Origin of the sequence: Streptomyces sp. NPDC007863, from assembly GCF_040633895.1 — a bacterium.
In the GTDB taxonomy this organism is placed as follows: Bacteria; Actinomycetota; Actinomycetes; order Streptomycetales; family Streptomycetaceae; genus Streptomyces.
Genome location: NZ_JBEYEI010000006.1, coordinates 1 through 115,343, shown reverse-complemented (window position 1 = coordinate 115,343; position 115,343 = coordinate 1). Strand labels below are relative to the sequence as shown.

At 73.3% G+C, this 115,343-nt stretch carries 89 protein-coding genes and 2 tRNA genes (1 of these 91 running past the window's edge); 52 read left to right on the top strand and 39 right to left on the bottom strand.

Annotated features, from left to right (window positions below; all coding sequences use genetic code 11):
* The 5 genes from ABZ621_RS11605 to ABZ621_RS11585 all read left to right on the top strand — a co-directional run.
* A protein-coding gene (locus ABZ621_RS11605) for a single-stranded DNA-binding protein (protein ID WP_360603178.1) crosses the window boundary here: on the top strand, positions 1-60 show its final stretch. It extends 432 nt beyond the left edge of the window; the window shows 60 of its 492 coding nt (coding positions 433-492); the start codon falls outside the window, past its left edge; its stop codon occupies positions 58-60.
* Between the two features lie 224 nt (positions 61-284).
* Entirely contained in the window at positions 285-1,727 is a 1,443-nt protein-coding gene (locus ABZ621_RS11600; RefSeq protein ID WP_360603176.1) for a Cys-Gln thioester bond-forming surface protein, read from the top strand.
* Between the two features lie 164 nt (positions 1,728-1,891).
* Complete coding sequence (gene ettA / locus ABZ621_RS11595; protein WP_150228240.1) at positions 1,892-3,556, top strand: energy-dependent translational throttle protein EttA; 1,665 nt, start codon at positions 1,892-1,894, stop codon at positions 3,554-3,556.
* A gap of 7 nt (positions 3,557-3,563) precedes the next feature.
* Positions 3,564-3,989, top strand: a complete 426-nt coding sequence (locus ABZ621_RS11590; RefSeq protein WP_360603174.1) for a thioesterase family protein — start codon at positions 3,564-3,566, stop codon at positions 3,987-3,989.
* Positions 3,986-4,648 (top strand): hypothetical protein, encoded by a 663-nt coding sequence (locus ABZ621_RS11585; RefSeq protein ID WP_360603172.1) that lies wholly within the window; start codon positions 3,986-3,988, stop codon positions 4,646-4,648. The genes ABZ621_RS11590 and ABZ621_RS11585 overlap by 4 nt, the downstream gene beginning before the upstream one ends.
* Positions 4,649-4,721: 73 nt before the next feature.
* Here the strand turns inward: ABZ621_RS11585 and ABZ621_RS11580 are convergent, their stop codons facing one another.
* The 19 genes from ABZ621_RS11580 to ABZ621_RS11490 form a co-directional block, all read right to left on the bottom strand.
* Entirely contained in the window at positions 4,722-5,318 is a 597-nt protein-coding gene (locus tag ABZ621_RS11580) for a hypothetical protein (RefSeq protein WP_360603170.1), read from the bottom strand.
* Positions 5,319-5,365: 47 nt separating this feature from the next.
* A complete protein-coding gene (locus tag ABZ621_RS11575) occupies positions 5,366-6,313 on the bottom strand; it encodes an ABC transporter ATP-binding protein (RefSeq protein WP_360603168.1) in 948 nt (315 codons plus the stop codon).
* A complete protein-coding gene (locus ABZ621_RS11570) occupies positions 6,310-9,162 on the bottom strand; it encodes an FtsX-like permease family protein (RefSeq protein ID WP_360603166.1) in 2,853 nt (950 codons plus the stop codon). The genes ABZ621_RS11575 and ABZ621_RS11570 overlap by 4 nt, the downstream gene beginning before the upstream one ends.
* Complete coding sequence (locus tag ABZ621_RS11565; protein WP_360603164.1) at positions 9,162-12,494, bottom strand: ABC transporter permease; 3,333 nt, start codon at positions 12,492-12,494, stop codon at positions 9,162-9,164. The genes ABZ621_RS11570 and ABZ621_RS11565 overlap by 1 nt, the downstream gene beginning before the upstream one ends.
* Before the next feature lie 200 nt (positions 12,495-12,694).
* A complete protein-coding gene (locus ABZ621_RS11560) occupies positions 12,695-13,075 on the bottom strand; it encodes a globin (protein WP_360603162.1) in 381 nt (126 codons plus the stop codon).
* 64 nt (positions 13,076-13,139) lie between these two features.
* Complete coding sequence (locus ABZ621_RS11555; RefSeq protein WP_360603160.1) at positions 13,140-15,011, bottom strand: FHA domain-containing protein; 1,872 nt, start codon at positions 15,009-15,011, stop codon at positions 13,140-13,142.
* A gap of 42 nt (positions 15,012-15,053) precedes the next feature.
* A complete protein-coding gene (locus ABZ621_RS11550) occupies positions 15,054-16,379 on the bottom strand; it encodes a VWA domain-containing protein (protein ID WP_360603158.1) in 1,326 nt (441 codons plus the stop codon).
* 45 nt (positions 16,380-16,424) lie between these two features.
* Positions 16,425-17,765: a PP2C family serine/threonine-protein phosphatase gene (locus ABZ621_RS11545; RefSeq protein WP_360603156.1), complete on the bottom strand. Its 1,341-nt coding sequence runs from the start codon at positions 17,763-17,765 to the stop codon at positions 16,425-16,427.
* 2 nt (positions 17,766-17,767) lie between these two features.
* Positions 17,768-20,329 (bottom strand): tetratricopeptide repeat protein, encoded by a 2,562-nt coding sequence (locus ABZ621_RS11540; RefSeq protein ID WP_360603154.1) that lies wholly within the window; start codon positions 20,327-20,329, stop codon positions 17,768-17,770.
* Positions 20,326-21,615 (bottom strand): hypothetical protein, encoded by a 1,290-nt coding sequence (locus tag ABZ621_RS11535; RefSeq protein WP_360603152.1) that lies wholly within the window; start codon positions 21,613-21,615, stop codon positions 20,326-20,328. Before ABZ621_RS11535 ends, ABZ621_RS11540 begins: the two co-directional genes overlap by 4 nt.
* Positions 21,616-21,659: 44 nt before the next feature.
* The gene (locus ABZ621_RS11530; RefSeq protein ID WP_360603150.1) at positions 21,660-22,691 is read right to left on the bottom strand and encodes a glutamate ABC transporter substrate-binding protein; all 1,032 of its coding nucleotides are present in this window, start codon (positions 22,689-22,691) and stop codon (positions 21,660-21,662) included.
* A gap of 11 nt (positions 22,692-22,702) precedes the next feature.
* Positions 22,703-23,998, bottom strand: a complete 1,296-nt coding sequence (locus ABZ621_RS11525) for a hypothetical protein (protein WP_360603539.1) — start codon at positions 23,996-23,998, stop codon at positions 22,703-22,705.
* 478 nt (positions 23,999-24,476) lie between these two features.
* Positions 24,477-25,460 (bottom strand): BadF/BadG/BcrA/BcrD ATPase family protein, encoded by a 984-nt coding sequence (locus tag ABZ621_RS11520; protein ID WP_360603148.1) that lies wholly within the window; start codon positions 25,458-25,460, stop codon positions 24,477-24,479.
* On the bottom strand, positions 25,451-26,716 hold the full coding sequence (locus ABZ621_RS11515) for a 6-phospho-beta-glucosidase (protein ID WP_360603146.1): 1,266 nt from the start codon (positions 26,714-26,716) through the stop codon (positions 25,451-25,453). Before ABZ621_RS11515 ends, ABZ621_RS11520 begins: the two co-directional genes overlap by 10 nt.
* Positions 26,717-26,721: 5 nt before the next feature.
* Complete coding sequence (locus tag ABZ621_RS11510) at positions 26,722-27,588, bottom strand: carbohydrate ABC transporter permease (protein ID WP_360603144.1); 867 nt, start codon at positions 27,586-27,588, stop codon at positions 26,722-26,724.
* Positions 27,589-27,591: 3 nt separating this feature from the next.
* Positions 27,592-28,590 (bottom strand): sugar ABC transporter permease, encoded by a 999-nt coding sequence (locus ABZ621_RS11505; RefSeq protein WP_360603142.1) that lies wholly within the window; start codon positions 28,588-28,590, stop codon positions 27,592-27,594.
* A 16-nt stretch (positions 28,591-28,606) separates the two neighbouring features.
* Entirely contained in the window at positions 28,607-29,953 is a 1,347-nt protein-coding gene (locus ABZ621_RS11500; RefSeq protein ID WP_360603140.1) for an ABC transporter substrate-binding protein, read from the bottom strand.
* A 60-nt stretch (positions 29,954-30,013) separates the two neighbouring features.
* Entirely contained in the window at positions 30,014-31,222 is a 1,209-nt protein-coding gene (locus ABZ621_RS11495; protein WP_360603138.1) for an ROK family transcriptional regulator, read from the bottom strand.
* Positions 31,223-31,430: 208 nt separating this feature from the next.
* A complete protein-coding gene (locus ABZ621_RS11490) occupies positions 31,431-32,498 on the bottom strand; it encodes a mechanosensitive ion channel family protein (protein WP_360603135.1) in 1,068 nt (355 codons plus the stop codon).
* A 258-nt stretch (positions 32,499-32,756) separates the two neighbouring features.
* Here ABZ621_RS11490 and ABZ621_RS11485 point away from each other — a divergent pair, with 258 nt between their 5' ends.
* A complete protein-coding gene (locus ABZ621_RS11485) occupies positions 32,757-33,320 on the top strand; it encodes an HNH endonuclease (RefSeq protein ID WP_043230089.1) in 564 nt (187 codons plus the stop codon).
* Positions 33,321-33,371: 51 nt separating this feature from the next.
* On the opposite strand, the gene ABZ621_RS11480 is transcribed toward ABZ621_RS11485, so the two are convergent.
* The gene (locus ABZ621_RS11480; RefSeq protein ID WP_360603537.1) at positions 33,372-36,578 is read right to left on the bottom strand and encodes a beta-N-acetylglucosaminidase domain-containing protein; all 3,207 of its coding nucleotides are present in this window, start codon (positions 36,576-36,578) and stop codon (positions 33,372-33,374) included.
* Positions 36,579-36,919: 341 nt separating this feature from the next.
* Between ABZ621_RS11480 and ABZ621_RS11475 the strand changes: the two genes are divergently transcribed.
* The 3 genes from ABZ621_RS11475 to ABZ621_RS11465 are packed head-to-tail and all read left to right on the top strand — an operon-like array spanning position 36,920 to position 39,478.
* Positions 36,920-37,141 (top strand): hypothetical protein, encoded by a 222-nt coding sequence (locus ABZ621_RS11475; RefSeq protein ID WP_360603535.1) that lies wholly within the window; start codon positions 36,920-36,922, stop codon positions 37,139-37,141.
* Between the two features lies 1 nt (position 37,142).
* Complete coding sequence (gene malQ, locus ABZ621_RS11470; RefSeq protein WP_360603133.1) at positions 37,143-39,227, top strand: 4-alpha-glucanotransferase; 2,085 nt, start codon at positions 37,143-37,145, stop codon at positions 39,225-39,227.
* 20 nt (positions 39,228-39,247) lie between these two features.
* Positions 39,248-39,478: a hypothetical protein gene (locus ABZ621_RS11465; protein WP_360603131.1), complete on the top strand. Its 231-nt coding sequence runs from the start codon at positions 39,248-39,250 to the stop codon at positions 39,476-39,478.
* Between the two features lie 90 nt (positions 39,479-39,568).
* Here ABZ621_RS11465 and ABZ621_RS11460 read toward each other — a convergent pair whose 3' ends face one another.
* Complete coding sequence (locus ABZ621_RS11460; RefSeq protein ID WP_360603129.1) at positions 39,569-40,072, bottom strand: MarR family transcriptional regulator; 504 nt, start codon at positions 40,070-40,072, stop codon at positions 39,569-39,571.
* A 138-nt stretch (positions 40,073-40,210) separates the two neighbouring features.
* Here ABZ621_RS11460 and ABZ621_RS11455 point away from each other — a divergent pair, with 138 nt between their 5' ends.
* Genes ABZ621_RS11455 through alc form a run of 4 tightly spaced genes read left to right on the top strand, consistent with a single transcriptional unit; the run spans position 40,211 to position 44,232 of the window.
* Positions 40,211-41,164 (top strand): EamA family transporter, encoded by a 954-nt coding sequence (locus ABZ621_RS11455; protein WP_360603127.1) that lies wholly within the window; start codon positions 40,211-40,213, stop codon positions 41,162-41,164.
* A gap of 5 nt (positions 41,165-41,169) precedes the next feature.
* Entirely contained in the window at positions 41,170-42,099 is a 930-nt protein-coding gene (locus ABZ621_RS11450; protein WP_360603125.1) for an EamA family transporter, read from the top strand.
* A 23-nt stretch (positions 42,100-42,122) separates the two neighbouring features.
* Positions 42,123-43,049, top strand: a complete 927-nt coding sequence (locus ABZ621_RS11445; protein ID WP_360603123.1) for a LysR family transcriptional regulator — start codon at positions 42,123-42,125, stop codon at positions 43,047-43,049.
* Between the two features lie 58 nt (positions 43,050-43,107).
* The gene (alc, locus tag ABZ621_RS11440) at positions 43,108-44,232 is read left to right on the top strand and encodes an allantoicase (protein WP_360603121.1); all 1,125 of its coding nucleotides are present in this window, start codon (positions 43,108-43,110) and stop codon (positions 44,230-44,232) included.
* A 69-nt stretch (positions 44,233-44,301) separates the two neighbouring features.
* Here alc and pepN (ABZ621_RS11435) read toward each other — a convergent pair whose 3' ends face one another.
* Both pepN (ABZ621_RS11435) and ABZ621_RS11430 read right to left on the bottom strand, forming a co-directional pair.
* A complete protein-coding gene (pepN, locus tag ABZ621_RS11435) occupies positions 44,302-46,881 on the bottom strand; it encodes an aminopeptidase N (RefSeq protein ID WP_360603119.1) in 2,580 nt (859 codons plus the stop codon).
* 142 nt (positions 46,882-47,023) lie between these two features.
* Entirely contained in the window at positions 47,024-48,040 is a 1,017-nt protein-coding gene (locus ABZ621_RS11430; RefSeq protein ID WP_360603117.1) for an aspartate-semialdehyde dehydrogenase, read from the bottom strand.
* A gap of 167 nt (positions 48,041-48,207) precedes the next feature.
* Here ABZ621_RS11430 and ABZ621_RS11425 point away from each other — a divergent pair, with 167 nt between their 5' ends.
* Positions 48,208-48,678, top strand: coding sequence for a sigma-70 family RNA polymerase sigma factor (locus ABZ621_RS11425; RefSeq protein ID WP_360603533.1), 471 nt, complete (start codon positions 48,208-48,210; stop codon positions 48,676-48,678).
* Positions 48,679-48,680: 2 nt separating this feature from the next.
* A complete protein-coding gene (locus ABZ621_RS11420) occupies positions 48,681-49,379 on the top strand; it encodes a hypothetical protein (RefSeq protein ID WP_360603115.1) in 699 nt (232 codons plus the stop codon).
* Positions 49,380-49,433: 54 nt separating this feature from the next.
* Here ABZ621_RS11420 and ABZ621_RS11415 read toward each other — a convergent pair whose 3' ends face one another.
* Entirely contained in the window at positions 49,434-52,751 is a 3,318-nt protein-coding gene (locus tag ABZ621_RS11415) for a S8 family serine peptidase (protein WP_360603113.1), read from the bottom strand.
* A 197-nt stretch (positions 52,752-52,948) separates the two neighbouring features.
* A complete protein-coding gene (locus tag ABZ621_RS11410; protein WP_360603111.1) occupies positions 52,949-53,491 on the bottom strand; it encodes a CGNR zinc finger domain-containing protein in 543 nt (180 codons plus the stop codon).
* A gap of 137 nt (positions 53,492-53,628) precedes the next feature.
* Here ABZ621_RS11410 and ABZ621_RS11405 point away from each other — a divergent pair, with 137 nt between their 5' ends.
* The 5 genes from ABZ621_RS11405 (at position 53,629) to ABZ621_RS11385 (ending at position 57,459) form a co-directional block, all read left to right on the top strand.
* On the top strand, positions 53,629-54,084 hold the full coding sequence (locus ABZ621_RS11405) for a VOC family protein (RefSeq protein ID WP_360603109.1): 456 nt from the start codon (positions 53,629-53,631) through the stop codon (positions 54,082-54,084).
* Between the two features lie 71 nt (positions 54,085-54,155).
* Positions 54,156-55,040, top strand: coding sequence for a pyridoxamine 5'-phosphate oxidase family protein (locus ABZ621_RS11400; RefSeq protein ID WP_360603107.1), 885 nt, complete (start codon positions 54,156-54,158; stop codon positions 55,038-55,040).
* Positions 55,041-55,094: 54 nt separating this feature from the next.
* Positions 55,095-55,673, top strand: a complete 579-nt coding sequence (locus tag ABZ621_RS11395) for an HPP family protein (protein ID WP_360603105.1) — start codon at positions 55,095-55,097, stop codon at positions 55,671-55,673.
* 22 nt (positions 55,674-55,695) lie between these two features.
* Complete coding sequence (locus ABZ621_RS11390) at positions 55,696-56,163, top strand: NUDIX hydrolase (RefSeq protein WP_360603103.1); 468 nt, start codon at positions 55,696-55,698, stop codon at positions 56,161-56,163.
* Between the two features lie 132 nt (positions 56,164-56,295).
* Positions 56,296-57,459 (top strand): serine hydrolase domain-containing protein, encoded by a 1,164-nt coding sequence (locus ABZ621_RS11385; protein WP_360603101.1) that lies wholly within the window; start codon positions 56,296-56,298, stop codon positions 57,457-57,459.
* A 3-nt stretch (positions 57,460-57,462) separates the two neighbouring features.
* Here the strand turns inward: ABZ621_RS11385 and ABZ621_RS11380 are convergent, their stop codons facing one another.
* Together ABZ621_RS11380 and pepN (ABZ621_RS11375) are read right to left on the bottom strand one after the other, a co-directional pair.
* Positions 57,463-58,464 (bottom strand): hypothetical protein, encoded by a 1,002-nt coding sequence (locus tag ABZ621_RS11380; protein WP_360603099.1) that lies wholly within the window; start codon positions 58,462-58,464, stop codon positions 57,463-57,465.
* A gap of 157 nt (positions 58,465-58,621) precedes the next feature.
* Positions 58,622-61,168: an aminopeptidase N gene (gene pepN, locus ABZ621_RS11375; protein ID WP_360603097.1), complete on the bottom strand. Its 2,547-nt coding sequence runs from the start codon at positions 61,166-61,168 to the stop codon at positions 58,622-58,624.
* 143 nt (positions 61,169-61,311) lie between these two features.
* Here pepN (ABZ621_RS11375) and ABZ621_RS11370 point away from each other — a divergent pair, with 143 nt between their 5' ends.
* Positions 61,312-61,947, top strand: a complete 636-nt coding sequence (locus ABZ621_RS11370) for a DsbA family protein (RefSeq protein WP_360603095.1) — start codon at positions 61,312-61,314, stop codon at positions 61,945-61,947.
* Between the two features lie 115 nt (positions 61,948-62,062).
* Here the strand turns inward: ABZ621_RS11370 and ABZ621_RS11365 are convergent, their stop codons facing one another.
* Positions 62,063-62,710: a superoxide dismutase gene (locus ABZ621_RS11365; protein WP_360603093.1), complete on the bottom strand. Its 648-nt coding sequence runs from the start codon at positions 62,708-62,710 to the stop codon at positions 62,063-62,065.
* 213 nt (positions 62,711-62,923) lie between these two features.
* Between ABZ621_RS11365 and ABZ621_RS11360 the strand changes: the two genes are divergently transcribed.
* Entirely contained in the window at positions 62,924-63,823 is a 900-nt protein-coding gene (locus ABZ621_RS11360; protein ID WP_360603091.1) for a hypothetical protein, read from the top strand.
* A 74-nt stretch (positions 63,824-63,897) separates the two neighbouring features.
* Here ABZ621_RS11360 and ABZ621_RS11355 read toward each other — a convergent pair whose 3' ends face one another.
* Positions 63,898-65,328, bottom strand: coding sequence for an amino acid permease (locus ABZ621_RS11355; protein ID WP_360603089.1), 1,431 nt, complete (start codon positions 65,326-65,328; stop codon positions 63,898-63,900).
* 116 nt (positions 65,329-65,444) lie between these two features.
* Positions 65,445-66,857: an amino acid permease gene (locus ABZ621_RS11350; protein ID WP_360603087.1), complete on the bottom strand. Its 1,413-nt coding sequence runs from the start codon at positions 66,855-66,857 to the stop codon at positions 65,445-65,447.
* Between the two features lie 285 nt (positions 66,858-67,142).
* On the opposite strand from ABZ621_RS11350, the gene ABZ621_RS11345 reads away from it, so the two are divergent.
* Entirely contained in the window at positions 67,143-67,736 is a 594-nt protein-coding gene (locus ABZ621_RS11345; protein ID WP_360603085.1) for a biotin transporter BioY, read from the top strand.
* A 77-nt stretch (positions 67,737-67,813) separates the two neighbouring features.
* Here ABZ621_RS11345 and ABZ621_RS11340 read toward each other — a convergent pair whose 3' ends face one another.
* Positions 67,814-69,253, bottom strand: coding sequence for an amino acid permease (locus tag ABZ621_RS11340; RefSeq protein ID WP_360603083.1), 1,440 nt, complete (start codon positions 69,251-69,253; stop codon positions 67,814-67,816).
* A 219-nt stretch (positions 69,254-69,472) separates the two neighbouring features.
* On the opposite strand from ABZ621_RS11340, the gene ABZ621_RS11335 reads away from it, so the two are divergent.
* Positions 69,473-69,961 (top strand): ribose-5-phosphate isomerase, encoded by a 489-nt coding sequence (locus ABZ621_RS11335; RefSeq protein ID WP_360603081.1) that lies wholly within the window; start codon positions 69,473-69,475, stop codon positions 69,959-69,961.
* 71 nt (positions 69,962-70,032) lie between these two features.
* Positions 70,033-70,857 (top strand): DNA-formamidopyrimidine glycosylase family protein, encoded by an 825-nt coding sequence (locus ABZ621_RS11330; RefSeq protein WP_360603079.1) that lies wholly within the window; start codon positions 70,033-70,035, stop codon positions 70,855-70,857.
* Here ABZ621_RS11330 and ABZ621_RS11325 read toward each other — a convergent pair.
* On the bottom strand, positions 70,854-72,083 hold the full coding sequence (locus ABZ621_RS11325) for a GNAT family N-acetyltransferase (RefSeq protein ID WP_360603078.1): 1,230 nt from the start codon (positions 72,081-72,083) through the stop codon (positions 70,854-70,856). The two genes, ABZ621_RS11330 and ABZ621_RS11325, sit on opposite strands and share 4 nt — an antisense overlap.
* 106 nt (positions 72,084-72,189) lie before the next feature.
* Between ABZ621_RS11325 and ABZ621_RS11320 the strand changes: the two genes are divergently transcribed.
* Entirely contained in the window at positions 72,190-73,335 is a 1,146-nt protein-coding gene (locus tag ABZ621_RS11320; RefSeq protein ID WP_360603076.1) for a PP2C family protein-serine/threonine phosphatase, read from the top strand.
* A 138-nt stretch (positions 73,336-73,473) separates the two neighbouring features.
* Positions 73,474-73,668 (top strand): hypothetical protein, encoded by a 195-nt coding sequence (locus ABZ621_RS11315; RefSeq protein WP_360603074.1) that lies wholly within the window; start codon positions 73,474-73,476, stop codon positions 73,666-73,668.
* Positions 73,669-73,726: 58 nt separating this feature from the next.
* On the opposite strand, the gene ABZ621_RS11310 is transcribed toward ABZ621_RS11315, so the two are convergent.
* Positions 73,727-73,797: transfer RNA gene (locus tag ABZ621_RS11310), tRNA-Gly, on the bottom strand.
* A gap of 132 nt (positions 73,798-73,929) precedes the next feature.
* Between ABZ621_RS11310 and ABZ621_RS11305 the strand changes: the two genes are divergently transcribed.
* The 5 genes from ABZ621_RS11305 (at position 73,930) to clpX (ending at position 78,638) form a co-directional block, all read left to right on the top strand.
* A tRNA-Pro gene (locus tag ABZ621_RS11305) sits at positions 73,930-74,006 on the top strand.
* Between the two features lie 189 nt (positions 74,007-74,195).
* Positions 74,196-75,581 carry a trigger factor gene (tig, locus tag ABZ621_RS11300; RefSeq protein WP_360603072.1) on the top strand — a complete coding sequence of 462 codons (1,386 nt, stop codon included), beginning with the start codon at positions 74,196-74,198 and terminating at the stop codon, positions 75,579-75,581.
* Positions 75,582-75,842: 261 nt separating this feature from the next.
* Positions 75,843-76,460, top strand: coding sequence for an ATP-dependent Clp protease proteolytic subunit (locus tag ABZ621_RS11295; protein ID WP_360603070.1), 618 nt, complete (start codon positions 75,843-75,845; stop codon positions 76,458-76,460).
* A gap of 66 nt (positions 76,461-76,526) precedes the next feature.
* Positions 76,527-77,189, top strand: a complete 663-nt coding sequence (locus tag ABZ621_RS11290; protein ID WP_031011927.1) for an ATP-dependent Clp protease proteolytic subunit — start codon at positions 76,527-76,529, stop codon at positions 77,187-77,189.
* 165 nt (positions 77,190-77,354) lie between these two features.
* Positions 77,355-78,638: an ATP-dependent Clp protease ATP-binding subunit ClpX gene (gene clpX / locus ABZ621_RS11285; protein ID WP_128980430.1), complete on the top strand. Its 1,284-nt coding sequence runs from the start codon at positions 77,355-77,357 to the stop codon at positions 78,636-78,638.
* Between the two features lie 72 nt (positions 78,639-78,710).
* Here clpX and ABZ621_RS11280 read toward each other — a convergent pair whose 3' ends face one another.
* Positions 78,711-79,628: a hypothetical protein gene (locus tag ABZ621_RS11280; protein ID WP_360603067.1), complete on the bottom strand. Its 918-nt coding sequence runs from the start codon at positions 79,626-79,628 to the stop codon at positions 78,711-78,713.
* A 138-nt stretch (positions 79,629-79,766) separates the two neighbouring features.
* Between ABZ621_RS11280 and ABZ621_RS11275 the strand changes: the two genes are divergently transcribed.
* Positions 79,767-82,388, top strand: a complete 2,622-nt coding sequence (locus ABZ621_RS11275) for a valine--tRNA ligase (RefSeq protein ID WP_360603065.1) — start codon at positions 79,767-79,769, stop codon at positions 82,386-82,388.
* A gap of 63 nt (positions 82,389-82,451) precedes the next feature.
* Here the strand turns inward: ABZ621_RS11275 and ABZ621_RS11270 are convergent, their stop codons facing one another.
* From ABZ621_RS11270 to ABZ621_RS11255, 4 genes are all read right to left on the bottom strand, one after another.
* Positions 82,452-83,798: a glycosyltransferase gene (locus tag ABZ621_RS11270; RefSeq protein WP_360603063.1), complete on the bottom strand. Its 1,347-nt coding sequence runs from the start codon at positions 83,796-83,798 to the stop codon at positions 82,452-82,454.
* Positions 83,799-83,838: 40 nt separating this feature from the next.
* Positions 83,839-84,984 (bottom strand): UDP-N-acetylglucosamine 2-epimerase (non-hydrolyzing), encoded by a 1,146-nt coding sequence (wecB, locus tag ABZ621_RS11265; protein ID WP_360603062.1) that lies wholly within the window; start codon positions 84,982-84,984, stop codon positions 83,839-83,841.
* Between the two features lie 130 nt (positions 84,985-85,114).
* On the bottom strand, positions 85,115-85,798 hold the full coding sequence (locus ABZ621_RS11260) for a response regulator transcription factor (protein WP_360603060.1): 684 nt from the start codon (positions 85,796-85,798) through the stop codon (positions 85,115-85,117).
* Positions 85,795-86,973: an ATP-binding protein gene (locus ABZ621_RS11255; RefSeq protein WP_360603058.1), complete on the bottom strand. Its 1,179-nt coding sequence runs from the start codon at positions 86,971-86,973 to the stop codon at positions 85,795-85,797. Before ABZ621_RS11255 ends, ABZ621_RS11260 begins: the two co-directional genes overlap by 4 nt.
* Before the next feature lie 100 nt (positions 86,974-87,073).
* On the opposite strand from ABZ621_RS11255, the gene ABZ621_RS11250 reads away from it, so the two are divergent.
* The 17 genes from ABZ621_RS11250 to obgE all read left to right on the top strand — a co-directional run bounded on the left by ABZ621_RS11250 (position 87,074) and on the right by obgE (position 108,952).
* On the top strand, positions 87,074-88,219 hold the full coding sequence (locus tag ABZ621_RS11250) for an ATP-binding protein (RefSeq protein ID WP_360603056.1): 1,146 nt from the start codon (positions 87,074-87,076) through the stop codon (positions 88,217-88,219).
* A gap of 111 nt (positions 88,220-88,330) precedes the next feature.
* Positions 88,331-89,863, top strand: a complete 1,533-nt coding sequence (locus tag ABZ621_RS11245) for a folylpolyglutamate synthase/dihydrofolate synthase family protein (RefSeq protein WP_360603053.1) — start codon at positions 88,331-88,333, stop codon at positions 89,861-89,863.
* A gap of 6 nt (positions 89,864-89,869) precedes the next feature.
* Complete coding sequence (locus ABZ621_RS11240) at positions 89,870-90,238, top strand: DUF4233 domain-containing protein (RefSeq protein WP_360603051.1); 369 nt, start codon at positions 89,870-89,872, stop codon at positions 90,236-90,238.
* 64 nt (positions 90,239-90,302) lie between these two features.
* Positions 90,303-90,716: a nucleoside-diphosphate kinase gene (gene ndk, locus ABZ621_RS11235; RefSeq protein ID WP_360603049.1), complete on the top strand. Its 414-nt coding sequence runs from the start codon at positions 90,303-90,305 to the stop codon at positions 90,714-90,716.
* A gap of 233 nt (positions 90,717-90,949) precedes the next feature.
* On the top strand, positions 90,950-91,969 hold the full coding sequence (locus ABZ621_RS11230; RefSeq protein WP_019886273.1) for a rod shape-determining protein: 1,020 nt from the start codon (positions 90,950-90,952) through the stop codon (positions 91,967-91,969).
* 76 nt (positions 91,970-92,045) lie between these two features.
* Positions 92,046-93,134 (top strand): rod shape-determining protein MreC, encoded by a 1,089-nt coding sequence (mreC, locus tag ABZ621_RS11225; protein ID WP_360603047.1) that lies wholly within the window; start codon positions 92,046-92,048, stop codon positions 93,132-93,134.
* Positions 93,131-93,799: a rod shape-determining protein MreD gene (gene mreD / locus ABZ621_RS11220; protein WP_360603045.1), complete on the top strand. Its 669-nt coding sequence runs from the start codon at positions 93,131-93,133 to the stop codon at positions 93,797-93,799. The genes mreC and mreD overlap by 4 nt, the downstream gene beginning before the upstream one ends.
* A 19-nt stretch (positions 93,800-93,818) precedes the next feature.
* Positions 93,819-96,011 carry a penicillin-binding protein 2 gene (gene mrdA, locus ABZ621_RS11215; protein WP_360603043.1) on the top strand — a complete coding sequence of 731 codons (2,193 nt, stop codon included), beginning with the start codon at positions 93,819-93,821 and terminating at the stop codon, positions 96,009-96,011.
* A 4-nt stretch (positions 96,012-96,015) separates the two neighbouring features.
* Positions 96,016-97,215 (top strand): rod shape-determining protein RodA, encoded by a 1,200-nt coding sequence (rodA, locus tag ABZ621_RS11210; RefSeq protein WP_360603041.1) that lies wholly within the window; start codon positions 96,016-96,018, stop codon positions 97,213-97,215.
* Between the two features lie 32 nt (positions 97,216-97,247).
* Complete coding sequence (locus ABZ621_RS11205; protein WP_360603039.1) at positions 97,248-98,765, top strand: CYTH and CHAD domain-containing protein; 1,518 nt, start codon at positions 97,248-97,250, stop codon at positions 98,763-98,765.
* Positions 98,766-98,817: 52 nt separating this feature from the next.
* The gene (locus tag ABZ621_RS11200) at positions 98,818-100,746 is read left to right on the top strand and encodes a TIGR03960 family B12-binding radical SAM protein (RefSeq protein WP_360603037.1); all 1,929 of its coding nucleotides are present in this window, start codon (positions 98,818-98,820) and stop codon (positions 100,744-100,746) included.
* A gap of 82 nt (positions 100,747-100,828) precedes the next feature.
* Positions 100,829-101,464 (top strand): hypothetical protein, encoded by a 636-nt coding sequence (locus ABZ621_RS11195; RefSeq protein ID WP_360603035.1) that lies wholly within the window; start codon positions 100,829-100,831, stop codon positions 101,462-101,464.
* 242 nt (positions 101,465-101,706) lie between these two features.
* Entirely contained in the window at positions 101,707-102,498 is a 792-nt protein-coding gene (locus ABZ621_RS11190) for a TIGR03936 family radical SAM-associated protein (protein WP_360603033.1), read from the top strand.
* Between the two features lie 233 nt (positions 102,499-102,731).
* A complete protein-coding gene (locus ABZ621_RS11185; protein WP_360603031.1) occupies positions 102,732-106,556 on the top strand; it encodes an Rne/Rng family ribonuclease in 3,825 nt (1,274 codons plus the stop codon).
* 257 nt (positions 106,557-106,813) lie between these two features.
* Entirely contained in the window at positions 106,814-107,134 is a 321-nt protein-coding gene (gene rplU, locus ABZ621_RS11180) for a 50S ribosomal protein L21 (protein ID WP_030494089.1), read from the top strand.
* A 14-nt stretch (positions 107,135-107,148) separates the two neighbouring features.
* On the top strand, positions 107,149-107,403 hold the full coding sequence (gene rpmA / locus ABZ621_RS11175) for a 50S ribosomal protein L27 (RefSeq protein WP_030494090.1): 255 nt from the start codon (positions 107,149-107,151) through the stop codon (positions 107,401-107,403).
* A gap of 109 nt (positions 107,404-107,512) precedes the next feature.
* Complete coding sequence (gene obgE / locus ABZ621_RS11170) at positions 107,513-108,952, top strand: GTPase ObgE (RefSeq protein WP_360603029.1); 1,440 nt, start codon at positions 107,513-107,515, stop codon at positions 108,950-108,952.
* 111 nt (positions 108,953-109,063) lie between these two features.
* Here the strand turns inward: obgE and ABZ621_RS11165 are convergent, their stop codons facing one another.
* Positions 109,064-111,235: a PIG-L family deacetylase gene (locus ABZ621_RS11165; RefSeq protein WP_360603027.1), complete on the bottom strand. Its 2,172-nt coding sequence runs from the start codon at positions 111,233-111,235 to the stop codon at positions 109,064-109,066.
* Between the two features lie 195 nt (positions 111,236-111,430).
* Here ABZ621_RS11165 and ABZ621_RS11160 point away from each other — a divergent pair, with 195 nt between their 5' ends.
* Together ABZ621_RS11160 and ABZ621_RS11155 are read left to right on the top strand one after the other, a co-directional pair.
* Positions 111,431-112,459, top strand: a complete 1,029-nt coding sequence (locus ABZ621_RS11160) for a hypothetical protein (protein ID WP_360603025.1) — start codon at positions 111,431-111,433, stop codon at positions 112,457-112,459.
* Positions 112,456-115,275, top strand: coding sequence for a stealth conserved region 3 domain-containing protein (locus tag ABZ621_RS11155; protein ID WP_360603023.1), 2,820 nt, complete (start codon positions 112,456-112,458; stop codon positions 115,273-115,275). Before ABZ621_RS11160 ends, ABZ621_RS11155 begins: the two co-directional genes overlap by 4 nt.
* Positions 115,276-115,343: the final 68 nt, after the last annotated feature.

The window sequence follows — 115,343 nt, the reverse complement described above, 5'->3', positions numbered from 1 at the left end:
CCGGCGGGCGGAAAGGACCCCTGGACGGCCGCCGCGCACCAGCTGGTAACCGCTCCCTGACCTTGAGTTGTGGGGATTTGTCGACCAACTCGCCGAGGACATAACGATTCCGAGACGGAATGGTTGTCTCACCGTATGACCGGGGACCGGGGGCTTCCGCCTCCCTAGGATTCCCGAGTACTCATGCGGCACGTGAGCCCATGGAGTCACTGAGTCTGCTGGCGGGCGCTCCCCCCACGCGAATCGACCAAGTTCGCGGAGCGACTCGCCCGGAGGGGAATGCGATGTTTTCAGTTCGTGGGCGCGCTGCTGCCCGCTTGGCCGCGGCGACCCTGGTCTCGGGCCTGGTCGCCTCCAGCGCGATAGCCCTCGCGGGACCGGCGATGGCCGATGGCGGCGCCGACGCGACGCTGGGCGGACTCAAGGAGTCCGGCAAGATCTGGATCGGTGACGAGGAGGGCGACCCGATCCGGGGCGGTCTCTTCGAGCTGACCGTGGACGGCGGCGGCTCGCTGCAGGCGTACTGCATCGACCTGCTGACGCCGACCGACCCGGGGACGAAGTACAAGGAGACCGACTGGGACAAGTCGACGCTCCACGACAACCCGAACGCCGGCAAGATCCGCTGGATCCTGCAGAACTCCTACCCCGAGGTGAACGACCTCGGGGCGCTGGCCGGCAAGGCCGGCGTCGCCGCCCTCACGGGTGACGAGGCCGCCACCGCGACCCAGGCCGCGATCTGGAAGTACTCGGACAACGTCACGGCCACCCCGGTCGACCCGGAGGCCAAGGCGCTCGCCACCTACCTGGTCGCCGAGGCCGCCAAGGCGCCCGACCAGGAGGAGCCGAAGGTCTCCCTGGCCGCCGCCCCGGCGTCCATCGCGGGCAAGGCCGGCGACAAGCTCGGCCCGTTCAAGGTCACCACCACGGCCGCCGACGGCGCCGTCAAGGTCTCCCTGCCCGCCGACGCCCCGGCGAACGTCAAGGTCGTGGACAAGGACGGCAAGGCCGTCACCTCCGCGGGCAACAACACCGAGCTCTTCCTGGACGTCCCGGCCGGCACCCCCGACGGCACGACCAAGATCGGTCTGCAGACCGAGACCGAGGTCGCCATCGGCCGTGTCTTCGGCAGCGTCGAGGGCCACGAGCAGACCCTGATCCTGGCCGGCAGCAGCAAGTCCACGGTCAACGCCGAGGTCACCGCCGCCTGGGCGAAGAAGGGTGCGGTCCCGGCCGTCACCGTCGCCGAGAACTGCGCCAAGGGCGGCCTCGACATCACCGCCTCCAACGAGGGTGACGAGGACTGGACCTTCGACGTGAAGGGCGTCTCCTACACGATCAAGGCCGGCGAGTCCAAGACCGTCACGGTCCCGGTCGCCGAGGACACCGCGTACGACTTCACCATCACGGGCCCGAACGGCTTCTCGAAGTCCTTCCAGGGCGTCCTCGACTGCAAGACCGCCCCGAGCCCGGAGCCGTCCACCGGCACCCCGTCGGCGACCCCGTCGACCGGCACCCCGTCCGAGACCCCCTCGGCGAGCCCGTCCACCCCGGCGCCCGGCGCCACGGACGCCTCCACCGGCACCACCGGCACCACCGGCGGTGACCTGGCCGAGACCGGCAGCTCCAACGCCACCCCGATGATCGCCGGCATCGCCGTCGCGCTCGTCCTCGCCGGCGGCGGCGCGGTGTTCTTCCTCCGCAAGAAGAAGGCCGCCGGTCAGTAGTCACGGCAGAGCATGACGTCACGCGGTGACCGCACCCCGTGACCCCGGACGGCCCCGGACGCACCCGCGTCCGGGGCCGTCGCGCGTACGGGTTTCCGCCTGAGGGCGGCAGTGCGGCAAGATGGGTGTATCTGCCCACTCACTCTCTTGCCGGACGGTTTCTCTTGGCTGAGTACATCTACACGATGCGCAAGACGCGCAAGGCGCACGGCGACAAGGTCATCCTCGATGACGTGACGCTGAGCTTCCTGCCGGGTGCGAAGATCGGTGTGGTCGGCCCGAACGGTGCCGGTAAGTCCACCGTTCTGAAGATCATGGCCGGGCTGGAGCAGCCGTCCAACGGTGACGCCTTCCTCTCCCCGGGCTACTCGGTCGGCATCCTCATGCAGGAGCCGAAGCTCGACGAGTCCAAGACCGTCCTGGAGAACGTCGAGGACGGCGTCGCGGAGATCAAGGGCAAGCTCGACCGGTTCAACGCCATCGCCGAGGAGATGGCCACGAACTACACGGACGAGCTCATGGACGAGATGGGCAAGCTCCAGGAGGACCTGGACCACGCCGAGGCGTGGGACCTGGACACCCAGCTGGAGCAGGCCATGGACGCCCTGGGCTGCCCGCCCGGCGACTGGCCGGTCAACAACCTCTCCGGTGGCGAGAAGCGCCGCGTGGCGCTCTGCAAGCTCCTCCTGGAGGCCCCCGACCTGCTGCTCCTCGACGAGCCCACCAACCACCTCGACGCCGAGTCGGTGAACTGGCTGGAGCAGCACCTCGCCAAGTACAAGGGCACCGTCGTGGCCATCACCCACGACCGGTACTTCCTCGACAACGTGGCCGAGTGGATCCTGGAGCTCGACCGCGGCCGTGCCATCCCGTACGAGGGTAACTACTCGACCTACCTCCAGAAGAAGGCCGAGCGCCTCAAGGTCGAGGGCAAGAAGGACGAGAAGCGCGCCAAGCGCCTCAAGGAAGAGCTCGAGTGGGTGCGGTCCAACGCCAAGGGGCGTCAGGCCAAGTCCAAGGCTCGCCTCGCCCGCTACGAGGAGATGGCCGCCGAGGCCGACAAGATGCGGAAGCTGGACTTCGAGGAGATCCAGATCCCGCCGGGCCCGCGCCTGGGCTCCGTCGTCGTCGAGGTCAACAACCTCTCGAAGGCGTTCGGCGAGAAGGTCCTCATCGACGACCTCTCCTTCACCCTGCCCCGTAACGGCATCGTCGGCATCATCGGCCCGAACGGCGCCGGCAAGACCACGCTGTTCAAGATGATCCAGGGCCTGGAGACCCCCGACGCCGGCGAGATCAAGATCGGTGAGACGGTCAAGATCTCCTACGTCGACCAGGGCCGCGCCAACATCGACCCGAAGAAGACGCTGTGGGCCGTCGTCTCCGACGAGCTGGACTACATCAACGTCGGCCAGGTCGAGATGCCGTCCCGCGCCTACGTCTCCGCGTTCGGCTTCAAGGGCCCGGACCAGCAGAAGCCGGCCGGCGTGCTCTCCGGCGGTGAGCGCAACCGCCTCAACCTCGCGCTCACCCTCAAGCAGGGCGGCAACCTGCTGCTCCTCGACGAGCCCACCAACGACCTCGACGTCGAGACCCTCTCCTCGCTGGAGAACGCGCTCCTCGACTTCCCCGGCTGCGCCGTGGTCGTCTCCCACGACCGCTGGTTCCTCGACCGAGTGGCCACGCACATCCTGGCCTACGAGGGCGACTCCAAGTGGTTCTGGTTCGAGGGCAACTTCGAGTCGTACGAGAAGAACAAGGTCGAGCGGCTCGGCCCGGACGCCACCCGTCCGCACCGCGCCACGCACAAGAAGCTCACCCGGGGCTGAGGTCGTCGTGGCGAGACACATCTACAGCTGCCCCCTCCGCTGGTCGGACATGGACGCCTTCGGGCACGTCAACAACGTGGTCTTCCTCCGCTACCTGGAGGAGGCCCGGATCGACTTCATGTTCCGGCTGGCGCCGGGGGACGGCAGCCCGTCCTTCTCCGGCGGGTCCGTCGTGGCCCGCCACGAGATCGACTACCTCCGCCCGCTGGTCCACCGGCACGAGCCGGTGACCATCGAGTCGTGGGTCACGAAGATCGGCGCGGCGTCGCTGACGATCGCGTACGAGATCAAGGACCCCGAGGTCACCTACGTACGGGCCTCGACGGTCGTCGTGCCCTTCGACCTGGAGACGCAGCGGCCGCGCCGCATCTCCGAGGAGGAGCGCAGCTTCCTCCAGGAGTACGTCGACGACGGGATGACGTCCGCCGCATGACCGTGCTCGCCCCGCTGCACTTCGCCGACCCCAGGGAGGCGGCGGCCCTCGCCGCCTTCCTGACCCGGCTGGTGCACTACGACCGCGCCGCCGCCGTCCGCCTCCAGGCCGCCGGCGGCGCGCTCGCCGTCTTCGGACGCCCCCCGTCCTTCGAGGTCCTGGCGATCCGCACGGCCCGCCTGGAGGACGCGGTCGACCTCGACGTCACCGTCTCCGCCGGCGAGCTGCTCGACGGCGTCGAGGAGACGTCCGGCAAGGCCGTCGTCCCCGCCGCCGTCACCGGCCCGCCGTGGGCCGGCGTCCTCCCGCCGCGCACCGGCTGGCGGCCCGTCGAGGGCCTGCCGGGCGCTGCTGAGCTGCGCGGGGCGGTCGCGGCGGCCGTCGCCGAGTTCCGCCGCCGGGACGCGGAGCTGCCCGAGGAGCGGCGCACCCGCGCCGAGCGCGACCGCGTCGGCCGGGAGATCTGGTCCCGCGTCCTCGGCGCCACCGGCCTGCCGCTGCGGGCGGTGCACGCCGCCCAGTCGCTCGGCTTCCTGCCGCCCGGGGACGTGCCGGTCGCCCTGATGGCCGCCGGGCCGTGGCTGCGGCTGCGCACCCCGTACGGCTCCGTCGCCCTGCGTACGGCCCCGGCCTCGCTGACGGTCACGCCCGCGTCGTAAGCCGTGGGCGCGAGCCGTGGGCGGGAGCCGCGGGAGGCTCGTGTCCGTCGTGCCTCCACGGCCCCCGCGGGCGTCACCAGACGCGGTCGTCCGTGCCCTCCAGGGCGACCGCCGTCACCGACAGGGCCGCCGCGAGGACCAGCAGCACCGCCGGGATCACCAGCGACCCCCGGGCGACGTTCTCGTCGGCCGGGACCGGGTCCATCCGGCGCGCCGGGTCGTAGGCGATCGTGAGCCGCTTGCCCGCCTCGCCGAGCTTCTCCTCCCAGGCGAACCGCTCCGGGTAGCCGCCCGGGCAGTCCAGCGTGTGGTGGTACAGCCGCTTCGGCTCGGGGCCGCCCTCGCCGAAGGTGGGATGGTCGGTGACCCGCGCCTTCCCCACCACCACGCACTCCACCGTCGCCCCGCGCACCCGCGAGTCCCGGGCCTCGATCCACACCGCGCCCAGGCCCGCGAGCAGCAGGACCAGCGCCAGGACGCTGCCGCCCTCGCGGAAGAGCGCGTTGTGCGCCGCCACCGCGAGCCCGGCGAGGACCAGGCCGACGAGGACCGCGAGCGCGGTCGGCGTGCCCAGCGGCGAGCGCATCGACCAGCTTCCCCACAGGTGCAGCAGCACCCCGGCGCCGAGCGGCACGGCCACCGCCCCGGCGTACGCGAGCACGCGTCCCATCCGGACCACCCCCGGGCTTGGACGCGGGGGGCGGGGGGGCCGGTTCCTCAGCGCTCCGCGTCGTCCGGCCACACCCCGATGTGGTCCTGCTCCAGCTCCAGCGCCACCCGGTGCTCCATGCCCAGCGCCGCCGTGTAGTCCGCGGGGAGCTGGAGCCGGCCCGCGCGGTCGAGCATCGCGTACTCCCGCGCGACCAGCGACTCCTGGCCCTCCGCGTCGACCTCGGTGCGGCGCAGCACCTCGGAGGAGGTGCGGCCGTCGCGGATGGCGACCGTGCGGCGCACCTCGGTGGCGACCGCCTGGTCGTGGGTGACGATGACGATCGTGGTGCCCAGTTCCTCGTTGGCCCGGCGGAAGGAGGCGAAGACCTGCTCGCCGGTGGCCGAGTCCAGCTCGCCGGTCGGCTCGTCGGCGAGGAGGACCTTCGGGTCGTTGGCGAGGGCGACGGCGATCGCGACCCGCTGCTGCTGGCCGCCGGAGAGCTGGTGGGGCCGCCGGTCCCGGCAGTGCGCGATGTCCATCATCGCGAGCAGCTCCTCGGCCCGCTCGGCCTTCTTCTTCCTGCTGCCCGCCAACTGCATGGGCAGCGCCACGTTCTGGGCGGCCGTCAGATAGGGGAGGAGGTTGCGGGCGGTCTGCTGCCAGACGAAGCCGACGACCTCGCGGCGGTAGCGCAGCCGGTCCTTGCCCGTCATCGCCAGCAGGTCGCAGCCCCCGACCCGGGCGGCGCCCGCGGTGGGCACGTCCAGGCCCGCGAGGATGTTCATCAGGGTCGACTTGCCGGAGCCGGACGCCCCGACCAGGGCCATCAACTCGCCCTCCTGGACGAGGAGATCGAGCCCCTGGAGCGCCTGCACCTCCACCCCGTCGGTGGTGAAGATCCGCACCAGGCGGTCGCAGGCGATCAGCGCGTCGTGGCCGTACGAAGGCCGGTCGCGGTGCGCGGTGGCCCGCCGCTCCAGCTCCTCCAGGGTCGTGTTCGCGGTCGTCGTCATCGTGCGTCTCCTGCCCTGAGTTCCTTCACCGAGCTCCTCCGCCCCGTCCACCACGCCTGTACGCCCGCCGCCGCCGCGGTCAGGAGGACCACGGCCACGGCCGGCAGGACCAGCGACCACGGGTCGGCCCGCAGCCCCGTGCCGCCCAGCGCCACGCCGCCGTCCGCCATGGCGAGCGCCAGCCGGTGCAGGTCGACGCCCGGCGCGAGCAGCGGCACCGTCGCCCACCCGGCGAGCGCCCCGCCGAGCGCGGCGAAGACGGCGGGCGGCAGCGCCTCCAGGCCGAGCAGCCGCCGGCCCTGCGCGCGGGTCAGGCCCATGGTCCGCAGCCGGGCGAGGAGCGTCGCCCGCTCGGGCCCGCTCCGCGTCAGCGACAGCAGCACGGCGACCACGGCGTAGGCCGCGCCCGCCCCGATGGCCGCCGCGTACAGCCCCTCGGCGCCGGACTGGAGCGGCGAGTCCACGTAGGAGTCGCGGGTCTCGCCCCGCAGTGCCACCGCCAGGTCCTTCGACTTCCCGGCGACGGCCGCCCGCAGCGCCGGACCGTCGGGGGTGCCGGTGGCGAGCACGACGGTCGTCCGCCGGTTGGTGACGTCGGCGGCGTTGACCACCAGGAAGTTCTCGCCGCGTACCGCCGGGGTGGAGTCCCGTACCGCCACCACCTTCACGTGGAAGGAGCCGGCCGCCGCGATCAGCAGCATGGGCCGCTCGCCGAGGCGCGCGGCGACGTCGGGGGAGGCGAGTGCGGGCAGCACCCGGTCGGTGTCGCCGACCGCCTCCGGGCCGCCCTTCCCGGTGGAGGCGAGCAGCCCGGCGGGGAAGGCGCCGTTGTCGGTGCGCCCGGCGAGGCGGGCGTACGCGGCCGGGTCGACGGCGACGAGCGCGGAGCTCATCCCCCGGTCGGTGGCGACCGGCGAGGGCAGTTCGAGGCCGTACTCGACCTGTACGGGCTGCGCCTCCCGCACGCCCTTCGCGCCGCGCACCGCCTCCATGACCTCGGGCGTCACCGGCACGTTCTCCGTGGTCCCCTCGATCCGGGCGTCGGCGCCGATGGCGAGCACCGCCGCCCGGTCGCGGGCCTCGGAGACCCCGGCGAGGACCGAGCCGCCGAAGGCGGCCGTCGTCAGCGCGAGGACGAGCGCGAGCAGCGGCAGCACGCCGGTGGACGAGGCCCGTCCGGCGCGGGCGATGGCCAGCGGCCCGACGGCGCCGCGCATCCGGCGGGCCGGCCGGGCCAGCCAGCGCAGCGGCAGCGGCTGGAGCCGTACGAGCACGAAGGCGGCGATCACGCCGACGAGCACCGGGGCCGCGCTGACCAGGTGGTCGCCGGAGTCGGAGGTGCCGCGCAGCCGCAGCGAGGCGATCGCGCCCGCGGCCAGGACGAGCACGGTCAGCTCGACGACGAGGCGGCGCCGGGACGGTTTGGCGTCCACCATGTCCTCGCGGGCCCCGTGCAGCCGGAGCCCGCGGTGCCGCAGCACGGCCCGGGCGGGCAGCACGAGCGCCGCGACCAGGGCCACCAGGGCGGTGGCGAGGACGGACGGCAGGAGCGGCGCGGAGCCGGTCAGGGCCGGGGAGCCGGGCGTGTCCGGGCCGCGGACCAGGGCGATCGCGGCCACCAGGCCGAGCAGCGCCGCCGGGGCGGTGACCGCGGCGGTCTCGCCGAGCAGCCGGAGCCCGATGCCGGGCAGCGAGGCGCCGCGGGCGCGCAGCAGGGTGAGTTCGCCGTCCCGGCGGGAGAGGAAGAGCCCGCCGGTCATGGCCACGACCACCACGGCGACCGCGCCGATGCCGAAGACGGCGACGGCGACGACGGGGGAGATGGCGGACCTGGCCGCCGCGTAGGCCTCCGAGATCTCGTCGAGACCGGTGGTGACCAGGCCGTTGTCGCCGGTGATCTCGCGGATCCCGACCATGGTGGGGCCGCTGCGCGTCGAGTCCACGGCGGCGGCGAGCGGCCCGGCGTCCCGCGCGGTCAGGTGGTCGGCGACGACGGGGAAGCGCCAGAAGACCTCGGTGCTGACGGTGGTGGAGACGAGGGCGGCCCCCGACTCCGGTGCGATGAGGAGCCCGGCCCGCCAGTAGCGCCGGGGCTCCGTCGGGTGGTCCGTCAGCGCCAGTACCGGCGCGGACAGCAGCGGTTCGATGGCCCAGTACGGCCGCGTGGCGTCACGGGGCTCCACGATGCCGGTCACGGTGACGGCGACCGGCTCGGCGGAGGTGCCCGGCACGTGTACGACGGAACCGGCCTTGATCCCGAGGGCCTTCGCCATCGCGGTCGTCGCGACGGCCTCCGGGCGCGCCGGGTCGCCCTTGGCCATCCGTCCCTCGCGCAGGACCGCGTGCGCGGCGGGGTCCGACGGCGAGGCGAGGAGGAACTGGACCGGCACGTGGTCCGGCTGGGGCAGCCACGCGTCGAGGCCCGGGACCGTCTCCGTCGTCCGGACGCCGTGGACGGTCTGCTCCGGGTCGGTGCGCAGCGGCGCGGGCAGCATGCCCCGCAGCTCCTCCCGCTCCCTGCGCAGGGTGGCGGGCTCCACCACGGCGTCCTGCGTCAGCGGGTAGGTGATCTCCAACTGGGAGCGGTGGGCGGGGGCGGTGCGGATGCCGTGCCGCAGCCCCTCCGTCTCGTACGCGTCGATCACCCGCGGCAGCGCGGCGGCGAGCAGCGCGGTGACGAAGACGAGCAGGGCGAGTCCGGCGGCGGCGCCGGGCGCGGCCCGCAGCCGGGTCCGGACCCAGGGGGCGACGGCCCGGGACGGGCCCTTCTCGGCCGGGGCCGGCCGGTGGCCGGGGGACTCGCCTGCGGGCTGCATCGGGCGGGACTCCTCGCGCGGGACGTCGGACATCAGTTGTCTCCCTGGTGGCGCAGGGTCACCGCCGGCTCGTTGCGGCGCAGGGCGATGGCCGCGACGACCGCGAGGGGCAGGGCGGCGACCCCGGCGAGGAGCAGGGCCACCTCGCCGAGCGGCAGTTCGACCAGGACCGGCGGCACGGGCCGGGTGGCCCGGCCGGTGAGGACCACGAGCGGGACGACCACCCGGGCGAGGAGGGCGCCGAGGGCGACGCCCACCAGGAGGCCCACCCCGATCAGGACGCCCTGCTCGGCCGCGAGGAGCCGGGCGAGCCGGCGGCGCGGCGCGCCGAGCGCCCGCAGGACGGCGAACTCGGCGGCCCGTTCCCGTACGGAACCGGCCGAGCCGACCGCGAAACCGACCGCGGCCAGGGCCGCGGCGGCCGCCGCCACCGCCATCAGGGCGGTGTGGGGGCCCGCGCCGAGCGGGTCGCCGAGCAGGTCCTCGGCGATGGCGTCGCGGACGACGAGCTCGCCGGGCTCCTCGTCGGCGCGCTCGCGCAGCGCCGCCACGACGGCGTCCGTGCGGCCGGGTGCGGGCGTCAGCCACCACTCGGTGGGCGCCACCGGGTCCGCCACGTCGGCGGTGGACAGGGAGCGGTTGACGGTGGTCAGGTCGACGAGGACGGCGCCGCCGTCCTGGGGCACGTGCCCGGCGGCCTCCGCGTCGGTGATCCGGCCCGAGGCCCCGGTCGTCGGCAGGTCCTCGACGACCCGGGTGAGGGTCACCTCGACCTGCCGGCCGCCGAGCGAGAGCCGGACGGTGTCGCCCGGCTTCGCCCTGGACGCCTCCATGAACGCGGCGGACGCGATGGCCGGCACCCGCTCGGGCCGCGTCGGCACGGGCGCGGTCAGCTCCACCGCGTAGTCCTCCGCCAGGCCGGTGAAGGTCCCGGAGAAGTCGCCCCGCAGGGTGTACGGGACGGAGTACGGGCGCTGCCCGCCGCCCGCCGCGGGGGAGCCGGCCGCGCCGGTCAGCCGCGTCGGGTCCCCCCGCTGACCGCGGAGGGTCTGCTCGGCGGCGGCGGACCAGCGGGACAGGGTGCCCGCCGGGTCGGCGGTGCGCAGGACCTCGTCCTTCCCGGTGGTGCCGAGCAGGTCGACGTGGAGGGCCTGGGCGCGTTCGACGCCCTCGGAGAAGCGGGCGGTGAGCTCGATGCCGGTGAGGACGAGCCCGGCGCCGGCGCGGACGCCGTCCGGGGGCGTCAGCGGGGTGAGGTCGAGCGTGAACCGGTGGGCGCGGCCGTCGGCGGGCAGCTGTCCCACCGGCTGCCGGGACGGGACCCCGTGGAGGTCCTCCAGGGTGAGCGTGACGTGGGCGCCGGTGCTGCCGCGCGGGGCGGTGCTCCGCAGCTCGACGACGAGCGAACGGCTGTCCGCCGGCAGCGCGAACCCGGGCCGGGCGCCGTCCCGCGGCGCGAGCGGCGCGAGCAGCTCGGCCGGTGTGCCGCCCGCCAGGTCCTCGCGCATCAGCAGGCCGCCGGGGAGCCGGCCGGTGGCGGCGGCGAGCACGGTCGCGTTGTGCCCGGCGACGTCCATGGCGGTCCGGTAGACGGGGGCGACCTCGCGCACCCCGGGGACGCGGGCGAGCCGCGCGGCCCGTGCCGGGTCGCCGGGGCCGACGCCGAGGACCCGCACCGCCGTGCCGGCCCGGAAGTCGGCCTGGTCGTGCTGCGACCGCTCCCACGAACGGCTCTGACCGATCGCCAGCATGCCCATCGCCACCGCGAGGACGAGCAGCAGCACCGGGCCCGCGCCGCGCAGCGGGCGGCGGCTGAACTGCCAGCCGGCCAGCGCGGCCGACAGGCCCCGGCCGCCGGCCGCGCGCCGCTCGGCCAGCTTCGCGGCGGGCGGCAGCAGACGCAGCGTCAGGACGGTGCCGGCGAGCAGCGCGAGGGCGGGAGCGGCGATGAGCACCGGGTCGATGCCGGAGCCGTCGGCGGCGGCCTCCGGGGTCCGCCGGAGCTGCCAGAGCGCGATGCCGGCGATGAGGAGGAGGCCGAGGTCCGCGCCCGCCCGCACCGGCCACGGCAGCGTCCCGGCGCGCGCCGCGCGCAGCGAGACGGCGTCTCCGTCGCGGGTGGCGAGCGCGGGGGCGACGACCGCCGCCGCGCAGGCGAGCGCCACCCCGGCGGAGACCAGCCAGACCGTGACGCCGGGCGAGGAGTCGAGCCGCACCCCGAGCGAGGACAGCGCGGAGCGTTCGGCGAAGAGCCGGGTCAGCGGGCCGGTGAGCAGCGGCGCGAGGAGCGCGGCGGGCAGGGCCAGGAGCAGGGCCTCGACGGCGGCGAGTCCGGCGATCCTGCGCCGGGAGCCGCCGCGGGCGCGCAGCAGCGCGGTCTCGCCGGAGCGTTCGGTGCTCAGCAGCCGGGCGACGAGCAGCAGCGCGTAGGCGGCGAGCAGCACCAGCTGCACGGCGACGATGAGGAGGGTGGAGCGGGAGACGGCGAGGGCGCGTTCGGTCTGCGCGAGCACGGTCGGCAGACCGGTGGAGACGCTGATCGTCGTCCCGAAGGCCGTGGTGTCGGCGAGCAGCCGGGCCGGCTCCCCGGTCGCCGCCTCGCGCAGGGACGCGATGCCGCCGGTGTCGAGGCGGGAGAAGTCGGCCTCGGCGAGCCAGGCGGTGTCGCCGAGGGCGAGGGCGCCGGAGGAGAGGACGGCGGGGTCGGCGAGCAGCGGCCCGTAGGTGGTGAAGGAGACGGTCCGCACACCGCGGCCGCCGACCTCCTGGTCGAGCAGCCAGTACGGGTCGTCCGGGTCGGTCGCCTTGTAGACGCCGGTGATCCGGGCCTTCACCGTCTTCTCGGTGAGCCGGTCGGTGAGTTCGAGGACGGTGCCGGGGCCGGTGTCCAGCCGCTTCGCCGCCTCCTCGGGCAGCGCCGTCTCGATCACGCCGCCGGGGCGGGCGGCCGAGGGCCAGGCGCCGCGGACGAGGGTGAGCCGCGCGCGGTCGAGCGTCGCGAAGTGGGTCAGGTCCGGGTCGCCCGCGCGGGCCGCGGGCGCCTGGAGCGAGCGGGGCAGCGCGTACGGTCCCGAGGTCTCCAGGCGCCGTACGGTGACGGGCAGTCCGTCGAAGGCGCGCCGGGCGCTGTCGGTGACGGCCGCGTCGGCCGCGGTCCGCCGCTCGGCCGGGATCTCCCCGGAGACGAGCAGGGTCGCGGCGGCGGCCGAGCGGTCACGCAGGCCGGCGTGGAGCGCGGCGTTCCCGATGGAGGAGGAGAAGCCGGCGAGGGTGGCGAGCACGGTCGTCGTCAGGACGACGGCGAGCAAGGCCGCGCCGAGCAGCAGCCGGTGAGCCCTGACGCGCAGAAGTACGAACCCCGTCACCCATCCCCCTGGCCGCCCTCGAACCCCCGAAGCCCTGAGCTTCGAAACGTTCCGGGAATGCTTTCATCGGCCACGGGTCGGTGGAAACCGCTTGTGCACCGACCTTGATGGGATCGTGACCGTTAATCGGTCATTCATCCCCGGAATGTGTTCATCCGGTGGCATGGAGTGGTCTGTACCGCCGGAGGAGCGGCGTGGGCTCAGCCGTCGGTGTTCACCATCGAGGCCGCCGCGTACGTCATGTACCGCCACAACTGCGCCTCGTGCTCCGGCGCCAGCTCCAGGCTGTCGATCGCGTCGCGCATGTGCCGCAGCCAGGCGTCGTGCGCGGCCCGGTCGACGGCGAAGGGGGCGTGCCGCATCCTCAGGCGCGGGTGGCCGCGGCGCTCGCTGTAGGTGCCGGGACCGCCCCAGTACTGCATCAGGAAGAGGGCGAAACGCTCCTCGGCGGGGCCGAGGTCCTCCTCGGGGTACATCGGGCGGAGCAGCGGGTCCCCGGCGACGCCCTCGTAGAAGCGCCGGACGAGGCGGCGGAACGTATCCTCGCCGCCGACCTGCTCGTAGAAGCTCTGCTCGTTCACCGTTCCATCGTCTCAGACGGACCGGCGGAGGACCGGAGGTCTAGGACCCCCGGCCCTCCTGGGCTCAGCCGCGCCGGACGGTGATCGTCGTCCAGGCGCCGACGTGCACCCGGTCGCCGTCCTGGAGCTGGACCGGGACGTACGGCTGGATCGGCTCCTCGCCGCCGTTGACCGTGGTGCCGTTGGTGGAGTTCTGGTCCACCACCGCCCACGAGCCGTCCGGCTGCTGCACCAGCACGGCGTGCTGGTGCGAGACGCCCGGATCCTCCGGCGGCACGGCCAGGTCGATGTCCGGTGCCTCGCCGGTGGAGTGCCGGCGGCGGCCGATGGACACCTGGTTGCCCTGCAGCGGCAGCTGCTTCGGCGGCGCGTACGCGGGCAGGTTGAGCCCCGAGGCCTCCGGGCCGCTGCGGCGCATCATCGCCATGAAGTAGTCACGGTCCGGCCCGACGTACGCCGTCCACCCCTGCGGGGCCTGCGGCTGCGGGGGCTGCGCCTGCGACGGCGGGGACAGCACCCAGTCGTCGGCGGCGGCGGCGCGCGGCGGTGCCTGGTGGTGCGTCGGCTCGGCACCGAGCGGCTCGGCCGGCCGGTTCACCTGCGAGGGCCGCGAGTCGTGGTACCCGAACGGATCCTGCGGTGCGGACGGCCCGGGCGCCGGCGGCGCGGCCGGGAAGCCCGGCGGCGGCGCCGAAGGACGCTGGGCCTGCGGCGGGGGCGCGATCGGCGTGTACGAGGTCGCGGTACCGGTCAGGAAGTTCCACCGGCACTCCTCGCAGAACGGCGCCATGTGCTCGCGCGGCGTCCGGCACTGCGGACACAGCTCCGCCTGCGCGGTCGCGTTCGGATCCCCACCGAACCCGTGGGGGCCGTTGGGCCCACCCGGACCACCGGGGAACGAGGTCCCGCCACCCGGACCGGCCGGGCCGCCGGGACCACCGTCAGGCGCACCGGGACCGCCGGGGAACCGGGGGCCGTCCGGGGAGCCGGGGCCGCCGGAGAAGTGGGGGGCACCGGGAGCACCGGGGAAGCCGGGACCGCCCGCGCCCGCGGGGGCGCCGGGGCCACCCGGGAAGCCGGGACCGCCCGGAGCGCCGGGGAACGCAGGGGCGCCGGGAGCGCCCGGACCGCCCTGCGGACCAGGGGCGCCGGGGAAGCCGGGACCGCCAGGTGCGCCGGGAGCGCCGGGAGCGCCAGGTCCGCCGGGGCGACCGGCACCGCCGGGGCCGTCAGGGAAGCCGGGACCGCCAGGCGCGTCCGGAGCACCGGGGAAGCCGGGACCGCCCGGCGCACCGGGTCCACCCGGCCTGCCGGGTCCGTCGGAGAAACCGGGCGCGCCGGGACCGCCAGGTCCGCCCGGGGCACCGGGGAAGCCGGGACCGCCAGGTCCGGCGGGCGCACCGGGCCCGCCCGGGGCACCGGGGAAGCCGGGACCGCCGGGCCGACCGGCCCCGCCGGGGCCGTCAGGGAAGCCGGGACCGCCAGGTCCGCCGGGCGCACCGGGACCACCAGGTCGACCGGCTCCGCCCGGGCCGTCGGAGAAGCCGGGACCGCCGGGCCCGCCCGGGGCGCCGGGGAAGCCGGGACCGCCGGGCCGACCGGCACCGCCGGGGCCGTCAGGGAAGCCGGGACCGCCAGGTCCGCCGGGCGCACCCGGACCGCCGGGCCGACCCGCCCCGCCGGGGTTGTCGGAGAAGCCGGGCGCACCGGGGCCGCCGGGCGCGCCCGGGCCGGCCGGGGCGCCGGGCATGCCGGGGCCGCCCTGCTGAGGGTTCGGGTGGGGGTAGCCGTACGCCGGTGGGGGCGGGCCGGGCGGGCCGGGCGGGGGCGGTGGGGGTGCGGGGGCCGGCTGCGCACCCGCCCCGGCCATGCGGTGGCCGCAGACCTCGCACCAGTCGTCGGAGACCGACTGGTGTCCGTTCGGGCAGGTCGGCATGTCGGTGCTTCCCCCTCTCGTCGTCCGGCCCGGCGGGCCGGGCTACCTCTTGACGCGAACGGTCTTGGTGGAGCGCGTCTCGAGTGTCATCTCGTCCGCCTCCGCGACCTTCGCCTTCAACCGCACAGTACCCGCCGCCGCGTCGACCACGTCCACCACCTTCGAAAGGAGTTTCGCGGTATCCGCGTTCCCGGAGGCCGCCGCGAGCTGCACCGCGCGGCCCAGTTTCGCGGTCGCTCCGTCCTGATCGCCCGATTTGCGGGCGTCCAGGCCGGCCTGGATGGCGTCCGCGAGCTCCGCCTGGCCGCTGTAGTGCGCGACCTGGGGATTGATGGCCGTGGTCATCGCCACGTCGTGCGTCCACACCGCCCGTATCAGTCCTTGGGACATCACCCGGGCGTCGCCGCCCAGCGGGTCGGGGACGATCAGGGAGGCGCGGGCGGCGAGCATCTCCTGCCCGACCGCGTTCGCCGGGACCCGGACGCGCACGTGGTAGTCGCGGGACTCGTCGCCCCAGGAGCCGGTGGGGTAGTCGCCGGAGCGAGGCCCGGAGTCCGTGCGCCGGGCGGTGAGGTCCGCGACCGTCGGGGCGACCTGCTTGACGAAGACGAGCTCCGCGCCGACCGGCGTCCACAGCCGCAGCGCCACGTCGGCGACGCCCTTGCCCATGACGTTCTCCATCATGGCCGTGAAGTCGGCGGCGAGCCCGGCCGGATCGGCGACGATGTCGGCGGAGCCGAGCAGCGCCGAGGCGATCCCGGTGACCTCCTTGACCTCCCAGTCCGTGCCGACGCCCCGCGCGTCGCAGGTGAAGCGGCCCGCGCAGGCGTCGAGCGCGGCCCGCAGCGCCTCGGGCGTCTCGTGCTCGTTGCGCCCGTCGGTGAGCAGCACCGCGTGCCGGATGGCGAGGTCCTCCCCGTCGAGGAGCGTGTCGGCGAGCCGCAGCCAGGTGCCGATCGCGGTGCCGCCGTCGGCGGCGAGCCGCCCCAGCGCCTCCTTGGCCTCGGCCCGGGTCCGGGCCCCGGCGACGGCCAGCCGGCCGTGGTCGGGGTAGACGGGGACGGCGACGTGGTTGCCGGCGACGACGGCGAAGGACGTGCCGTCGCGGAGGGTGTCGATCGCCGCGGCGGTGGCCGCCCGGGCGCCCTCCATCTTCGTCGGCGGGTAGTCCATCGAGCCCGAGCAGTCGACCATGATCACCACTCCGGCGGGTCCGCCGGCCGTGACGCCCCGCGCGCCGCTGGTGCCGCCGCCGGTCGCCGTCACGGTGACGACGGCGTCGACGTCCCGCCCGCCGACCGGCAGGTACTCGTTCTGGTAGACGTCCACCGAGAACTGCGGCACGGACGGCTTGGCGAAGTTCGCCATCTGGTTTCGGCTCCTCGGGGGGCGGCGACGGAAGGTGACGGGGGGTCAGGAAGAGGGTGCCCCCGACGGCGTCGGGGCGAACGGCGTCACCGCGACCGTGATGTTGTCGTGTCCGCCGCCGTCGAGGGCGTGGCCGACGAGGACCCGGGCCGCGTGCAGCGGACGGAGCGCCGCGTCGGCGGGGACGGCGCCGGCCATCGCCTCGGCGGCCTCGGCGTAGTTCCACAGCCCGTCGGTGCAGACGACGACGACCCCGGCCCGGTCGGGCTTGAACGCGGCGGTGTGCGGCTCCAGTTCGTACGCGTCGGCGCCGAGCCAGCCGGTGATGGCGTGGGCGCGCTCGTCCGCGTACGCCTGCGCCTCGTTCATCAGGCCCGCCTTGACCATCTGCGCGGCCCACGAGTCGTCCTCGGTGAGCCGGGCGGCGGGCGCGGTGCGGTCGTCGGGCACCCAGTAGGCGCGGCTGTCGCCGACCCAGCCGACGACGAGCAGCCCGTCGGTGACGACGGAACCGACGATGGTGCAGGCGGGGGAGTTGCCGCCGTGCGACGAGTCGGCTCCGGCGTCGGGCCCTTCGGTGCGGGCCAGCGCGGTGACGGCCTCGGCGGCGGCGACGATCGCCTCGTGCATGGCCTGCTGCGGGTGGGTGCCGCGGGGCAGGGCCTCGCCGAGCACGGCCCCGGCCGCGCGGGCCGCGGCGGCGGACGCCTCGTCGGGCCGGTGGGCGGAGGAGACGCCGTCGCAGACGATCGCGACGGTGGCCGGCCGGCCGTCGGGCAGGCTGGTCTCGGTGATCGCGAACGCGTCCTCGTTGCGGTGGTGGCGCAGCCCCCGGTCGCTGACGGCGGCCACCGTGCCGAGCTCGCGCTCCATGTGGTCGCGCTCGCGGGGCTGGGCGTGCCCGCAGTTCTCGCAGTAGCCGTCGCCGTCGACCCGCCCGGCCCGGCAGGCCACGCAGAGCCCGTCGGAGCCCTCCGGGACCACAGGTACGTCCGCGTCCACCCGCACCGCCGCCCGCGGATCCGGCGCGGCGAGCTCGAAGTCGCCCCCGCCGCGCACGGTCTCCCCGCGCGGCGCCGCCGGCGGACCGTCCGTGCGCACCGGCACCGTCGGCAGGTCGTGCCCGCCCGAGTCGGTGCCCGGCAGCTCGCCCGGGTGCTGGGTCAGTGTCGACAGCGAGCCGGGGTCGCGCGGCGGCGCCTCGGGCCAGACGGGCGCGGCGATCGGCATGGTCGGCCGGTCCTGCCCGGCCGGCAGCTCCGCCGCGGCCGTCAGTTCGTGGCCGCAGGCCCCGCAGAAGCGGTCTCTCGGGTCCACGGGCTCCCCGCACTCCGGGTCCGGGCAGACGGCGAGGCCGTGCGACGGCTGCTGGGGCTTCTGGGACATCCTCACACCCACGTCCTGGGGCGGTAGCGGTTGGCCCGCTCCACCAGTTCGATCCTCTCCTCGCCCCGCTGGGCGAGCCGGGCCAGCACCCGGTAGGCGCGCTCCAGGCCGAAGCGGAGCCCGTTCTCGTCCAGTGCGCTCCCGAGCAGCGGCTCGCCGCCGCCCGGCGCGGCACCGGGACTTCCGGAGAGTACCCAGTCGAGGGCGGTACCGAGCACCTCCGTCGACAACCGCTCCCGGCGGACCGGGTCGAGGCCGAAGCCGCCGAGCGCGGAGACCTGCGCGGCGGCCGCGGTCAGGTCGGCGCCGAGCGGTTCGCGCGGCGGGCGCCGCCGCAGCCGGGCCCGGACGGCCGCGACCCGGGCCGCCGTGTAGTGGATGGAGGACTCCGGTACGGATTCGAGGGCGGCGACCGCCCCCGTACGGTCCCCGGCGGCGAGCCGCACCCGGGCGAGGCCGAAGGCGGCGCTGACGAAGCCGGGGTCGGTCGCCCACACCAGGTGGTAGTACTCGGCGGCGTTGTCGAGCTGGCCGAGGACCTCCGCGCAGACGCCGAGCGCCAGCTTGGGCGCCGGCTCGCCGGGGAAGGCGTCGTAGACCGCGTCGAAGGCGAGCGCCGCGTGTGTCAGGTCGCCGCCCACGAGCGAGGCCACGCCCCGGTGCCACACGACCCGCCAGTCGTCGGCGTCCCACTGCTCCAGGGCGCCGAGCGTCTGCCCGGCGGAGACCAGGTCCCGCAGGTCGAGCTGGGCCCGCAGGGCGCGCAGCCGCAGCTCGGGGGTGTCGGCGGGCGCGGCCCGCAGCGCGCCGAGGAGTTCGGCGGGCGCGGCGGCGAGGAGGCCGGCGAGGAAACCGGCGTTGGCGTCCGCCGGGTCGACCCGCGGCACCGGCAGCGCGAGCGCGGTGGCGGCCACGTCGAGCGGGGCGAGCAGCGTGCCGAGGCCCTGTCCGGCGGGGGCGCCGGCCGCCTCGGGAGCGGTGCGCCGGGCCTTGCCGGTGCGGCGGGCGCCGAGCACGGACACGTCCTCGGTCTGTTCGGCGAAGAGGACCGTGTCGGTGACCCGGACCTCCGCGCCGAAGAGCGTGGAGAGCGCCGGCCGGGGCCGCCCCGACTGGAGCGCGACGACCTCCCGCAGCACGCCGGTGAGCTGCTCGGCCATCTCCTCGGCGGAGGCGAAGCGGCGGGCCGGGTCCGGGTCGGTGGCCCGCACCAGGAACCGGTAGAAGGACTCGTACCGCTGGAAGACCTCGATGTGCTCCGGCTCCGGCAGGGAGTCCGCGAAGACGTTGGTGTAGCCCTGGAAGTCGAAGGTGAGCACGGCGAGCGTGCGGGCGACCGTGTACAGGTCGCTGGCGACGGAGGGCCCGACCTCGGCGACCTCGGGCGCCTGGTAGCCGACCGTGCCGTAGATCGCGGACTCGTCGTCGTCCATCCGCCGGACCGCGCCCATGTCGATGAGCTTCAGCTGGTCCTCGGTCTGCAGGGCGTTGTCGACCTTGAAGTCGCAGTACAGCAGGTTGCGGCTGTGCAGGTGACCGAGGGCCTCCAGGGCCTCGATGCCGTACGCGCAGGCCTGCTCGACGGGGAGCGGGTCGCGCCGGCCCTCGGGGGTCCGCCGGTCGTTGGCGATCTCCTTGAGCGACTTGCCGCCGACGTACTCCATGACGATGTAGCCGTCGAGGGAGCCGGTGCGCGGGTCGAGGTGCTCGACGAAGTTGTAGATCCGGACGATGTTGGCGTGCTCGATCTCGGCGAGGAAGCGGCGCTCCGAGATCGCCGCCGCCATGGCGTCCTGGTCGCCGGTGTCGAGCAGGCCCTTGAGGACCACCCAGCGGTCGGAGACCGCCCGGTCGACGGCGAGGTAGATCCAGCCGAGGCCGCCGTGCGCGAGACAGCCCGCCACCTCGTACTGCCCGTGCACCACGTCACCGGCGCGCAGCTTCGGCACGAAGGAGTACGGGTGCCCGCACGAGGTGCAGAAGCCCTCGGTGCGGCCCGGCCGGTCACCGCGTGGACGGCCCACCGGCGCCCCGCAGTCGGAACGCGAGCAGAATCGCTTCCGCTCGGGCACCTCGGGGTCCGCCATCACCGCCGCGCGCGGATCCGGACGCGGCACCTCCGGGATCGCGACGAGCCCGGCGCCCAGCCGCTTGCGCGCCGACTGCCCGGTCGACGAACCCGAGCTGCGCACCGACACCGAACGGCCGGTGCTCCGCCCCGACAGCGCCCGCGACAGTCGTCCGGACACCGAGCGGCGCGAGGACGACGAGCGGGACGAGGCCCGCGAGGAGGCCCGCGAACCGCCGCGCGAGGACGCCGAGTCGGGGCCCCAGGCCGCCGCCTCGGACGGCGCGCCGAACCCCGCGCCCGTACCGGTGCGCGTACCCGTCCCGGGCTTGCCGGGCACGGCGACCCCGGTCGGATTGGCCTGGAGCCGGCCGCTCGGCGCCACCACCGGCGCCAGCCCGCACGTGTCGCAGTACAGCTCGCCGCCGCCCACGTCCTCGTACGCGCCCTCGCAGCTGGGCCGCTGGCAGCCCCCCGGCGCTCTGAGACCGCTCACCACTGTCGTCCTCCCGTGTCCGACGGACCGTCCGACGGACCGGACACCAGGTCCGCCACCGCCCGCTGGTAGCGCAGCACGGCCTGCTCCGCCGCCCGCAGATCGCAGGGCGCGCTCCACAGCATGCGGCGCGCCGTGTCGTACCGCTCGGTCAGGAACGGGTCGTCCGCTCCGCCGAGCCGGGCCGCCTTCGCCCGGTACGCGTCGAGCCGGCCGCGCAGCTCCGCCCGCACCGCGAGCGGCGCCGTCACCGCCGTCAGCTGGTCGCGGGCGCGCAGCAGCTCCTCCTCCGCCTCCCGCTCCAGCGCGTCGAGCAGCGGCGACAGCCGGTGCCACCGGGCGTGCCGGCGGTACTCGGCGGCGGCCTGGAGCCGCTCCTGGAGCGCCGTCGGCGGCCCGCTCACGGCCGGCACCTCCGAGGCGGCGATCTTCGCGAGGACCTCGCCGCGCGCCACCCGCGCCTCGGCGAGCGTCCGGTCCGCCCGGGACAGCACGTCCCGCAGCCGGAGCAGCCGCTCCTCGGAGTCCTGCCGCACCGCGAGGACCGCCTCGATCTCCCGCCGCACGTCCTCCAGGGCGAGCGCCGCCCGGTCGTACCGCACGGTGTCCGGCCGGCCGCCGCCCGGCGCCGAACTCCCCGCCGCGGGGCGCCAGAACGCCAGCGGATCGGTCACCACCTGGGAGCGCAGCTCGGTCAGCTCGGCGGTGATCGACTCCAGTTCGTCCCCGGCCGGATGCTCCCCGGGACGCACCCCCACCGAGTGGGCGAGGGACCGCGTCCGGCCCAGCTCGGCGGCGAGCAGGTCTATCCGCGCGGGCAGCGCCGACCACACCGCGTCCGCCGTGACCACCACGTCGAGGGAGGCCGCGTACAGCTCGTTCATCCGCCGCACCAGCGCGTCGAGGGTGAACCGCTCGGCGAGCAGCGCCTCTTCGCCGGCGCCGCCCGGCACGTGCACCGAGTCGCCGCGCAGCCGCTCGGTCAGCTCGGCCAGCTCCTCCCGGCTCGGCCACTTGTGCCGCGAGCGGACCTCGCGGGCCCCGCGCAGCGCCGCCGTGTACGCGTCGAAGCAGCTCCAGAGCACGGTGATGGTCCGCTCGGTCGACGCCCAGCGCTCCCGGGTGGTGCCGGTCAGCCCGGCACCTTCGAGGAGCCGCCGGCCGGCGTGGTCCTGGAGCGCGAGGAGCGAGTCCTCGACCGCCTTGTGCTCCGCGCCGAGGCGCGCCAGCGCACGGTCCACCTCGTCCCGGTCCATCACCGGCCCAGGGGGTCCCGTGACGCCCATCGCTCTCCTCATCTCCTTCGCTTCGTGCGGAGCCTCGCGGCGGCCTACCTGTACAGCGGCTCGGGCGGCTCGGCCTTCCCGAGCCCGGCCTCCAGCCAGACGGCGTACGCCTGCTGCCAGCGGCCCTTGCGGTAGTCCTCCAGGACCTTGTTGACCCGGCGCACCAGGTCGTCGTTGCCGAGCTTGGCCGCCACCCCGTAGTACTCCTCGGTGAACGGCTTCCCCTTCAGCTCCACCGCCGGGTCCTGCGCGGCCTGCCCGGCCGCCAGGGCGTTGTCGGTGACGATCGCGTCGACCTCGCCCATCTGGAGCCGGGCCAGGCAGTCCAGCTGGTTGGGCACGGTCAGCAGGTTCCGGTCGGCGGGGGTCCCGTCGCCCTCGTCCCGGATGATCGCGCCGAAGGACCGCTCCTCCAGCGCCTCGTGGGCGGTGGAGCCCTCGGCGGTGCAGACCCGGCGGCCCTTCAGCGAGGCGTCGTGGCCGGTGATCGGGGAGGTCTTCGGGGCGAGGACCTGCTGGCCGGCCCGGAAGTAGGCGGTGGAGAAGGCCACCTGCTTGATCCGCTTGCAGTTGATCGTCATCGTGCGGACCACCAGGTCCACCGTCCCCGCGTCGAGGGCCGCGATCCGCTGGTTCGTGGGCACCGCGCGGAAGACGACCGCGTCCTCGCTGCCCAGCAGGTCCTTGGCTATCGCCCGGGCCAGGGCGATGTCGAAGCCCTCCAGGGTGCCGGTCGCCGGGTCGCGGAAGCCCCAGCGGTAGCTGGACTGGTCGACGCCCACGATCAGCTTGCCCCGCTGCTTGATCACGGCGACCGAGGGTCCGTCCTCGGCCGAGGGCCGCAGCGAGGCCTCCGGGTGCTCGCAGGTGTCGGTCTCGACCTGGAGGGCGGTGCCCACGCCGGGGCCCGGCCCGAAGGGGCCGGCGGCCGCGGCCGCGTCGTCCCCGCCCCGCGACAGCGGCAGCAGGGTCAGGGAGGCGGTCAGCGCGCAGGCCACGCCCATCGCCGCCACCCCGCCCCAGCCGCGCAGCCGCCGGGCCGCCCGCCGGGCCATCGGCTCGTCGTCGGGTGTCATTCCGCCTCCTCTCACCGGTACTCCGACAGTCTTCGGTTGATGCCGAGCACCGCGCCGAGGGCGCCGAGGGCGCCGAGCGCGGCCGCGCCGAGCGGCAGTCCGGTCAGCGCGTCCACCGCGCCGCCCGCGGAGCGGGTGAACTGCTCCTGCTCGTGGGTGAGGGCCCGCTCCAGGGCCGCGTCGACCTGGTCGAAGGACCAGCCGGCCGACTCCTTCGCCCCGCCGGTCCCCTTCGGGCCGATGATCCGGTCCAGGGCGGCCTGGTAGTCGCCGGCCTCGCCGAGCTCCCGCGCGGCGGCGTGCCGCTTCCGCCACTCGCCGGCCCGGGCCGTGGCCTCGGTCAGCGGTGCCCGGCCGGCCTCGTCCTCGGCGAGCCGCGTCGCCCGGGCCAGCGCGTCGGTGAGCGCCGCCATGCCCTTCGCGTACTCCGCCTCGTACTTGTCGTCCTTGCCGTCCTCGGTGAGCACCGCGCCCCGCGCGACCTGCGTCAGGTTCTCGTTGGCGCGGGCCTTGAGGGAGCTGATCCGCGCCTCGTTGAGCAGCTGGAGCGACTGCTGGCCCTCGGCCCGCGCCGCGCCCAGGCCGGCCCGGGCCACGGCGTGCGCCCCGGCGAGCCAGAGCAGCACCACCACGGAGGCGGCGGTGGCGGCGAGCAGGCCCCGGCTGAACACGCGGTGGGTCCGGCGGTACTCCCGCCGCTGCGCCCACACCAGGGCGCCGAGGGCGAGCACTCCGGCGCCGAGCGCCAGGTAGGGCCAGGTGCGGGCCTCGTCGTCGTCCCGGTCCAGCCGGGCGGTCTCGGCCGCGTAGAGCCGCTCGGCGGCGGGCAGCAGCCGGGTGGTCATCTCCTGGTTGGCGTACCGCAGATAGGCGCCGCCGAGCGGGAGGCCCTGCCGGTTGGCGGCCCGGGCCCGCTCCATCAGTCCGGCGTAGCGCGGCAGGAGTTCGTTGAGCGCGGTGATCTCGCGGGCCGACTCGTCCGAGCCGTCGGTGTTCGCCGCGGCCTTCACCAGGAGCCGGGAGGCGGTGGCGAGGTCGCGGTCGTAGCGGGCGCGGGACTCGGCCGGTTCGAGGGTGCCGGCGAGGAAGCCGGCCGCGGCCGTCGAGTCGGCGTCGGCCAGCGAGCGGTAGATCGCGGCGGCGTCGGCGCTCAGCGGCTGGCTGCGTCCGACGACGGCCTCGGCGGAGCCGGCCCGGTCGGCCGCCTCCAGTCCGGCGACCGTGCCGAGGGCGAGGACGAGCAGCGCCAGGACGGCGCCGAGGATCCGCAGCCGTCCCGGCTCGGTGGTCGCGGCCTCGCGCAGCACCTCGCGCCCGGTGGCCCACGCGCCTCGCGCGGGCGGCGGCGGTGCGGCCCCGACGGCGGCGGCGCGCGAGACCTGCCCCGGCACGACCGGCCGCGCGGGCGCGGCCGCCGGACCGTGCGGCGCCGCGGCGGGCGCGCTCGGTGGCTGTGTCACGTGACCTCCCCCTCGGTCTCGACGTCGATCGACCCCGGCGAGCAGTATGGCCGCAGGCGGCCCGCCCGCACACCGGGAATGACACGATCTTGTGCCTATCGTGCCCCACGCGCACGGGACTTCCGCGGGCGAGCCCCTCCTAGCCGTCGGCCGGGACCCCGCCCGGACTCCCCTCGGGTTCTCCTCGAACCCTTCTCGAACCCCTCTCGAACCACCCTCGAATCAGGCTCGAACCCGACTCGAACACCCTTCACTCCGAAAACGCCCGATCCCCCGGATCGGTTCCGCCCGGGGGATCGCTCGAACAGGTGAACGTGACGAGGGGTCAGTGGGGGTACTGCCCCCGCAGCCGCTCCGCCGATCCCGGCTCCGCACCCCACTCGTCCAGTGCCAGCAGCCCCGCGCCGAGCACCGGCGGCGCGGTCACGAACCGCACCACCGCCTTCGGGGCCCGCGCGGCCAGGAGTTCGCGGATCCGCTCCTCCAACTGCGGGTGCCGGGCGGCGAGCACGCTGCCGCCGAGGACCACCGGCGCCTCCTCGTCGAGGAGCCCGAGCCGCCGCAGCGCCACCGCCGACAGGGCCACGACCTCCTCGGCCATCCGGTGCACCAGGCCGAGCGCCACCGGGTCGCCCGCCGCCGCCACCCGGAACAGCACCGGCGCCAGCTCGTGCCGCCGCGCCTGCGGGATCCGCTCCAGGTGCAGCGCCTCGATCAGCCCGTACATCGACTCCAGGCCGAAGTGCGCGGGCAGCGCCCGGGCCAGCTCGGTCGGCTCGCCCCGCCCGTCCTCGGCGCGGGCCGCGAACCACAGGGCCTCCTCGGAGAGGCCGCCGCCCCCGCCCCAGTCGCCGGAGATCTTCCCGATCGCCGGGAAGCGGGCGGTCCGCCCGTCCGGGGTCATGCCCACGCAGTTCACGCCCGCGCCGCAGACCACCGCCACACCGCGCGGCTCGTCGATCCCGGCCCGCAGGATCGCGAAGGTGTCGTTGTGGACCCGTAGCGAACGGCTCCACCCCCGCCCCAGCAACTCCTGCTCCAGTTCCAGCTCCTCGACCGGCAGATCGGCATTGGCCAGACAGGCGGTGACATGGGCGAAGGCCGGCGGGAGTCCGGCGCCGCCGGCCGCCTCCCACGCCCGTCCCACGATCTCCGCGAGCCGGTCGACGGCCTCCGCCACCCCCACCACCGGCGGCTGGAACCCCCCGCCGCGCGCGGAGCCCAGCACCGTGCCGTCCGGCGCGAGCACCGCCGCGTCGGTCTTGCTGTTGCCCGCGTCGACCGCGAGCAGCGTCCCGTTCACGCCCACGCCAGGTGCTCCCGGTTGTGCGCGATCAGCCGGTCGGTGAGCTGCTCGGCGTACGCGTACTGCCCGACCAGCGGGTGCGCGAGCAGCGCCTTGAAGACCCGCTCCCGGCCGCCCCGCAGGGCCGCGTCGAGCGCCAGGTCCTCGTAGGCGGTCACGTTCGCGATCAGTCCGGCGTACAGCGGGTCCACCGGCGCGACCGGCAGCGGCACCGCCCCGCCCGTGCCGACCGCCGCCTGCGTCTCGATGACGGCGTCGTCCGGCAGGAACGGCAGCGTGCCGTTGTTGTACGTGTTCACCACCTGGTACGGCGAGCCCCCGCCGGCGAGCAGCGAGGCCGCCAGGTCCACGGCCGCCTCCGAGTAGAAGGCGCCGCCGCGCTTGGCGAGCAGCGCGGGCTTCTCGTCGAGCGCCGGGTCGCCGTACATCCCCAGGAGTTCCTTCTCCATCGCGGCGACCTCGGCGGCCCGCGAGGGCTTGGTGCGCAGCTCCCCGACGACCTCGTCGTGCGCGTAGTAGTAGCGCAGGTAGTACGAGGGGACGACGCCGAGCCGGTCGACGACCGGGCGCGGCAGGTGCAGGTCGGCGGCGATGGCGTCGCCGTGCTCGGCGAGCAGCCGCGGCAGCACGTCCTCGCCGTCGGGGCCGCCGAGCCGGACGCCGGTCTCCCAGGTGAGGTGGTTGAGGCCGACGTGGTCGAGGTGGACCTCGGACGGGGACACGTCGAGGAGCGTGGCGAACTTCCGCTGGAAGCCGATGGCCACGTTGCACAGGCCGACGGCCTTGTGCCCGGCCCGCAGCAGGGCGCGGGTGACGATCCCGACGGGGTTGGTGAAGTCGATGATCCAGGCGTCCGGGTTGGCGCGCCGGACCCGCTCCGCGATGTCGAGGACGACGGGCACGGTGCGCAGCGCCTTGGCGAGGCCGCCGGCGCCGGTGGTCTCCTGGCCGACGCAGCCGCACTCCAGGGGCCAGGTCTCGTCCTGGTTCCTGGCCGCCTGGCCGCCGACGCGGAGCTGGAGGAGGACGGCGTCGGCGCCCTCGACGGCGGCGTCGAGGTCGGTGGTGGTGGTGATCCTGCCCTCGTGCGCCTGCTTGGCGAAGATCCGGCGGGCGAGCCCGCCGACGAGGTCGAGCCGGTCGGCGGCCGGGTCGACGAGGACGAGTTCGGTGAGGGGCAGGGTGTCGCGCAACCGCGCGAATCCGTCGATCAGTTCGGGGGTGTAGGTGGACCCGCCCCCCACGACAGCGAGCTTCATCGGTATCAGCCCTTCACTCCGGTCAGGGTGACTCCCTCGACGAACGCCTTCTGGGCGAAGAAGAACACGAGGATCACGGGGGCCATGACCAGGACGGTCGCGGCCATGGTCAGGTTCCAGTCGGTGTGGTGCGCGCCCTTGAAGGACTCCAGGCCGTAACTGAGCGTCCAGGCGGCCGGGTTCTCGGAGGCGTAGATCTGCGGCCCGAAGTAGTCGTTCCAGCAGTAGAAGAACTGGAAGAGGGCGACGGCGGCGATGGCCGGCTTCGCCATCGGCAGCACGACCCGCAGCAGGATGCGCACTTCGCCGCAGCCGTCGATCCGGGCCGCCTCGACGTACTCGTCGGGGATGGTGAGGAGGAACTGGCGCAGCAGGAAGATCGCGAAGGCGTCGCCGAAGGCCATCGGGATGATCAGCGGCCACAGCGTCCCGGACAGGTCCATCTGCTGGGACCAGAACAGGTACATGGGGATGATCACGACCTGCGGCGGCAGCATCATCATCGAGATCACGAGCAGCAGCGACAGGTGCCGGCCGCGGAAGCGGAACTTGGCGAGCGCGTACGCGACGGGCACGGACGACACCACGACGAGGACGGTGCCGAGGCCCGCGTATAGCAGCGAGTTCCGCCACCAGGTGAGGAAGCCGTCGGTCTCGAAGACCTTGAGGTAGTTCTCGAAGTGCCAGGAGTCCGGGGTGAGATCGCGGGTGAGCGCCTGCTGGTCGCTCATCAGCGAGGTGAGGAGGACGAAGACGAACGGCAGGACGAAGAAGAGGGCCGCGGCGATCCCGAGGGAGTGCACGGCGATCCAGTGCAGCAGGGCCTTGCGCCGGGCCGTCCGGTCGGCGGGCGCGGTCAGGGACACGGTCATGGTTCAGTCACCCGAGCCGATCAGGCCGCCGCGCCGGCGCATGAGCAGCGCGGTGAAGGCCATGGAGAAGGCGAAGAGCACGAGCGCCACCACGCAGGCCGCGCCGTAGTTGAACTGGCTGAAGCCGAGGCTGTAGACGAGCTGCGGCAGGGTCAGCGTCGAGTCGTCCGGGTAGCCGGGGACGAAGGTGACGCCGGAGCCGCCCATCACGCCCGAGGCGACCTTCGAGGCCACGATCGGCTGCGTGTAGTACTGCATCGCGCCGATGATCCCGGTGACGACCGCGAAGAGGATGATCGGCGAGATGTTCGGCAGCGTGATGTGCCGGAACCGCTGCCGACCGTTGGCGCCGTCCAGCTCGGCGGCCTCGTACTGCTCCTTGGGCACGTCGAGCAGGGCGGCCATGAAGATGACCATGAGGTCGCCGATGCCCCAGACGGCGAGCAGGGTCAGGGCCGGCTTGGCCCAGGCCGGGTCGGTGAACCAGGCGGGGGCGGGCAGCCCGATGCCCTCCAGGAGGGCGTTGACGGGCCCGGTGCCGGGATTGAGCAGGAAGACGAAGGCGAGCGTCGCCGCCACCGGCGGGGCCAGGAACGGCAGGTAGAAGAGGGTGCGGAAGATCCCCGCGCCCGTCTTGATCTTCGTGATGAGCATCCCGATGCCGAGTCCGAAGACGACCCGGCAGCCCACCATGACGACGCCGAGCCAGAGGGTGTTCTTCAGGGCGGGCCAGAACTGCGGGAAGGACGTGAGGATGTACTCCCAGTTGGCGAGGCCCCGCCACTCGGGCGGGTTGAGCCCGTCGTACTTCATCAGCGAGAAGTAGACGGTGGAGACGAGCGGATAGGCGAAGAAGAAGCCGAAGCCGATCAGCCAGGGCGCCATGAAGGCCAGGGTGCGCAGCGCGCCCCGCCGGCGCCGGGCCCGCAGGGTGTTCTTTCCCCCGCGGACGGGGGCGGCCGTCGCGGCCGCCTCCGTCGCGGGCAGGGTGTCCGTGCTCATGGGCGGGGTCCGGCCGTCACTTCGCCGCGGCGATGTCGCGGTCGATCTGGGCGGCGGTGTCGGCGAGCCCCTTCTTCAGGTCGGTGACCTGGCCCTTCTCGTACTGCTGGGCGAACTTCTGGAGGGTGTCCTGGTAGGCGGAGCCGTTCACCGCGCCGTCCGAGGTGGTGGACTTCGGGTGCCGGGCGATGTCCAGGAAGGTCTTGAAGCGGGCGTCGAACTTCAGGTCCGGGGACTTCAGGGCGTCCAGGGTGGAGGGGACGTTGCCGATGGCGTTGGCGAAGCCCACCACCGCCTCGGTGTCCGTGGTCATGTACTTGACCAGCTCCCAGGCCGCGTTCTGCTTCTTCGACTGCGGCGCGATGCCCATGATCGTGCCGGAGAGGTAGCCCTTGCCGTACTCGGCGGCCTCGTCGTCGGCGACCGGCAGCGGCGCGACGCCGACCTCGAAGGGGACCTTCGCCTCCTTGATGAAGTTCAGCCGCCACTCGCCGTCCAGCTGCATGGCGACCTGGCCGGTCTGGAAGGGGTGCTTGGCGCCCCACTCGTCACCGAAGGTGGTGCGGTACTTGTCCAGCTTCGGGAAGCCGCCGAGGGCGTCCACCAGCGACTTCTGGTACGTCATCATCTCGGCGAACGCCGGGTCGGACGCGGCCGTCGACTTGCCGTCCGCGCCGAAGTAGCCGCCGTGGCCCCACTGCGACATGTAGTGCGAGACGACCGTCTCGTAGCCGAGGTAGTTCGGCATGAAGCCGAGCTGCTCGTACGAGTCGCCCTTGGTCTTCGTCAGCTTCTTGGCGACCTCGGTGAACTCGGACCAGGTCTTCGGCGGGGCCTCGGGGTCGAGCCCGGCCTTCCTGAAGGCGTCCTTGTTGTAGTAGAGCCCGTACGCGTCCGAGAGCAGCGGCAGCGTGCAGCGCTTGCCCTCGAACTGCGTGTAGTCCTGGAGGACCTTCGGGAAGATCGCGTCGAGGTCCAGCTTGTCCTTCTCGACGAAGGGCTTCAGGTCGGCGAGCGCGCCCGTGTGGCAGAACTTGCCGACGTTCGCCGTGGTGAAGGAGGCGACCACGTCGGGGCCGTTGGAGCCGCCCGCGCGCAGCGCCTGGCCGAGCTTGTCGTCGTTGATGTTGCCGACGACCTTCACCTTGATGTTCGGGTGGGCCTTGGTGAAGCGGGCGACGTTCTCCTCGATCGCCTTGACCTCGGAGGGCGCCGACCAGCCGTGCCAGAAGGTGATGGTGGTCTCGGCCTTGGGGTCGTCGCTCGCCGCGGTGCCGGCGGAGCCGGTACAGGCGGAGGCGAAGAGGGCGATGGAGGCGGTGGCGGCGAGCGCGGCTGCGGCTCTGCGCGGGCGTACGGGCATGGCGAGGTCTCCCTGGGCGGGCTGAGGGGAAAAAGGGGGGAAGGGGCGGGCGGGGGCCGGTCAGCGCGAGGTGTCGAAGACCTCGTCGCGGGTGGTGGCGAGCGCGCTCTCCAGCGCGCCGCGCAGCACGGGTTCGCGGGGGACGGCGGTGAGGACAAGGCGAGGCCGGGAGGCCGCGAGGTCGGCGAGCTCGGCCTGGACGCGGGCCCGCAGCGGCTCGCCGCCGGCGACGAGGACGTCCCCGGAGAGCACGATCAGTTCGGGGTCGAGGACGGCGGTGAGCGAGGCGAGACCGGTGGCGAGCCGCTCGGCGTAGCGGTCGAGCAGCTCCGCGTACGGCCCCTCGTCGGGGCTCCCGGCGGCCCGGGCGAGCAGTTCGCACGCCACCGGCACATAGGGGCGGTCGGGGGTGTCGAGGCCGGCCGCGCGGGCGATCCGGGGCACCGACTGGACGCCGGCGAGCTCCTGGAAGCCGCCGGAGTTGGCCTTGGCGACCTGGCGGACCAGCGGGGTGCCGGGGACCGGCAGGAAGCCGACCTCGCCGGCGCCGCCGGTGAAGCCCCGGTGCAGCCGGCCGCCGAGGACGAGGGCGGCGCCGAGGCCCTCCTCGTTCCACAGCAGGACGAAGTCCTCGTGGCCGCGGGCGGCGCCGACGGCCCGCTCGGCGATGGCCACCAGATTGACGTCGTTCTCGTACTCGAAGGGCATGGGCAGGACCGCGGCCAGCTCCTCCAGGAGCGTGGGGGAGTGCCAGCCGGGCAGGTGGGAGGCGTACCGGAGCCGTCCGGTGGCCGGGTCGAAGGCGCCGGGGGTGCCGATGACCAGGCGCCGGACGTCGGCCCGGGTGAGCCCGGCGGCCTTGACGGCCCCGTCGAGGGCCTCGGTGACCTGCCGGACCACGCCGTCGCCGGTACGCCCTCCGGTGCGGAGCTCGTACTCGCCGGCGACGGCGCCGGTGATGTCGGCGACGGCGGCGCGGATGCGGTGCTGGTTGACGTCGAGCCCGGCGGCGTACCCGGCGCTCGGGTCGAGGGCGTACAGCTGGGCGCTGGGGCCGGGGCGGCCCTCGGTGGTGCCGGTGACCCGGACCAGGCCTGCCGCTTCGAGGCGGGCGAGGAGCTGGGAGGCGGTCGGCTTGGAGAGGCCGGTCAGCTTGCCGATGCGGGTCCGCGAGAGGGTGCCGTGCTCCAGGAGGAGGTCGAGCGCGGCGCGGTCGTTCATGGCGCGCAGGACGCGCGGGGTGCCAGGGGTTCCCTGGGTGCCTGCCATACCGCTCTCCTCGTCACGCCGTTCGTCACACCGTATGCCGGAACACTGTTAGGAAAGTTTCCTATCCGGTGGGAGGAAGGTAGGACGGGCGTCGCCGGGCGTCAATACCCGCACACGCACGACACCCCCGACGGCAACCGAAGCGTTACCGGCGGGGGTGTCTTGGGACGTCCGGGCCGGGCCCGTCCGTAGGGGACCCGTGTCCCGGTCAGGACTTGTTGAGGTCCGTCCTCGGCAGCGGCGTGGCCGCCGCCGACTGCGGCGAGGTCGCGCTGGAGAAGGCCGAGGGCGCCGCCATGCCCGCCGTCGGATCGGCCGGCGTCTCCTCCGACGCCTGCGCGGGCAGCCCGCCGACGATCCGGATCCCGGCCTCGTCCAGGCCCCGCTTGATCCGCCAGCGGAGCTCGCGCTCCACGCCCAGCTTCTTCCCCGGCATGGTCTTCGCCGAGACCCGGACGGTCATCTGGTCGAGGAGCACCTCGGTCAGGCCGAGCACCTCCACCGGGCCCCACAGCCGCTCGTTCCACGGCTCGTCCTTGGCCATCGCCTCGCCCGCCGCCGCGATCACGGACTGCACCTTGTCCAGGTCCTCCGTCGGCCGGACGGTCACGTCCACCGCCGCCGTCGCCCAGCCCTGGCTGAGGTTTCCTATGCGCTTGATCTCGCCGTTGCGCACGTACCAGATCTCGCCGTCGACGCCGCGCAGCTTCGTCACCCGCAGCCCCACCTCGACGACCTCGCCGGAGGCGACGCCCGCGTCGACCGAGTCGCCGACGCCGTACTGGTCCTCCAGGATCATGAAGACGCCGGAGAGGAAGTCCGTCACCAGGTTCCGCGCGCCGAAACCGATCGCCACACCGGCCACACCGGCCGAGGCGAGCAGCGGCGCCAGGTCGATGTCGAAGGCGCCCAGGACCATCAGCCCCGCGGTGCCCAGGATCAGGAACGAGGCCACCGACCGCAGCACCGAGCCGATCGCCTCCGACCGCTGCCGTCTGCGCTCCGCGTTGACGAGCAGTCCGCCGAGCGCCGTTCCCTCCACCGCCTGGGCGGAGCGGTTCATCCGCTCGATCAGCTTCGTCAGGGCGCGCCGGACGGCCCACCGGAGCAGCAGGGCGACGACCACGATCAGCAGGATGCGCAGACCGGTGTTGAGCCAGGTGGACCAGTTCTCCTCCACCCAGCTCGCCGCGTTGGTGGCCTTCTCCGCCGCCTCGTCCAGAGACACCGGGATGGGCTCGGGTTCGGTGGCGGCCGCCAGGACGGACCAGGACACGGGACAACCTCCAGGCATCGCGTACGCAGGCCATCCACCCTAACGGGGCATCGGACGTGCACCCGTTGCCCTGTTCGAGGGAGAGACCGACCTCACCCGGGCACATACCCGGGAGACATGCCGATGTGGTCGAGAACACGTCCGGTCCGCCCCCGGGGATCGCACGAACGTGGTGGCGCTCCGACCAGGCATGAGGAGAGACTGAGAGCAGTTCGTCCCGGCGCGAGCCACGCGCCGCCGGCGTCATAGGAGGCATCCGTGCCGCATGTCCTGGTCCTCAACGCGTCGTACGAGCCCCTGGGCGTCGTACCGCTCCGCCGCGCACTCGTCCTCGTACTGGAGAACAAGGCCCTCTGCATCGAGGAGTCCGGCGCCTTCCTGCACAGCGAGCATCAGATCGTCCCCGCGCCCAGCGTGGTACGGCTGAAGCGGTTCGTGCGGGTCCCCTACCGGGGGCCCGTTCCCCTGACCCGCAGGGCCCTCTTCGCACGCGACGGCGGGCGCTGCATGTACTGCGGGGGAGTGGCGACCAGCGTCGACCACGTCATCCCGCGCAGCAGGGGAGGGACGCACGCCTGGGAGAACGTGGTGGCGGCCTGCCGCCGCTGCAACCACCTCAAGGCCGACAAGCACCTGCGGGAGATCGGCTGGCGGCTGCGCCACCAGCCCGCGCCGCCCACCGGCCTGGCCTGGCGGATCATCGGGACCGGTCACCGGGACCCACGGTGGCTGCCCTACCTCACGCCGTACGGCGCCGAGGACGCGATGGCCCGGATCGACTCCGTCGCCGACACCCCCGCGGGGGCGTTGACGACCGGCTGAGATCCGGGCCTTTCGCGTCCCCGGGACAGGGCGCGGAGGCGAGGGCGCCGCTCAGGGGGCGGCGCCCTCCTCCGGCGCGTCCTGCTCCGGCTGCTCCGGCGGCGGCGTGGTCTCCGGCGTCTCCGGCGTCTCCGGCGTCCCGGGCGTCACCGGGGCCTCGGGTGCCTCGGGGGCCTTCTGCACGGGCGTCACCGCGTACGTCTCCACCGACCAGAGCGAGTAGCCGTACGGCGTCGCCCGCTTCTCGCCCTGCACCCGCAGGAACCGGGTGTCCGCCGCGTCCATCCGCACCGACTCCCGGCCGCCGCGCCCCTCCGTGACGGTCGCCGCGGTCCGCCAGTTCCGGCCGTCGGCCGAGACCTGCACGCGGTAGCGGGAGGCGTGCGCGTCCTGCCAGTGCAGCACCAGCTGCCCTATCCGGGCCGGTTCGGCCAGCTCCAGCTGGAACCAGGCGCCGTCCTCCGCCGGAGAGGACCAGCGGGTCTCCGGATCGCCGTCCACGGCCAGCGCCGCCGGGAAGTCCGGCGTCTCGTCGGCCGAGGACGAGGCCGTCGCCGACCGGGCCAGATCGGGGCCGCCCGTACGCGGGAAGGCCCGCACCGTCAGCACCCGCTCCTCGCCCGCGAAGGCCACCGGCACCCGGTACTCGCCGGACGGCGTGCCCGGCGCCACCGACACCTCCATCGGCACCGTCGTCGTGCCGCCGCGCTCCACCGAGGCCTCCTTCGGCAGCCGTACGGTGATGCCCTTCGGCGCCCGCGCGGTCAGCGGGCCCCGCACCTCGGCCGCCCGCCGCCCCGTCAGCTCCAGGTCCACCCGGCCCGCCGGGCCGCCCGCCTCCAGGTCCGTCTCGGTGCGGGCCAGCTCCAGGCCCGCCTTCGGGCCGTCCGCGAACCACGGCACGAGGGACCGCACGTCGGGCGCCGGGCCCGCGCCGTCCCAGACGATCCGCAGCGCCTCCGCGCGCAGCCCCTTCAGCTCGGTCTGCGTCCATCCGGAGGAGTCGAGCGGTCCGAGGGACCGCCAGCCCTCGCCCGTCACCAGCGCCTCCACGCGCGCGTGCGGGGCCTTCTCCGCGCCCGGCTCCGCGGCGCGGCCGGCGGCGCCCTCCGCCGGCTTCCCGGTCAGCACGGTCACCGACTCCACCGGACGGGCCCGGTCCAGCTTCACCGTGTACGAGCCGGTGGCCCGGTCCACCGCGCGCTCCGGGTCCCCGTCGGTACCCGTCCAGGCCGCCGCCTCCTTCGCCGCCCGGTCCAGGAACGGATCCAGGACCCCGGCGCCGACGGTGACCTCGCTCGCCTCGATCCTCGGCCGCAGCGGCTCCAGGCGCAGCTGCGCCTGCCAGGCCGCCGGGCCGTCCCCGCGCGCCTGCGCGAGGAGCATGTCGACGGCCGCCTCGCCCGCCGCCCCGTACCGGGACAGCTGCTCCAGCCACGGCCCGGACTCGGCCCTCAGCGCGCCGTCCGCCGTGCCGGCGAGCCGCCCGGGCGCCTCCCGCATCACCGTGAAGGCGGCCCGCAGCTCGCTCCCCGCCTTCTCCCGGGCCGCCGCCGAGCCCCCGGCCCGGGCCGCCCAGAAGGCGCTCATCAGCGGCTTCAGGCCGGCCGACTCGGCGTCCGGGGCGAGGATCGACGAGGCCGCGTTCCCCGCCAGGGCGCCGAGCGCCGCCCGGGCGGCCGGCTCGGGGCCCGCCAGGTCGGCGACGGCCGCCCGCCAGGACTCCCCGGGCCGGTAGCCGCGCGGGTTCCAGGCGAAGTCGGCGGTGGTGAACAGCGGGATCCGGGAGGCGGCGGGCTGCTCCATGGCGTGCGCCAGATAGGCGGCGGAACCGGCCGCCACGACCGGCTCCCGGCCCCTGGTGGGTCCCAGGAAGAGCCGGTCCTGCGCGTAGTCGTTCACCGGGTAGTTGTCCATGGTGACCAGCGGGCGCTGCCCCAGGGCCGCCCGCACCCCGGCCAGTTCGGCGCCCGTGATGGTGCGCGGCACCACCCCGACGCCCGTCCACGCCACCCGCACGCGCGCGTCCAGGGCTCCGGCGAGCGCCGAGCGGTACTCGCTGGTGCCCTCCTGGTAGTACTCCGTCGGCAGCACCGTCAGCGGCTCCGCGTCCGGGACGTGCTCGGCGAGGTGCCGGGCCACCGTGTTCGCCACGCGCGCGTGCGCCCGGGCGGCGCCCGCCGCGTCCCGGCCGAACTCGTCGGCGTCCTCGTCGCAGGTCCACTCGCCGTACCCGGCGTCCGGGAACTGCAGCTGGAAGGAGCGGAAGCCGAGCTCCCGCATCGCGTCCAGCTTCCGCGTCAGCGCCGCCACGTCCTCGTCGGACGACAAGCACATCGACTGCGCGGGCGCCACCGCCCAGCCCAGCGTCACGTGGTTGGCCCGGGCCCGCTCGGCGAGCGCCCGGAAGCCGGCCCGCTGCGCCTCCGGGTAGGGCTCGCGCCACAGCGCCGCGCGGTACGGGTCGTCACCCGGCGCGTACAGATAGCGGTTCTGCTTGGTGCGGCCCAGGAAGTCGAGCATCGCGAGACGCTGCGCGGTCGTCCACGGCGTGCCGTAGAAGCCCTCCGCGAGCCCCCGCTCGGCGGTGCCGGGCCAGTCCCGGACGACGACGCCCGGCACCTCGCCGCCGACGCCCTCCGGCCCCTCGCCGAGGAGCTGGCGGAGCGTCTGCACGGCGTGGAAGAGGCCGTCCTCGCCCGTCCCGTCCAGGACCACCGTGTCCCGCCCGCCGAAGCGTCCGGTGGCCAGCCGGTAGCCGCCGTACGGCAGATCGGCCCGCTCGGCCACGCCGAAGGAGGCCAGCGCCTCCTGCGCCGCCTCCCCGGACGGCCCCGAGACCCGGACGACCGGCCCCGCGCCCGGCAGCCCCTCGTGCACGGTCCGCACCCCGGCGGCCGCCAGCAGCCCCCGCAGCGCGGCGAGGGCGTACGGATCGGCGTCCTCGTCGGCGACCAGCGTCACCCGGTCCCCGAGGCGCACGGCGGGCCCGGCGGCCGTCAGCGACTGCGGCCGGGGCCAGACGGCGGGCGCGGGCGAGGCCACCCACGCGGTGCCGGTCCTGGGCGTGGGCACGCCCGGGCGCGCGAGGGGCCCGGCGGGCGCGTGGACGAGCTCCTGGGGCGCGGCGGCCAGGTCGGGCACCGCCACCGGGAGGGGGGCGGCGCCCGCCGAGCCGGGCACGGCACCGCCGAGCAGGCCGCCGATCACGGCGGCGGCGACCGCGGTCGCCGTGCGCGGTCCGCGTCCGGAACGCACGGGGGTCAAGGGGGCTCCCTTCGCCGGGGCCCCGGGCCCGCCGGTCCGTCAGGAGCGGGCCCCACCCGGCAGGTTGATAACGAGGGGGTTACGAGCCCACCACCCGTCGCACGGAGGTGTCAATGCGAGGGGGCGAAGTGTCGGCTTTGCCCGGTGAACCACCGGCGAGCTGTCGCCCTTTTGCCACGTCCCCCCGGTAAAAGGGGCAAAGACAGGCACGGTGGGTAGGGCTCACTCGTCCCACCCCGCGGACGCCGGCCACCCGCCGCGCCCGGCCGCCCTGTCGAGACCAGACCCGGGAGACCCCCGTGACCACGACCGACCGCCAGCACTCCGAGCGGATACGGATCCCACGCCAGGCCGCCCCCGGCGGGCCCGCCCCGGCCGCCGGGCCGCTGACCAGCGAGCCCCCGAGCGCCGCCCCCGCGCCGCTGACCAGCGAGCCCCCGCTCGCCGGCGCCGCGCCCCTCACCAGCGAGCCGCCCCTCACCGGCGCGGCACCCCTCACCAGCGAGCCCGCCGCCCCCGCCGGCCGGTGCGGCACGGAGCCCCCCGGAGTGTGAAGTGACCCTGGCCCGCCTCGCCGCCCGTCACGGCGTCGCCACCGCGTTCAGCCCGTCCGAGGGCGTCACCACGCCCGTGCCCGAGTCCACCGTGGTCGCGGTGCTCGGCGCCCTCGGGGTCGACGCGACCACCCCGGAGGCGGTCGCCGCCGCCCTCGGCGCGGCGGAGCGGGCCGACCGGGAGCGGCTGCTCCCGCCCACCCTCGTCCGGCACACCGGCGACGGGCCGGTGCGCCCGCCGGACGGGCTGCCCGACGGGACCCTGCTGCGGGTCACCACGGAGTCCGGTGCCGTCCACACCGGCGACTGGGAGCGGCTGCCGCTCGGCGTGCACACCGTGGACGCCGAGGCCCCCGACGGGCGCACCGCCCGCGCCACCCTGATCGTCGCCCCCGCGCGCGTGCCGGCCCCCGCCACGCGCGCGTACGGCCTGCTCGTCCAGCTCTACTCGCTGCTCTCCGAACGCTCCTGGGGCATGGGCGACCTCGGCGACCTGCGCGAACTCGTCTCCTGGGCGGGCCGCGCGCACGGCGCCGGCTTCGTCCAGGTCAACCCGCTGCACGCGGGCGTGCCCGGCGAGCCCTCGGACCCCTCCCCGTACCGCCCCTCCTCGCGCCGCTTCCCCGACCCCGTCCACCTGAGGATCGAGCGGATCCCCGAGTACGCCCACCTGGGCCCCGGCCACCGCGAGGAGCTGGACCGGATCCTCGCCGCCGCCGCCGAACTCCGCGAGAGCGTCCTCGGCAAGGGCACCGCCATCGACCGGGACGCCGTCTGGGCGCTCAAGCTCCGCGCCCTGGAACTCCTCGGAGGCGTCGAGCCCGGACCCGGCCGCCGCGCCGACTTCCACGACTTCCTCGCCGAGCGCGGCCGCGCCCTGGAGGACCACGCCACCTACCAGGCCCTCGCCGAACTCCACGGCCCCCGCTGGCGCTCCTGGCCCGGGCCGCTGCGCACCCCCGAGGGCGCGGCGGCGGCGGTCCGCGCCGACGCGGTCCTCGCCGCCCGGGTCGACTTCCACTGCCGGCTCGCCTGGCTGACGGACCGGCAGCTCGGCGAGGCCGCCGACGCGGCCCGGGAGGCCGGGATGGCGGTCGGGATCGTCCACGACCTCGCCGTCGGCGTCCACCCGGAGGGCTCCGACGTCTGGGCCCGGCAGGGCGACTTCGCCGCCGGGATGTCGGTCGGCGCGCCGCCCGACGCCTTCAACTCCCGCGGCCAGGACTGGGGCCTGCCGCCGTGGCGCCCCGACGCCCTCGCCGCCGCCGGCTACGCCCCGTACCGCGGCCTGCTGCGCGAACTCCTGCGGCACGCGGGCGCCTTGCGCATCGACCACGTCATGGGCCTGTTCCGGCTGTGGTGGGTGCCGGAGGGGCGGGAGCCCGTCGAGGGCACCTACGTCCGGTACGACGCCGAGGCGATGCTCGCCGTCCTCGTCCTGGAGGCGCACCGGGCCGGCGCCCTCGTCGTCGGCGAGGACCTGGGCACCGTCGAGCCCGGGGTCCGCGAAGCCCTCGCCGCGCGCGGGGTGTTCGGGACCTCCGTGCTCTGGTTCGAGCGGGACTGGGCGGGCGGCGGCGCCCCGCTGCCGCCCGAGGCCTGGCGGGCCGACTGCGTGGCCACCGCCACCACCCACGACCTGCCGTCCACCGCCGCCCGGCTCTCCGGCGACCACGTGCTGCTGCGCCACCGGCTCGGACTGCTCCCCGGCGACCTGGCCCGCGAGCGCGCGGCGGACGCGGCGGAGACCGCCGAGTGGCGCGCGGTCCTCCAGCGGCTGGGGCTGCTCCCGGAGGGGCCGGGCGGCGAGGAGGCCGAGATCCGGGCCGTCCACCGCTTCCTGGCCCGCACCCCGGCCCGGATGGTGGGGGTGTGGCTGCCGGACCTGGTGGGGGACCGCAGGCCGCAGAACCTGCCGGGCACCTGGGACGAGTACCCCAACTGGCGGCTGCCGGTCGCGGGCCCCGACGGACAGCCGCTCACCCTGGAGCGGATCGCCGCCTCGCCCCGGGCGCACGCCCTCCTGAGGACCGCCGCCGAGGGGGTCGGAGCCCGTACGGCACCCCCGGGCGCGCGGGCCGTTTAGGTGTTCGCTACTTTTGCACCGTGGACAAGAAGAACGCCCTGCGCGCCGGCGCCGTCGCGGCCGGTACGACGCTGATGATGCTGCTCATGTCGTCCCCCGCGCTCGCGCTGACCCGCGACGACGGTGACGACCCGGCCCCCAAGCTGGAGGTCATCGAGACCCTCGGCCTGTTCGTGGTGGCCCCGCTGGTGCTGTTCCTGGTCATCGCCGGCCTGGTGATGGTCCTCGACAAGTCCCGCAAGAAGGCGTAACCGCAGGGGGCGCGACCGCTCCTCCGTCCGTTTCCGAGGGCGCCGCACGGCCACACCGGCCGTGCGGCGCCCTCGTGCGTCCGGGCCCGGTCAGGTCGTCGCAAGCAGCTTCCGCAGCAGGCCGGCCAGCTGCTCCGCCTCCTCCTCGGTCAGCGCGCCCTCCAGCGCCTCCCGCTGGCGCGCCAGGCCCGCGCCGACCGCCTGGTCCACCAGCTCCCGGCCGTGCTCGGTGAGCGTGACGCGCAGTCCGCGCCGGTCGTTCGGGTCGGGGCTGCGGGTGAGCAGCCCGGCCTTCTCCAGCTTGTCCAGACGGCCGGTCATCCCGCCGGTGGTGATCATCAGGGTGGCGGTCAGCTCGCGCGGCGAGAGCGTGTACGGCTCCCCGGAGCGGCGCAGGGTCGCCAGCACGTCGAACTCCCCGAGCGCCATGCCGTAGGGCGCGTACGCCTTGTCCACCTTGCCGCGCATGGCGGCGGCCAGCCGGTAGATCCGCCCGAAGACCGCCATGGGGAGCGTGTCGAGATCGGGGCGGACCACGGCCCACTGGGCGGCGATGGCGTCGACGGGGTCGTGTGCGGGCGGCTGCGTGTTCATGACCTCAGTGTTCCGTTCCTTCCGGGCCGATGGCAAGAAAGCCACTTGCAAGTAAGTAGCTTAGTGCTAAGTTAATTACCGCCAAGCCAGTCGCGCTCCGGACCGCCGGGGCGCAACCGCTTCAGGGGGAGTCCTGTCATGTCCCGCAAGGCCGCCGTCGTCGCGCTCACCGCCCTCGCCCCGATCTCCTGGGGCTCGACCTACTTCGTGACCACCGAGTTCCTGCCGGCCGACCGGCCGCTCTTCACCGGCCTCATGCGGGCCCTCCCGGCCGGGCTGCTGCTCCTCGCGCTGACCCGCAAACTCCCGAGCGGCGCCTGGTGGTGGAAGTCGGCGGCCCTCGGCGCCCTCAACATCGGGGCCTTCTTCCCGCTCCTCTTCCTCGCCGCCTACCGGCTGCCCGGCGGCGTCGCCGCCGTCGTCGGCTCGGTCGGCCCGCTCTTCGTCGTCGGCCTCGCGGCCCTCCTCCTCGGCGAGAAGCCCACCGTGCGGACCCTGCTCACCGCGGTCGCCGCCGCCTTCGGTGTCAGCCTCGTCGTCCTCAAGGCGGGCGCCGCGTTCGACCTGATCGGCGTCGGCGCCGGGCTGCTCTCCTCGCTCTCGATGTCCGCGGGCGTCGTCCTCACCAAGCGCTGGGGCCGCCCCGAGGGCGTCGGCGCGCTCGCCCTCACCGGCTGGCAGCTCACCGCTGGCGGCCTGGTCATCCTCCCCCTCGCCTTCCTGATCGAGGGCGCCCCGCCCGCCCTCACCGGCACGAACCTCGCGGGCTACGCCTACCTCGCCTTCGGCAACACCGCGATCTCGTACTTCCTCTGGTTCCGCGGCATCGAGCGGCTGAGCGCCTCCTCGGTCACCCTGCTCGGCCCGCTCTCCCCGATCACCGCCGCAGTCATCGGCTGGGCCGCCCTCGGCCAGGCCCTCGGCCCGGTGCAGGTGCTGGGGATGGTGATCGCCTTCGGCGCCACCCTGGCGGGCCAGCTGGCCCCCGCGAAGCCCAAGCCGGTCGCCACCGAGCCCGTATCGTTCAGTTCTCCTGAAAAGAACGGTCAGGAAGTTTCGATGGACCTGGAGGTTTCGGGGGTGCGACGGTAGGCCGCATGACCCTCACGACCGCACGCCACCCGACCACACCCGAAGAAGCCACCCGGAGACCGGCGCCCGCCAGGGGCGCCGGTCTCGGCGTGCTCCTCGCCCTCCTCGCCACCGTCGTCTGGTCCGGCAGCTTCGTCGCCACCCGCGACATGGCCGACACCGTCCCGCCCGTCCAGGCGGTCTTCTGGCGCTGGACCATCGCCCTGCTCGCCGTCGCCCCGCTCGCCGCCCGCCCCTTCTGGCGGCAGCGCGCCCTCCTCCGCCGCCACCTCGGCTTCACCGCCCTCGCCTCGCTCTTCGGCGTCGCCCTCTACAACACCCTCGTCCACCAGGCCGGTCTCACCACCTCCGCCACCAACATGGGCATGATCATGGCGGCCTCCCCGGTGATCATGGCGGCCTACGCCCGGCTCGGCGGCGAACGCCTCGGCGCCCGCCGCCTCCTCGGCCTGGCGACCGCCGTCCTCGGCGTGCTCCTCCTCGTCGGCAAGGGCTCCCTCGCGCCCGACCTCTCCGCCGGCGACCTCTGGATGTTCGCGGCCGCCCTCTCCTTCGCCTCGTACAGCGCCCTCCTCAAGCGCAGGCCCCCGGAGATCGACGGACTCGCCTTCCTCTTCACCACCTTCGTGCTCGGCGCGCTGATGCTCGCCCCCGCCTACGCCGTCTCCCTCGCCGTCCAGGGCGGCTTCCCCGCCACCCCCGGCACCGTCGGCCCCCTCCTCTACCTCGGGGTGTTCTCCTCCGCCGTCGCCTTCTTCTCCTGGAACAAGGCGGTCTCCCTCGTCGGCGCCGCCCGCGCCGGAGTCGTCTACTACCTCCAGCCCGTCTGCGTCGCCCTCCTCTCGTACGCCCTCCTCGGCGAGGAACTCGGCCTCGCCGGCGGCGCCAGCATGGCCCTCATCCTCGGCGGGGTGGCGCTCGGTTCGGCCCGGTGACCAGGGACGGATAGGTTGCGCCCATGACCGAGTGGGACATCAAGAAGCTGCACATCCTGCGCACCCTGCGCGACCGGGGCACCGTCACCGCCACCGCCGAGACGCTGCTCATGACCCCCTCGGCCGTCTCCCAGCAGCTCACCAACCTCGCCAAGCAGCTCGGCGTGCCGCTCCTGGAGGCCCACGGGCGGCGCGTCCGGCTCACCGACGCCGCCCACCTCGTCCTGCGCCACGCCGAGGCCGTCTTCGCCCAGCTGGAGCGCGCCGACGCCGAACTCGACGGCTATCTGCGCGGCGAGGCCGGCCAGGTCCGGGTCGCGGCCTTCTCCACCTCCGTGCCCGCGCTCCTCGTCCCCGCCGTACGCCGGCTCCGCACCGCCCACCCCGGGCTCGCCGTCCGGATCCGGGAGGCCGAGGCGGCGGAGGCGTACGAACTGCTCACCGCCGGCGAGGTCGACCTCGCCCTCTCGCTCGCCGCCCACGCGCCCACCGCGCGCGACCCCAAGTACACCCGGCTGCCGCTGCTCGCCGACCCCCTCGACGTCGCCCTGCCGGCCGGCCACCCGCTCGCCGACGCCCCCGGCCTCCGCCTCGCCGACCTCGCCGCCGAACCGTGGATCTTCGGCGGCTCCGGCCCCTGGTCCGAGATCACCACCGCCGCCTGCGAGGCCGCCGGCTTCGTGCCCGAACAGGCCCACAGCGCCTCGGGCTGGACCGCGATCCTCGCCATGGTCGAGGCGGGGCTCGGCATCGCCCTCGTGCCCCGGATGGCCTCCGCCGACCGGCGCGGCGGCACCGGGGTCGTCATGCGGGTCCTCTCCGCCGACCAGCCGCGCCGCCACGTCGTCGCGGCCGTCCGGCGCGGGGCCGAGGACGGACCCGCGGTGGCCCGGGTGCTCGCCGCGCTCCGCCAGGAGGCGGCGGCCCGCCGGACCGTTCAGCGGAACTGAACGACACCGTCGAAAACATTCGATGGACCCCGGGCCCCCGGCGCGCGACAGTCGGAGCATGACCGGAACCGAGGACATCCAGGACCCGCACGCCAACGACGCCGCCCCCTACGGCGGAGGCGACCCGTACGCCGACTACCGCACCGGCGACTTCCCCTTCACCGAACTGGTCGACCTCGCCGACCGCCGCCTCGGCGCCGGCGTCGTCGCCGCCAACGACGAGTTCTTCGCCGAGCGCGAGAACCTCCTCGTCCGCGAGCGGGCCGTCTTCGACCCCGAGCACTTCGGCCACAAGGGCAAGATCATGGACGGCTGGGAGACCCGCCGCCGCCGCGGCGCCGACGCCGAGAACGTCTTCCCCGCCCCCGAGGACCACGACTGGGCCATCGTCCGCCTCGGCGCCCCCGGCGTCATCAAGGGACTGATCGTCGACACCGCCCACTTCCGGGGCAACTACCCCCAGAAGGTCAGCGTCCAGGCCACCGCCGTCGAGGGCACCCCGGGCCCCGGGGAGCTGCTCGACGCGAAGTGGGAGGAGCTCGTCCCGCCCACCCCCGTCCGCGGCCACGCCGCCAACGGCTTCACGATCGACAGCGACCGCCGCTGGACCCACGTCCGCCTGTGCCAGCACCCGGACGGCGGCATCGCCCGCCTCCGCGTCCACGGCGAGGTGCTGCCCGACCCCGAGTGGCTCGGCCTCCTCGGCACCGTCGACCTGCTCTCCGTCCTCAACGGCGGGTCGTACGAGGACGCCTCCGACAAGTTCTACTCCTCGCCCACCCAGATCATCCTGCCCGGCACCTCCCGCAAGATGGACGACGGCTGGGAGAACCGCCGCCGCCGGGTCCGCGGCACCAACGACTGGGTCCGCTTCCGCCTCCCCGCCCAGGGCGCCGTCCGCGCCGTCGAGATCGACACCGCCTACCTCAAGGGCAACTCGGCCGGCTGGATCGCCCTCCACGGCCGCGACGGCGAGTCGGGCGAGTGGTTCGAGATCGTCCCCCGCACCCGCCTCCAGCCCGACACCCTGCACCGCTTCACGCTCCCCGCCCACGCGGTCGTCACCCACGTCAGGCTCGACGCCTTCCCCGACGGCGGCGTTGCCCGCATGCGCCTGCACGGCTCCCTGACCGAGGAGGGCGCCGCCGAGCTGCGCGCCCGCTTCGACCGCGCGAGCCGCTGACCCCCACGGCATGGCGAAGGGGCGCCCCCACGGGGGAGGGCGCCCCTTCTCCTCGTCCGCCGCGCGGGACTACTTCGCGGCCGCCGCGTCCGCCGCGCGGGCCCGCAGGGCCCGCTCGACACCGGCGCGCGACTCGGTCACCAGACGGCGCAGCGCCGGGACCGGGTCGTTGGCCGCGATCCACGCGTCCGTGGCGTCCAGCGTCTCCCGGGAGACCTGGAGCGTCGGGTAGAGACCGACCACGATCTGCTGGATCATCTCGTGGCTGCGGGTCTCCGCGACGCGCTTGATCGACGCGAAGTACTTCTCCGTGTACGGGGCGAGCAGCTCGCGCTGGTCGGCCTGGACGAAGCCGCCGATCACCGCCTCCTGCACCGCGTTGGCCAGCTTGTCGTCCTCGACGACCGCCGCCCACGCCTCGGCCTTCGCGGCCTCGGTCGGACGGGCCGCGCGGGCGGTGGCCGCGTGCCGCTCGCCGGCGGCGGTGCGGTCCCGCTCCAGCTCGGCCGCGATCTCCGGCTCGTCGAAGCGGCCGGTGGCCGCGAGCCGCTGCACGAACGCCCAGCGCAGCTCGGTGTCGACCGCGAGGCCCTCGACGACGTGACCGCCGTCGAGCAGCCCGGCCAGCACGTCGAGCTCCGCGTCCGTACGGGCGGTCGCCGCGAAGGCCCGCGCCCACGCCAGCTGGTGGTCGCTGCCCGCCTCGGCGGCCCGCAGCTGCTCCTGCGCGAAGACGCCCCAGCGGGCCAGGCCCTCGGCGCGCCACTCCGGCGCCGCGTACAGGTCGAGGGCCGCCTTCACCTGGCCCTGGAGCGACTGCACCACGCCGATGTCGGACTCCTTGGCGATGCCCGAGAGCACCAGCTCCAGGTAGTCGCGGGTGGCCAGCTCGCCGTCGCGGGTCATGTCCCAGGCCGAGGCCCAGCACAGGGCGCGCGGCAGCGACTCGGCGAAGTCGCCGAGGTGCGCGGTGACGTTCTGCAGCGACACCTCGTCGAGGCGGACCTTGGCGTACGACAGGTCGTCGTCGTTCAGCAGGACGACCGCCGGGCGGGACTTGCCGATCAGCGCCGGCACCGCCGTCAGCTCGGCCGCCTCGATGTCCAGCTCCAGGCGCTCGCCGCGGACCAGCTTGCCGGCGGCGTCGAGGTCGTAGAAGCCGATCGCGATGCGGTGCGGGCGGAGCACGGCCTCGCCCTTGGCGCCGGCGGGCAGCGCCGGGGCCTCCTGGCGCACCGCGAAGGCGGTGATCGAGCCGTTCTCGTCGGTCTCGATCTCCGGGCGCAGGATGTTGATGCCGGCCGTCTCCAGCCACGCCTTCGACCAGGTCTTCAGGTCGCGCCCGGAGGTCTCCTCCAGCGCGCCGAGCAGGTCGCTGAGGCGGGTGTTGCCGAAGGCGTGGCGCTGGAAGTACGCCTGCACGCCCTTGAAGAACTCGTCCTGGCCGACGTAGGCGACGAGCTGCTTGAGGACCGAGGCGCCCTTGGCGTACGTGATGCCGTCGAAGTTGACGAGCACGTCCTCCAGGTCGTTGATCTCGGCCATGATCGGGTGCGTCGACGGCAGCTGGTCCTGGCGGTAGGCCCAGGTCTTCTCCGCGTTGGCGAAGGTGGTCCAGGCGTTCGGCCAGCGGGTGCCCGTCACGGAGGCCTGGCAGGCGACCGAGGTGTAGGTGGCGAACGACTCGTTCAGCCACAGGTCGTTCCACCACTCCATGGTCACGAGGTCGCCGAACCACATGTGGGCCAGCTCGTGGAGGATGGTCTCGGCGCGGCGCTCGTAGGCCGCGTCCGTCACCTTCGAGCGGAAGACGTACTGGTCGCGGATGGTGACCGCGCCCGCGTTCTCCATCGCGCCCGCGTTGAACTCCGGCACGAACAGCTGGTCGTACTTGGCGAACGGGTAGGCGTAGGCGAACTTCTCCTGGAACCAGTCGAAGCCCTGCCGGGTCACGTCGAAGATGTGGTCCGCGTCGAGGAACTCGGCCAGCGACGGACGGCAGTAGATGCCCAGCGGCACGACCTGCCCGTCCGGGCCCTCGTACGTCGAGTGCACCGCGTGGTACGGGCCGACGATCAGGGCGGTGATGTACGAGGAGATCCGCGGGGTCGGCTCGAAGGCCCACACCCCGTCCTTCGGCTCCGGGGTCGGCGAGTTGGAGATGACGCTCCAGCCCTCCGGCGCCTTCACGGTGAACTGGAAGGTCGCCTTCAGGTCGGGCTGCTCGAAGGAGGCGAAGACCCGGCGCGCGTCCGGCACCTCGAACTGGGTGTACAGGTACGCCTGGCCGTCGACCGGGTCGACGAAGCGGTGCAGGCCCTCACCGGTGTTGGTGTACGCGCAGTCCGCGACCACCCGCAGCTCGTTGCGGCCCTGCTTGAGGCGCGGCAGCGCGATCCGCGAGTCGCGGAAGACGGCGGCGACGTCGAGGGAGTGCCCGTTGAGCACGGCCTCGTGCACGGCGGGGGCGACGAGGTCGATGAAGCTCTCGGCGCCCTCCTCGGCGGAATCGAAGCGGACGGTGGTGACGGACCGGTAGGTGCCGCCCTCCTGCGCACCCGTGAGGTCCAGTTCGACCTCGTACGCGTCCACGGTCAGCAGCGCCGCCCGCTGCTGGGCCTCTTCACGGGTCAGGTTCGTACCAGGCACCCGGTCAACTCCTCGGTTTCGTGACGTTTGGGCCATCCTTCCACGGGGCGTGGCGGAGACGCACGGCACATTTCCCAGGGCGAACACGCAAGAACGGCGGCCGTCCACCCGGACGGCCGCCGTTCCTCGCGTGGGGGCGGGGTCAGCCCTTGAGTTCGGCCGCCACCAGCTCCGCGATCTGCACCGCGTTGAGCGCGGCGCCCTTGCGGAGGTTGTCGTTGGAGAGGAAGAGCGCGAGGCCGTTGTCGACGGTCTCGTCGACGCGGATGCGGCCCACGTACGAGGCGTCCTTGCCGGCCGCCTGGAGCGGCGTCGGGATCTCGGAGAGCTCGACGCCCTCGGCGTCCTTCAGCAGCTCGTAGGCGCGCTCGACGCTGATCGGGCGCTCGAAGCGGACGTTCACCTGGAGCGAGTGGCCGGAGAAGACCGGGACGCGGACACAGGTGCCGGAGACCTTCAGCTCCGGGATCTCCAGGATCTTGCGGGACTCGTTGCGGAGCTTCTGCTCCTCGTCGGTCTCGAAGGTGCCGTCGTCGACGATCGAGCCGGCCAGCGGGACCACGTTGAACGCGATCGGACGCTTGTAGACGGCCGGCTCGGGGAACTCGACGGCCTCGCCGTCGAAGGCCAGCTGGTCGGCCTGCTCGGCCACGGCGCACGCCTGGGTGCGCAGCTCGGCGACACCGGCCACGCCCGAGCCGGAGACGGCCTGGTAGGTGGTGGCGATCAGCGCGGTGAGGCCGGCCTCCTGGTGGAGCGGCTTGAGGACCGGCATCGCGGCCATCGTGGTGCAGTTCGGGTTGGCGATGATGCCCTTGGGGCGGTCCTTGATCGCGTGCGGGTTGACCTCGGAGACGACGAGCGGGACCTCGGGGTCGCGGCGCCAGGCGGAGGAGTTGTCGATGACGACCGCGCCCTGGGAGGCCACCTTCTCGGCGAGGGCCTTGGAGGTGGCGCCGCCGGCCGAGAAGAGCACGATGTCCAGGCCGGTGTAGTCGGCGGTCGAGGCGTCCTCGACCGTGACACCGTCCACCACCGTGCCGGCGGACCGGGCGGAGGCGAAGAGCCGCAGCTCCTCGACCGGGAAGTTCCGCTCGGCCAGGATCTTGCGCATGACTGTGCCGACCTGACCGGTGGCTCCGACGATTCCGACCTTCACGGGGACTCCTCCGTACGAGTGTGCAGGTGCTGCCGCCCCCCATGATGCGTGCCGCCTGCCGTTCCTTGTCCAATCCATTGTCCGAGGGGCGGGACGAAGGATGAACGTTTCGGCGGGCCGGTGCGTCGAAGGGGGACCGGACGAGGGAAGGGGGCGGGGTGGAGCAGATGGACGCGGCACTGGTGGACCGGGTGCGGGCGGTCCTGGCACTGGGCGGGGTGCCGTACGCGGAACTCCAGGACGGCGTGCAGCAGGTGGGCCTCCGGCTCCTGGAGGCCCGGGCGAAGGGGGACCCGCCGCGCTCCCCGGCCGCCTGGTGCGCGGTGGTCGCCACCAGGGTGGCCGCCGACTGGCACCGGGCCCGCCGCCGCGACGAGCGCCTCGGCGAACGCCTGACCGCGCTGCCGGCCCCGCAGGGCGGCGGCGAGGAGGCCCGGCTGCTCGCGCTCGCCGTCGCGGACGGTCTGGAGGCGCTGCCGGAGAAGCAGCGCCAGGTCCTGGTGCTGCGCTTCTACGCGGACCTGCCGGTGGCCCGGATCGCCGAGGAGCTGGGGGTCCCCGAGGGGACGGTCAAGAGCAGGCTGCACGCCGCCGTCCGCGCCCTGCGGCAGCGGCTCCGCACGGACGAGGTGGTGTGAGGGTGGAGAAGCAGGAGCGGGACCCGCTGGCGGCGGCGCTCTTCCCGGAGGACGGACCGCCGGACGCCGGGGACGACCCCGAGGTCGCCCGCGCCCTCGCGGACGTGGCGCTCCTGCGGGAGCAGCTGGGCGTGCTGGCGGGCGCCCTGACGGCGGAGCCCGTACCGGCGGCTCCGGTCGTACGGCCCCGGCGCCGGGCCCGGATCGTCGCCTGGGCGCTCGCCGCCTGCGTGGCGCTCGGCGTGCTCGGCACCGGGGGCGCCTGGCTGGCGGCCCGCCCGGGGGCGGCCGGCGGCGGGCTGGAGGCCGGGGACGCCAAGCTGACCCCGGCCGGTGTCGTGGCGTGTGCCACGGACGTCGCCGAGGGGGCCGTGGCGCGGGTCGAAGCGCTGCCCGGCGAGGGCGAGTACCGGGTGGTGCTGCGGGTCGAGCGCCGGTACAAGCCGCAGGGCGAGGCCTCCGGCGAGCTGGCCTTCCGCGGCTGGGCGGCGGACCCGTCGTACTACCGGCCCGGCGTGAGGATGCTCGTGATCGTCTCCCGCTTCTCCGACGAGGGGGTGCTCACCTACCGGGAGGACATGGAGCCGCCCGGCGAGCTCGGCGAGGACGTCGGCCCCGTCCGCGACGAGCTGGAGTACGGGCGCGCGTGGGTGACGAAGGGGCTGCGGGAAGGGGTCGGCGACTGCCCCGGCCGGGGCTGAACGCGGAAGGGGCGGGCGCCCGTACGGACGCCCGCCCCTCTTCGTGCCGGGGTGTTACGGGGTGACGCTGCCGATCAGGACGCTGCCGGTGCCGGCGACGGTGCCGCGGGCGTTGAGGAGCTGGACCTGGCCGAAGAACTGGCGTCCCTCGGGGGCCGCACCGCCGACGACGACCTCGGCCGCGACCTCGGTGCTCGCGCCGTTGGCCAGCGGGTAGGTCCTGGCCTCGTCGACCTTCACGGTGCCGAGCGACGGGGAGAAGTACACGTCCTTGTAGTCGTAGGTCGTGCCGCCCTCGGCGTGGACCGCGTAGCCGTCGATGACGACGCTGTAGGTGCCGGCCGCCGGCTTGACGAGGGAGACGGACTCCTCCGAGTCGCCGTCGGCGGACTGGCCGACCTGCTTGCCGTTCAGCAGGACGGTCAGGTCGAGGTCGGCGGCCTTGTCGGAGGTGTTGCCGATCGCGATGTCGAGGCGCTCGACGCCCTCGCCGATGGTGAGGGTCTTCGTCTGCTGCTCGTGGTGCCGGATGGTCGGGGTCTCGACCTTGGCCGAGCCCAGCGAGCCGCCCTTCAGCTTGCCGTCGAGGCCGGCGAAGCCGTTGGTGACGGTCCACTCGACGGCGGCCGGGGTGCCGACCTTCGCCTCGGCGACCGTCTGGACGGCCGGGTCGAAGGAGGCGCCGAGCACGGCGACGTCCAGCTTGAACGGGTTGTCGAGGTCCGGGGAGGTGCGGCGCGCCTCGACCTCGATCTCCCAGACGCCCGACTGCGGGTTGGTGTACGACCGCAGGTCGGGGCGGCAGGTGTTCGCCGGGTTGTAGTGCGGGTAGCAGCCCGTGGTCGCGGTCGGGTCGACCGGGACGCCGTACGGGTGGATGGCGATGAAGCGGGTCTGGCTCTTCGCCTTCAGGCCGCCGATCGCCACCTCCAGGGAGGTCGCGCCCTGCGGCACGGTCACGAAGTACGACTTCGTGCTGTTGCGCTGGACCGAGCCGGCGGCGGAGACGGCGTAGCCGGGGGCGACCAGGTCGCTCGCGACGACCGAGGTGGCCATGATCTGCTTGTCGACGCCCTCGGTGCGCTCGTCGTCGGCCTCCAGGAGCACGCTGTGCACACCGGCGGTGCGCGGGCGGGCCTCCAGCTTGACGGTGACCGGCTTGTTCAGCGGCAGGTCGATCTCGTCGTCGCCGAGGATCCGGAAGGTGCCGTCGTTGTACTTGAGGTCCAGCTCGTGCTCGACGGCACGGTCCGGGCCGCTGGTGCGGGTGACGGTGACGTCGTAGACCTTCTTCTGGCCGACCTTGAGGCCGCCCTCGCGGTCGTACACGCCGGTGCCGGTGTGCGGGGCCGGGAAGATCACGGTGTCGACCGGGGCCTCGACCTTGTAGGAGTGGGCGGTGGCCCCGTCCTTGATCGACTCCCAGGCCTCGACGACGTCGACGAGACCGGCGCCCTGCTCGTGGGCCGCGACGCCCGGGATCCGCTGCGCGGTCGAGGTGAGCGCGGTGCGCAGGGTCAGCGGGGAGAGCTCGATGCCGCGCTGCTTGGCGGCGGAGAGCAGCAGCGCGCTCGCGCCGGCGACCTGCGGGGACGACATCGAGGTGCCGTTGAGCATGCCGTAGCCGGCGGGCAGCGCGTATCCGGCCTCGGCGACGCCGGAGCCGGCCTGCCAGGTCGGGATGGTGTTCACGGCCGAGCCCGGGCCGGTGACCAGCGGGGCGGCGCCGCCGTCCTCACGCGGACCGCGCGAGGAGAACGGGAACATGGCGTACTTCTTCTCGACGGCCGAGCCGTAGTTGGCGGCCCAGGTCGACTGGGAGACCGCCGCGCCGACCGAGAGGACCTTCTCGGCCAGGCCGGGGTCGCCGATCGTGTTGGTGCCCGGGCCGGAGTTGCCGGCCGAGATCACCAGCTGCACGCCGTACTCGTCGATGAGACGGGTGTAGAGGCGGGCGCGGACGTTGTCGCCGTCGTTCAGCGCGGGCAGGCCGCCGATCGACATGTTGACGATGTCGACGCCGCGGTTGACGACGAGGTCGACCATGCCCTCGGTGAGGGCGACGTTGGTGCAGCCGCCGGTCCAGGTGCAGGCGCGCGAGGAGACGATCTTCGCGCCGGGCGCGGCGCCGTTCATCTTCCCGCCGAAGAGGCCCTTGGCGGCGGTGATGCCGGCGACGTGGGTGCCGTGCGAGGACTCGACGAGTCCGACGTTGACGAAGTCGCGCTTCTGGCCGACCCAGGTGCCGCCCAGCGGGTCCATCGGGACGTCCTTGCGGATCTCCACGACGAACGGGGTGCGCTCGGCGACCTCGGTGGCCGGGTCGTCGGTGCCGAAGTACCCGACCTGGTAGCCGTCCTTGTACGGCTTCATCGGCTCGTTGTCCGTGAAGTCGAAGTCCTGGTCGGTGTCGACGCGGACGGTGCCGGCGGCGGGGTCGTACAGCATGCCGAAGACGTCGGTGGTGTCGCCGTCGCGGTTGATGTCACCGGCCGGGTCGCCGCCCGCGGTGACCGACTCGCTGAAGCGGCTCCACTGGTAGGAGCCCTCGGGCGCCTTCCAGGACTGCGTGGCGGCGGTGAAGACCGGGCCCGCGACCGGGGTGATCTGGGCGCGCCAGGTGCCGTCGCCCTCGGTGAGCGGGTCGGTGGCGGTCACCCAGTCGACGATCTTGCGCTCGCCGGTGGTGGTCTTCTGCAGGGCCGGGTGGCCCAGGTCGACGCCCGAGTCGAGGATGCCGATGGTCACGCCGCGGCCGTCGGCGCGCGGGTGGTCCTCGACGAACTCGACGGCGCCCGTCTCGTGGGACGGGTTGTACGGGTTCTTCGCCGGGGTGTACTTCGACGGCGCCGGGTACGTCCGGGTCACCGTGGTGCCCTCGACCGCGCCGGGGACACCGGCGTCGGGGCGCGGGTCGTCCAGCTCGATCTCGGCCTGGAGGTCGACCGACTGGACGGCGGAGAGCTTGGTGGCCGCCTTGATGGCGGCGTCGGCCTTGCCGGTCGGCAGGGTCGCGCGGACGTAGCCGAGCTCGTCGTTGCGGTTGCCGACCGAGGCGCCGGGGACGGCGTCGAGCTGGCCGGCGACCTGCTCGGTCGCGCCGGGCGCGGTGGCGACGAGGATGGTGACGTGCGGCTCGCCGGCGGCCTCGGCCTCGGAGAGGCGCTGCGCGTCGATGGCGCCGAGCTTGTCGGCGGGCTCCGCGGTCTTCACCGGGGGAGTGGTGGCCGCCGGGTCGTCGGCGGCCAGGACCGGGGCGGCACCGGCCGCGACGAGCGCGGTCACCAGGCCGGCGGCGGCGGCGATCCGAGCCGCTCGGCCGGTCCCGGTCGAGCGCCCGGGTATGGAGCTCTGGGTTTCGGGGGTGGTCATTTACATCCCTGTTGTGAAAGGAGAGAGTCCGGATTCCGGTACCGGATGACCGCTCAGCCTTTCGCAAGTGACAGGGTTTTGTGGAGAGTTCCTGGAGGCCATGTTGTGTCCATGGCGTACATCCGCCACGACGCATCCTCCGCCACAGAGCACGAATCGCCCTCAACGAGGGCGATTCGGCGGGTGGTCGGCGGCTCTCACTGCTCCTTGGCGCGGGCGTAGTGCCGGGACGCCTTCGCGCGGTTGCCGCAGGTCGCCATCGAGTGCCAGCGCCGGGTGCCGTTCCGTGAGGTGTCCAGGAAGTGCAGGATGCACGCCTCGTGCGCGCAGATCCTGATCCGGTCCGGCACGGTCCGCAGCAGGTCCAGGTGGCCACGGGCGGCCGTCCATCCCGGCCCCCACGCCGGATCGGCGAACTCGGCGCGCTCGCCGGGCCCTTCGGCGGTGAGCTCCACGCGGATCCGGCCGTGCTCCAGGACGGCGTCGACCCGCGCGGCCGCGCCCGCGTCCCCGGGTCGGTCGACCAGCGCCTTCAGGGCCTCGCGGGCGGTGCGGGTGTGCCGGAGCGTGGCCTCGTCGGCGGCGAACCGCCCGTCGAGCCCGTTGGCGGCGAGCCAGATCGCGAGCCCCTCGGTGCCGGCGAGGAGGTCCTGCGGCTCCCCCTCGCTCATCCACCGGGTGTTGAGCAGGTCCAGGGAGAGCGGTTCGCCGGTCAGTGGCCGCGGGTCGGTGACGGTCATGACGGGCATCCTCCTCGACCCCCGGGGCGATCTAACCCCTTAAGCGTACGTGACGGGTTGCGTCCCGAGAGTTCTAACCTCTAAAGTCGAGTTAAGCGGTTAGCCCGAAGGGGGCGACCGAAGACGAGGGGACCGTCATGTCCGCGATCGGCACGCTGAACACGGCACACATCGGCATCAACGTCACCGACCTGGACCGCTCGCTCCGCTTCTACGGGGAGGTCCTGGGCTTCGAGGTCATCGGCTCCGGCGACGCCGACGGCCGCCGCTACGCCTTCCTGGGCCAGGGCGGCCGGCTCACGCTCACCCTCTGGCAGCAGGCCGAGGGCGGGTACGAGGCGAACCGCGCCGGCCTCCACCACCTGGCCTTCGAGGCCGAGTCCATCGAGAAGGTCCGCGAGGCGGAGGCCGCCCTCAAGGCGGAGGGCGTCGCCTTCGCCTACGACGGCGTCGTCGCCCTCGGCGAAGGCGCCACGGCCGCCGGCATCTTCTTCCACGACCCCGACGGCACCCGCCTGGAGATCAACGTCCCCAAGGGCGCCGAGGGTGCTCCGGCCCCCAGCGCCACGGCCCCGACCTGCGGCTTCTTCTAGCCGCCCGCGGCCGGACCCCGCGCCCGGGGCCCACCCGCCCACCACGCGCCCGCACCCACCTGGAGCCCGCCATGAGCAGCACCGCCTACCACCACGGCTCGCTCGCCGTGCAGCAGAAGCTCGGCGTCCAGGAGGCCGCCGCCCACATCGCCCCCAGCATCCGCCCCGGCATCCGTCCGGTCGCCGCCGCCTTCCTGGAGCTCCAGCCCATGCTGGTCCTGGGGGCGGCGGCCCCGGACGGGCGCGTCTGGGCGAGCCTGCTGACCGGCGCGCCCGGCTTCGCCCGCGCGACCGACCCGCACACCGTCTCCGTCGCGGCGGCGCCCCGCCCCGACGACCCGCTCGCGCAGGCCCTGGCCGCCGAGGCCCCGGTCGGCACCCTCGCCCTCGACCCCCGCACCCGCCGCCGCATGCGCCTCAACGGCACCGCCCGCCCCAGCGCCCGCGGCCTCCTGATCGAGGCGGAGCAGGTCTTCGCCAACTGCCCCAAGTACCTCCAGCGGCGCGAGCTGTACGCCCCCGGTCCCGCGGGCCCCGGCCCGGCGCCCGCCCACCGGGGCGACGCCCTCACCGAGGCCCAGCTCGCCGCCGTCCGCGCGGCCGACACCTTCTTCGTCGCCACCGTCGGACCGGACGGCGCCGACGCCAGCCACCGCGGCGGCAACCCCGGCTTCGTCCACACCGAGGGCCCCCGCGAACTCCTCTGGCGGGACTACCCCGGCAACGCGATGTTCCTCACACTCGGCAACCTGGAGACCGACGAAAGGGCGGGTCTCCTCTTCCTGGACTGGGAGAAGGGCACGACCCTCCAGCTCAGCGGCCGGGCGGAAACGGTATACCGTTCAGAGGAGCGGTACGTCCGCTTCCGGGTCGACAGCGTCGTCGAGACCCCGGCCGCCAGCCCCCTGCGCTGGTCCGCGCCGGAATACTCCCCGGCCAATCCGACCACCCCCTGATCGCGCCCCCTGCCGCCCGCACGCGGACTCCCGATTCCCGATCCCGAGGAACCCGTGACCACTGCCGCCCGGACGATCGAGGCCACCACGCCCGCGCCGTCCACGCCCGCGCCCGCCGCCGTCCCCGCCGCCGTCCCCGCACCGGCCCCCGTACGCCGCCCCGGGCCCCCGCCCCGGCCCCGCCCGCTCGCGGTCCTCGTCGCCACCGGCACCAGCACCGCCGCCCTCCTCCTGCTCGTCGCCCTCGGCACCGTGCTGCACCACCCGCTGCTCATCCCGCCGCTCGCCGCGAGCATGGCGCTGGTCGCCGCCTCCCCGGACCTGCCGCTCTCCCAGCCGCGGTCGGTCATCGGCGGGCAACTCCTGTCCGCCCTGGCCGGCTTCGCCGTCCTCGCGGTCGCGGGCCCCGGCCTGTGGAGCGCGGCCGTCGCCGGCGGACTCGCCCTCGGCGCGATGATGCTCGCCCGCGCCCCGCACTCCCCGGCCGCCGCCACCGCCGTGATCGTCGCCCTCGGCGGCCCGCCGTTCTGGACCTTCACCGGCCTGCTGCTCGCCTCCTGCGCGCTCCTCGTCGCCGCCGGCTGGCTCATGGCCCGCGCCACCCGCCGTACGTACCCCGTGTACTGGATCTAGCCATCCCCCTAGCCTGCTGCCCATGAAGCAGGAGCTGCGGGTGGCGGCCTACGCCGTAGTCGTCCGGGACCACGAGATACTGCTCGCCCGCTGGGTGGCCAAGGACGGCACCAAGCGGTGGACCCTGCCCGGGGGCGGCATGGACCACGGGGAGGAGCCCGTCGGGACCGTCGTCCGCGAGGTCGAGGAGGAGACCGGGTACGCGGTCGAGCCGACCGCCCTCCTCGGCATCGACTCGATCATGCGCCAGTGGATCGTCCGCATCGGCGCGCCCGGCTCCTTCCAGGGGCTCCGGATCCTCTACGAGGCCCGGATCACCGGCGGCGAACTCCGCAGCGAGACCGGCGGTTCCACCGACCTCGCGGCCTGGCACCCGCTGGACTCCGTGCCGGACCTGCCCCGGGTCGAACTCGTCGACATCGGCCTCGACCTGTGGCGGGAACGGCCCCCCGCCGGCCGCTCCCGCCTCACGGGTCCGGCGAACGGCTGAGCGGGGGTCCGGCGAACGGCTGAAAAGGGCTCAACCGTCCCGGGAGCGCTCAACCCTCCCGCACCCCCCGTGGTCCTCCCCGCCGACCGCACGTCCGGATCACCGGATCACCACGGAAACAGGGGAACCCGCATGGCCACCGCCCGCACCGCCCGCACCGTCGTCGCCACGGCCCTCGCCGCCGGCCTCACCGTCACCGCGCTCGCCGCCCCCGCCCTCGCGGCGGGCCCCGCCGCGCCCGCGGCCCCGGCGAAGAAGGACCACGCCGCCACCCAGGCGGCCCTCCAGGCCAACGTCGACGCCGGCGTGCCCGGCGCCGTCGCCCAGGCCCGCGTCGACGGCCGTTCCTGGACCGGCACCGCCGGCGAGCGCGGCGGCGACGACCGCTACCGCGTCGGCTCCATCACCAAGACCTTCGTCGCCACCGTCCTCCTCCAGCTCCAGGCCGAGGGCCGCCTCGACCTCGACGACCCGGTCGAGAAGTGGCTCCCCGGCCTCGTCCGCGGCAACGGCCACGACGGCCGGAAGATCACCGTCCGTCAGCTCCTCAACCACACCAGCGGCGTCTACAGCTACACCGAGGACCCCGGCTTCCAGCAGAAGGTCTTCGGCGCCGGCTTCCTGGAGCACCGCTACGACACCTGGAAGCCGCGCGACCTCGTCGCCGTCGCCACCAGCCACGCCCCCGAGTTCGCGCCCGGCACCTCCTGGCGCTACTCCAACACCAACTTCGTCCTCGCCGGGCTCGTCATCGAGGAGGTCACCGGCCGCCCCTACGGCAAGGCCGTCGAGAACCGCATCATCAAGCCCCTCAAGCTCCGCGCCACCAGCGTCCCCGGGACCCGGCTGAACGTCCCCCAGCCCAGCAGCCGCGCCTACTCCACCCTCGCCCCCGAGAAGACGTCCCCCGTCCACGACGTCACCGAGCTCAACCCCTCCCTCGCCCACGCCGCCGGCGAGATGATCTCCGACTCGGCCGACCTCCAGACCTTCTACCGCGCCCTCCTCAAGGGCCGGCTCCTGCCCAAGGCCGAGCTGCGCGAACTCACCACCACCGTGCCGGTCTCCGCCGAGTACCCCGACTTCCGCTACGGCCTCGGCATCTCCTGGCAGAAGCTGAGCTGCGGCACCGAGATCTGGGGCCACGGCGGCGGCATCCACGGCTCGCTCTCGGAGGCGTACGCCACCCGCGACGGCCGGCACACCCTGGCCGCCAACATCAACGCCGACTGGACCGGCGACACCCAGGCCGTCATCGACGCCGAGTTCTGCGGCACGGTCCCGGCGAAGAAGTAGCGCTCACCGGGGCAGGACGACGACGTACGCGGCGGGCTGCCGCTCCGACGCGGCCATCAGGGCCGTACGGACCACGGTGGCCTGCTGGTCCATCGCCTCGCGCAGCTTGCGCGGGGTCAGGTGGACCACCGTGATGCCGAGCCGCTCCAGGTGCTCCCGCTTGCGGGTGTACTCGGACCACAGCGCGTCCTCGTCCTGCCGCGGCGCCCGGGTGTCCAGCTCCACCGCCACCGCCTGGTCCGGCCAGTAGGCGTCCACCCCGCCGAGGTGCGGGCCGCCCGGCAGCCGCAGGTCCACGTTCCACACCGGGTCCGGCAGTGCGAAGTCCCGCACCATCTCGTACAGCCGCTCCTCCGACAGCGCCCGCCCCTCCACGAGGAGCGAGTCCACCGCGTCCACCACGTGCGGCCGGGTCAGCAGCCGCAGCCGGCTCAACTCCCGGACCAGGACGGGTGGTTCACAATGGCCGCCGCGCACCGCCTCGGTGAGCAGCCGGCGGACGCCCTCCGCGTCGTGCATCCCCGAGACCGCGTCGGCGAGCGCCCGGGCGACCGGCGCCACCGGCAGCCCGTCCAGCTCCACCGGCTCCGGGGACTCCGGCGCCCGCACGACCCGTACGAAGCCGGTCGACCGCAGCCGCCGGGTGCGGCCCACCAGGACGTCGATCCGCTCCAGGGCGGCCGGCGGGGGAGCGGAGGAGAAGCCGTGCAGGGCGAGCGCGGCGAGCCCGGTGAGCATCGCGCCCGGGCCGTACAGGGGCGCCTCGCCGTCCCTGCGGGTGTAGAGCAGCGCGGCCCGCAGCCGGTCGTCGCTGGTCGGCGCGCCGGGGTGGAGCAGGAAGACGCCGGGCAGCAGCTGCTGCCAGTCGCCGCCGGCCGCGACCCGTCCGGCGACCTCGGCGGCGGGCACGCCCATGGCCCGCAACTGGCCGGTGGAAGCGAGCCGTTGGGCGAGGCTCGCGGGGGAGGCGAGGGGGCGGGGGCTGATGGGGGTGTCGTGGTTCATGCCGGGGGTCTTCCGCAGCCCGGCCCGGCCCTAACGGCCTGTTACAAGGCGGTGGCCGAACCCGGACAAGCCCGCACTAAAGTACGCGCGTTCGACTGCCGAGAGAGACCCGCGCGGGAAGGTCCGTGGCCGTACGGACCCTCCCGCGGGTGCCGGCTCAGTCCTCCAGCGCGTCGCACTCCTGCGCCCGCAGCGCGCGGGCCAGGTCGTCGCGGGACTCCAGGACGAGCCGGCGCAGTGCCGGAGCCGCGTCCGCGTGCTCCACCAGCCAGGCGTCGGTGGCCGCCAGGGTCTCCGGGCGGTCCTGGTACGCCGGGAAGAGCCCGCGCACCACGTCCATGCCGATCTGGATCGACCGCTCGGACCAGATCCGCTCGATCGCCGCGAAGTACTTCTCCGCGTACGGGGCGGTCAGCTCGCGCTGCGAGGGCTGCGCGAAACCGCCGATGACCGCGCCGACCAGCGCGTTCGACAGCGTGTCCGACTCGACGACCTGCGCCCACGCCTGCGCCTTGACGGCCGCCGACGGCCGGGCGGCCAGCAGCCGCACCTGGTGGCGCTTGCCGCTGGCGGTGTCGTCCCTCGCCAGCTCCTCGTCGATGCGCGTCTCGTCGGCCCGGCCGTACTCGGCGAGCGGGGAGAGCAGCGCCCAGCGCAGCTCCTGGTCGACGTCGAGGCCGTCGATCCGGGCGGTGCCGGCGAGCAGCCCCTCCAGGAGCCGGAGGTCGGCGTCGGAGGAGGCGGTCGCGGCGAGGAAGCGGGCCCAGGTCAGCTGGTGCTCGCTGCCGGGCTCGGCGAGCCGCAGCTCGCGCAGCCCGCCTTCGGCGAGCCGGCGCCCGCCCTCCGCGCGCCACGCCGGGGCCGCGTAGTGGGTGACGGCGGTCCGCGCCCAGGCGTGCAGCATCTGGAGGACGCCGATGTCGGTCTCGCGGCCGGCGAAGGCGAGCACGGCGGCGACGAAGTCGCGGGCCGGCATCAGCCCGTCCCGGGTCAGGTTCCACAGCGCCGACCAGCACAGGGCGCGGGCCAGCGGGTCCGTGACGGAGCCGAGGTGCTCGCGGAGGGTGTCGAGGGAGCGCTCGTCGAAGCGGACCTTGCAGTAGGTGAGGTCGTCGTCGTTGACGAGGATCAGGTCCGGCTGCTCGCTGCCGGCCAGCTCGGCGACGACCGTGCGGGGCCCGGCGACGTCGGTCTCCACGCGGGCGTACCGCACGAGCGCGCCCTCGGTGAGCCGGTAGAGGCCGACCGCGATCCGGTGCGGGCGCAGCTCGGCGCCCTCCTGGAGGACGGCGAGCTCGGTGATCCGGCCCTCGGCGTCGTAGGTGACCTCGGGGGCGAGGACGTTGACGCCGGAGGTCTGGAGCCAGGACTTCGACCAGGCCTTCATGTCGCGCCCCGAGGTCTCCTCCAGGACGGACAGCAGGTCGTGCAGGCGGGTGTTGCCGTAGGCGTGGCGCTTGAAGTAACGGCGGGCGCCCTCCAGGAAGGCGTCCCGGCCCGCGTAGGCGACGAGCTGCTTGAGGACGGAGGCGCCCTTGGCGTAGGTGATGCCGTCGAAGTTGAGCTTGGCGTCCTCCAGGTCGCGGATGTCGGCCGTGACCGGGTGGGTGGAGGGCAGCTGGTCGGCCCGGTAGGCCCACGCCTTGCGGTTGTTGGCGAAGGTGACCCAGCTGTCGGTGAAGCGGGTGGCCTCGGCGAGCGAGAAGGAGCCCATGAAGTCGGCGAAGGACTCCTTGAGCCACAGGTCGTCCCACCAGACCATGGTGACGAGGTCGCCGAACCACATGTGGGCCATCTCGTGCAGGATCGTGTTGGCGCGCCGCTCGTATGCCGCCCGCGTGACCTTGCCCCGGTAGATGTACTCCTCGGTGAAGGTGACCATGCCGGGGTTCTCCATGGCGCCGAGGTTGTACTCGGGCACGAAGGCCTGGTCGTACTTGCCGAAGGGGTACGGGTAGTCGAAGTTGTCGTGGAAGAAGTCGAAGCCCTGCTTGGTGATCAGGAAGACGTCGTCCGCGTCGAAGTGCTTCGCGAGCCCCTTGCGGCACATCGCGCCGAGCGGGATCTCGACGTCGCCGCGCCGGTAGGTGTCGGTGACGTAGTGGTACGGGCCGGCCACCACGCAGGTGATGTACGTGGAGATCGGCGCGGTCTCCGCGAAGCGCCACACGCCGTCGGCGCCCCGCTCGCCGGCGCCGTTGCTCCACACCGTCCACGCGTCGGGCGCGGTCACCTCGAAGCGGTACGGCGCCTTCAGGTCGGGCTGCTCGAAGTTGGCGTAGACCCGGCGGGCGTCGGCCGGTTCGTACTGGGTGTACAGGTACACCTCGCCGTCCTCGGGGTCGACGAAGCGGTGCATGCCCTCGCCGGTGCGGCTGTAGGCGCACTGCGCGTCGACGACCAGGACGTTCTCGTCGGCCAGGCCGTCCAGGGCGATCCGGGCCCCGTCGAAGACGGCCGCCGGGTCGAGCTCCCGCCCGTTGAGGGTGACGGAGGTGACCGACGGCGCGACCAGGTCGGCGAAGGTCGTGTCGCCGTCGCCGGTGCGGCGGAAGCGGATCGTCGTCACCGAGCGGAAGGTGCGTACCGCCTCCGTGGACTCGCCGACCGCCGAGCGCAGGTCGAGGGCGACCTCGTAGCCGTCGACGGACAGCAGCGCCGCCCGCTCGTGGGCCTCGTCGCGGGACAGGTTCTCACCGGGCACGGTCACTCCTTCGTGGCGTGTTCGAAACAGCACCGATCCTCCCATGCGCACCTTTCACCGGGCGCACGGGAATGCCGACACGGCCCGCCGGTGTTGCGCCAAGTCGGTGCACATCCCCCCTTTCCACCGCCCCGAGGAGTGACATGTCCGAGAGCAGGACCACCGCAGAGTTCTTCTTCGACCCGCTGTGCCCCTGGGCGTGGATGACCTCCCGGTGGATGCTGGAGGTGGAGAAGGTCCGCCCCGTGGACGTGCGCTGGAAGGTGATGAGCCTCGCGGTCCTGAACGAGGACCGTCTGGACGAGGTCCCCGCCGAGTACCGGGAGATGCTGGAGACCAAGGCCTGGGGCCCGGTCCGCGTCGTCATAGCGGCGCAGCGGCTGCACGGCGACGAGGTCGTCGGCAAGCTCTACACCGCGCTCGGCACCCGCTTCCACAACAACGGCGAGGGCCCGACCCGCGAGGCCGTCGCCGGCGCGCTGCGCGACGTCGGCCTCCCCGAGGACCTGGTGGAGTACGCCGACAAGGACACGTACGACACCGAGCTGCGCGCCTCCCACGCGGAGGGCATCGGGAAGGTCGGCCAGGACGTCGGCACCCCGGTGATCGCGGTGCCCGGCCCGGACGGCGACGAGGTCGCCTTCTTCGGCCCGGTCGTCACCCCCACCCCGCGCGGCGAGGCGGCGGCCCGGCTCTGGGACGGCACGCTGCTCGTGGCGTCCACCCCGGGCTTCTACGAGATCAAGCGCACGCGGACGGCGGCGCCGAGCTTCGAGTAGCAGTCGCCCCGCACAGGGAAGGGCCCCCGCGATTCACGTCATCGCGGGGGCCCTTCTTTCATCCGCCTGCTCGGTGAAGGTTGAGAAGACGATCACGAGCAGGACGAGCGGGGGGTCAGAACGAGATCAGCGGAACGCTGGCCTTCGCGGCCTGGTAGCGCTTGTTCACGTCCTGCCAGTTGACGACCTGCCACATGGCGTCGATGAAGTCGACCTTCTGGTTCTTGTACTGGAGGTAGAAGGCGTGCTCCCAGGCGTCGAAGACCAGGACCGGGATCGAGCCCTGGCCGACGTTGCCCTGGTGGTCGTAGACCTGCTCGACGATGAGGCGGCCGCTGACCGGCTCGTAGGCGAGGACGCCCCAGCCGGAGCCCTGGGTGGTCGCCGAGGCCTTGGTCAGCTGGGCCTTGAACTTCGCGAAGGAGCCGAAGGACTCGGTGATCGCGTCGGCGAGCTCGCCCACGCCGTCGGCCGCGAGCGGCTCGCCGCCGCCCTCGCCGCCCTTCGGGCTCGCCATGTTGTTCCAGTAGATGGAGTGGAGGATGTGGCCGGAGAGGTGGAACGCGAGGTTCTTCTCCAGGCCGTTGACCGCTCCCCACTGGTCCTTGTCGCGGGCCTCCTCCAGCTGCTCCAGGGTGTCGTTCGCCCCCTTGACGTAGGCGGCGTGGTGCTTGTCGTGGTGCAGCTCGATGATCTGCGGATTGATCACCGGCTCCAGCGCCGCGTAGTCGTACGGCAGCTCCGGAAGTGTGTAGATCGCCATGTGTGCCAAGCCCTTCGACCGACTTCTTATTGCAACCTCTATGCAAGTGCAGGCTAACAGCACCTGCGGGGGAAGTTGATCAGTCCTTGGTCCTAGTCCCGCCGTCCGGCCGCCTCCGTCCGCCCGCCACGCGCCCGACTGCTTCCGCGCGCTCCGCCGAACGGCGGACACCGCCGCTGTCCCCGGCCCGTTCAAGATCCATAACGTGCGGGCATGAAGCTCCCCCTGAGACTCGCCGCCGCCGGCGCCCTGGTCGCCCTGCTCGCCGGCACCGCCCAGGCCGCCGCCCCCTGGCGCCAGGCCGGCGCCGACGCCCGGAGCGGCGTCAGCGGCCTCGCCGCCGAGGGCCCCGGCACCGGCACCGCCCTCGTCGTCCACGACAACAAGCGCTCCGGACAGCCGCGCCTGTCCCGGCTCGCGTACGGCACCGACCCCGTCACCGTCACCCCGCTGGTCTGGGACGGGGCCGAACCCGTCGACCTGGAGGCCGTCGAGGCGATCCCCGGGATGCCGGGGGAGTACCTCGCCGTCGCCGCGCGCGGCATCGTCTACCGGGTGAAGGTCGCCGGCACCACGGCGACGGTCGTCGAGTACACCCCGCTGCCGGCGATCGGCGAGGGCGACGACTTCGAGAGCTTCGCGCTGGTCGCCCGCGACGGCCGGTTCGCCGCGCTGTGGGCCGACCGCGGCGAGGGCGAGGCACGGCCCGCCACGCTCTACGCCGCGCCCCTCACCTTCGCCGCCTGGGGCGAGCCGAGGTTCGGCGCCGTGACCCGGCGCTCCTTCACCGCCCCGTACCCCACGGACGCGGGCACGCGGCACATCTCCGACATCTCCGTCACCGACTCCGGCCGGATCCTGGTGGGTTCGGCGGCGGACGCCGGCGACGACGGCCCCTTCGACTCCGCCGTCACCGACGCCGGGCAGGTCGTCCTCACGGCCATCGGCCGGGTACGGATCTCCCTCACCGCCCGCCCGGTCCCGCTCGGCACCTTCCCCGGCTACAAGGTCGAGGCCGTCGAGTGCCTCCCCGGCACTGGCGACGCCCTCCTCGGCACGGACGACGAGAACCGGGGCGGATACGTCCGCACGGCGCCCTACTGCGGCGGCTGACCCGGCCCCGCACGCGCGAACGCCCCGCCGGGACCGTGCCCGGCGGGGCGTTCGTACGAGGAGCGGCGGAGGGCTCAGACCTTCTCGGCCGCGGTCCCGACCGCCTTCTCGCGCGACTTCTGGAGCGCGAAGCCGACGACGGCGAGGCAGAGCGTCAGCGCGCCCGTCGCGTACAGCTGGATCCGGGTGCCCTCCTCACGGGCCATCAGGAAGAAGATCGCGGCCATGCCGGCGAGCGCCACCCAGGTCAGCACCGGGAAGGCCCACATCCGCACGACCAGCTTCTCCGGCTCCTCGCGCTCGGTGCGGCGGCGCAGCACCAGCTGGGAGGCGGCGATGAAGAACCAGACGACGAGGATGATCGCGCCGATCGTGTTGAGCAGCCAGACGAAGGCCTTGTCCGGCGACCAGTAGCTCAGCAGCACCGCGCCGAAGCCGACGACCGAGGAGAGCAGGACGGCCGGGCGCGGCACGCCGCCGAAGGTGCGGCCCAGCGCCTGCGGGCCCTGGCCGCGGCCGATCAGCGAGCGGGCCATGCGGGAGGCGCCGTAGATGTTGGCGTTCATCGCGGAGAGCAGGGCGACGAGCACGACCACGTTCATGATCTGGCCGGCGGCCGGGATGCCCAGGTGGTCGAGGGTGGCGACGTACGGGCCCTTCTCGACGACCGCCTGGTCGTCCCAGGGGACGAGGGTGACGATGACCGCCATCGAGCCGATGTAGAAGAGCGCGATGCGCCACATCGCCGTGCGGACCGCCTTGGCGACGCCCTGCACGGGGTGCTCGGACTCGGCCGCCGCGATGGTGACCGTCTCCAGGCCGCCGTACGCGAAGACGGAGGCGAGCAGGCCGACGATCAGGCCCTCGGAGCCGTGCGGGAAGAAGCCGCCGTCGCCGGTGAGGTTGGCGGTGCCGGGGGCGTCCGAGCCGGGCAGGACGCCGGCGATGGCGAGCACGCCGATGCCGAGGAAGAGGACGATCGCGCCCACCTTCAGCGCGGCGAACCAGAACTCGAACTCGCCGAAGTTCTTCACCGCGGCGAGGTTGGTGCCGCAGAAGACCAGCATGAAGAGCGCCACCCAGGCCCACGCGGGGGTGCCCGGGAACCAACCGGTCATGATGTTGGCGGCGCCGATGCCCTCCAGGCCGACGGCGACGCAGAGCAGGAACCAGAAGGCCCAGCCGGCGGTGAAGCCGGCCCAGGGGCCGAAGGCGCGCTCGGCGTGGACGGAGAAGGAGCCGGAGGCGGGGTTGGCCGCCGACATCTCGCCGAGCATCCGCATCACCAGCATGACGAGCACGCCGGAGATCGCGTAGGCGACGACGATCGAGGGGCCGGCGGCGGCGATGCCGGCGCCGGAGCCGACGAAGAGGCCGGCGCCGATGACGCCGCCGAGGGCGATCATCGACAGATGGCGCTGCTTGAGGCCGTGGGAGAGGCCCTCGGCGGGAGCGGCGGCGCCGCCCTCGCGGTCGGCCTGCGCGGGCGCGGTGGTCCGGGACATGGGCAACCCTGTTCATCAGCTGAGACGGGGAGGGAAGCCCACAGTCTGGGTGCCCGCACCGCTCAGAGGGAACAGATGTCCGCTATACGGTCACGACCTTCACACAAGGTGAAGATTCAGTTCCGTTTCGTCGCGGACGTGCGGGCCTCCCGCGACGCCCGGATCTCCCTCAGCCACGCGACGAGCAGCACCAGGGCCGTCGCCCCCGCCGACCACAGCACCTGCGGCCGCGCCCCGTCGTCGGTCAGCATCAGGACGAGGACCGCGCCCATCGCCGCCAGCGCCGTCCACGTCAGCCACGGGAAGCCCCACATCCGCAGCGTCAGCGTCTCGGGCGCCTCCCGCTCGATCCTCGGCCGCAGCCGCAGCTGCGACACCGCGATCAGCGCCCACACGAAGAGCAGCACCGCGCCGACCGCGTTGAGCATGTAGAGGAAGACGGAATCCGGCCACTTCAGATTCAGCAGCACGGAGACGAAGCCGAAGGCCACCGAGGCGAGCACCGCGCGCCGCGGAACCCCTCCCGCCGACACCTTCAGCAGCCCCTTCGGCGCCTCGCCGCGCTCGGCCAGCGAGAAGACCATCCTGGAGGAGCCGTACAGATTGGCGTTGAGCGCCGAGAGCAGCGCCACGAAGACCACCACGTTCATGATCTGGCCCGCGCCCGGCACCCCGATCGCGTCGAGCACCGCCACGTACGGCGACTCGCCCGGCACCATCGACGTCCACGGCAGCAGGGTCACGATCACCAGCATCGAGCCCACGTAGAAGAGGAGGATCCGCCACACGGCGCTGCGCACCGCCCGCGCCACGTTCCGCGCCGGGTCCTCCGACTCGGCGGCGGCGATGGTGACGACCTCCAGGCCGCCGAAGGCGAAGACCACGGCGAGCACCCCGGAAATCACCCCGGACCAGCCGTTCGGCAGGAAACCGCCCTGCCCGGTCAGGTTCGCGAGCCCCACCGGATCCGTGTCGGGCAGCCAGCCGACGATCGCGAGCGCCCCGAGGCCCAGGAAGAGCACGATCGCGCCGACCTTCAGTGCGGCGAACCAGAACTCGAACTCGCCGAAGTTCTTCACCGCCGCCAGGTTGGCCAGCGTGAAGACGACCATGAAGAGCAGCACCCAGCCCCACTGCGGCACCCCCGGCACCCAGCCGTGCGCGATCCGCGCCGCGCCCGTCGCCTCCACGGCGAGGACGACCACCAGCAGGAACCAGTACAGCCAGCCCACCGAGAACCCGGCCCAGCGGCCGAGGGCACGCTCCGCGTGCACCGAGAACGCTCCGGACGCCGGCATCGCCGCCGACATCTCGCCCAGCATCCGCATCACCAGCATCGCGAGCGCGCCCGCGATCAGATAGGAGAGCACGATGCCGGGCCCGGCGACCGCGATGCCCGCGCCGGAGCCGACGAAGAGACCGGCGCCGATGACCCCGCCGAGCCCGAGCATCGTCAGATGACGCTGCTTCAGGCCGTGCGAGAGCGGCTCCGGTTCGGTGAGCGGGGTGGGCGGTGCGGCGTCGCGCATGGTGGGGACTCGCGCTCTGGGAGAAGGACGGTGTGCGGATGGAGCTTCGGTCGGGACTTTATGGAGACCCCACAGTCTCCCTGTTGACACGCTCCTGACGCAAAAGGGACCAGAAGTTGTCTTTCGCCAGTGACAAGCGTCACGTGGCGTGTGCTGCCCTCCCGGTCCTTTGTCGGAAACCGATGAAGCCCCGGCCCGTGGCTTTGTCGGCGGCTGACGGTGATCGGCCGTTCACTCCTGGCATAGCGTCGACGTGTCCTGACACCCTCACCCCGCGGAGTACCGATGAGCACCGCCGCCGCCCCCGTCCGCACCCTCCGTGCGGGCACCGTCCTGGCCGACCTCCTTCCGTCGAGCCGCGTCCGCGACGTCGCCCTCGTCGTCGGCGGCGCCGCCCTCACCGGCCTGGCCGCGCAGCTCACCCTGCCGGTCCCCGGCTCGCCGGTCCCGGTCTCCGGCCAGACCTTCGCCGCCCTGCTCGTCGGCACCGCCCTCGGCGCCCGCCGCGGCTTCCTCTCCCTCGCCGTCTACGCCGTCGTCGGCATGGCGGGCGTCCCGTGGTTCGCGGAGGCGAGCTCCGGCTACGCGATGCCGTCCTTCGGCTACGTCCTCGGCATGCTGCTCGCCGCCACCGTCGTGGGCGCCCTCGCCCGCCGCGGCGCCGACCGCTCGGTCCTGCGCACCGCCGGCACCATGGTCCTCGGCTCGGCGATCATCTACGCGGTCGGCGTGCCCTACCTGGCCCTCGCCACCGGCATGAGCCTCGGCCAGGCGGTCGCCGCCGGCCTGACGCCCTTCCTCATCGGCGACGCCCTCAAGGCCGCCCTCGCCATGGGCGCCCTTCCGGCCGCCTGGAAGCTGCTCGGCCGCAAGGGCTGACGCCCCAGGAGCCGCACGTACGCGAAGGGCCCGCCGCTCCTCCCCGGAGCGGCGGGCCCTTTCCCGTACGGGCGCGACTAGTCGCGGGCCACGGCGGTCTTCCTGACCCGCTCGCGGACCAGCGCGATCGCCAGCACCAGCGCGGCCACCAGCAGCGAGAGCACGACCTGCTCCCGGGCGCTGCCGCCGTCGTAGATCATGTAGCCGAGGACGAAGACGATCATGCCGATGGTCGCCCAGGTCAGGTACGGGAAGAGCCACATCCGCACGACCAGCTTCTCGGGCGACTCGCGCAGGATGATCCCGCGCATCCGCAGCTGGGTCACGCAGATGACCAGCCAGACGAAGAGCGCCACCGCGCCGGAGGAGTTCAGCAGGAAGGCGAAGACGGTGTCCGGCCACTGGTAGTTGAAGAAGACCGCGACGAAGCCGAAGACGACCGAGGAGAGGATCGCGGCCTTCGGCACGCCCCGCTTGTCGACCTTGGCGAAGCCCTTCGGCGCGTCCCCGCGCTGCCCGAGCGAGAAGGCCATCCGGGAGGCCGTGTAGAGGCCCGAGTTGAGGCAGGACAGCACGGCGGTCAGGACGATCACGTTCATGATCTGGCCGGCCGCGGGGATGCCGATGGAGTCGAGGGCGGCGACGTACGAGCCCTTCTCCACGATCGACGGGTCGTTCCACGGCAGCAGCGTCAGGACGATGAAGATCGAGCCCAGGTAGAAGACGCCGATCCGCCAGATCACGCTGTTGGTCGCCTTGGTCACGGCCCGCTGCGGGTCCTCCGACTCGCCGGCCGCGAGGGTCACGATCTCGCTGCCCATGAAGGAGAAGACCACCATCAGCACGCCGGTGAGGATCGCGCCCGCGCCCATCGGCATGAACCCGCCCGCGTCGGTGAGGTGCGCGAAGCCCGCGCCCGGGTTGTCCGAGCCCGGCAGCACGCCGAAGACGGCGAGCATGCCGATCACCACGAAGGCGCCGATGGCGACGACCTTGATGCCGGCGAACCAGAACTCGAACTCGCCGTACGAGGCCACCGACGCAAGGTTCGTCGCGGTGAGCACCACCATCACGATCAGCGCCCAGGCCCACTGCGGCACCGCCGGGATCCAGCTCTCCAGGATGACCGCGCCCGCGGTCGCCTCGACGGCCAGCACGACCACCCAGAAGAACCAGTACAGCCAGCCGATGGTGAATCCGGCCCAGCGGCCGAGCGCCTGGTCGGCGTAGGAGGAGAAGGAGCCGGAGGAGGGCCGCGCGGCGGCCATCTCGCCCAGCATGCGCATCACGAACACGACCATGGCGCCGACGAGCGCGTACGAGAGGAGGATCGCGGGGCCGGCGGCGGCGATGCCGGAGCCGGAGCCGACGAAGAGGCCGGCGCCGATGACGCCGCCGATCGCGATCATCGACAGATGGCGGTTCTTGAGCCCGGCCTTGAGGCCGTCGGACTGCGGGGTCTCACCGGGGTCGCCGGTGGTGCCGCCTTCCTTGGCGAGGGTCGGCTGCGTGTTCATGAACGCTTCCTTCGGGTGTGGGGGGTGGCTCGGGTCGCGAGCCTGAGACATGAAACCCGGCGACCGGCCGGTACGGAAGCTTTGACTCCGGATCGTGATTCAGGACATATTCGGGCCACAAGGTCCAGACCATCCGGGACGGAGGTCCGTGACCCGCCGGGACCAAGGTCCCGACCCCGCTGACCCCTGCCCCGTCCCGGCCGTGCCACACTCGAAGCCATGCGCGTCTACATCGGTTCCGACCACGCCGGCTACGAACTCAAGACCCACCTCGTGGAGTGGCTCACGGCCCACGGCCACGAGCCCGTCGACTGCGGCCCCCACATCTACGACGCCCTCGACGACTACCCGCCGTTCTGCCTGCGCGCCGCCGAGAAGACGGCCGCCGACGCGGACAGCCTGGGCATCGTCATCGGCGGCTCCGGCAACGGCGAGCAGATCGCCGCCAACAAGGTCAAGGGCGTCCGTGCCGCCCTCGCCTGGAGCGAGCAGACCGCCGCCCTCGGCCGCGAGCACAACAACGCCAACGTGGTCGCGGTCGGCGCCCGCATGCACACCGAGGAGGAGGCGACCAAGTTCGTCGAGATCTTCCTCGCCACCCCGTACTCCGGCGACGAGCGCCACACCCGCCGCATCGAGATGCTGAGCGCGTACGAGACCGAGGGCGTCATGCCCCCGATCCCGGCCCACCACCCGCAGCAGGGCTGAGCCCGCCCGCCCGTGCCGCCGGCCGAGCCCGGCGGCACGGCCGTGCCGTTCCGTCACCCAGGAGAACCGCCGTGCCCGAAGGGCATACGATCCACCGCCTCGCCCAGGACCACCGGGAGCGCTTCGGCGGCCGGCCCGTCCGCGCGAGCAGCCCGCAGGGCAAGTTCTCCGACTCCGCCGCCCTCCTCGACGGCTCCGTCCTGGAGACCACCGAGGCCCACGGCAAGCACCTCTTCCTCGGCTTCCCGCGCGACGAGTGGGTCCACATCCACCTCGGCCTCTTCGGCAAGGTGAACTTCGGCGACGCCCCCGCGCCCCCGCCCACCGACACGGTCCGCCTGCGGCTGTCGAACCCGGAGTCGTACGTCGACCTCCGCGGCCCCACCACCTGCGCGCTCGTCACCGACGCCGAGAAGCAGGCGATCCACGCCCGCCTGGGCCCGGACCCGCTGCGGGACGGGGACGACCCCGACACGGCGTGGCGCCGCGTCGCCAGGTCCCGCACCACGATCGCCGCCCTGCTCATGGACCAGAAGGTCATCGCGGGCGTCGGCAACGTCTACCGCGCCGAGGTCCTCTTCCGCCACGGCATCGACCCCTACCGCGCGGGCAGGGACCTGACGGCGGGGGAGTGGACCGCGATCTGGCACGACCTGGCCGCCCTCATGCGCGAAGGCGTCCGCCACAACCGCATCGACACCGTCCGCCCGGAACACACCCCCGAGGCGATGAACCGCCCCCCGAGGGTCGACGACCACGGCGGCGAGGTCTACGTCTACCGCCGGGCGAACCAGCCCTGCCACCTCTGCGGCACCGAGATCCGCACGGCCGACCTGGCGGCCAGGAACCTCTTCTGGTGCCCGACCTGCCAGCCTCAGGGGCACGCCCGCCCCTAGAACCCGTGCGGCAACCAGGGCGCGACGCCGGACCCGAACGCGAGCGACGCCTCCGCCAGGGAGCCGTCCCGCAGCTCGGTGACCCGCCCGGCAAGGGCGAGCGAGGCCAGCGACGTACCGCCCAGATACGCCGCCCCCAACTCCCGTACGGACAGCGCGAGATCAGCCGCGTCCGACGTCCGCGTACAGGTCGCCCCCTTCGCGTCCCCCGACAGCCGCCACCGCCCCGCGTTCCACGGACAGAACGCGTCCTCGACCTCGAACACCACGTCCACCGGCACCCGGTACGTCCGCGCCTCCAGCGCCGCCCCCACGTCCACGAGCCGCGCGAACAGCTGCTCCCGCACGGTCGGTTCGCAGCGCCGGACGTCGGAGACCAGGTGCAGCCACGCCGAGTCCACCGGCGCGCTGTTCACCCGCACCTTCGACGTCAGGTCGACCGAGCAGAGGTACCGCCACAGCGCCGCCTCCGCCACCGGGTCGAGCCCGTACAGCTCGTGCACCGTGACCGTGCCGTCCGCGCCGCCCCAGCCCCACTCCGCCTTGATCGCGTAGAGGGCGTACCCGACGACCTCCCCGTCCCGCTCCGCCAGCACGCACAGCCGCGGCGAGGCTCCCTCCCGCGACCCCGGCGGGTCGAGCAGCGGCAGCCGCTCCCAGCCGGGCCGGCGGGCCAGCATCCCGGGCCGGCGCGGCACCATCCGCGCGTACACCGACTCCACCACCGCCGAGGCCTCCGCGAGCGGCACCATCCGCAGCGTCACCGCGTCCGTCCCGGCCGGCACGGAGAGCCGCACCCGCGTGGTGTCGATGACGGCCCGCTGCGCCCAGCTCGCCGCCGCGTACCCGAACCGGCCGTAGATCGCCGCCTCCGAGGCGGTGAGCACGGCCAGCGGCTCGCCCAGCTCCCGCACGTCGTCGAGCTGCCGGCGCATCATCGAGGTCAGGATCCCGCGCCGCCGATGCGTTCCGGCCACGCTCACCATCGTCACGCCCGCCGCCGGCACCGAGGCCCCGCCGGGCACGGTCACCAAGAACGAGAACGCCCCCGCCGTCGCCACCGGCTCGCCGCCGTCCCGGACCGCCAGCGAACGCCCGCACTCGGTGAGGTCCCGCCACAGCGCCCGCGCCTCCGGCTCCTCCGGCACACCCCCGAAAGCGAGCTCCAGCGTCGCGAACCAGCGATCCCACTCCGAAGGGTCGAGCACCCGCATCTCAGTCGTCATATGCCATCGATATCAGCGGTCTCTGCCCGAGGCGACCCGTTTTCACGCACCTTGTCACGGGGGTACCCCTGCACGGGACCGGCCGGGGTGGATAGGGTCCAGGCCAATGGGTGACGGCACGGCGATCGACACGTACACGGCCCGGCTGCGCAGGCGCGCCCGCCGGGCCCGCGTCGCGCTGCGCCGGACCGGGGTCGACTACTTCCGCGGCGGCGCCTCCGACCGCCTCGCCCTGGCCGGGCTGCTCCTCACCATCCCCGCCATCGTCTGCGGCACCGTCCTCGACCCGGTCTGGTGCTCGCCCACCGCCCTCGTCCTGCCGATCGTGGCCGGCGGGCTGCTGCTGCGCCCCGCCAGCCTCCTCGGCCTGTACGCGGCGTCCGCCGGCGGCCTGATCGTCGAGTCCGCCATCCTCGGCCCGTACGGCGAGGGGCCCGCCCGCGTCACCCCGGGCACCGTCCTCGTGGTCGCCGCCTGCGGCCTCTTCGGACTGCTCATCGCCCAGTTCCGGGCCCGCGTCGGAGTGCCCTGGCGGCGCGGCGGCACGATGCTCTTCGACCTGCGCGAACGGCTCCGCGTGCAGAGCGCGCTGCCCCGGCTGCCGCGCGGCTGGCACCGCGAGATGGCGCTGCGCCCGGCCGGCGGCCAGTCCTTCTCCGGCGACTTCGTCGTCGCCGCCCGCACCCACGGCGGCCGCACCCTGGAGGTCGTCCTCACCGACGTCTCCGGCAAGGGCATGGACGCGGCCTCCCGCTCCCTGCTGCTCTCCGGCGCCTTCGGCGGCCTCCTCGGCTCGCTCCCGCCGCACGGCTTCCTGCCCGCCGCCAACGGCTACCTGCTCCGGCAGAACTGGGACGAGGGCTTCGCCACCTCCATCCACCTCGTCCTCGACCTGGACTCCGGCGACTACGAGCTCTTCTCCGCCGGCCACCTGCCCGCGCTCCAGCTCCACGCCGGCACCGGCCGCTGGGAGGAGAAGGACGGCGACGGACCCCTCCTCGGCGTCTACGACGGCGCGGAGTTCCACCCGGTCAAGGGAACCCTGCACCAGGGCGACGTCCTGATGCTCTTCACCGACGGCCTGGTCGAGGCCGCCGACCGCGACCTCGCCGAGGGCATCGACCGCCTCACCGGCGAGGCCGACCGCTGTGTTCCGGCCGGTTTCGAGGGCGTCGCCTGGCACCTCATCGAGGCGGTGGCCAAGGACGTCAACGACGACCGGGCCCTCCTCATCATCTCCCGCCCGGCCTGAACCTTCCGGTCCCGCCCGGCGTCCCACGATTCGTCACCCGCCGTTGGGGGCAACGGGGTTGGTGGCACGATAGAGGCGCGGGGGTGTCCGGATATGCACCCCGGGGCCAGGCGGGACCGACCTAGGGTGTGATCAGTTGTGGCGATATCGCTGTCCGTAGTGCTGTTGTTGGGAATCGTCCTCGTGGTGCTGATCCGCGGAGGCAGCCTCAAGGGAGGCCCCGCCGTGATCGCCGTCCTCTTCGGCTTCTTCCTCGCCTCCACGGGCATGGCCGACGACATCGAACGCTTCCTGAACTCCGTGACCCAGACGATCAGCGCCATCAAGTTCTGACGGAAACGGCCCCGGGCCCGGTTCCTCGACGAGGAACCGGGCCCGGGGCCGTACACAGAGCGGGCGACGGGAATCGAACCCGCGTAGCTAGTTTGGAAGACTAGGGCTCTACCATTGAGCTACGCCCGCACAGGACGTGCCGGAGACCGGAAAGGCCGCGGCACGGAAAGCATCGTAGCCGGTCCGGAGCCGTCCGTGCACGCCCCGGAAAACGGGGGACGCCGCAGCGTCCCCGTGCATGTACCCTACGTGTCGCACCGACGGGGTGTGGCGCAGCTTGGTAGCGCGTCCGCTTTGGGAGCGGAAGGCCGTGGGTTCAAATCCCGCCACCCCGACCAGCATGATCCGCGCCTCGCGCACCCGGGGTTCCGACCTCGCGGGTTCTTGATCACGTTGTGGGCCCCATCCCACGTGCGGTTACTATGCAAGCTGCGTGCCCGTGTGTCTTTCTGACCGGGCCCATCGGCCGGAACCGCATCGCGCGGCCCGTCCGGAATCCAGGAATCAGCCACCAAGGAGACCGAACCGTGAAGAGCGCCGTGGAGACCCTGAACCCGACCCGGGTTCGGCTCACTGTCGAGGTGCCCTTCGAGGAGCTCAAGGACAGCCTCGACGCGGCGTACAAGAAGATCAACCAGCAGGTCACGGTCAAGGGCTTCCGCAAGGGCAAGATCCCCGCGCGCGTCATCGACCAGCGCTTCGGCCGTGGCGCCGTGCTGGAGGAGGCCGTCAACGACGCGCTTCCGAAGTTCTACAACGAGGCCGTGACCGAGGCCGAGGTCAACCCGCTGGGTCAGCCCGAGGTCGACATCACGGAGCTGAAGGACGGCGAGCTGCTCTCCTTCACCGCCGAGGTCGACGTCCGCCCGGCCATCGAGATCCCGGACTACTCCGGCATCGAGGTCGAGGTCGACGCCATCGAGGTCACCGACGAGGACGTCGAGAAGTCCGTGGAGCAGCTCCGCGAGCGCTTCGCCTCGACGAACCCGGTCGAGCGCGCGGCCGTCGAGGGTGACGTCGTCACCGTCGACCTGACCGCCAAGGTCGACGGCGAGGTGCTGCCCGACGGCATCGCCGACGGTGTCTCGTACACCATCGGCTCCGGCGAGCTGCTCGACGGCATCGACGCCGCCGTCACCGGCCTGGAGGCCGGCGGCGAGGCCACCTTCACCTCCGAGCTGAAGGGCGGCTCGGCCGCGGGCAAGGAGGCCGAGGTCACCGTCAAGGTCACCGCCGTCGCCGCCCGTGAGCTCCCCGAGCTCGACGACGAGTTCGCGCAGATGGCCTCGGAGTTCGACACCCTCGACGAGCTCAAGGCCGACAGCCGCAAGCGCCTCGAGAACATGAAGCAGTTCGACCAGGCCACCCAGGCCCAGGAGCGCGTCCTGGAGAAGTTCCTGGAGCTGGCGGAGATCCCCGTCCCCGAGAAGCTGCTCGAGGACGAGGTCAACACCCGCAAGCACAACCTGGAGCACCACCAGCTCGGCCAGATGGGCCTGAGCCTGGAGAAGTACCTGGAGCTCCAGGGCAAGACGGTCGAGGAGTTCGAGGCCGAGACCAAGGAGCAGGCGGTCAAGGGCATCAAGACCCAGTTCCTCCTCGACGAGCTGGTCTCCAAGGAGGAGCTGAACGTCGAGCAGGAGGAGCTCACCGAGCACCTCTTCCGCCGTGCCGCCTCCTCCGGCATGTCCCCCGACCAGTTCGCCCAGGCCGTCGTCCAGGGCGGCCAGATTCCGATGCTGGTCGGCGAGGTCGCCCGCGGCAAGGCCCTCGCGGTCGTCGTCGAGGCCGCCAAGGTCGTCGACACCAACGGTGAGGTCGTCGACCTCTCCGACGACGAGGACGAGGTCGAGGCCGCCGCCGAGACGGTCGAGGCCGTCACCGGCGAGGCCGAGGTCGCCGAGGAGAAGTAGGCCCCACCAGGCCGACGCCGAGGCCCCGCCTCGCGCGCTCCGTATCGCGCCACGGGCCCGGACGCACTGCTGTGCGGCCGGGCCCGTGGACGTACGCGGGCCCTTTATGCGCCGCCAACTACCTTGCGCTCCCAGCGAACAGTTCGGGAACCGGGATGGCGTTGTCCTACCTGCGCGTTAGGGTCCATGGATACGGGGGCACTGCCCTCTGAACGAGACGCTGAGACGGCCCGGGGCCGTCGGAGACGAGCAGGTGGATACGTGACGAATCTGAAGCCTTACGCCGCGGGTGAGCCGTCCATCGGTGGCGGCCTCGGCGACCATGTCTACAACCGGCTGCTCGGCGAGCGCATCATCTTCCTCGGCCAGCAGGTCGACGACGAGATCGCCAACAAGATCACCGCCCAGATGCTCCTCCTGGCCGCCGACCCGGAGAAGGACATCTTCCTGTACATCAACAGCCCCGGTGGCTCGGTGACGGCCGGCATGGCCGTCTACGACACCATGCAGTACATCCCCAACGACGTCGTGACCATCGGTATGGGCATGGCGGCCTCGATGGGCCAGTTCCTGCTCACCGGCGGCACCCCCGGCAAGCGCTTCGCGCTGCCGAACACCGACATCCTGATGCACCAGGGCTCCGCCGGCATCGGCGGCACCGCCTCCGACATCAAGATCCAGGCCGAGTACCTCCTTCGCACGAAGAAGCGCATGGCCGAGATCACCGCGCACCACTCCGGCCAGACCGTCGAGGCGATCATCCGCGACGGCGACCGTGACCGCTGGTTCACCGCGGAGGAGGCCAAGGAGTACGGCCTCATCGACGACATCATCACGCACGCCGCGGGTGTTCCGGGCGGCGGCGGCACGGGCGCCTGAGCGTCCCAGGCCCGCCGAAGAGACCCAGCCCCCCCGCCGAACGCCACCAGGACGGTGAACACCCACATGCAGAACAACCTCTCCCCGAGCGGCCTGTACACCGGCGCGCCGATGGACAACCGCTACGTCGTGCCCCGCTTCGTCGAGCGCACCTCGCAGGGCGTGCGCGAGTACGACCCGTACGCGAAGCTCTTCGAGGAGCGCGTGATCTTCCTCGGCGTGCAGATCGACGACGCCTCGGCCAACGACGTCATGGCGCAGCTGCTGTGCCTGGAGTCGATGGACCCGGACCGCGACATCTCCATCTACATCAACAGCCCCGGCGGCTCCTTCACGGCGCTCACGGCCATCTACGACACGATGCAGTTCGTGAAGCCGGACATCCAGACGGTCTGCATGGGCCAGGCGGCCTCCGCCGCGGCCGTGCTGCTCGCCGCCGGCACCCCCGGCAAGCGGATGGCCCTGCCGAACGCCCGTGTGCTGATCCACCAGCCCTCCGGCGGCACCGGCCGCGAGCAGCTCTCCGACCTGGAGATCGCGGCCAAGGAGATCCTGCGCATGCGTGACCAGCTGGAGACCATGCTGGCCAAGCACTCCACGACGCCGATCGAGAAGATCCGCGACGACATCGAGCGCGACAAGATCCTGACGGCCGAGGACGCCCTCGCGTACGGCCTGATCGACCAGATCGTCTCGACCCGCAAGAGCACGGCCGCCGCGGCGCACTGACGCCCGACCTTCCCTCGGCACGGTCCACGCGGCTCGTGTGGCCGAATCACGACCATGTGAACCGTGCCAAGGGGGGCCCGAACGGGGGGCCCGGCAAGGTACCGTCGAATATGAGGCACCAGGAGTCGCTGAACCAAGCGCTCCCAGGCGAAGGGGAAGCACCTCGTGGCACGCATCGGTGATGGCGGCGATCTGCTCAAGTGCTCGTTCTGCGGAAAGAGCCAGAAGCAGGTGAAGAAGCTCATCGCGGGACCCGGTGTGTACATCTGCGACGAGTGCATCGACCTCTGCAACGAGATCATCGAGGAGGAACTCGCGGAGACGAGCGAGGTGCGCTGGGAAGAACTTCCCAAGCCCCGCGAGATCTACGAGTTCCTCGAGGGCTACGTCGTCGGCCAGGAGCCGGCGAAGAAGGCCCTCTCGGTCGCTGTGTACAACCACTACAAGCGCGTCCAGGCCGGCGAGAACGGCGGCGCGCAGGGCCGTGACGACGCCATCGAACTGGCCAAGTCCAACATCCTGCTGCTGGGCCCCACGGGCTCCGGCAAGACGCTCCTGGCCCAGACGCTGGCCCGGATGCTCAACGTCCCGTTCGCCATCGCCGACGCGACGGCGCTGACGGAGGCCGGCTACGTCGGCGAGGACGTCGAGAACATCCTGCTCAAGCTGATCCAGGCCGCGGACTACGACGTCAAGAAGGCCGAGACCGGCATCATCTACATCGACGAGATCGACAAGGTCGCCCGTAAGAGCGAAAACCCGTCGATCACGCGAGACGTCTCCGGCGAGGGCGTGCAGCAGGCCCTCCTGAAGATCCTGGAGGGCACCACGGCCTCCGTCCCGCCGCAGGGCGGCCGGAAGCACCCGCACCAGGAGTTCATCCAGATCGACACGACGAACGTGCTCTTCATCGTGGGCGGCGCCTTCGCCGGCCTGGAGAAGATCATCGAGTCGCGGGCGGGCGCCAAGGGCATCGGCTTCGGGGCGACCATCCGCTCCAAGCGCGAGATCGAGGCGAGCGACCAGTTCCAGGAGGTCATGCCGGAGGACCTGGTGAAGTTCGGGATGATCCCCGAGTTCATCGGCCGTCTCCCCGTCATCACCTCGGTCCACAACCTGGACCGCGAGGCCCTCCTGAAGATCCTCGTCGAGCCGCGCAACGCGCTGGTGAAGCAGTACCAGCGCCTCTTCGAACTCGACGGCGTGGAGCTGGACTTCGACCGCCCGGCCCTGGAGGCCATCGCCGACCAGGCCATCCTCCGCGGCACCGGCGCGCGCGGCCTGCGCGCCATCATGGAGGAGGTCCTCCAGTCGGTGATGTACGAGGTCCCGTCCCGCAAGGACGTCGCCCGCGTCGTCATCACCGCCGACGTCGTCCGCGACAACGTCAACCCCACCCTGGTCCCCAGGATCGTCAAGAACGACGGCCGCCACGAGAAGTCGGCGTAACCGCACGTCACACGCCGAAGGGGCGCCCCACCGGAATCCGGCGGGGCGCCCCTTCGGCGTGTGCCGCGCGCGTCAGATCTTGACGCGGACTTCCTTGCGGAACTTGGCCGTGATGGCCGCCGACTCCTCGAGGGAGGCGTTCTTGCCGGAGAGGAGCCCGGCCATGTCCATCGGGACCACGAAGCCCACGGTGCTGTGGTCGGCCCAGACGCAGAAGTTCATGGAGAAGGCCGGGGTGCCCTCGGAGGCGTCGGCCTTGCCCTTCGCGGACTGGCACTTGAGGACGGAGCCCTCGGCCTCGGCCGGGGTGAACGCCTGCGGACTGCCGACGAGCTCACCGCCGTCCTTGTCCTTCCCCGCCTCGGTCTTGATGCTGGCGAACAGGGAGTCGACGACCTTCTCGGGGTCCTCGATCTCGCCGTACAGGCCGCTGAAGGAGATCATCTTGCCCGCGAGCGGGTTCGACTCGTCCCCGGCCTTGTAACTGGCGTCCACGCTCTTCGCGTTCTTGACGCCGTTCTTCTCGGCCTCCTTCAGGGCGTCCTTGCCGTCGGACTCGGACCCCTTGGCGTCCTTCTTGTACTCGGTCAGCACCGTCTCCGGCGTCACCAGCTTGTGCGGGCCGTCGTTCGCGACGTCCGCGCCGCCACCGCCGCCGATCACGAAGTACGCGCCGACCGCGATCGCCGCGACGACGGCGACCGCGCCGATGATGATCGGGGTCTTGGACTTCTTGGGGGCCGGCGGGTGGGGCACGTAGCCGCCGGGGCCCTGGGGAGCGCCGTACTGGGGCTGCTGGCCGTACGGGTTCGGCTGCTGCTGGGGGTAGCCGTACGGCTGCTGCTGCGGCGGCACGCCCTGGGGGGCCTGCTGGGGGTAGCCGTAACCGGGCTGACCCTGCGGCTGGCCGTACGGGCCGGGCTGCTGGCCGTAGGGCCCGGGCTGCTGGGGCTGCTGGCCCCCGTACGGACCCGGCTGGTTGTAGCTCATCGACTGCTTCCCCTCACAGGACGTTTATGCGTAGCGAACATCCTGGCGGAAAGCTTTCGGCGATGGGGCGGCGGGGGGCACACCGTTACCGAACCATCGCGTTTCGGGACTCGACCCTCACCCCCCTAAACTGGGCCCGTGACCGAGAACACTCAGCAGCAGACAGCGCCCACCACCGAACTGCCGACCCAGTACACGCCGGCCGAGGTAGAGGGGCCGCTGTACGAGCGCTGGGTAGAGCGCGGGTACTTCGAGGCGGACGCGAAGAGCGACAAGCCGCCGTACACCATTGTCATCCCGCCGCCGAACGTCACCGGCGCCCTGCACCTGGGCCACGCCTTCCAGGTGACGCTGATGGACGCCCTGACCCGCCGCAAGCGCATGCAGGGCTTCGAGACGCTCTGGCTGCCGGGCATGGACCACGCCGGCATCGCGACCCAGAACAAGGTCGAGCAGCAGCTCGCCGAGGAGGGCAAGTCCCGCCACGACCTGGGCCGCGAGGCGTTCGTCGAGCGCGTCTGGCAGTGGAAGGAGGAGTACGGCGGCCGGATCCTCGGCCAGCTGCGCCGCCTCGGTGCCGGCCTCGACTGGTCGCGCGAGCGCTTCACCATGGACGAGGGCCTGTCCAAGGCCGTCCAGAAGATCTTCAAGGACCTCTACGAGGACGGTCTGATCTACCGCGCCGAGCGCATCATCAACTGGTGCCCGCGCTGTCTGACCGCCCTCTCCGACATCGAGGTCGAGTACCAGGAGGACGCCGGCGAGCTGGTCTCCATCCGGTACGGCGAGGGCGAGGACAGCCTGGTCGTCGCCACCACCCGCGCCGAGACGATGCTCGGTGACACCGCCGTCGCCGTCCACCCGGAGGACGAGCGGTACAAGCACCTGGTCGGCAAGCGGATCAAGCTGCCGCTGACCGACCGCACGATCCCGGTCGTCGCCGACGAGCACGTCGACCCGGAGTTCGGCACCGGCGCCGTCAAGGTGACCCCGGCGCACGACCCGAACGACTTCGCCATCGGCCAGCGCCACGACCTGCCGACCCTGACGGTCATGGACGAGCACGGCGTCATCACCGTCCACGGCCCCTTCCTCGGCCTGGACCGCTTCGAGGCCCGCTCGGCGATCGTCGGCGCCCTCAAGGAGCAGGGCCGGATCGTCTCCGAGAAGCGCCCGTACATGCACTCCGTCGGCCACTGCTCGCGCTGCAAGACGACCGTCGAGCCGCGCCTGTCGATGCAGTGGTGGGTCAAGGTCGGCCCGCTGGCGCAGGCCGCCGGCGACGCCGTCCGCGACGGCTCCGTCGACATCCACCCGAAGGAGCTGTCCAAGCGCTACTTCGACTGGGTCGACAACATGCACGACTGGTGCATCTCGCGCCAGCTGTGGTGGGGCCACCGCATCCCGATCTGGTACGGCCCCGAGGGCCAGGTCGTCTGTGTCGGACCCGACGACGAGGCCCCGACGGGCGAGGGCTGGACGCAGGACCCGGACGTCCTCGACACCTGGTTCTCCTCCGGCCTGTGGCCGTTCTCCACGCTCGGCTGGCCGGAGAAGACCCCGGACCTGGCGAAGTTCTACTCGACCGACGTCCTGCTCACCGGCCACGACATCATCTTCTTCTGGGTCGCCCGGATGATGATGTTCGGCCTGTACTCGATGGACGGTCAGGTCCCGTTCAAGACGGTCGCGCTCACCGGTCTCGTCCGCGACGAGTTCGGCAAGAAGATGTCGAAGTCGAACCCGAACGCGGTCGACCCGATCACCTGGATGGACGCGTACGGCTCCGACGCCGTCCGCTTCACCCTGGCCAACGGCGCCACTCCGGGCGCCGACGTCCCGATCGGCGAGGACTGGGTCAAGGCTTCCCGGAACTTCGCCAACAAGATCTGGAACGCGACCCGCTTCGCGCTGATGAACGGCGCCACGATCGAGGGTCCGCTGCCGGACGCCTCCGAGCTGTCGGCGACCGACCGCTGGATCCTGTCCCGCCTCAACGAGACGGTCGCGCAGGTCGACGCGTACTACGACGACTTCCAGTTCGCGAAGCTGAGCGAGTCGCTCTACCACTTCGCGTGGGACGAGGTCTTCGCCTGGTACGTCGAGCTGTCGAAGACGACCTTCTTCGCGGGCGGCGAGGGCGCCAAGGTCTCCGGCCGCGTCCTCGGCGAGGTCCTGGACGTCATGCTGCGTCTGCTGCACCCGATCGTCCCCTTCGTCACCGACACCCTGTGGACCACCCTCACCGGCGGCGAGTCCCTCGTCGTCGCGGAGTGGCCGAAGGACAGTGGCTTCCGCGACGAGGCGGCCGAGCAGGAGATCGAGCTGGTCCAGCGGCTCGTCACCGAGGTCCGCCGCTTCCGCAAGGAGCAGGGCCTCCAGGACGCCCAGAAGGTCCCGGCCCGTCTGGACCTGAGCGGTACGGCGCTGGCCGCGCACGAGGCGGCCATCCGCCAGATCCTGCGCCTCCAGCCGGAGGGCGACGCCTTCGAGGCCACCGCCTCCCTGCCGGTGGCCGGCTGCACGGTCTCCCTCGACCTGTCGGGCACCATCGACGTCGCCGCCGAGCGCAAGCGGCTCGCGAAGGACCTGGCCGCCGCCGAGAAGGAGAAGGCTCAGGCCGTGGCGAAGCTCGGCAACGAGGCCTTCCTCGCCAAGGCGCCCGACAACGTCGTGGACAAGATCAAGGGCCGCCTCGCCAAGGCGGACGAGGACATCGCCCGCATCCAGGCGCAGCTGGAGAAGCTGCCGCAGGCGTAGCGCGTACGTGGAAGGGCCCGGAACCGTCACGGTTCCGGGCCCTTCCGTGTACCGGGGGGAGCGTCAGGACTCCGTCGCCACCGGGCCGACGCCCGCCGTCTCCGCGTTGCGGCGGGTCTTGGCCCAGCCGGTGCGGCCGCGCAGGAGGCGGACGAAGCCGCGGGCCGAGACGAGGAACAGGTGGTAGGCGTAGAGCCAGAGGGCGAGGCCCCAGAGGAGGCCCTTGAGGCGGGAGCGGTCGGGGGCGAACTCGCGGCGGTAGACCGGGCCCCACAGGACGAAGGGGACGATCGAGAGGAGTGCGAGGCCGAGGGCGAGGGGCCAGGCGGCGAGGACGACCTCGGCCGCGCTGCCGCCGGCGACGAGCGCGACCAGCATGACGGCGGTCAGCAGCAGCGTCGCCAGGTGCGCGAGCGGCTGGAAGAAGGTGTAGAGGGACTCCAGGACGCCGCGGGCCCGGTAGTGCCGGGAGGAGACGATCCGGCCGGTGTAGCGGACGCAGGAGATGTTGCCCTGTGCCCAGCGGGTGCGCTGGGTGAGGAAGCGGCGGGTGTACGGCAGCGCCTCCTGGCTCACCCAGGTGTCGTGGACGTGGGTGACCCGGTAGCCGGCGAGCCGCATGTGCAGGCCGAGTTCGTAGTCCTCCAGGAGCGCGTCCCGCTGCCAGGGGCGGCGTTCGGCGGCGGCGATCCGGTCGAGCGCGGTGAGGCGGGTGAACTGGCCGTTGCCGCCGAGGCCGACCGAGCCGGTGCGCACCCGCAGCAGCTGCATCGCGGTGTTGGAGACGGCGAACTCCGCGTCCTGCATGCGGATCAGGAGGCGCGCGTAGGCGTTGGCGAGCCGGCCCCGGTCGGCCAGCGGGCGCTCGTCGTCGACGTTCCGCATCCGGACGCCGATCTGCACCCCGCCCACGTCGGGGTCGCCGAAGGCGCGGGGGCCGCTGACGAGGGCGAGCGCGTCGGGGGAGACCTGCCCGTCGGCGTCGACGACGCAGACGATCACCCGGGTGCGGTCGGTGCCGGCGGGCAGGTGCCCGTTCAGCGCGTCGTAGGCGGCGTTGAGCGCCGCGCCCTTGCCGACGCGGGCGTCGGGGCGGTGGCGGGAGACCAGGTGGACGCGCGGGTCGCGGGCGCGCATCGAGGTGACGATCGGGGCGGTCAGGTCGACGCTGGCGTCGTCGATGACCCACACGTGCCCGGCGGGGAAGTCGGCGCGCAGCCGGGCGACGGTGGTGGCGATCACCGCCTCCTCGTCGCGGCAGGGCACGAAGAAGTGCCAGTCGTACGCGCCGGGTTCGCCGGGCGCGGTGGGCTCGCGGCGGGCGTACGCGTGCCGGGCCCCCGCCCAGTACACGAGGAAGCCGCCGAGGAGGAGGAAGGGGAAGACGTAGAGGAGGAGTGGGAGGCTCATGGGGACGAACTCCGGTCGGGTGGCAGGAAGTCGGGCGGGGTCAGGCCGCGGCCATCGCGTGGTCCGGGGCCGGGTGCGCGCGCCGCCGCGCGAGGTGCGCGGTGAGTTCGGCGATCCGGCGCGAGGCGGTGCCGTCGCCGTACGGGCTGGGCAGCGCGGCGAGCCGGCGCAGGCCGAGCGGGCCCTCGTCGAGGCGGCGGCGGACGGCGGCGCCGATCGGCGGGCCGGGGGCGACGAGTTCGGCGAAGTCGGCCATGGCCTCGGGGCGTTCGGTGGAGCGGCGGACGACGACCAGCGGGCGGCCGAGGACGGTGGTCTCCTCCTGGACGCCGCCGGAGTCGGAGACGAGGACGGCAGCGTGCCGGGCGAGCGCCAGGAAGGTGCCGTAGCCGGCGGGCGGGAGGACGGTGACGCCGTCGAGGAGTCCGGCCAGTCCGGCCGCGTCGATCCGGGCCCGGGTGCGGGGGTGCAGCGGGAGGACGACCGGGAGCCGGTCCGCGAGGGCGGCGAGTTCGGTGAGGACGGCGCGCAGGGCCGCGTGGTCGTCGGTGTTCTCGGGGCGGTGCACGGTGGCCAGGACGTAGCCGTCGGCGGGCAGCCCGTGCGCGGCGAGCAGCCGGGCCCGCTCCCCGGCGGACGGCAGGTGGTCGCGTACGGCTTCGACGACCGGGTTGCCGGTGACGGCGATCCGGTCCTCGGGGAGGCCCTCGGCGAGCAGCAGCGCGCGGTTGTCGGGGGTGGCGGCGCACAGCAGGTCGGCGAGGCGGTCGATGAGGACCCGGTTGTGCTCCTCGGGCATGGCCCGGTCGTGGCTGCGCAGTCCGGCCTCGACGTGGACGAGCGGCAGGTCGCGGGCGTTGGCGGCGAGCGCGCCGGCGAGGGCGGCGTTGGTGTCGCCCTGGACGATCACCGCGAGCGGCGGTTCGGCCGCGAAGAGCTCGTCGAGGGCGCCGAGCGCGGCGGAGACCTGGACGGCCCGGGGGCGGCCGCCGACGCCGGTGAGGTACTCCGGCTCGGGCAGGCCCAGCTCGGCCAGGAAGCCGCCCGACAGCTCTTCGTCGTAGTGCTGTCCGGTGTGGACGACCCGGGCGGCGGGGCCGAGGATCCGGATGAGCTCGGCGAGCTTGACCAGCTCGGGGCGGGTACCGAGGACGAGGGCGACGCTGCGGGCGGGAAGGGTGTGCATGGCCTCGACGGTGGCCGGGGCCGGTGGCGGGAGGCGGTGGCGGATGGTTGCCGGATGGTTGCTCCGGCCGTTTCGGGTGGTTTCGTGACGGTGGGCCCGGGACCTTGGTCCCGGCCCCGGGTGTTCTCCGTCACCCGGAGTCGTAGCGGTAGCCGAGGCCGCGGACGGACTCGATCGGGTCGCGGGAGTGCGGCCCGCCCGCGTACCGCAGCTTCCGGCGCAGCCGCAGCACCCCGAACTTCACCCGGTCGCGGCCGACGGCGGAGGCGTCGTCCCACACCTGGTCGAGCAGCTGCTCGGTGGTGACGACCCGGCCGCGGTTGCGGACCAGGAGCTGCAGGAGGCGGTACTCGATGTCGCTGAGCCGGATCTCGCCGCCCAGCCAGAGCGCGGAGCGGCGCTCGGGCACCAGGCGCAGGTCCTCCTCGACGGTCTCGCCGGCCCAGGTGCCCGGCCCGGTGCGCCGGAGCAGGGCCTCGACGCGGGCGAGCAGCTCGGCCTGGGCGAACGGTTTCACCAGGTAGTCGTCGGCGCCGGAGCGCAGCCCCCTGACCCGGTCGTCGAGCTCGCCGAGGCCGGAGAGGACGAGGACCGGCAGATCGCTCATGTCCCGGGTGCGGTCGAGCACCTCCCAGCCGTCGAGGCCGGGCAGGACCAGGTCGAGCACCATCAGCGCGGGCCGCTCGGCGAAGAGCAGCCGCAGCGCCTCGCGGCCGTCGGCGGCGAGGGAGACGTCGTGGCCGCCGCGGGTGAGCAGCACGCGCAGCGCGAGGGCGAGGTCGGTGTCGTCCTCGACGACGAGCAGCCGGGTCACGGGCCCGGGTCCCGGCCGTCCGCCGTGCCGGGCAGCGGGAGGCGGAGGGTGAAGACGGCGCCGGGGCCGTCGGGGCGGTCGTGGACGGTGAGGGTGCCGCCGTGCAGCCGGGCCGCCTCCCGGGCGCCCGCCAGGCCGAGGCCGGTGCCGGGGTAGCCGCCGCGCCGGGCGTTGGGGGCGCGGACGTACGGGGTGAAGACCTCCTCCTGGTACTCCAGCGGGACGCCGATCCCGGTGTCCCTCACCTGGACGGTCCAGTGGCCGTCCGCCGGTCGCGCGGCCAGCTCCACCCGGCCGTCGGCGGGGGTGAACCGCAGCGCGTTGGCGACCAGCTCCTCCAGGGCGCCGGTGAGCAGCCAGCCGTCGGCGAGCAGCGGGGGACCGCCGGCCGGGGCGTCGACGGTGAGGTACGGCCCGGCTCCGCCGGTCCGCTGGAGCGCCTCCAGGGCCACCCGCTCGACCAGCTCGGGGACGAGGACCCGGCCGCGCCGGGGCTCGGCGCGGCGCGGGTCGGGCGGGTCCTCGCCGGCGGCCCGGGGCAGGGCGGCGGCGATCGAGGTCATCCGGCGGGCGTTGCGCAGGATGGCCTTCAGGTAGGAGGTCCGCTCCGGGTCGAGCGGGCCGCTCGCCGGGTCCAGGAGGAGCTCGGCGAAGCTGACGACGGTGGCGAGCGGGGTGCGCAGCTCGTGCAGGGCGCGGCCGGCGAAGGCGGTCCGCTCGTCGGTGAGCTCCGCGAGCCGGCGGACCCGCCGGTCGAGGTCGTCGCGGGCCTCGTGCTGCCGGGTGACGTCCTCGATCAGCAGCAGGTGCGCGGTGGGCGGCCGGCCGGGGGCGCCGACGGGGGAGCGGCGGCGGCGCAGGATCCGCCCGTCCGCCAGGTGGTGGTCGGCGATCCGGGTGACGGGCCCGTGGGGGAGGGCGTCGGCGAGGAAGCGCTCGCGCTCCGCCGGACCCGCGAGCAGCGCGGCCACGTGGTCGAGGAGCCGTTCGCGGCCCCCGGGGCCGGTCGGGTCGAGGTCGTCCGGCACCTGGAGCAGGGTCCGGAAGCGCCGGTTGACCCGGAGGATCCGCCGGTCGGCCGCGACGAGCGCGGCGGCCTGCGGCAGCGCGTCGAGCAGCTCGGCGGCCGGTGGTTCCATGGCCGCCGGGTCCGTGGCGGCAGGGGTGTCGGGCACGCTCCGAGTCAAACAGGAATGCGGACGAAGTGCCCGATCTCACAGCAGACGGGACTTCAGGTCCACGGCGTCGGGACCAAGGACCCTGGATGATGGAGGCATGTTCCACCTTCCCGCCGTCCCCGCGCTGCGCCGCCACGTGGACCGGTGGGGCGGCTCGCCGAGGGCCCTCGACGCCGTCACCGCGCTGAGCGCCTTCGCGCTGATGCTCCTGGACGTGCCGGGTCTCGCCCGGGCGGACAACTCCCTCACCGGCGTCACCGCCACCCTGGTCCTCGCCGCCGGCGCCGCGACCCTGCTGCTGCGCAGGCGGGCGCCCTGGGTGCCGTACCTCGTGGCGCTCGGCCTGATGGGCTGGCTCCACGAGGTGACCATGATCCAGTTCGCGCTGTACTCGCTCGGCCGCTTCCGGGGCCGGCGGGTCGCGGTCGGCGCGACCCTGCTGTACATCGCGGTGGCGTACGCGTACTTCCAGGCCGCGCCCGGCTGGTCCGGCCTGCACCACGGCGAGACGCTCAGCGACTTCCTCAGCCTCGTCGTCCCGATCGGCGTGCTCGCGGCGGGCGTCGGCATCGCCGCCCACCGCCACGACCTGGTCCGCGCCCTGGAGGTCCAGCGGCGCCGGGCCGCCGCCCGGCAGGCCGTCCAGGAGGAGCGGATCCAGGTCGGCCGGGACGTCCACGACCTGGTCGGCCGCGAGCTGACCGTCCTCGCGGTGCGGGCCGAGGTGCTCGCCGTACGGGCCCGGGGCGACGCCCACCAGAAGGACTTCGAGGAGCTCGCCGACACCGCCCGGCGCGCCCACCTCATGCTGAACGAGACGCTCGTGCGGCGCGCCGACCGGGAGGGCGCCACGCCGGGCCTGGAGGGGCTCGCGGACCTCGCCGCGGAGAGCGAGCGGATGGGCAGCCCGGTGGAGCTGGACGTGGCCGAGGAGGTGAAGGCGCTCTCGCCGCTGCGGCAGACCGCGGTGTACCGGGTGGTCCAGGAGTGCCTGACGAACGCGGCCAAGCACGCCCCGGGCCTGCCGGTCCGGGTCGCGATCGGCGTCGCGGGACCGGACCTGTGGATCGAGGTCCGCAACCCCCTCCCCGGGACCCCGCCCGACCGTGCCCCGGTCTCCACCGGCACGGGCCTGGTCTCGATGGACGAGCGGGTCGCCAGCATGGGCGGCACCCTCACGGCCGGCGAGAAGGACGCCGGCTACGAGGTCCGCGCCACCCTCCCCTCGGGCCTGCCGGTCTGAGGCGGTCCGGCCCGGCGCCGTCCGGCCGCGGCGGGCGGTCCGCGGCGGTCCGGAGGTCTCGACAGGGGTGGGTCCACGGTCCTGTCGGTGCGGCTCCGTAGACTTGACCCCGTGAGTGACCCCAGCGACCCGCGAGACTTTGCCGACGAGCCCGCCGACGACATCGACGACGACTTCGACGACCTCGTCGGCGAAGCCACCGACCGAGACCCCGACCTGGCGGTGATCGAGGCCGGCAGCCGCACCCTGCGCGCCGTGGCCGGTCCGCCGCAGGGCGACCCCGTGCCGACCCGCCCCGAGGACCCGGAGCTGGACAAGGCGCTGCGCGAGGTCGAGACCGAGCTCTCGACCCGCTGGGGCGAGACCAAGCTGGACCCCTCGGTGCAGCGGATCGCGGCGCTGATGGACGTGCTCGGCGAGCCGCAGCGCGCGTACCCCTCGATCCACATCACGGGCACCAACGGCAAGACCTCCACCGCCCGCATGATCGAGTCCCTGCTCGGCGCCTTCGAGCTGCGCACCGGCCGCTACACCTCGCCGCACGTGCAGACGATCACCGAGCGGATCAGCCTGGACGGCGCCCCGATCTCCGCCGAGCGGTTCATCGAGACGTACCAGGACGTCAAGCCGTACGTGGAGCTGGTCGACGCCCGGGAGGAGTACCGCCTCTCCTTCTTCGAGGTCCTCACCGCCATGGCGTACGCGGCCTTCGCCGACGCCCCGGTCGACGCGGCCGTCGTCGAGGTCGGCATGGGCGGCACCTGGGACGCGACCAACGTGATCGACGGCTCCGTCGCCGTCGTCACCCCGATCGACCTGGACCACACCGACCGGCTCGGCGGGACCACCGGCGAGATCGCCGGCGAGAAGTCCGGGATCATCAAGCAGGGCGCGACCGTCATCCTGGCCCAGCAGCCGGTGGACGCCGCCCAGGTGCTCCTGAAGAAGGCCGTCGACGTCGACGCGACCGTGGCCCGCGAGGGCATGGAGTTCGGCGTGGTCTCCCGCGAGGTGGCGGTCGGCGGCCAGCTGCTGACCCTGCGTGGTCTCGGCGGCGAGTACGACGGCATCTTCCTGCCCCTGCACGGCGCCCACCAGGCGCACAACGCGGCCGTGGCGCTCGCCGCCGTCGAGGCCTTCTTCGGCATCGGCGCCGAGCACGCCCGCACCCTCGACGTCGAGACCGTCCGGCGCGCCTTCGCCCAGACGGCCTCGCCGGGCCGCCTCGAAGTCGTCCGCTCCTCCCCGACGGTCATCCTCGACGCCGCACACAACCCGCACGGCGCCCGCGCCAGCGCCGAGGCCGTCTCCGAGGCCTTCGGCTTCTCCCGGCTCATCGGCGTCGTCTCCACCAGCGGCGAGAAGGACGCCCGCGGGCTCCTGGAGGCCTTCGAGCCGATCTTCGCCGAGGTCGTCGTCACCCAGAACTCCACCTCCCGCGCCACCGACGTCGACGCGCTCGCCGCGGTCGCCGTCGAGGTCTTCGGCGAGGACCGGGTCGTCGTCGAGCCGCGGCTGCCCGACGCCCTGGAGACGGCGATCACGCTCGCCGAGGAAGAGGCCGAGTACGGCGGCGCCGGCGTGCTGGTGACCGGTTCGATCTTCACGGTCGGCGACGCCCGGCTGCTGCTCAAGAGGGGCTGACCCGGAATGCGCACGCTCTGCTCCTCCACCCTCATCGGCGAGTTCTTCGTCATCGGCTTCGCCGGTCTCGTCGCCATGAAGGACGACTCCCTCGCCACCTCCACCGTCTGGTGGGTGTGCGGCGTCGCGATGGTCCTCTCGGTGCTGCTCTGCGGGATGATCACCCGTCCCGGTGGCGTCCAGCTCGGCTGGGCGCTCCAGGTCGGGCTGATCCTCAGCGGCTTCTTCGTCCCGGTCATGTACTTCCTCGGGGCCGTCTTCGCCGTGCTGTGGTGGTGTTCGGTGCACTACGGGCGCAAGGTGGACGAGATCAAGGCCCGCTGGGCCGCCTCGAACGCCACGGCCCAGGGCTCCGCAGGGCCTGACGCTGCGTGACGGAGGGCGGTGCGGGCCCTGTAGATTCGTAGGCCCGCACATCCCTCCCGAAGGAGTTCCCCCCGTGAGCCAGCGCACGCTCGTCCTGCTCAAGCCCGACGCGGTCCGCCGCGGCCTCGTCGGCGAGATCATCGGCCGCATCGAGCGCAAGGCCGGCTGGACCCTCGCGGCCCTGGAACTGCGCGAGCTGGACCAGGAGACGCTGGAGCAGCACTACGGCGAGCACAAGGGCAAGCCCTTCTACGAGCCGCTGATGGGCTTCATGTCCTCCGGTCCGGTCGTCGCGCTCGTCGTCGAGGGCGAGCGGGTCATCGAGGGCGTCCGCCAGCTGGCCGGCCCGACCGACCCGATCGCCGCCGCGCCGGGCTCCATCCGCGGCGACTACGGCACCATCGTCCGCGAGAACCTCATCCACGCCTCGGACTCCGAGGAGTCCGCCGCGCGCGAGCTGAAGATCTTCTTCCCCGGCCTCGTCTGACACCCGGGCCCGCCCGTCGGCTGACCCTCCGTCAGCCGAACGGAGCCGTTTGTGGGGCGACCGAAGGAATTCGGTCGCCCCCAGGCATATGAACGCCAATCCCGGGAACGGATCGCCGCGTCCTACCGTCACCTAGTACAGAGGTGGGCCAGCGCGCGCCATCCGCGTGAGCGGCACTACGATGAAAACTCTTCGCCGCACCACCCTCAGCCATGGGAAACAAGGGGAACTTCATGTCGTTCATCGGCCGTGACATGGCTGTCGACCTCGGGACCGCCAACACGCTGGTGTACGTCAGGGGTCGAGGCATCGTCCTCAACGAGCCGTCCGTCGTCGCGATCAACACCAACACCGGCGGAATCCTCGCGGTGGGTGCCGAGGCGAAGAAGATGATCGGCAGGACCCCCGGCAACATCGTCGCCGTCCGCCCTCTGAAGGACGGCGTCATCGCCGACTTCGAGATCACCGAGCGGATGCTCCGCTACTTCATCCTCAAGATCCACAAGCGGCGCTACCTCGCCCGCCCCCGGGTCGTGGTCTGCGTGCCCTCCGGCATCACCGGCGTCGAGCGCCGCGCCGTCATCGAGGCCTCCACCCAGGCCGGCGCCCGTCAGGTGCACATCATCGAGGAGCCCATGGCCGCCGCCATCGGCTCCGGCCTCCCCGTCCACGAGGCCACCGGCAACATGGTCGTCGACATCGGCGGCGGCACCACCGAGGTCGCGGTCATCTCCCTCGGAGGAATCGTCACGGCACAGTCCATCCGGGTCGCCGGCGACGAGCTGGACAACGCGATCATCCAGCACATCAAGAAGGAGTACTCGCTCCTCCTCGGCGAGCGCACCGCCGAACAGATCAAGATCACCATCGGTTCGGCCTACGACCTGGAGCAGGACGAGCACACCGAGATCCGCGGCCGCGACCTCGTCTCGGGCCTTCCCAAGACCGTCGTCATCTCGGCCGCCGAGGTCCGCAAGGCCATCGAGGAGCCGGTCAACGCGATCGTCGACGCGGTGAAGACCACCCTCGACAAGTGCCCGCCGGAGCTCTCCGGTGACGTCATGGACCGCGGCATCGTTCTCACCGGTGGGGGTGCCCTGCTGCGCGGCCTCGACGAGCGGCTCCGTCGTGAGACGGGCATGCCGATCCACATCGCCGAGGACCCGCTGGACTCGGTGGCCCTCGGATCCGGCAAGTGCGTCGAGGAGTTCGAGGCCCTCCAGCAGGTCCTGGACGCCCAGCCGCGCCGCTGAACCACCGGCCGGGCGCACGCCCGTACGGTACGGACATCTGCACAACGAACCACGAGGAAGGGCACGGCCGCCGCACGTGAGGGACACACGAGAGAGCCGGCTGCTCCTGGTGCTGCTGGTCGCCATCGCGTTCGCGCTGATCACGGTGGACATCCGCGGCGGCCAGGAGTCGCCGGTCGACGGCGCCCGGCAGGCCGCCGCCGCCGTCTTCGGCCCGGTAGAGAACGGAGTCGCGGCGGCGGTCGACCCGATCGGCAACGCCATAGGCGCCGTACGCGACTCCGGCGAGCGCAACACCCGCATCGCCGCCCTGGAGAAGGAGAACGCCGAGCTCAAGGCCGAGCTCGGCAGCGACGACCGCAACCGCAACCGGCTGCGCGAGCTCGACTCCCTGCTCAAGACCGCCGGCGCCGGCCAGTACGGCATCAAGGGCGCCCAGGTCATCGGCATAGGGTCGGCCCAGGGCTTCTCCTGGACCGTCACCATCGACGTCGGCGCCCGCGACGGCATCCAGCGCGACATGACCGTCCTCAACGGCGCCGGACTCGTCGGCCGCGTCACCACCGTCGGCCCGACGACCTCCACGGTCCTGCTGGCCAACGACCCCGACTTCACGGTCGGCACCCGCATGGAGAAGAGCGACGAACTCGGCTTCGCCACCGGCCAGGGCGACCGCCCGCTGCTCGTCCAGCTCCTCAACGGCAAGGCCAAGGTGAAGCCGGGCGACCGCCTCGTCACCTTCGGCTCGGCCGGCAACCGGCCCTTCGTGCCGGGCGTGCCGGTCGGCGAGATCGTCCGCGTCGACCCGATGGGCGGCGGACTGACCCGCAACGTCTACGTCCGCCCGTACGTCGGCTTCAGCAAGCTCGACATCGTCGGCGTCGTCGTCCAGGCCCCCCGCTCCGACCCGCGCGACACGGTGCTGCCGCAGAAGCCCAAGCCCGCGCCGACCGTCACCGTCACGGTCACCGCGAAGCCGCCGGCCGAGGGCGAGCAGGCCCAGGGGGAGAAGGCCGACCAGCCGCTCCGGAACGAGGCACAGGACCAGAACCAGAACCAGGACCAGGCGCAGAACCAGAACCAGGACCAGGCGCAGGACCAGGGCCGGGCGCAGGATCCGGCACAGGCTCAGAACCCGGACGACCAGGGGGACGCGACACCGTGAAGTTCAACCGCATCCTCCTCTCCGCGACCCTGATCGTGGTCGCGCTCGTCGTCCAGGTCTCCGTCCTCGCCCGGCTCCAGCTCCCCGGCGCCGTCCCGGACCTCGTCCTCCTCACCGTCGTCGCCCTCGCGCTCGTGCACGGGCCCGTCACCGGCTCGCTCGTCGGCTTCTCCGCCGGCCTGCTCGCCGACCTGGCCCCGCCCGCCGACCACGCCGCCGGCCGCTACGCCCTCGTGCTCTGCGTCGTCGGCTACCTGGTCGGCCTCGTCCGGCCCGAGAACGGCCGGTTCACCTCCGCCGTCGGCCCGATGGCCGCCGTCGTCGGCGCGGCCGTCGGCTCCACCCTGCTCTACGCGGGCGTCGGCGCCCTCGTCGGCGACACCGCCGCCCGCCACGTCGGCCTCGGCTCCCTGCTCTTCACCGCCGTCCTCTACGACCTGCTGCTGGCCCCCTTCACGGTGCCGCTCGTCATGGCCCTGGCCCGGCGCGCCGAGAACGACCCGGTCGCCGACGCCACGGGGGCGGGCGCGGGCGACGTCGCCTCCGGCTGGCTCTCCTCCGGCACCGGCCTGAGGATCGGCACCCAGCGCGGCGGCCTGCGCGTCAAGGCCGCCCGTACCCGCGCCGGCCGCGCCGGACGCATCAAGGGAGTCAAGCGACTGTGACCGAGGGGGCAACGGCAGCATGAGCAACATCCCCGAGACCGGCAGGACCCCCCGGGTCCAGACCCGGCTCGTCGTCATCCAGGTCCTCGTCTTCTCGCTGCTGCTCACCCTGGGCGGCCGGCTCTGGTACCTCCAGATCCGCAACGGCAAGGAGTACGCCGACGAGGCCAAGAGCAACAACATCCAGCAGGTCGTCACCCCGGCCGTCCGCGGCTCCATCCTCGACGCCCGCGGCGTCCCGCTCGCCGACAACGAGACCCGGCTCGTGGTCTCCGCCTCGCGCACCGAGCTGATGAAGATGAAGGACGACGGCAAGGCCGTGCTCACCCGGCTCGCCGGCGTCCTGAACATGAAGCCCGAGGACGTCGCCAACAAGATCCGGCTCTGCGACTCCAAGACGCCCAAGCCCTGCTGGAACGGCTCGCCCTACCAGCCGATCCCGGTCACCGACGAGGCCACCGTCCAGCAGGCGCTCACCATCCGCGAGAGCACCGAGGACTTCCCCGGCATCACCGCCGAGCTTACCGCCGTCCGCCGCTACCCGGCCCCCGGCAAGGCCCGTACCGCCCAGGTGCTCGGCTACCTCTCGCCGGTCACCGACGACGAGATCACCAAGGCCAAGGACACCGACTCCCCGTTCCTCCGCTCCGACCAGGTCGGCCGCTCCGGCATCGAGCGCACCTACGACAAGGAGCTGCGCGGCAAGGCCGGCGTGACCCGGTACGAGGTCGACAACCTCGGGCGCGTCATGGGGCAGACCAAGTCCGACCCGGGCGTGGCCGGTTCCACCCTCGTCACCAGCATCGACGCCCGCGTGCAGGCCGTCGCCGAGTACGAGCTCGCGCAGGCGATGAAGACCGTCCGCGGCGAGACCGACAAGATCACCGGCCGCAAGTACGAGGCCGACTCCGGCGCCGTCGTCGTCATGGAGACCAAGACCGGCCGGGTCGTCGCCATGGCCTCCCAGCCCGACTACGACCCCAACGTCTGGATCGGCGGCATCTCCGCCACCGACTACGCCGCCCTCACCAGCAAGAAGTCCAACTACCCGCTGCTCAACCGCGGCATCCAGGGCCAGGCCCCGGCCGGCTCCATCTTCAAGGTGATCTCCGCGAGCGCCGCCGTCCGGGCCGGATACGACTTCAACGACAAGTACAACTGCAGCGCCTCCTACAGCCTCGGCAGCCGCAGCTTCGCCAACTTCGAGTCCCAGGGGCACGGCCCCATCACCCTCGGCGACGCCCTCAAGTACTCCTGCAACACCGTCTTCTACGCCCTCGGCCACAAGGAGTGGCAGAAGGACGGCGGCATCACGGCGGACAAGGACTCCAAGGACTGGTTCTACGTGACCGCCCGCGACTTCGGCCTCGGCTCCGAGACCGGCGTCGACCTGCCCAACGAGGTCAAGGGCCGCATCCCGGACCGCCAGTGGAAGCAGGCGTTCTGGGAGGCCAACAAGGACGCCTGGTGCAAGCAGGGCAAGAAGGGCGGCAGCTACGTCGAGCAGATCGCGTACGAGAACTGCCTCGAGGGCAACCAGCTGAAGGCCTACGACAGCATCAACTTCGCCATCGGGCAGGGCGACGTCCTCGTCACCCCCATCCAGATGGCCACCATCTACGCGGCCATCAGCAACGGCGGCACCCTCTACGACCCCTCCGTCGGCAAGGCGATCATCAGCCCCGACGGCAAGCAGGTCCGCGAGATCGCGCCCAAGGCCCACGGCAAGCTGCCGGTCGGCGCCGAGACCGTCCGCGACCTCGACAAGGGCCTGCGCTCGGTCGTCGAGCCCGGCGGCACCGCCGCCTGGCGCTTCGGCGGCTGGCCCCAGGACAAGATCCCGATGCGCGCCAAGACCGGCACCGCCCAGGTCTACGGCAAGCAGACCACCTCCTGGCTCGCGACCTACACCGACGACTTCACCATCGTCATGACCATCTCCCAGGGCGGCACCGGCTCCGGCGCCTCCGGCCCCGCCGTCCGCAACATCTACGACGCCCTCTACGGCCTCGACGACGCGGGCAACCAGAACCTCAAGCGCGCCCTGCTGCCCACGCCGCAGAAGACGCTGCCGAAGGTCGACGCGGACGGCACCATCGACGCCCCGACGATCAAGGCGTACGACCCCAAGTCCCAGCTGGTCGACCCGGCCGAGCAGAACGGCGCCGCGCCGCCGCCGCTCGCGGGCACGCCCGCCAACAGGAGGGACTGACCCGATGACGACGCGGCGGACCTTCTCCGTCTCCCGGTACGCCCCCGAGCGTGGCGCGGTCGCCCGGCTGACCGCCCGCGACTCGGTGCTGCGCCGGCTCGACTGGCCGATCCTCCTCTCGGCCCTGGCGCTCTCCCTGATCGGCTCGCTGCTCGTCTGGTCGGCGACCCGGGGCCGTACCGAGCTGAACAACGGGGACCCGTACTACTTCCTCTTCCGGCACCTGCTCAACACCGGCATCGGCGTGGCGCTGATGATCGGCACCATCTGGCTCGGCCACCGCACCCTGCGCGGGGCCGTCCCGGTCCTCTACGGCCTCTCGATCGTGCTGATCCTCGCCGTCCTCACCCCGCTCGGCGCCACCATCAACGGCGCGCACGCGTGGATCGTGGTCGGCGGCGGCTTCTCGCTCCAGCCCAGCGAGTTCGTGAAGATCACCATCATCCTGGTGATGGCGATGCTGCTGGCCTCGAAGGTGGACGCCGGCGACCAGCTCCACCCGGACCACGGCACCGTCGCCAAGTCCCTGGTGCTCGCCGCCCTCCCCATGGGCATCATCATGCTCATGCCCGACCTGGGCTCGGTCATGGTGATGATCGTGATCGTGCTCGGCGTCCTGCTCGCCTCCGGCGCCTCCAACCGCTGGGTCCTCGGCCTCATCGGCTCCGGCATCGCCGGCGCGGTCCTCGTCACCACCCTCGGCATGCTCGACGAGTACCAGATCAACCGCTTCGCCGCCTTCGCCAACCCCGACCTCGACCCCTCCGGCGTCGGCTACAACACCAACCAGGCCCGCATCGCCATCGGCTCCGGCGGCCTCAAGGGCGCCGGCCTCTTCAACGGCCACCAGACGAGCGGCCAGTTCGTCCCCGAACAGCAGACCGACTTCGTCTTCACCGTCGCCGGCGAGGAGCTGGGCTTCATCGGCTCCGGCTTCATCCTGCTGCTGCTCGGCGTCATCCTGTGGCGGTCCTGCCGGATCGCCCGCGAGACCACGGAGCTGTACGGCACCGTCGTCGCGGCCGGCATCATCGCCTGGTTCGCCTTCCAGGCCTTCGAGAACATCGGCATGAACCTCGGCATCATGCCCGTCGCCGGCCTCCCGCTGCCCTTCGTCTCCTACGGAGGCTCCTCCATGTTCGCCGTCTGGGTCGCCATCGGACTCCTCCAGTCGATCCGGGTGCAACGGCCGATGACCGCCTGACGCAGGGCCGCCCCGGGGGCTAGATTCGACCTATGGCCGAGACCAAGCGCGAGATCGAGCGGAAGTACGAAGCCACCACGGACACCCGGCTGCCGGACCTGACCCGCGCGGCCGGGGTCGCGTCCGTGACGGCCGAGGGCGTCACCGAACTCGACGCCGTCTACTACGACACGGCCGACCTCCGGCTCGCCGCCGACTCCCTCACCCTCCGGCGCCGCACCGGAGGCAAGGACGCCGGCTGGCACCTCAAGTTCCCGGTCGCCGTCGGCGTCCGCGACGAGATCAGGGCCCCGCTCACGGAGACGCTCCCGCACTCCCTGGCGGGGCTCCTGCGGTCCCGCGTCCGCCACTCCGGAGTCGTCCCCGTCGTCCGCCTGCGGTCCTCCCGCGACGTGCGGCACCTCAGGGACGAGGACGGCACGATCCTGGCCGAGCTCTCCGTGGACACCGTCCGCGCCGACCGCCTCCTCGCCGGCGGCGGGACCGCCGCCTGGACCGAGATCGAGGTCGAGCTCGCGGACGACGCCGACCCGGCGGTCCTCGACGCCGTCGAGAAGCGCCTGGGGAAGGCCGGCATCCACCCCTCCGACGCCCCCTCCAAACTGGCCCGCGCCCTGAGCGAGACCGGCCTGGAACCCGAGCGGCCCACGGCGGCGGACGCCGACGGCACGGCGCGCGCCGCCGTCCTCGCGTACGTACGGGAGCAGGTCGAGGCCCTCGTCCGCCTCGACCCCGCCGTCCGCCGCGACCTGCCCGACGCCGTCCACCAGCTGAGGGTCGCCTGCCGGCGGCTGCGCAGCGCCTTCAAGACCTACCGCAAGGTCCTCGACCGCGACGTCACCGACCCGATCGGCGACGAGCTGAAGTGGCTCGCCGGCGAGCTCGGCCACGCCCGCGACCAGGAGGTGCTGGCCGCCCGGCTCGGCGACGCCCTCGACGGCCTCGCCCGCGAACACGTGCGCGGCCCGGTCCGCGGCCGGCTGCGCACCTGGGACCGGACCCGCACCACCGGCTCCCGCCACCGCGCCCTCGACGCCCTCGACTCGCCCCGCCACCTCGCCCTCCTCGACGCCCTCGACGGACTCCTCGCGGACCCGCCGCTGAAGCCGGCCGCCCGTGGGAAGGCCGCGAAGGTGCTGCCGAAGGCGGTCCGGCGCGACTACCGGCGGCTCGCCCGGCGGATCGGCCCCGCCCTCGACCTCGCCCCGGGCCACGACCGCGACCTCGCCCTCCACGAGGCCCGCAAGGCCGCCAAACGGGCCCGGTACGCCGCCGACGCGGCCGTACCGACCCTCGGCAAGCCCGCGAAACGGTTCTCCAAGAGGATGAAGTCCGTCCAGAGCCTCCTCGGCGAACACCAGGACGCCGTGGTCGCCCGCACCGCCCTGCTCGACCTCGCCGCCGAGGCGGACGAGGCCCGCGAACCCTCCTTCACCTGGGGCGTCCTGTACGCGAGGCAGGAAGCGGCGGCGGCGGCCCAGGAGCGCGAGCTGCCGGGTGTGTGGAAGCGGGCCTCGGCCCGGGATCTCCGCGCGGCACTGAGCCGCTGAGCACCGGGGTACGCTTGAGAGTCGCCCCCCTGCCAGCTCACGAAGGTTCGAGATGTCTGCTGCCGAGTCTGTCTTCCCGCAGCTCGAAGCTCTGCTCCCGCACGTGCAGAAGCCGATCCAGTACGTCGGTGGAGAGCTGAACTCCACGGTCAAGCCGTGGGAGAGCGCCGACGTCCGCTGGGCTCTGATGTACCCGGACGCGTACGAGGTCGGTCTGCCCAACCAGGGCGTCATGATCCTCTACGAGGTGCTGAACGAGCGCGAGGGCGTCCTCGCCGAGCGCACCTACAGCGTGTGGCCGGACCTCGAAGAGCTGATGCGCGAGCACAAGGTGCCGCAGTTCACGGTCGACAGCCACCGCCCGGTCGGTGCCTTCGACGTGTTCGGCCTGTCCTTCTCCACGGAGCTGGGCTACACCAACATGCTCACCGCCCTCGACCTGGCGGGCATCCCGCTGGAGTCGAAGGACCGTACCGTCGACCACCCCATCGTGCTCGCCGGCGGCCACGCCGCCTTCAACCCCGAGCCGATCGCGGACTTCATCGACGCGGCGATCATCGGCGACGGCGAGCAGGCCGTCCTCGACATGACCGAGATCATCCGCCGGTGGAAGGCCGAGGGGCGTCCCGGCGGCCGCGAGGAGGTCCTCCTCCGCCTGGCCAAGACCGGCTCGGTCTACATCCCGGCGTTCTACGACGTCGAGTACCTGCCGGACGGCCGCATCGGCCGCGTCGTCCCCAACCGCTCGGGCGTGCCGTGGCGCGTGTCCAAGCACACCGTCATGGACCTCGACGAGTGGCCGTACCCCAAGCAGCCCCTCGTGCCGCTCGCGGAGACCGTCCACGAGCGCATGTCCGTCGAGATCTTCCGCGGCTGCACCCGCGGCTGCCGCTTCTGCCAGGCCGGCATGATCACGCGCCCCGTGCGGGAGCGAAGCATCACCGGCATCGGCGAGATGGTGGAGAAGGGCCTCAAGGCGACGGGCTTCGAGGAGGTCGGCCTCCTCTCGCTCTCCTCCGCCGACCACACCGAGATCGGTGAGATCGCGAAGGGCCTCGCGGACCGCTACACCGAGGACAAGGTGGGCCTGTCCCTCCCCTCGACCCGCGTCGACGCGTTCAACGTCGACCTGGCCAACGAGCTGACCCGCAACGGCCGCCGCTCGGGCCTCACCTTCGCCCCCGAGGGCGGCTCCGAGCGCATGCGCAAGGTCATCAACAAGATGGTCTCGGAGGAGGACCTGATCCGGACCGTCGCCACCGCGTACGGCAACGGCTGGCGTCAGGTGAAGCTGTACTTCATGTGCGGCCTGCCCACCGAGACCGACGAGGACGTCCTCCAGATCGCCGACATGGCGATCAACGTCATCGCCAAGGGCCGCGAGGTCTCCGGCCAGAACGACATCCGCTGCACCGTCTCCATCGGCGGCTTCGTCCCGAAGCCGCACACCCCCTTCCAGTGGGCCCCGCAGCTGTCGGCCGAGGAGACGGACGCCCGCCTCCTGAAGCTCCGCGACAAGATCCGCGGCGACAAGAAGTACGGCCGTTCGATCGGCTTCCGCTACCACGACGGCAAGCCCGGCATCGTCGAGGGCCTGCTCTCCCGCGGCGACCGCCGCATCGGCGCCGTCATCCGCGCGGTCTACGAGGACGGCGGCCGCTTCGACGGCTGGCGCGAGCACTTCTCGTACGACCGCTGGATGGAGTGCGCGGAGAAGACCCTCCCCGAGTACGGCGTGGACGTCGCCTGGTACACCACCCGCGAGCGCTCCTACGAGGAGGTCCTGCCCTGGGACCACCTGGACTCCGGCCTCGACAAGGACTGGCTGTGGGAGGACTGGCAGGACGCCCTCGACGAGACCGAGGTCGAGGACTGCCGCTGGACCCCGTGCTTCGACTGCGGCGTCTGCCCGCAGATGGACACCCACATCCAGATCGGCCCGACCGGCAAGAAGCTGCTGCCGCTCAGCGTCGTGAAGTAGGCCGCGTCCGGTACGGGTAACGCCTTGGTGACGGCCCGGCGAAGGGGAAACCCTCCGCCGGGCCGTCGTCGTCCATCTGGGCATGAACACGGAAAACCCGGGCTGCCTCACGGGAGTGGCCCGCGCCATCGCCCTCGTGATCGTCCTGCCCTTCCGGCTGCTGTGGGACGCCCTCGCCTGGTGCGGGCGGCAGCTCTGGCGCTGGGTCCTCGCCCCGATCGGCCGAGTCCTCGGATGGCTGCTCCACCACCTCCTCGTCATCCCCCTCCGGTGGCTGTGGGAATGGGTCCTCGCCCCGATCGGCCGAGCCCTGGGGTGGCTGCTCCACCACGTCCTCGTCGTCCCCCTCCGGTGGCTGTGGGAGTGGGTGGTCGCCCCCGTCGGCAAGGCCCTGTGGTGGGTGGTCGACCTGCTGCTCGTCACCCCGCTCACCTGGCTCTGGCGGTACGTGCTCGGCCCCGTCTGCCGCGTCGTCGGCGCCGCCCTCGCCTGGGCCTGGCGCGTCGCCGGCGAGATCTCCCGGGCCGTCGGCCGCGCCCTGCGGTGGGTGCTGTGGAACGCGATCGGCCGCCCCCTGGCCTGGGTGTACCGGGCGGTCCTCACCCCCGTCGGCCACTGGCTGCGCCGCTTCGTGTGGGAGCCCGTCGCCACCGTCGCCCGGGCCGTGCGCGCCGCCGCCCGCGAGGTGCGGACGGCACTCTTCGGCGGCGCCCGCTGAACCGCCGCCGACCCCGCCGGGGAACCCGAGGTGGCCCGGGCGCGTACTCTGGGTAGTACAAGGAACGTCCCCGGCGCGGCGCCCGCCCCCGAGATCTCCCCGCTCCGAGCGGGGGTGATCCGGGCGGGAGCCCACGGGACGTCCGAGAGCTTCCGGGCGGAGCGCCACCCGCGCCCGCCCCGCACCGAGGAGAAGAACCACTGGGCAAGCGACAGCCCGAAGGCCCGCCGCCCGCACCGGCGGTGCAGCGCATCCGTCTGCGCTACACCAAGCGCGGCCGCCTCCGGTTCACCAGCCACCGCGACTTCCAGCGCGCCTTCGAGCGCGCCCTGCGACGCGCCGAGGTGCCCATGGCGTACTCGGCCGGATTCACCCCGCACCCCAAGGTGTCGTACGCCAACGCCGCCCCCACGGGTACGGGCTCCGAGGCCGAGTTCCTGGAGATCGCCCTCACCGAGCACCGCGACCCCGAGACCCTGCGGGTCCTGCTCGACGAGTCCCTCCCGGCCGGCCTCGACATCACCGACGCCGTGGAGGCCCGCACCTCCGGCCTCGCCGACCGGCTCACCGCCTCCGTGTGGGAGCTCCGGCTCGACGGCGTCCCCGTCGACGACGCCCGGAAGGCCGTCGAGGCCTTCCTCGCGGCCGAGACGGTCGAGGTCCAGCGCAAGACCAAGAACGGCATCCGCACCTTCGACACCCGCTCCGCCGTCGCCGAGCTCGTCGCGGACCGTCCCCAGGGCGATCCCCAGGGTGATAGGCCCGCCGACGATGCCTGTGCGATACTGCGGCTGGTCGTTCGGCACGTGACACCCGCCGTGCGACCCGACGACGTCCTGTCCGGTCTCCGAGCTGTGGCCGACCTGGCGCCGCCGGTCCCCGCAGCGGTGACCAGGCTGGCGCAGGGGCTCTTCGACGAGGAGTCCGGCACGGTGACCGACCCGCTCGCGCCCGACCGCGAGGCAGTCAAGGCCGCAGCTACCACGGCCGCCGCGACCGCCCCGGCGACGGCGCCGGAGGCAGGCCCCGCGTAGGGGACGGAGTCGAGCGCAGCCCTGGCACTCGGGAGCCACCTGGGTCGGGCAGCGCACTGACCAGGAGACTTTCGCCAGGCCGTACGCATCGGGCGTACGGAACCGGCGAGCCAGACATTCAGCTCCCGTGCGGCGCCCGCGCCCCGGACGGCGGCACCGCGCACGACGCGCGTCCGTGCCGCCCATCCGGAATCCGACGCGGCGCCCGGGAGCGTGACGGGAGAACCGCCCGCATGCTCGAAGAGACCAACGAGAACAACGACAACGCCCCCGGCGACAAGCTGCCGCCGCGCCGCCGGCGCCGCGCCGCCTCCCGGCCCGCCGGTCCGCCGGTGACGGCCGTCGGCGAGACCGCCGAGGCCGCCGAGGTCGTCGAGACCACCCCGGCCCCGGCCGCCGAGACCCCGGCCGCCGAGCCGGAGGCCGCCCCGGCCCGCACCCGCCGCCGCGCCACCCGCAAGACGGCCGCGCCCGCGCCGGTCGCCGAGGAGACCGTCGAGGCCGAGCCCGAGGCCGCCGTGGAGGCGCCCGCCGAGCCGGTCGTCGAGGCCGCCCCGGCGCGTACCCGCCGGCGTGCCACCCGCAAGGCCACCGCGCCGGTGACCTCCACCGCCCCGGCCGAGGAGGCCGCCGCGGAGGAGGAGCCCGCCGCCGAGACCCCGGCCGCCGAGCCGGTCGTCGAGGCCGCTCCGGCCCGTACCCGCCGCCGTGCCACCCGCAAGGCCACCGCGCCGGTGACCTCCACCGCCCCGGCCCCGGCCGAGGCCGAGGAGACCGCCGAGGCCGAGCCCGAGGCCGCCGTGGAGGCGCCCGCCGAGCCGGTCGTCGAGGCCGCCCCGGCCCGCACCCGCCGCCGGGCCACCCGCCGCGCCGCCGCGCCCGAGACCACGGTCACCCCGGACGTCGCGGCCGAGCTCGCCGCGCCGACCTCCGGCGAGTCCCTGCCCGCCGACACCGTCGAGGAGATCGCCTCCCACGGTGCCGACGTCGCCGCCGCCGAGACCGCCGCCACCCGTGGCCGCGGCCGTCGCCGCGTCAGCGCCCCGCAGTTCACCTCCGAGCCGGCCACGGCCGAGGAGGCCCCGCGCCGCCGCCGCGCCGAGCGCCCGGCCGTCGCCGTCTTCCAGGCCCCGGTCTTCGCCGAGCCGATGTTCCAGACGCCGGAGACCGCCGCGTTCGCCGCCGCCGTCGCCGCCGAGACCGAGGTCGAGGTCGAGGAGGAGGAGGAGGAGCCGGAGGAGACCGTCGTCGAGACGGTCGAGGCCGTCGAGCCCGCCGAGACCGAGCGCGCCGAGACCGGCTCGCGCCGTCGCCGTCGCCGCCGCGGTGAGCCCGTCGCCGTCGAGCCCGTCCCGTCGACCGTCGCCGACGAGCCCGAGGTCGAGCACGTCGCCGACGAGGCCGAGGCCGAGGCGGAGGAGGCCGAGGAGGCGGAGGACGCCGACGAGTACGGCGACCGTCCGTCCCGCCGCCGTCGTCGTGGCGGCCGTCGCCGTCGCCGCGGCGAGTCCGCCGAGGCGGAGGACGCCGAGGAGACCGAGGACGCCGACGAGCTCCACGGCGAGGACGAGGCCGGCGCCGAGGAGGGCGAGGAGGGCGACGACGAGTCCGGCTTCGGCGGCTCCAGCAGCTCCCGCCGCCGTCGCCGTCGTCGCCGCCGCAGCGGTGACTCCGCCGGCGAGGCCGAGACCACCGAAGAGGACGGCGTCCGCACGGTCGTCAAGGTCCGCGAGCCCCGTCCGGCCCGCGAGAAGGCCGAGCCGTCCGACGAGGTGCAGTCCATCAAGGGCTCCACCCGCCTGGAGGCCAAGAAGCAGCGCCGCCGCGAGGGCCGCGAGCAGGGCCGCCGCCGCGTCCCGATCATCACCGAGGCCGAGTTCCTCGCCCGCCGCGAGGCCGTCGAGCGCGTCATGGTCGTCCGCCAGAACGGCGAGCGCACCCAGATCGGCGTCCTGGAAGACAACGTGCTCGTCGAGCACTACGTCAACAAGGAGCAGGCCACCTCGTACGTCGGCAACGTCTACCTGGGCAAGGTCCAGAACGTGCTGCCGTCGATGGAGGCCGCCTTCGTCGACATCGGCAAGGGCCGCAACGCCGTCCTGTACGCCGGCGAGGTGAACTTCGAGGCGCTCGGCATGGGCCACGGCCCGCGCCGCATCGAGTCCGCCCTCAAGTCCGGCCAGTCGGTCCTGGTGCAGGTCACCAAGGACCCGATCGGCCACAAGGGCGCCCGCCTCACCAGCCAGGTCTCCCTCCCGGGCCGCTACCTCGTGTACGTCCCCGAGGGCTCGATGACCGGCATCAGCCGCAAGCTCCCGGACACCGAGCGCGCCCGGCTGAAGACCATCCTCAAGAAGATCGTCCCCGAGGACGCGGGCGTCATCGTGCGCACCGCCGCCGAGGGCGCGAGCGAGGACGAGCTGCGCCGTGACGTCGAGCGCCTGCAGGCGCAGTGGGCCGACATCCAGAAGAAGGCGAGCCAGATCTCGACCTCCGCGCCGAGCCTGCTCTACGGCGAGCCGGACATGACCGTCCGGGTCGTCCGCGACATCTTCAACGAGGACTTCTCCAAGGTCATCGTGAGCGGTGACGACGCCTGGGAGACCATCCACGGCTACGTCTCGCACGTCGCGCCCGACCTGGCCGACCGCCTGACGCGGTGGACCAGCGAGGTCGACGTCTTCGCCACCTACCGGATCGACGAGCAGCTGATGAAGGCGCTCGACCGGAAGGTCTGGCTGCCGTCCGGCGGCTCGCTGGTGATCGACAAGACCGAGGCGATGATCGTCGTCGACGTCAACACCGGCAAGTTCACCGGCCAGGGCGGCAACCTGGAGGAGACCGTCACCAGGAACAACCTGGAGGCGGCCGAGGAGATCGTGCGCCAGCTGCGGCTGCGCGACCTCGGCGGCATCGTCGTCATCGACTTCATCGACATGGTCCTGGAGTCCAACCGCGACCTGGTGCTCCGCCGCCTCCTGGAGTGCCTGGGCCGCGACCGGACCAAGCACCAGGTGGCCGAGGTCACCTCGCTGGGCCTGGTGCAGATGACCCGCAAGCGGGTCGGCCAGGGCCTCCTGGAGTCCTTCTCCGAGACCTGCGTCCACTGCAACGGCCGCGGCGTCATCGTCCACATGGAGCAGCCGGCCACCCACGGTGGCGGCGGTGGCGGCAAGCGTTCGAAGAAGCGCGGCCGCGGTGGCGACGAGCACGTGCACGAGCACGCCCACGAGGCGCACGAGGCGGAGGTCCCGGCGGAGGCCGAGACCGAGGCCGAGGTCGCTGCCGAGCTGGCCGCCCCGGTGGCCGTGCCGGTCCCGATCGCCCCGGACGAGGAGCTGTACGGCTCCGTCGCCGAGGCCGAGGCCGCCGCGACCCGTGGCCGTGGCCGCCGCCGCGTCACCCGCAAGGTGACGGCGCCGGTGGTCCCGGCCCCCGCCCCGACGCCGATCGCGGAGCCGGTCGCCGAGCCCGCGCCGGCCGCCGAGGCCCCGGTGGCCGAGCCGGTCGCGGAGGAGACGGTGGAGGCGGCGCCCGCGCCGCGCGCCCGCCGTCGTGCCACCCGCCGGGTGACCTCGCCGGTCGTCTCGACGTCCGAGGCGCCCGCCGCCGAGGCCGAGACCGTCGTCGCGGTCGTGGAGCCGGAGGCCGTACCGGCTCCGGAGCCGGTCGTGGAGGCCGCCCCGGTGGCCGAGGCCGTCGTCGAGCCGGCCGTCGAGGAGGCCCCCGTGGCCGCCGCGCCGCGGGCCCGCCGCCGGGTGGTCCGCAAGGCCACCGCTCCGGCCGGTGCCCCCGCCGGCGCCGAGGCCGCCGAGATCGTGGTGGCCACGGCCGCCCCGGCCGAGGCCCCCGCGGCGGACGCCGAGCCGGTCGCCGAGCCGGTCGCCGAGGAGCCCGAGGCCGCCCCGGCGGCCAAGAAGGCCGCCCGGAAGACCGCGAAGAAGGCCACGGCCAAGAAGGCCGCCACGAAGAAGACGGCGGCCAAGAAGACGGTGGCGAAGAAGACCACCGCCAAGAAGGCCACGGCCAAGAAGACCGCGGCCCCGGCCCAGGACTGAGGCCGGAGCCGTCCCGGTGGGCCCTCGGAAGGGGGCCCACCGGGACGGTCCGCACCCGCGCGGGCGAATTTGACCCCCTGTGGCAGCCGCCCGTAACCTAGACCGTCGGCGTGTCTATGACGCGCCGCGCCTCTGAGCATCCCCCTCCCGCTCGCCGGGAGAGGCCGCTCGTCCGATCCGGATCGCGGTGGGCCCCAGGCCCGCGCGTGGGCGGCTGGCGTCAGAGGTCCCCATTACCGAGTGAGAGAGAGATCCGCGTGTACGCCATCGTGCGCAGCGGTGGTCGCCAGCACAAGGTTGCTGTCGGCGACATCGTTGAGGTTGACAAGATTTCCACCGCCAAGCCCGGCGACACGGTCGAGCTCTCGACCCTGCTCGTCGTCGACGGCGACGCCGTGACCAGCGACCCGTGGGTCCTGGCCGGCATCAAGGTCCAGGCCGAGGTCGTGGACCACACCAAGGGCGCCAAGATCGACATCCTGCGCTACAAGAACAAGACCGGCTACCGCCGTCGCCAGGGTCACCGTCAGCAGTACACGGCGATCAAGGTCACGTCCATCCCGACGGCCGCGAAGTAAAGAGGGACTGAGCAATGGCACACAAGAAGGGCGCATCGTCCACCCGGAACGGTCGCGATTCCAACGCCCAGCGGCTCGGCGTGAAGCGCTTCGGCGGTCAGGTCGTCAACGCCGGTGAGATCCTGGTCCGCCAGCGCGGCACCCACTTCCACCCGGGCTCGGGTGTCGGTCGCGGTGGCGACGACACGCTGTTCGCCCTGCAGGCCGGTTCGGTGCAGTTCGGCACCTTCCGTGGCCGCAAGGTCGTGAACATCGTTCCGGTCGCCTGATCGGACGCTTTGCGGAGGCGGACCTCACTTCCCGGCAGGGAAGCGGGTCCGCCTTTCGCGTGTTACTAGATAGACAATCCCGTACATAGCTTTCTGGAGGCACAGAACCATGACCACCTTCGTGGACCGCGTCGAGCTGCACGTCGCCGCGGGTAACGGGGGCCACGGCTGCGCCTCCGTCCATCGCGAGAAGTTCAAGCCGCTCGGCGGGCCCGACGGCGGCAACGGCGGTCGCGGCGGAGACGTGATCCTGGTCGTCGACCAGTCCGTCACCACGCTGCTCGAGTACCACCACTCGCCGCACCGCAAGGCCACCAACGGCAAGCCCGGCGAGGGCGACAACCGCGCGGGCAAGGACGGCCAGGACCTCGTCCTGTACGTGCCCGACGGCACCGTCATCCTGGACAAGAAGGGGAACGTCCTCGCGGACCTCGTCGGCCACGGCACGACGTACGTCGCCGCGCAGGGCGGCCGCGGCGGCCTCGGCAACGCGGCGCTGTCCTCGGCGCGCCGCAAGGCCCCCGGCTTCGCGCTGCTCGGCGAGCCCGGCGACCTCGACGACATCGTGCTGGAGCTGAAGACCGTCGCCGACGTGGCGCTGGTCGGCTACCCGAGCGCCGGCAAGTCCTCGCTGATCTCCGTCCTCTCGGCCGCCAAGCCGAAGATCGCGGACTACCCCTTCACGACGCTGGTCCCGAACCTCGGCGTGGTGACGGCCGGCTCGACCGTCTACACCATCGCCGACGTCCCCGGCCTCATCCCCGGCGCCAGCCAGGGCCGCGGCCTCGGCCTGGAGTTCCTGCGCCACGTCGAGCGCTGCTCGGTCCTGGTCCACGTCCTCGACACGGCGACCCTCGAGTCCGACCGCGACCCGGTCAGCGACCTCGACATCATCGAGGAGGAGCTGAAGCAGTACGGCGGCCTCGACGACCGTCCGCGCGTCGTCGTCCTCAACAAGATCGACATCCCGGACGGCCAGGACCTCGCGGAGATGATCCGCCCGGACCTGGAGGAGCGCGGCTACCGCGTCTTCGAGGTCTCCGCGGTGGCCCGCACCGGCCTGAAGGAGCTCTCCTTCGCCCTCGCCGACATCGTCGCGCAGGCCCGCGCCGCGAAGCCGGTGGAGGAGGCGACCCGTATCGTCATCCGCCCGAAGGCGGTCGACGACGCCGGCTTCACCGTCACGTACGACGAGCAGGAAGACGTCTACCGCGTGCGCGGCGAGAAGCCCGAACGCTGGGTCCGCCAGACCGACTTCAACAACGACGAGGCCGTCGGCTACCTCGCCGACCGCCTCAACCGCCTCGGTGTCGAGGAGGCGCTGATGAAGGCGGGCGCCCGCGCCGGCGACGGCGTCGCCATCGGCTCCGAGGAGAACGCGGTCGTCTTCGACTGGGAGCCCACCCTCATGGCCGGCGCCGAGATGCTCGGCCGCCGAGGCGAGGACCACCGCCTCGAAGCCCCCCGCCCGGCCGCCCAGCGCCGCCGCGACCGCCAGGCGGAGCGCGACGACCCGGAGCGCGAGTACGACGAGTTCAACCCCTTCTAGCGGGGCCTGGGCGCCCGGCTCGTCGCCGGGTCCGTCCGCTCCGCTTCCCAAGGGGACATACGCGGGAACCCCCGCTCGGCTTGGCCGGGCGGGGGTTCTCGTGTGTGCGGGTCAGCCGGCGCGGATGTCGCGGAGGCGGGTGACGTGGGGGAGGCCGTCGAGGCCCAGGGTGACGGAGACCGGGGTGCCGGGGGCGGCGCCGACGGTGAGGGTGGCCGGGGTGCCGACCGTGAGCGAGGGCGCCCCGGTCCCGACGAGCGAGGTGCGGCCGCCGCTGGTGATGTCGTACACCAGCTCCTCCCGCGAGCCGGAGGGGACGGCCAGGACGCCGCCGCCCGAGGTCGCCGCGTGGCTGTCGACGAGGCTGACCCGGCCGAAGCCGCCGATCCTCGGCTTCGCCACGGTCGTCCACCGCTTGGCACGCCCCGCGGCCAGCCGCTCGATGACGACCTCGTCGCTGGCGACGCTCCGGTAGCCGAGCAGTACCGAGCCGTCCGGCGCGGTGATCGCGTCGGGGACGTCTCCGGGCTGGTGGGCGAAGCGCCGGGTGCCCTTGCGCAGGTCGCCGGACGGGGTGCGCTGGCTCCAGTGCTCGACCCAGGTCGAGGAGGCGCCGAAGAGGTGGACGAGCCCGCGGCCGTCGACCGTCGCCGTCAGCCCCTCCTGTATGCGCCCGGTGGGCAGCTCCGACCACGCGGTCCACGTGCCGTCGGTCCGCAGCACCCGGGTGCTGACCCCCTTGGCGCCGTTCCGCACGAAGAGGTGGACCCGTCCGTCCGCGCCGAGCACCGCCGTCGGGGCCCCCGTCAGCCGGGTCCGCCACGGCCTGGTCTCGGGGGAGCCGAGGCGTACCCAGGAGCTTTCGAAGGCGCCGCCGGCCGTCCGCTGCCGCAGCATCACGATCTCGCGCAGGTTCTTCCCCGCGGTCCCCTCCAGGGAGGAGAAGCGCAGGGCGAAGATCATGTCCCTGCCGTCGGGCAGCCGCACCACGGAAATGGAGGGGGCGAGCGGACCGCCGCCGAGGTCCTCGGGCGGGTTCTGCCGGCCGGAGAGGTCGGTGGTCCAGCGCGCGAGCCGGGTGCCGAGGACGCCGTACACGGCCAGCGCGCCGCCGGTCCCGGCGACCGCCTTGGGCCCGCCGTTCGGGTAGCGGCGGTGGGTGGAGCGCGCCCAGCCCTTCATGGACCGGAGGACCGAGTCCTGGCCGAAGGCGTAGTCGCCGCAGCCGGACTCGTTCCCGCACTGCCAGGAGGGTTCGCCGCCGTACGCGTTGAGGTACAGGGCCTTCATGGCGACGGTCGGCGCCGGCAGGTTCTTCGGCCAGCGCTGGTTGTAGTACCCGCGGAAGGCCTCCGTCTGGAAGGCGGGCGCCTGCGTGCCGCGCCCGGTCCGCCCGCCCCACTCGGCGAGCGCGCGCCAGGCGAACAGCGCGGCGGCGGTGTGGTCGGGGTGGTCGGAGAAGCCGTGCTGGTCGCTGCCGCGCGGATGACGCTCGTCGTGGACCTGCGTGTCCGGATCCGGGTCGAGGGTGCGGACCAGGGTGGGCTTGCGCCGGGAGAGCAGGAAGACGAGCGTCTCTATGAGGTCCTTGCGCGTGTACGTGTACGACTGCCGCACCGGGGACTCCGGCGCCGACTGGGTGGGAAGCGTCACGCCCGGGGTGCCCCACAGCCGGGTCAGGTTGACGGTCCTGGCGCCGTTCTTGGCGTGCATCCGCAGGTTCAGGAAGATCAGTTCGGCCGTCCGGCCGCCGTACTCGAGCCGGTTGACCTCGGCGGTGCGGCCGCCCGGCAGGGCGAGGACGGAGCGCTGCCACGGGGCGAAGATCCTGGCGCCGAGCATCAGGGCGTAGGCCTGGCGGAGGCCCTGCTGGCGGGAGGAGACGTACGCGGGTATGTCGGGCTCGGGGTCGGGCCGGCCCGGGACCGTGTTCACGCCGTACGAGCCGCCGTCCGTGATGTACACGGACGTCACGGGTATGCCCGCGGAGAGGTTCTGGACGACGTCGGGGTTCATGAAGAACAGGTCGTCGTCCGGGTGCGCCACGATCTGTACCACGGCCGGCGCCCCGACCGCCGCGAACCCGTCGCGCGCGTCCGTGGTGGCGAGCCGGCGGACCGTCGTACGGGATCCGGCGTCGCCGTCCGCCTGGGCCGGGATGCGCACGGGGGCCGCCGTCTCCCCGCAGCCGCTGACGGCGCCCGCCACCGTGACGGCGGCGGTCGAGGCCAGCAGAGTGCGCCGCGACAGCGCGACATCGGCGAACGAACTCCAGCGTCCCATTTCTCCCCGTTGCTTCCTGTGTGTTCGACTAGCAAGGATCCCTTGAGGGAGAGGGGAAAAACGCCACGCAGGGTTCACTTGGCGACGTGATTGCGGTCACGCACTGCTTGCCGGGGCGTGACTTGCCAATGCTTCCGCCCCCTTGACACTATGTGGCGCTGACTGTCAGTCCAGAGTGGAAGCGCGGGATTCGTCGTGAGTGACTCACTGCTGCCCTATGCGGTGGGTGCCGCCAACCGAGCCCGCCGAGTCGCCGTCCGGATGCGCCGCAGGGTCGAGCGCCTGCAGACGGCGCCCGCCTTCGCGAGCGGCATCCGGCCCCGCCCCGCCCTGAAGGCCGTCCACCTCTCCGTCCTCGGCGGACGCACCCTGAACGTCGCCCTCGTGGCGCCCCCGGCCGTCGACGTCACCGCCGCCCACCTGGAGTTCGTGCGCGGCGGACGCCACCTGAGGCTCGACCTCGACGTGGAGCCGCAGGGCGACGGCACCCGCCTCCTCACCGCCACCACCGCCCTGCGGTACACGGACCGGGGCGACCTCCCCGACACCCCCGGCGAGCACGGCCCCGGCCGCGCCGGCATGGCCCTCTTCGGCGGCCTCTGGCGCATCGGCGTGGTGCTCACCGGCGCCGACGGGCGGGAGGTGCGCGCCGGTGTCGGCGCCGTGGCGCTCCCCACCACGGACGGACCGACGGCCCCCGTCTCGCCCTCGCCGGACAGCGGCGCCCACTTCCGGATCATGCGTTCCGTCGACGGCTTCGCCGTCCTCAAGGTGCGCGCCCCCGTGCACCAGGCGGAGCTCGACCGCTTCGACCTCCGCTGGGACCGCATCGTCGTCCACGGCCGGGTCATCGCCCGCCAGGGCCCGACCTCCGGCTACACCGCCCAGGCCGTCCGGCGCGGCGGCGGTACGGTGGTGCAGGCCCCCGTGGAGTGGCGGGGCGACGCGTTCACCTTCGACGTGCCGCTGGCCGAGATGGTGGCGGGCGGGCGCTCGTACCGCTGGGACATGCAGCTCGCGCACGGGCGCACCGGCCTCAAGATCGGCCGCAGGCTCACGGACGTGAGGCGGCGCCATCAGGTGATCCGCACCACGTTCAGGATCATCGCCCTGGAAGACGGCACGCTCCTCCGAGCGCATGCCTACATCACGTCGGCCGGAGCGCTCGCCGTTTCCTGCGTCGCGTTCGAAGGCGCCCCCCACGGCGCAGAGGAAGTCGCATGAAGATCACCATCCTGCTCACCTGGGGCGATGCGATGGGCGGCACCGAGATGGCTGCCTACACGCAGGCCGCCCAGCTGATGCCGCGCCACGAGGTCGAGATCCTCAGCGTCTTCAAGACCGCCGAGGAGCCCTTCCTGCCGGAGGCGAAGGCCCTGTCCGTCCGCTACCTCGTGGACCGTACGGGCCGCACTCCGCGCCCGGTCCGCGAGACCTCCCTCACGCCGGAGGAGTGCGCGGCCCTCGCCAAGCTGCCCAGCGAGCTGATCGAGGCCTCCTGGGAGCCCACCTTCGACCGGCTCTCCGACATCGAGATGACGGCGGCCCTGTCGGGCCTGGACACCGACATCCTGGTGACGACCACGCCGGCCCTCATGGCCGCGGCCGTGAAGCTCGTCCCCTCCTCGGTGGCCACCGTCCACCAGGAGCACCGCGTCTCCCAGCTGCGCGGCGCCACCGGCGAACCGCTGCTGACGCACGCCCCGCGGCTCGACGCCCTCGTCTCGCTCACCGAGCTGACCACCGACTGGTTCGCCGAGTCCCTGGGTGCCTCCGCGCCCCGCCTCGCCACCATCCCGAACGCGATGCCCGACGGCTACCGGCCGCGCTCCGACCTCGGCGGCAAGACCATCGTCGTCGCCGGCCGCATGGTGCCGGAGAAGCAGCTCGACCACGCGGTCCAGGCCTTCGCCGAGCTCGCCGACGAGTTCCCGGACTGGCGGCTGCGCCTCTTCGGCGACGGCCCCCAGCTGGTCAACCTGCGCCGTCTCGTCGAGAGCCTCGGCAGGCACGACCGGATCGAGCTCGTCGGCCGCAGCCAGCAGATGGCCGAGGAGTGGGCGAAGGCCGCGATCTGCCTGATGCCCTCGCGCGTCGAGTCCTTCGGCCTCGTCATGCTGGAGGCCTTCACGGCCGGTGTCCCGGTCGTCGCGTACGACGCCCTGACCGGCCCGTCGCAGATCGTCCGCCACGAGGTGGACGGCCTGCTCGTCCCCGCCGACGACGTCGCCTCGCTGGGCGCGGCGCTGGCCCGCCTCATGGGTGACGACGAGCTGCGCGCCACCTACGGCGCCGCCGCCCGCGCGGGAGCCCGCGAGCGCTTCGCGCCCGAGGTCATCACCGCCCAGTGGGACGAGCTCTTCGCCGCGCTCCGCGCCGAGCCGGAGGCGGTCCGTGCCGCGGCCCGCGCCGACCGGACGGCCCGCCGCGTCGCCGCCGGCGGGAGCAAGAGCTTCGCCGTCTCCGCGCCGATCAGCAAGCTCGCGCCCTCCGCCGACGAGCAGAAGGCGCGGGAGGTCATCCTCCAGGCCCAGGACCGCAAGAACCTGGTGCGCTCCGCCGGCCGTCTCGCCGAGGTGCGGGACGACATCCCGGCCTGGCGCATAGGGGAGATCAACCTGGAGATCAGCGCCGAGGCCCTCGAACGCCACGACGTCCCCTACGTCCTGCTGCACGACCCGTCGACCGTCAGCCACCGCCTCGCCGTCAAGGACACCGACCGCGAGCGGGCGCTGCGCGCCCTCGGCACCGAGCTGCACGGCAAGCCCGTGTACGCCGAGCTCGTCGCGCCGAAGACGGCCGCGCCCGGCGCCCGCCTCGCCGAGACGCTGACGGCCGCCCCCGAGGTCGCGGCCGTGCGGGTCTTCAAGCCGGTCGTCAGCGACAGCCGCATCCTCCGGTACGGACCGGTCTACGGCTGCAGCGTCGAGTTCTGGCCCCAGGAGGACGTGGAGCCGCACTGGTTCACCGCGCCCCGCGGCACCACCCTGGTCGGCCCGCGCCTGCCCTCGCTCGACGGCACCGCCCGGATCTCCGTCGGCGGCCGCGCGTACCCGACCCTGGAGGTGCTGACCAAGCGCCTGATGTGGGCCGTCGACTTCCCGATCGACGCCGTCTACACCTGGGTCGACGACACCGACCCGGCCTGGCGCGAGAAGCGCGACGCCGCCCGGCAGGCGGCCGGACTCGCCACCGACGACGCCCAGTCCGGTGACGTCCGCTTCCGCAACCGCGACGAGCTCCGCTACTCGCTCCGCTCGCTCGCCACGCACGCCCCCTGGATCCGCAAGGTCTTCCTGGTGACGGACGACCAGGTGCCGGAGTGGCTGAACACCGAGCACCCGGACATCCAGGTGGTCAGCCACCGCGAGATCTTCGCCGACCCGTCCTGGCTGCCGACCTTCAACTCGCACGCGATCGAGTCCCAGCTGCACCGCATCGAGGGGCTCTCGGAGCACTTCCTCTACGTCAACGACGACGTCTTCTTCGCGCGTCCGCTGGCCCCGGGCAAGTTCTTCCAGTCGAACGGCAACTCGCTCTTCTTCCGGTCGCCGACGGCCGTCCCGCCGGGCGAGGTCACCGAGGAGACCGAGGGCTACTTCGTCGCCGCGAAGAACAACCAGGCGCTCCTGGAGGAGGAGTTCGGCCGGGTCGCCACGCACGGCTTCCTGCACACGCCGCACCCGCTGCGCCGCAGCGTCCTGGAGGCGATCGCCGAGCGCTGGCCCGAGCAGACCTCCCTCACGGCGGCCACGCCGTTCCGCGGCCGGACCGACCTGTCGATCACCTCGTCGCTCCACCACCACTTCGCCTATCTGACGGCCAAGGGCGCGCCGGGCAGCATCTCCGCCGCGTACATCAACATCGGCGACTACAAGCACCACGTGGCGCTCAGCCGGCTCCTCGCCGCGCGCCACCGGGACGTCATCTGCATCGGCGAGTCGGCCGAGGCTGAGGTCCCGCTGGACGAGCGGGACCGCGTGCTGCGGGCGTTCCTGGAGGCGTACTTCCCGGTCCGCTCCCCGTACGAGCGCGACTGACGCCCACGGGCCCACGGGCCCACAGGCCCACGAGAGAGGGGCGCCCGGACCTTCCGGTCCGGGCGCCC

Coding starts and splice junctions, on each gene's coding strand:
- ABZ621_RS11600 (WP_360603176.1), top strand. CDS start 285: ATGTTTTCAGTTCGTGGGCGCGCTGCTGCCCGCTTGGCCGCGGCGACC.
- ABZ621_RS11585 (WP_360603172.1), top strand. CDS start 3,986: ATGACCGTGCTCGCCCCGCTGCACTTCGCCGACCCCAGGGAGGCGGCG.
- ABZ621_RS11580 (WP_360603170.1), bottom strand. CDS start 5,318: ATGGGACGCGTGCTCGCGTACGCCGGGGCGGTGGCCGTGCCGCTCGGC.
- ABZ621_RS11575 (WP_360603168.1), bottom strand. CDS start 6,313: ATGACGACGACCGCGAACACGACCCTGGAGGAGCTGGAGCGGCGGGCC.
- ABZ621_RS11570 (WP_360603166.1), bottom strand. CDS start 9,162: ATGTCCGACGTCCCGCGCGAGGAGTCCCGCCCGATGCAGCCCGCAGGC.
- ABZ621_RS11555 (WP_360603160.1), bottom strand. CDS start 15,011: ATGCCGACCTGCCCGAACGGACACCAGTCGGTCTCCGACGACTGGTGC.
- ABZ621_RS11550 (WP_360603158.1), bottom strand. CDS start 16,379: ATGGCGAACTTCGCCAAGCCGTCCGTGCCGCAGTTCTCGGTGGACGTC.
- ABZ621_RS11545 (WP_360603156.1), bottom strand. CDS start 17,765: ATGTCCCAGAAGCCCCAGCAGCCGTCGCACGGCCTCGCCGTCTGCCCG.
- ABZ621_RS11535 (WP_360603152.1), bottom strand. CDS start 21,615: ATGGGCGTCACGGGACCCCCTGGGCCGGTGATGGACCGGGACGAGGTG.
- ABZ621_RS11530 (WP_360603150.1), bottom strand. CDS start 22,691: ATGACACCCGACGACGAGCCGATGGCCCGGCGGGCGGCCCGGCGGCTG.
- ABZ621_RS11515 (WP_360603146.1), bottom strand. CDS start 26,716: ATGAAGCTCGCTGTCGTGGGGGGCGGGTCCACCTACACCCCCGAACTG.
- ABZ621_RS11510 (WP_360603144.1), bottom strand. CDS start 27,588: ATGACCGTGTCCCTGACCGCGCCCGCCGACCGGACGGCCCGGCGCAAG.
- ABZ621_RS11505 (WP_360603142.1), bottom strand. CDS start 28,590: ATGAGCACGGACACCCTGCCCGCGACGGAGGCGGCCGCGACGGCCGCC.
- ABZ621_RS11500 (WP_360603140.1), bottom strand. CDS start 29,953: ATGCCCGTACGCCCGCGCAGAGCCGCAGCCGCGCTCGCCGCCACCGCC.
- ABZ621_RS11495 (WP_360603138.1), bottom strand. CDS start 31,222: ATGGCAGGCACCCAGGGAACCCCTGGCACCCCGCGCGTCCTGCGCGCC.
- ABZ621_RS11460 (WP_360603129.1), bottom strand. CDS start 40,072: ATGAACACGCAGCCGCCCGCACACGACCCCGTCGACGCCATCGCCGCC.
- ABZ621_RS11455 (WP_360603127.1), top strand. CDS start 40,211: ATGTCCCGCAAGGCCGCCGTCGTCGCGCTCACCGCCCTCGCCCCGATC.
- ABZ621_RS11450 (WP_360603125.1), top strand. CDS start 41,170: ATGACCCTCACGACCGCACGCCACCCGACCACACCCGAAGAAGCCACC.
- ABZ621_RS11445 (WP_360603123.1), top strand. CDS start 42,123: ATGACCGAGTGGGACATCAAGAAGCTGCACATCCTGCGCACCCTGCGC.
- alc (WP_360603121.1), top strand. CDS start 43,108: ATGACCGGAACCGAGGACATCCAGGACCCGCACGCCAACGACGCCGCC.
- ABZ621_RS11425 (WP_360603533.1), top strand. CDS start 48,208: ATGGACGCGGCACTGGTGGACCGGGTGCGGGCGGTCCTGGCACTGGGC.
- ABZ621_RS11415 (WP_360603113.1), bottom strand. CDS start 52,751: ATGACCACCCCCGAAACCCAGAGCTCCATACCCGGGCGCTCGACCGGG.
- ABZ621_RS11410 (WP_360603111.1), bottom strand. CDS start 53,491: ATGACCGTCACCGACCCGCGGCCACTGACCGGCGAACCGCTCTCCCTG.
- ABZ621_RS11405 (WP_360603109.1), top strand. CDS start 53,629: ATGTCCGCGATCGGCACGCTGAACACGGCACACATCGGCATCAACGTC.
- ABZ621_RS11400 (WP_360603107.1), top strand. CDS start 54,156: ATGAGCAGCACCGCCTACCACCACGGCTCGCTCGCCGTGCAGCAGAAG.
- ABZ621_RS11390 (WP_360603103.1), top strand. CDS start 55,696: ATGAAGCAGGAGCTGCGGGTGGCGGCCTACGCCGTAGTCGTCCGGGAC.
- ABZ621_RS11385 (WP_360603101.1), top strand. CDS start 56,296: ATGGCCACCGCCCGCACCGCCCGCACCGTCGTCGCCACGGCCCTCGCC.
- ABZ621_RS11380 (WP_360603099.1), bottom strand. CDS start 58,464: ATGAACCACGACACCCCCATCAGCCCCCGCCCCCTCGCCTCCCCCGCG.
- ABZ621_RS11370 (WP_360603095.1), top strand. CDS start 61,312: ATGTCCGAGAGCAGGACCACCGCAGAGTTCTTCTTCGACCCGCTGTGC.
- ABZ621_RS11365 (WP_360603093.1), bottom strand. CDS start 62,710: ATGGCGATCTACACACTTCCGGAGCTGCCGTACGACTACGCGGCGCTG.
- ABZ621_RS11360 (WP_360603091.1), top strand. CDS start 62,924: ATGAAGCTCCCCCTGAGACTCGCCGCCGCCGGCGCCCTGGTCGCCCTG.
- ABZ621_RS11355 (WP_360603089.1), bottom strand. CDS start 65,328: ATGTCCCGGACCACCGCGCCCGCGCAGGCCGACCGCGAGGGCGGCGCC.
- ABZ621_RS11350 (WP_360603087.1), bottom strand. CDS start 66,857: ATGCGCGACGCCGCACCGCCCACCCCGCTCACCGAACCGGAGCCGCTC.
- ABZ621_RS11345 (WP_360603085.1), top strand. CDS start 67,143: ATGAGCACCGCCGCCGCCCCCGTCCGCACCCTCCGTGCGGGCACCGTC.
- ABZ621_RS11340 (WP_360603083.1), bottom strand. CDS start 69,253: ATGAACACGCAGCCGACCCTCGCCAAGGAAGGCGGCACCACCGGCGAC.
- ABZ621_RS11335 (WP_360603081.1), top strand. CDS start 69,473: ATGCGCGTCTACATCGGTTCCGACCACGCCGGCTACGAACTCAAGACC.
- ABZ621_RS11325 (WP_360603078.1), bottom strand. CDS start 72,083: ATGACGACTGAGATGCGGGTGCTCGACCCTTCGGAGTGGGATCGCTGG.
- ABZ621_RS11320 (WP_360603076.1), top strand. CDS start 72,190: ATGGGTGACGGCACGGCGATCGACACGTACACGGCCCGGCTGCGCAGG.
- ABZ621_RS11290 (WP_031011927.1), top strand. CDS start 76,527: ATGCAGAACAACCTCTCCCCGAGCGGCCTGTACACCGGCGCGCCGATG.
- ABZ621_RS11280 (WP_360603067.1), bottom strand. CDS start 79,628: ATGAGCTACAACCAGCCGGGTCCGTACGGGGGCCAGCAGCCCCAGCAG.
- ABZ621_RS11270 (WP_360603063.1), bottom strand. CDS start 83,798: ATGAGCCTCCCACTCCTCCTCTACGTCTTCCCCTTCCTCCTCCTCGGC.
- wecB (WP_360603062.1), bottom strand. CDS start 84,984: ATGCACACCCTTCCCGCCCGCAGCGTCGCCCTCGTCCTCGGTACCCGC.
- ABZ621_RS11250 (WP_360603056.1), top strand. CDS start 87,074: ATGTTCCACCTTCCCGCCGTCCCCGCGCTGCGCCGCCACGTGGACCGG.
- ABZ621_RS11240 (WP_360603051.1), top strand. CDS start 89,870: ATGCGCACGCTCTGCTCCTCCACCCTCATCGGCGAGTTCTTCGTCATC.
- ABZ621_RS11230 (WP_019886273.1), top strand. CDS start 90,950: ATGTCGTTCATCGGCCGTGACATGGCTGTCGACCTCGGGACCGCCAAC.
- mrdA (WP_360603043.1), top strand. CDS start 93,819: ATGAGCAACATCCCCGAGACCGGCAGGACCCCCCGGGTCCAGACCCGG.
- rodA (WP_360603041.1), top strand. CDS start 96,016: ATGACGACGCGGCGGACCTTCTCCGTCTCCCGGTACGCCCCCGAGCGT.
- ABZ621_RS11205 (WP_360603039.1), top strand. CDS start 97,248: ATGGCCGAGACCAAGCGCGAGATCGAGCGGAAGTACGAAGCCACCACG.
- ABZ621_RS11200 (WP_360603037.1), top strand. CDS start 98,818: ATGTCTGCTGCCGAGTCTGTCTTCCCGCAGCTCGAAGCTCTGCTCCCG.
- ABZ621_RS11195 (WP_360603035.1), top strand. CDS start 100,829: ATGAACACGGAAAACCCGGGCTGCCTCACGGGAGTGGCCCGCGCCATC.
- ABZ621_RS11185 (WP_360603031.1), top strand. CDS start 102,732: ATGCTCGAAGAGACCAACGAGAACAACGACAACGCCCCCGGCGACAAG.
- rpmA (WP_030494090.1), top strand. CDS start 107,149: ATGGCACACAAGAAGGGCGCATCGTCCACCCGGAACGGTCGCGATTCC.
- obgE (WP_360603029.1), top strand. CDS start 107,513: ATGACCACCTTCGTGGACCGCGTCGAGCTGCACGTCGCCGCGGGTAAC.
- ABZ621_RS11165 (WP_360603027.1), bottom strand. CDS start 111,235: ATGGGACGCTGGAGTTCGTTCGCCGATGTCGCGCTGTCGCGGCGCACT.
- ABZ621_RS11155 (WP_360603023.1), top strand. CDS start 112,456: ATGAAGATCACCATCCTGCTCACCTGGGGCGATGCGATGGGCGGCACC.